Below are 94,725 nucleotides of genomic sequence, written 5' to 3'. Positions count from 1 at the left end.
AATGATTGTCCTTTTCTTGCCATAAAAAAATCCCCTCCAGATAAAACAGTATTGAGTCCATCATATCAGATGGACTCTTTTTTTACTGTCTACCTATAGGGGATAATACCACATTATAGATATGATGTGCCTCTTTTTATTTAGAAACATCTTAAAGTTAAAGTTTTTTAGTTAACTACAAATTTTTGCACTTTCGCATTATAGCTTTGTGCAACAGGAGAAAGATAATTATGACAAGAAAAAAACATATAATCATTATTCATGGAAGATCTACAAAACCACAACAATCTATAAAGCAAACTTTAGTTAATAACGCTCTAATAAATGGAATCCAGCGAATAAATAAAAAAATGGCAAAAGCAATTGAAGTTGGTGATGTAAAAGTAACGGTTGTATACTATGGTGATATTTTAAACCAAATATTGGTGGAAAATAGACCGGAATTAAAAAAAGAACTCGTTTGGATTTCAGATAATTGGTATGTTCCAGATAATACTTACAACAAACCCTTACAAAAACTAATAAAAAGACCCCTTGAAAAGCACACAATAGAAGATTATGATCGATTAATTGAAAAACAAGAAATTATAAAATTTGGTGATGATTTAGCTACAATTGCGAGCCCCTTCTTATCTTTAATTGGAATAACTCAAAAAGTAATAAATAAACTCCTTCCAGATTTAGGTTCTTATCTAACTAGCAGGGTAGTAGGGTCGCAAATTCGTGAACGTTTGCAACCAATTTTAAGGGAATCTTTATTAGCAAATGATGATATTGCCTTAATATCACATAGCATGGGATGCATGGTATCTTATGACGTTTTATGGAAGTTTTCAAGGATGAGTGAATATAAAGATTTATGGGAGAAAAAAATTTCATTGTGGATGACATTAGGTAATCCATTAGGCGAGCCTGCAGTGAAAAAAAGTCTCTATGATTCAAACGAACCAAATGATGGAATGTACCCAACTAACATTATGAATTGGATTAATATTCGAGCTGTAGATGATTTTGTAGCACATGATGGTGACATAAAGGATGATTTTCATCAAATGCTTGAGAGAAATCTTATTAGAAGTATTACAGATGAGCCTGAAATCTACACATTTTGGGTAGATGAGAAAGGGAAATGTAACCCCCATAAATTATATGGATATTTGAATCATCCTGTTGTATCAGAAAAAATACTTAATTGGTTACAAAATTAATTGCATAAATCTATTTTATAAATTGCTATAAAATACTTATTATAAGAGCCTAAAATCAGTTCACGCCAGCTAAATAATTAGCCCTTGTAAATAAAATTTATTTTTAAATACAAATAAATTACGGAACAAGTAGTTTACTCCTTTCATTTCCTTTTCTTTAAACTTAGTCCCCATAATGTTATAACCAAGAAAGAAATGTTAGTACAAAAATTTAAACAAAAAGGCATACCTCTAGGTGTGCCTTTTTGTAGTGAACCTTTTATGCTTGTAAATACATATTTAGTTTTGAACTAAATAGAACTGAGCCAACACTGTATAGCACAATACTTGATTCCGGATATATTTGATCTTTCACAAAAGGTAGTACTAAAAAAATCCAGCCGAACGATATTTAAAATCTCTATAAATTGTAAGAGAACTTAACTAAATAACTGTAAGATGAATCAATAAAAAAGAATTTTTTAACTAATACTGAAATGCTATTGTCGCATACTGAATTAGATGTGGAACTTTTCAAAGTGTAGAAAAGAACTATTTATCATTATTTTTATTAATATATAAATAAAACTTTATTCAAATTAATATATATTCGTATCTTAATATAAATTGTGTATATGAATTTAATAATAACTTATAGATAGATTTTTTTTCAGAATAAAATTCTGTTATTTAATTCATAATATAAAAGGTAATTTAAATCGTATAATTGGGAGGATTGAATTTGTCAAATAATGAAGCGCTAGATCATTGCGTGCAAATGAACATAAATGATAATCAATTAATTGAAGCATCTCGTTTAGCAATTCAAGAAAATCCGGATAATGCGCTCGACTCCTATGGAGTGTCAAAGGAAGCCATTGATAATAATGAAATGGCTTTAATAACAGCAAAAAAATGGAAGAGTGGTCGAACTCTACGTGTACGTTTTCTTGATGGGAACACAGTAATACAAGAAAAAGTTAAAAAATATGCTAATGAATGGAGCAGATACGCCAATATTAAATTTTTATTTGGTGATGATTCAAATGCAGAAATACGTATTACATTTCGACATAAGGGATTCTGGTCTTATGTAGGTACTGATAATCTAGGAATTCCTATAAATCAACCTACTATGAGCTTAACCGGTTTAACACCTGCAAGCTCAGAATCACAAATTTCTCGTGTTGTTTTGCATGAATTTGGTCATTGTATAGGTATATCACATGAACAAGCTAGTCCAGGAGCAAATATACCTTGGGATAAACCAGCTGTATATCGATATTATGCAGAGAATAGTGGTTGGTCTAAAGAAATGGTTGACCAGAATGTATTAGCTAAACTCAATCCACAAGGAGTTTCATTTACACCACACGATTCTAAATCAATTATGCAATATCCTGTGCCAAATGAATTAACTATCGGTGATTTTGAAATTGGTTGGAATACTTCTTTATCAGAAATAGATAAAATTTTTATAGGGAAGATGTATCCCTTATAAATTGAGCAAATTTTAGAGAAATATATAGTTACTAAGAGAATGTATCTCAAATTACTATATAAACTCTATTTTAAGTATGAAAACCAGGTTAATAATCATTTAATTTCGATATAAAAAGGATTAGATTTTATGCCTAAAACAGTTAAAGTATGCATTGATAAAATACCACCTAATTTTTCTAAGGAAATAAGTCTTATTGATCAGTATAAGTGGGTACCAGGCCAAACAATAAATGTGTGTTTTTTAGAGGGGCTTCCTGAAGTGAAAGAAAAAGTCAAAAAACATGCAAAAAGATGGGAAGAATTTGCAAATATAAAATTGGAATTTGGAAATAATCCTGACGCAGAAATACGTATAGCATTTGACATGAATGACGGTAGTTGGTCATATATTGGAACCTCCTGTAAGGAAGTGGATAAGAAGGAGCCAACAATGAACTATGGTTGGCTTCAACCAGACACTCCTGAAGTTGAATACTCAAGAGTGGTATTACATGAATTTGGAAATGCCCTGGGGTGTATTCACGAGCATCAAAATCCGAGTGCGAAAATACCTTGGGATAAAAAGCTGTATATACGTATTATATGGGCCCACCAAATAACTGGTCAAAAGAAGATGTTGATAACAACATATTTAATCGATACGATAAAAATATAACGAGTTTCACAGAATTTGATCCAACATCAATAATGCTCTATACGATACCCAATGAGCACACAATTGGAGATTTTGAAGCTATTGGAGGAGTGACATTTTCGGAAAAAGATAAGCAATTTATTCAACAAATGTACCCTTTCTACTTTCTAAATACTTTTGAAGTGAGCTACTACTATTATTATAAGAAAATTAAACAGTATTAGAAAAGATACTCATATTCATACAAATGGTATTAAAAAATGTATATTTGGGAGGACTAACTACATGTCTAATATGCAATTCGAAAATGATTTAATTTTCAATCAGAAATTAATGTCTTTACAACAACAAAATGCTCTGAATCGCTTTATTGAACGCTCAAACAAACGTGAACATCTCAAGAGTGAATTACAGCATAAAAATCCATTGGAAGTAAGCAAACCAGAACGGGCTTCTTTTCGAAAAGCAATTATTAATCCACGAGATGGCTTAGCATTAGAGCGCATTATTGAAGGAAATGATTTATTTCCTATCTCTTACTTTGAAGCAGGACTTAAAGCTGCTAAGTCTGTTTGTAGAATTGAGGTTCGCGATCGTATTGGAAGGGTTCGCGGACATGGTACAGGTTTTCTTGTGTCTCCATCTTTACTCCTTACAAATAATCATGTTTTAGCAGATGAAGATGCTGCGCTTTTTAGTCTTGCACAATTCAATTATGAGTTGGGGTTAGATTTAAAAGAAAGAGAAATTAAAAATTTTCGTTTAGCGCCAAATCGTTTTTTTATAACAGATGAGAAACTTGATTTTACATTAGTTGCAGTAGAAGAAACATCTGCTGACGAAGCGAAATTAAGTGATTTTAATTTTTTACCGCTTTTACCGCATAAAGGAAAGATATTAGTTGGTGAGCACGTATCAATAATTCAGCATCCTTCAGGTGCACCTAAGATGGTAGCGAATAGAGAGAATAAAGTTCAAGATATATTTGATGATTTTATTCATTATGAAACGGATACACAGCCAGGTTCATCTGGATCAGCTGTATTTAATGATGAATGGATGGTTATTGCACTTCATCATTCAGGAGTTCCTGATCCAAAAGATAGTACAAAATATATAGCAAACGAAGGAATACGAATTAGTAGTATTGTACAGTTTGTTATGAATCAGTCTCAAAATCTAAGTGATGATAAGAAGAAATTACTTGACGATTTTTCAAAATCGTGGGAATTAGTTGAAAACACAACTGGAGAGTTAATTTCTGAGGAGTTACCTTTAGAGTGGCACAAAGACTCGACAGGTCATGATACTAAATTTTTAGGTGATAATTATGAAGTTTCACATCCTAAATTACGTCCCGATCTTGAATTAGATATAGCGCTTCTCAAGAATGGAGAAAGAATATTAAACTATACACATTTTTCGATTGTTATGAGTAAAAAACGTCGTTTAGCTTACTATACTGTAGTTAATATTGATGGGAATAATTTGAAAAATGTGGGCCGTGAAGATGACTGGAATTTTGACCCTCGTATTGATAAAAAATATCAGTGCGGTGATGAACTATATATAGATAATGATCTTGATAGAGGACATCTTGTTCGTAGAAGGGATCCTGTGTGGGGAAATTCTGCAGAAGAAGCAAACAAAGATACTTTCTATTTTACAAATGCCTCACCACAACATAAAAAATTAAATCAAGAGACATGGTTGGGTCTAGAGGATTATATCTTGAAAAATGCTAAAAACTTTAACCTTAAAGTAACAGTGTTTACCGGACCAGTATTCCGAAGTGATGATTTGATTTATCGAGGAGTACAAATACCAGCAGAATTTTGGAAGGTAGTTGTAATAGTTAAGCAAGATGGTAATTTATCTGCTACAGCTTATTTACAATCTCAAAAAAATTTAATAGATAATCTGGAATTTGCATATGGCGAATATAAAACATATCAAGTAGCCGTTTCGAAAATTGAAAACTTAACAGGTCTTGATTTCGGTGGGTTAAGAAATCATGATCCACTTAATGAAATAGAATCAACAAATGGTCATATTATTGAAACGTATGAAGATATAAACTTTTAAATTAAAGAATACACTAATCAATTAGAAGGAGCATGTTTTTGAAAGGTATGTCGAAATATGCTCCTTCTACTCGGGGTTCAGCCGAGATACGTGTAAAAACGGGTCATATACTGGTTTTTATTTCCATATTTTGACCCGTTTATCTTTTATACAGGTATATTCTCTTCTATTGGTTGTGGAATGTTTTGTAAATCAATCACATAATCGCCAAAACGTTTTAAATGTTTCGTCATATATGGGCTTAACATAACCAGATCTTCTCGTGAGAATCGATAACCTTCTCTCTTGAGTTGCCATAAAATCATGGTAATATCAACGGCATTTTGAAAAATGACTGCATTGGCAACGAGATCATTATATTTAATACGTTTTTCTTGTTCTACTGGATCATTTTCAGTAATAATTCCATCCCCACCAAAGAATAACCACTTTGAAAAACCATTATATGCTTCCACTTTATTTGTACTAGCTGTAATTTGCTCTCTTAAATTCATATCTGAGATATATCTAAGAAGAAATATCGTTCGAATGACTCTGCCTAGCTCTCGAAATGCTTGGTACAGTCGATTCTTTTTACTATTACTTCTCAGTTTTCTGAGAAGAGTTGAGGGTAGTATCTTTCCAGCTTTTATAGACAAAACAACTTGAAATAAATCTTGCCAATGAGTCTCAATTAACTTCCAATCGATTACATCACTAAATAAAGGACCTATATGTTTATATTGAATATGTTTGCTTGGTCTAAAAAACTTTAAGTCTTTCCAATTCCGAATTCTAGGCATTAAATTGATTCCTAATAGATAAGAAAGTGCAAAGACGGGGGTAGACTGACCTTGTGTATCAGCATGAATCGTATCGGGTTGGATATTTTTAGCAATCCATCAATAATATAAACAGCTTCCCAAACCCCACAGGGGATAAAATGGCTAAATAAAGCAATATAATTATCCGAAACATGATGATAAGCTATTCCTCCATAGCCCCCATATCTGATATGGTATTCTGACAGTAAGTTTTCTTCATATAAATCGTATTTTGTTCCATCAGCGGCGGCTGTTTTTCCACTCCCCCATAGTTTTGGAAGGCTAAAGAGGTTGTATTGATTTAAAATATCTTGAATTGAGGCATCTAATTTTTGGGCACTGATGTGAGTTAGCAGGAAATAAACATCCAGTTACAGGCATTCCGTATGATTTAGATGGTTTCCCTATTTTTAAACCCGTTTCTGAAGTTAAATTAAAAGAAGCTGATTTTAAAAAATCTAGACCAACACATGATAGAATATGTAGTAAAGCATTATACGAACAAATAATGAAAGACCCTAAGCTAGCTGCAAAATTCACAGAAGAAGAAATAGAGTTATTTAAGCTGGGCGAGGTACCAGAAAATTATACATGGCATCATCATCAAGAAGCAGGACGAATGCAACTTGTGGATTATGAAACACATAGGAAAACAGATCACACTGGTGGATATAAAATTTGGGGAAAAGAAAGCGATAAGTAAGGAGGAGTATATATGACAACGTTACTTGGATTGGAGTAAATAAAAAAAATTACAGATGAAAATATTCAGAAAGTAGAACAATATTTCAATATTAAATTCCCTATGGATTTTGTAGAATGTGTAAAAAAATATGATAGTGGTTATCCAAGACCAAAAATATTTGATGTACCCGGACAGGATGAGAATGTATTTAGTAAGCTTTTAACTTTTGATTTAGAAAGTAGAAATTCAATCATTCAAGTTTATGATGATATAAAAGATAGATTAGCAAATAAAGTATATCCCTTTGGTAAGGATTCATTTGGGAATCATCTGTGTTTTGATTACCTTAGCAATCCTGAATCACCAACAGTAGTATTTTGGGAGCATGAGGAGGAAAACATAGAGGAAGCAATATACCCTGTTTGCTCAACATTTACAGAATTGCTTGCTAGTCTACGTGATTTCGAAGAAGATTGAGGGAACTAAAAAACGGTCTAGAATTCTAGACCGTTTTTTTTGATTTACTAATTTTCCAACCATCAGCCGTTTTCTCTAGTTCAATTACGTTAACTTCTATTAAAATCTTTTAATAAATTTGGATTGTCTATATCATAAAACACTAAGTTTATTGCTTTTATATTAACAGTAAAATCTCTAATGTCATGGGTGTTTAAAATTTTTATTTCCTCAATATTGGAATTTATTGTTACATCAATTGAAATTGGAACTATTTTCAAGAAAAGATTTTCGTTATTTTCTTGAATTGCTAAAAAAATATGGTAACGATAACTAGTTTGATTATTATCTTTTTGATAATAGAAAAAGTAAGATTCATTTTCTTGATGTGAAAGGTTTAAAAAAGCGTTAGTTATAGTATTTAACACCCTAGAACGAAAAATATTATTATGTTCTGATAATTCTAGGAGGTTGTTAACAGCGAAATAGATAGTGTCAATCATTTTGCCAACACTAACCCCTTCTTTTTTTATAGTATGATTTATACTATTTGTTACAAAAGTATTGTCGTAAAAATCTGTAATCTCGATAGCTTTTTGAAAATCGAAGCTAAAATCCTCAATATTTAAAGATTTTTGAAATTCCTGTGATAAAGTTAAAACCTTATCTAAATATCTTTGGTCTAATTGGTACACCTCTAAATATGAAATAGCATTCAGAGAAGGTAAAGCCATGGTAATCACTCGATTATAAAACATATCATTCACCCTCCTAATTAATTATCCACACTATACACCTATAATATACCAAAAAAAACCATTTGTGGAATGTAAAAAAGCATTAAATCTTAAATTAAATTAATAAACTTGAATTTCTACAAGTTTTTAATGAAATTTTATTAGATTTGTATACGAAATAAACCTTAATGAAGTGAAAGGTTTATTTCGCTAGCTATTTGATAGTATAAGGATGAGAGGAGGGAATACAAAAATATCAAAATGTAATATTCTTTATTAAATTAATAGGAGGTATATTTAAATGGATTTTCTAAATGAAGAAATTTACGATGTTATTGGAATAGGATTTGGGCCGGCAGGTATTGCGCTATCTGTTGCCATGAAGGATTTTGAAGAGGGAAATCCTTCTGATTATTTAAATTTAAAATGTTTATTTGTAGAGCAAGCCAAGGATTCCACTTGGATGCCGGAAATGTTACTACCGGGAACAGATATTCAACATCATTACCTCAGAGACTTGGCTACACCTCGTAATCCAAGAAGTAGGTATACTTTTCCGATGTATTTAAAGGAAAAAGATAGATTATTTACGTTTGGCCAATTTTCAAGTAATCCTGGAAGAATTGAATGGTCGGATTACGTAAAGTGGGTTGCAGATCAAGTATCAGAAAATACTCTTTATAGACATAAATTTTTAAATGTTGAGCCAATTGTATCATCAGAAACTAAAGCGGTAGAAATGGTTCAAGTTTCCACACAAGATTTAAATACTGGGGCTATAAAAAAATTTAAAGCACGAAATATAGTCTTAAGTACAGGTAGAAGAAAAAACATTCCCGAAATTTGTAAAGAATTTGTTGGCCAGAGAGTATTTCACTCAAGTGGTTATAAAAGTCATATTAAAACAGTTCAAGAAAAACAACCTACATTCGCTGTAATTGGGTCAGGACAAAATGCTATTGAAATTGTATTAGATCTTGCGCAACGATTCCCACAATCAAAAATAACTTCTATTCATCGTGGTATGGGATTTCGACTTTATGATTTAGGTCACTTTAGTAATGAAGTATATTTCCCTTATTTTGCTGATTATTTCTATTCTGTACCAAAACAAAAGAAACAATATTTGTTTGAAAAAATAAAACATACAAACTATTCTGCGGTTGATGCTGATGTAAGTCGTTCTTTATATTGGAAAATCTACGAAGAAGGTATTCAGGGAATAAATAGAATTCAAGTTATTAATAATTCGGAGTTAACTACTATAGCTGAAAAAGATAAATCATTTAAACTGAATGTAACTGATATGTACACACAAGAAAAGTTACAACTTGATGTGGATTATATAATCTTATGTACTGGATTTTATGAAGAAAAATTCCCAAATGGATTACAATCATTAAGTAACTATATTGAATTGGATGAAGATGAGGATTTAATTATTAGTCAAAATTATGAAGTTAAGACTTCCGAGAAATTCACACCTAAAATTTATGTAAATGGTTTAACTGAAAGAACGCATGGAATAAGTGATGCAGCTTCCTTTAGTATGATGGCTGTAAAAGCTGGAAAAATCCAAGAAAGTATACAATCACAATTAAAAAATACTCGAATATTACAGGAGGTAGAATAATTGATGGAAGTCTCTTTACTAAATAATTTTGAACATCTATCTCCAGTATGGCCACACTTTACTCAAATACATGTTGATTATGCAAAAGGTCCATATATATATGATATAAATGGAAAAGAATTTTTAGACTTTACTTCAGGTATAGGAGTTACCAATACTGGACATTGTCATCCGAGAATTGTAAATGCTATAAAACATCAAGCTGAAAAAATGCTACATGCACAAGCTACTATTTTTTATAATACACCCATCACAAAATTATCTCATAAACTTTGCGATTTACTTCCTAGTGAGTTAAACTGCTTTTTCTTTAGTAATAGTGGTAGTGAAGCGGTAGAAAGTGCAATAAAGTTAGCTCGTCATGCGACAAAAAAAACTAATATTATTTGTTTCCAAGGCGGATATCATGGGCGGACTGTAGGAGCAATGGCTGTTACTACAGCAAAAAGCATTTATAGGAAATTTTATCAACCATTAATGCCTGGGGTTATTGTTAGTCCATTTCCTTATGAAATTGGAAATAATTTTGACTCAGATGAATTAACAAAACGATGTTTAAAGGAATTAGAACATATTTTATTAACTCAAACTTCTCCAGAGGAAACTGCTGCAATGATTATAGAACCAATATTAGGAGAAGGTGGATATGTTATTCCGCCAAAGTCTTTTATTCAAGGTTTACGAGAAATTTGTGACAAATATGGAATTCTATTAATTTTTGATGAAATTCAAACTGGATTTGGACGAACAGGTAAATTATTTGCAATGGAGCACTTTGAAGTTACACCAGATATTTTAGTAATTGCAAAAGGTTTGGCATCAGGTTTACCTCTTAGTGGAATTGCTGCATCAAAAGAATTAATGAGTAGATGGATAACTGGTTCTCATGGTGGGACTTATGGTGGAAATATATTAGCAGCTGCAGCTGCAATAGAAACTATCAATGTCTTAAAAGAAGAGGACCTAGTGGAAAATTCAAAAAAAACAGGGGAGATTATACTTAATTATTTAAAAGGTCTTCAGGAAATTTATCCGTTCATTTCGGATGTACGAGGACTTGGTCTTATGATAGCATGTGAGTTTCTAGATCATGAAGGTCTTCCAGATTCAAAAACAGCTAAAAGGATTCGTGAGTTATGTGTTGAGAGGGGATTAATACTCTTGACATGCGGAACACAGGATCATGTTATTCGTTGGATTCCTCCATTAATCATAAATAAGTTACACGTACAAGATGCCGTATCAATATTTTCTTCTGCATTATTACAATATAAGGAAGAGAAAAATGAATAGTCATAGTGATATCTTGATAGTAGGTGGGGGCATAATTGGAGCAAGTATTGCATATTATTTATCTCAAAATCATGTAGGGAAAATAACTCTATGTGAACAATCACGACCACCAGGAATAGGGGCTACCAGTAAATCTGGCGGCCTTCTGAGAATGCATCATACAAACTCGTTTCAAAGCAAACTAGCTTGGAAAAGTTTACAAATTTATTCTAAATGGAATGAAAATATAGGTGGAGATTGCGGTTTTAATAAAACTGGTTTTGCAATGATTGTTAGCCCGGAATTTAAAAACGAAATTACACACAATGTAAGTATGATAAGTGAAATAGGCGTACCTATTAAACTGTTGTCTCCAGAAGAATATAAAGAAATACAACCTGAATCCTCTATTGAAGGAATAGGATTAGTAGCATTTGAACCACATAGTGGTTACGCAGATCCAATAAAAACTACTCATTGTTTTATAAGCAAAGCATTGGAAAATGGAGTGTTATTGAGAGAAGGAGTCCGTATAAACAAATTGATTATCCAAAAAGAAAAAGCGATTGGTGTAGAAACTAACATTGGAAGCTTGTATGCAGATAATATAATAATTGCCAACAATGTGTGGGCAACTGAAATATTAGAGAAACACAACATAAACCTACCTTTACGTTCAAAACAAATTGGCATCTGTTTTTTATCAAGAGTAGATTCCAAAGTTTCAACAAAATTATTAACTCATATTGACGATACTATTGGTACTTATTTTCGTCCGATTTCAGAGAAAGAAATATTAATTGGAATGTTTCATAATCAATGGGATGTAGATCCAAATAATAAAAATAGTGTTCCAACTTTAAAAAATATAGCTTATACACAAAATAAAATAAAGAAACGTCTACCTTTTTTAGAAAATTTCTTTCCTATAGGAGGGCGAGTAAGTTTTGATGGTTATACACCTGATAAGCACCCTATTATTGGGAAGTGTCCCCAGATTGAGAATGTATACTTAGCTGTAGGTTTTAGTGGAGGTGGTTTTAAAATTGCTCCTGCAGTTGGTGAGGCTGTTGCAAAGGAAATACTAACAAAAGAAAAACAACCAGAAATACAACCTTATCAATTGGAACGTTTTTTTGAGAGTAAACTAATAAAAGGAAAATATAGGTATGATTATATGTAATTATGTTCTTTAGTATGAGGAGGTATGTAATGCAAAATATTCGACAAGCGCATCCTTATTATATGTACGAAGAAATTTGTGAACAGGTACGTTATTTGAACAATCTTAATAACTGTTTTATTGATAATGAGCAAATCATAGAAATAGTGAATCAAATAAAATATTGTAGGAGAGTATTTATTACAGGTTGTGGAACTTCGTATCACGTAGCCTTGACAAGTGAATATATTTCCAGAATGATTTTTAAAGATGTAAATCTGATTCGTTCTGTTCCTGCGTTTGAATTAATTCATCATCCATGGAATATAAGTTCAGAAGATGTGGTCATAGCGGTATCACATTCTGGTGAAACAACAATGGTTTTAAAAGCATTAGAAAATGTTCGGGCCGTAAAAGCAAAAACTATTTTAATTACAGGATTCCCAGAAAGCAGTGCTGCACAAAAGGCGGATCATGTAATAAGTAATGGATATCCTTTTGAAAAGTCGTTAGCTCATACAATTAGTTATACAGTAAGTATAGGGGCGATATTAAGTTTGTTTTATGAGTTATCTAAATACTATGGAGTAAAAAATATATCATCTAACATCAAACAGGAATTCGAAAAAATCTCTCAGTTGGTTGAGGAAACAATTTTGTCAATTGATAAAAAAGTTTCAATCTTATCGAGGGAACTACAGCCTGCTAACAATTGGATTTTTGCAGGAACTGGAGTAGGCGAATCTTTAGCAAGAGAGGCCGCATTAAAATTTGTAGAAACTAGCTATTCACCTGCAATTGGCATAGATATAGAACAAGTACTACATGGGTATTTACCTATGTGTAATTCAAATACCGTACTCACTATTATATCACCACCTTTACGTGTTATTAATAGAATTAATGATTTAATAAGAGCAGCAGAAAAGGTTAATAGTAAAATAGTAATTTTCGCTTCACAAGATTTTATAGAAACAGATAAAACTAGAGTAATAAAATTACCATATTGTGAAGATTTGACTAGTGCTTTGGTTGGAATAATTCCCCTTCAATTAATGGCTTATTATGTATCTGTTACAAATGGTTATAATCCTGATTTAATACGTCGAGATCAATCTAAATACATGGAAGCAAGGAGAGTCTATGAATAAATGGTAATTGATAATAATGAACCTAATTTTCATAAATTGTTAATTTTGCCAGAACAGGATAAAAGCCTACCGTCTTTCCGACTCGGATTAAGTGGAAATAAAGGTTTCCATACTTATGAATTATGTTTTGGTAGTCTCTTAGCTATACATGACTGGATAAAAGATAATCCATCACACAAGATAGAATTATTCTGGGAAGATGATAGTATTTCAGGGATTAATGATATCTCAGCAGCTGAGCGCTTAGTCAATAAGGGGGTACAAGCTGTAATTGGGCATCTAAGTAGTACAGAAGCTCTAAGAGCAGCACCTATATATAATGTAAATGATATTTTATATTTAGCGCCAGCTTCTACAGAACTTTCCCTAACAGAGAAAGAATACAATAATGTTCTACGGATTTGTGGAAAAGATAATTATTTAGCCGAAAAAGTTGTGGATTTTATTGTAAATTTTAATTGTACAAATAAGTATGTTTCAATAATATGGGAAGACATTATTCATGGGCGCTCTTTATCGAATCAAGTTGAGAAGTATTTATCCAAGAAAAAGGGGTGCACAATACTAAAGCAAAAATGGGATGTACAAATCAATTTTAATGATTTAAATATAAAAAGATCTAATATCATATTTTTTGCTGGTATCTATCAGAGTGCTCTAGAATTTCTAAGGAAACTAAAAGAGGTAGACTATAGAGGGATAATAATTTTGGGAGATGACTGTTTTATAGATGAATTTGCCAAAGAATTAAAAAATAATAATGAAAATTTATATGTAGTTTCAACAGGAAGAAATAATAATCATAGTTATTACGACACTTTTTCTAAGAATTATAAGAATATAAGTGGTACTCAAGTAGGAGCTTATTCCATAACTAGTTATGTAGCAACAAGTTTATTATTGAGTACATTACCAATTTTACAAAGAAAGGGAATAAAAGAATGTATTAATAGAATGAGTTCTTTATTGAGAACGAAATCTACTTTATTAGGTAATATTCAATTAGATGATAGAGGGGATCTGAAAAATTTCCCATGGGATGTTTATCAAATAAAATCATCTGAATTTATTTCTGTTACCTTAAAAGAAGGGAGTTTTTAAAATGCCTTGGTTTTTTGCCTATGGTATTAGTACGAATCCTGAACAAATGGTTAAAGATATTGGTGGATATAAAAATTACAAAAAAGCTGTTTTAGAAAATTACATCTATACTTTTACAGGTTACCATGAGGATTTTAGAGGGGGAACATCTACAATTATCCCACAACAAGGTGGAGGAGTCTATGGTATAGCGTATCAAATAGAAACGGAACAAATAGATGATCTTATAAAAAATGGACATGGGTATATTTTAAAAGAAAATATAGCAAAAATAGATAATGGTTCTATGCCAGTCTATACACTACAACTTGAAAATCATGCCCCCCTTGCAATGCCATCTAAAGAATATCTAGAAATAGTTAAAAATGGATTGTTGAAAAATTATAAGGAAGACTTTGTTGATTTATATTTGGGCAGAGCACTAAAGCGTGTGCAGAATGAGGGATTAATTGACTACCAACCTGTGTCTAAGGATAGTTTTACAAACGAATATAATTCACAATTTCGCAGATTATTTCCATGGCATGTTACAAAACAACAACCTTTCGGTTCAGCTTGGGCAATAGTAGAACCAGGGGAGCAAACTAACCCACATCATCATGATGAAGAGGAAACCTTTATTGTTCTTAGCGGAAAAGGAATAATTAATGTTGATGGACAAGAAAAGATAGTCGGAAAAGGAGATATTATATATTTTGAGCCATTTTCAACTCATACAATAAAAAATATAGGTGACACGTCTTTAGAATTTTTATGTATTTGGTGGGGGGCATTACTAGAGGCACGATAATTAATAGAATAAGATGTTTATTTTAATTTTTTTCAATAATTTATATTGCTTTTTAGTTTTTTAACAAATAAAAAGTGAGGGATTATAAATGAAAACTTTTATTGTAACCGCAACTCCCCCTACGACTAATGGGGATTTACACATTGGACATTTATCTGGACCATATTTAGCAGCAGATGTGTTTAGTAGATTTCAAAAAATGAAAGGAAATAATGTAATTTACTCAACGAGTGGAGATGATCATCAAACTTATATAGCAACAACAGCTAAAAGAAAAGGATGGACTCCCGAGAAATTAGTAGAATATTATACAAAAAAAGTGCAAGATACTTTAGGTGCCGCATTTATAAATCTCAACATTTTTTCCAATTCTTTAAACAATCAAGAGCATATTAAATTTGTCCAAAGTATTTTTAAGAAATTATACAATAAAGGAGTTTTTGTCGAAAAGCAAAAAGAAATACACTTTTGTAATAATTGCGATCAGTATTTATTTGAATCTTTTATAAAGGGTGAATGTCCATTTTGTAACGAAAAAGCTTCAGGAAACCTCTGTGAAGCCTGTGGTAGAATTAATGATCCAATTGAGCTTATTAATCCGGTTTGTGGTCTGTGTGGGGAAACACCAACAATTAGCAGTTACAAAGGGATGTTTTTTCCATTAGAAAATTACCGAGATCAGCTGGTGGAATATTATAATTCAAGAGTTAGTTGGAGGCCTCATCTCAAGGAATTATGCAATTGGATTGTTTCAAAACCTATTCCTGATTATCCTGTAACATATCCCACTAAATGGGGTATACCAGTACCAATTAAGGGATATACAAACCAGTGTATTAATGTTTGGTTTGAAATGTATCCAGGACATATAGCAACTACAAATAAATGGTTACAATTAAATGATAGTAATTTTTCAGTGGAGAACTTGTGTGAAAATAATGCAACACTTGTACAATTTCTTGGTTATGACAACAGTTTCTTTAATGCAGTTTTGCATGTAGCAACATGTTTTGCAATAGACGAAGGTTATTTATTACCTGAGCACATCATTACCAATGAGTTTTATTTATTAGAGCACGCAAAATTCTCTACAAGTAGAGAGCATGCAATATGGGGCAGTGATTTATTAAAAGAAGTACCGGCAGACTCTTTACGCTATTATGTTTGTCGTACAAATCCGGAACACACCCAAACAAACTTCTCATTAAAAGATTTCAATCAAATTAGAAAAAATGAATTGGAAGATACTTGGTTTAATACAATTAGTACCTTTATTGAAATTATAAAGGAAACTTCCATGGATTTAAGCCTATTTAATGATTTCATTGACCTCAAAGCAAAAGCAACTGTGAGTTGGGCAAAAAAATCTCTAGAATCTTTTTATGATATTAATCACTTTAGTCTGCGGCAGGCTAGCCAAGTATTACACGAATATTTACAAATATGTAAGGATTATTTAGACACCCAAGTAATTCCTGTAAAAGATATAAATATGAAAATTTATTTACAAAGATTAGCCTCTTTAGGGTATATGATTCAAGCATTAATTTATTTTGCCCAACCTATACTTCCAAGTTTTTCGATGACCCTTAAGGAAGCGCTAGGAGTAGATGTATCTTCCAATCAAAATCTTAATTGGGAAAATATCGAAAAAATAAAATTTGATAACACTAATATAAACGTCGTAAAAAATTGGTTCTGTGAAACAAAAAAAGTAATGCAATAAACAAATTAATATTACTTTTAAGTGGGTGGGATAATGAACATACGAATCATGAAATTTGGAGGAACCTCTATAAATACCTTTAGAAAAAGGGAATATATAGTTTCTCTAATTAAGGAAACCATTGAACAAGGCTTTAACCCAGTCATCATTGTCTCCGCAATAGGAAGAATAGGAGATCCTTATTCAACTGATACATTGTTAGAATTTTTAAGAAGCAATAGCGTAAATATAAATGAACATGATCAAGCTTTATTGTTATCTTGCGGAGAAATAATTTCAAGTGTCGTAATTAGTAGTATGTTGAATAGTGCAGGTATAAAATCTATAGCTTTAACAGGCACACGAGCAGGAATTCAAACATCCTCTAAAAAATACATTAATAGCTCTATAACAAAAATCCATACATCTTGTCTTTTAGAAAATATAAAAAAAGGTTACATTCCAGTAATTGCAGGGTTTCAGGGGCACACACCAGAAAAGGAAGTAACAATACTGTCCCGTGGTGGAAGTGATACAACCGCAACAGCTTTAGGATATACATTAGATGCACATGAAATAGACATTTTTACTGATGTAGAAGGAATTATGACTACAGATCCAGCTATTATAAATGAAGCTATGGTTATACCACAGATTTCATATAAAAATGCTTATCTAATGGCTAAGTTTGGGGCTAAAATTATAAATGCAGAATCAATAAAATGGGCAGAGAGGAAAGGGATACCTATCAATGTCCGGATGACTTTAACTAAGCAGATAGGTACAAAAATTTCAACTTCTACACAAGATAATATGAGGAAAAACAACGTTTTTGCTATTCAATACAATAATAAAAGTAGAAAAACAGTAAATGTAAATATATTAGGTATTTTTGATGGTAATCATTATCATATAGTGGAGGCAATTAAGAAGACATTGTCATCACATCTAATACCTATATTACAAGTGATTCCAAAAGAAAATGTAATATCAATAAAAATTTCAACAAGCTTTCTATTTAAGACTCTACAATTACTGCATCGCGAATTTATTCAGTACACTTATACCGCTGAAGGTACGAAGAATATATATGTATGAATACTTTTGTAAAAGGTTCAATATGGATGTAGTGAGGTGTTAAATGATTAATAAGCAGATAGTTAAAGAAATAAAAAGTGTTATAGATGTATCCGATTCTTCATTAGTTGCAGCAGAAAAAATTATTCAAACTTATTTATTACCTTTATATGAGCAGAAATGCATGCTTGAAGAAAAAAATGTGAAACAACAACAAACTATTGATAAGCTTCAAACCGCTTCCGTAGTAAATAGAAATAAAGACAAACTATATTTCTATAGATAAACTTATTTTATCCAAATAAAGAACTCTTTTACTTCTTATAAGAAGTAAAAGAGTTCTTTATTGTGTAAAGTGTATAAAAAGTTAATGGTGTAATAGAACTAATAATTTTGATTTATACTAGCCAATTTTCGCATGTAATTTATATACATAAAATAAAGAATTACTACTATTAGTGGTACAAAGAAGTATATACCAAAGAAAGGGATTAATGAAAGACATAAAATTAAAGATATTAAAGCAGCTTTTTTTTGTAGTGTACCTTTTTTGAAAAGTTTAATACCAGCTGCTGATGAAAAAATATATACCATTAAGCCTAATGAATTTGGGATAAATAACAGATCCACATAAGATATTTTTAATGTACTTATTGTTATCACACCTATAGATGCAAAGACGAAAATAAATACTACTACACGAGTGGGGGTTTGAGTACGTTGATTTATTTCAGAAAAATAAGTTGGAAATGCTTTATCACGGCTTAAAGCAAAACCTAGTTGTGTTATGCTAGCAATAAATGCGTTGACGGTACCTAAGCAAATAATAAAAGCTAATATAGCAGTTAAATATTTCGCACCGATTCCTATTGAATCTTGCATTAATAGTGCTAAGGGAGAGAGGTTGCTTTCAAGGTTACCATATGTCTTAGTGCCAATAGTGATTAGGCTTAATAAAATAAACAATATGCCTATAATCCCTGCACTAATAATCGTCCCTTTAATAATATCTTTTTCTGGCTTTACAAACTTATCTGCAAGGTTACATATTGCTTCCCAGCCAAAGAAAGACCATAAACACATTGTCATAGCTGTGCCAATTGAAATTATCCCATTAGGTGCAAATGGTTTAAAGTTAGAATACTCAAACTTATCGAAAGAAGAGTATATTGTTACTAGCAATAAAACAATTAATAATGAGCTCAAAATCAAAGATAATTTACCACTTGTTTGTACACCAAAATAGTTAGAAATTGAACCCATTAATAAGATAAATAATGCTAAACAAGTAATCATACCGTTGGATAGGTTAAAAGCGATTCCTACATAAAAAGCACCAGTTAGAGAGACTATGATTTGTCCTACTGCAGCACAGAAGAAATAAAACCAACCTATTAAATTACCCATATGATTTCCATAAGCCATTCTTACAAAAGTAGCTGCACCACCTGCATCAGGATAAGATCGTGATAAGCAAGCAAAGGTATATGCAAGAGGGAAGCTTAAAATAATTATAAATATCCACGAAATGATTGATGCAGGTCCAGCTATATTAGCAGTACTTGCTGATAAAAATAATACCCCAGAACCCAAAATTGCAGCGATATACAGAGCAATTGCTTGATACAGTGTAATTGATTTATTTCCCATAAAATCACTCCTTTTATAAAAGGGTAACATGATTAATATAAAAAATTCTTTTTAAATTTTGCTATTCAATTCTACAAACTGGGGCGGATAGTACATGTAGCCAACTCTGCGAATAGATAAAAGTAATTTAGGATTTTTAAAATCATCTTCGATCCTTTTCCTGAGCCTACATATATATACATACAATTCGTCTTTAGTAATATAATCATTTGTGCCCCAAGCATATTGTATTAATTCTTCACTGGATATAGGAACTTTCTTATTACATACCAAATAAAATAACAACTTAAATTGAATCCTTGAGAGAGATAATTGTAAACCGTTCTTAATGATAGTCTCTTTCTGAATATCTAATTGTAAGTTAACATCAAGAGTTAAAAGTGCATTGTTATTAATCATAATCAACGACCTCCATCTTCAATATATTTAGTTATCACTATCTGCATACTAATATATCTGTTAATGAAACTTGCTAAGATACCAGAGACAATACGAGGAAAATACCTTTTTTTAAAAATTTTATCATTTATATCCAAAATTTGTTCATTTTTTAGAAAATTCTACAAAATATTTATCGACAAAGCTTTGTAATTATGGAATTACGAGTGAAAGTCGATTTTTGAAAAGGGAGTAAAGATTCTGTAGTTGCAAATCAAAATTGAAGGAATTCTTTTTGAAATAAAACGAATGCTCTTATTGGATTTTTTAGTGAACTCTATTTAAAGTCAAAATTATTGATTTTCACTTTTGGTGTAATTTTCTATATTCATTAGGTGTGTATCCAGTTTTCTTTTTGAATAATGTAGAAAAATATGCTGTATTTTGTATACCTACAGTAAGTCCAATTTCTATTATTGAATAATTGGTTTGCTCAAGATAATACTTAGCCTTTGAAGTTCTGATTTGTTGAATATATTCCATAGGAGTTAATCCTTTAATTCTTTTAAAGGTACGTTGTAAATGGAAGGGGCTTCCATGAGATATAGAGGCCAACTTTTCTAATGTCAAAGGTTCATCAAAGTTCTTATCAATGTAATCTGTAACATATTTTATCCATTCCTCATTAGGTAAATTTAATGCATTTGGTTTACAACGTTTACAAGGGCGAAAATTTTGAGATAATGCTTCTTGTGCATTTTTAAAAATCTTCACATTATCTATTTTAGGAATTTTAGATTTGCATGAGGGACGACAAAAAATACCTGTCGTTTTTACTCCATAATAAAACTTATTGTCATAAGAAGAATCATTATATATAATAGCATGCCACTGCTCGTTGGTAATTTTTTGGGATTTATTTTTTTTGCATAATGGGACAGTTTTTTTATTATTTGGCTCATTTTTCATAAACTCACCTCTATAATTAGTATAACTTTAATAGAATTTTGATGTTAGTTGTTTTTATAAATTAAAGTAACAGGAATATTAGGTCAAGATTTAATAAGATGAGTTGTTACAAAAAAGCTAATAATAAAAAAACTGTCTGAGAATAGTTTTTTTGTTTTTATGTATGGTATACAGTATAAGATTTGTAGGATCATAAATTTATTTCAAAACAGACAGTGAGCCTCTAACACACTTTGGTTTGGAAGAAACGTATAATAAATATAATGCCAATTAAAAATAACAGTCTTATATTATTTGAAGTGCAAACCTGGAGAGAGACCCTTATAGTTAACTATCAAAAGAGAGTTTAAATTCTAATTAAAGTATAATTTAAACTATGTATTTATTACATAATAAAGTTCAAAATGAAGTGGATTTAATATATATTTTAAATCCACTATCAATGAAAAAAATAAAAGTTCAGCAATACAAAATTGCTGAACTTTTATTTTTTATTCTTTCCTATTCTTCCTAAGCTATCTTTGATAGTTGTTTCTCCAAGCTGTGTATATAATAAGGCCGTATCCTGGCTGGTATGTCCAAGTTGTTGCATCACTTGTAACGAGTCTTTTTCTTCCATATATAACTTATTTGCCAATGTATGTCTTAATTTATGAGGAGACATTTTTTTGCCAAAGGCTTTAGTATATTTTTCTACTATATCTTGGATAGCCCTAACAGAAAGAGGCTGTGCAGTATGTTTATACTTAGATAAGAATACATTTTGTAATTCTTTCCCTGGAGCATATTTGTTATCTCTAATCTCCATATATTTTTCAAGATCATTTAATGCAATTGGGGTAATCCAAACGGAATCTTCTTTGTTTCCTTTTCGGATTACATCAATTAGTCTTTCTTTTAAGTTTATATCTTCCATGCGGAGATCGGCCAATTCACTTACACGAATACCACTACCAAGAAAGAGGGAAAGGATAGCTACATCACGCTCCTTATCTCTTAGGAAATAGAATAACTGATGTTTTGTTAAAGCTTTTTCATGTTCGTACTTAACATAATTCAGAAATTCTTGATCATCATCATTATGGAATATTTTAGATCTCATACGTTTTGCACGAGCATTTAATGTTTCTTTATCTTTATGTATTTCAATTTTAGCCATTACATTTCTATAAAAATAGCATTCTCCATCTTCATTCTCTGATAGGGAGGTGAGGTACTTAAATAAAGACTTTAAGGCCGAAATTTTTCTGTTAACAGAGGAATTCTGCATGTTTTGTTGTAGTTTTAAAAATCTCATAAAGTTCTCAACATCTTTTTTCTTTAAATTCTCCAAATCAGAGAAGGATATGTCTTTAATGGGCTTAAATTCAATAATTTGTTCAGATAATAGCCAATTAAAGAAGACTCTAAAATCATATACATAATTCAGTAGGGTGGAGGGGGAGGCATCATGCAATTCTTTGTACTCCACAAATTCTTCTATGTAAAAGGGCATTTCATTTAAATTCTCGTATAATTTCTTACGATGTACGGATTTTTGACGTTGTTTGCTGTAATCCATAAAAATCACCTCATATATACTATAGCAGAAAATAGGTACGAACACAAGTTCGCATTAAATTCAATTTTTACACAAACTTATTTACATAATTAAATTATGGAATACTAAATCATGCTCAATAGTGAATGGAATAATGTAATTACTCAAATAAAAATTATAGATAATCAAGTGAGAAATTTGTATTTGACCATAAAAATTAGAGCAAAAACTACATATAAATGTATGTAAAATAAAACAAATTTGATATATAAATTCATACAAAAGACCAATACATGAATATAGTTTAAAAGTCTTTATAAAAATATAAATCAGTTTATTTAATCATGATTATAGGGAGTTGATTAAATCAACGTGTGAAAAAATCTTATAAAGTAAAATGTAATTTTATATAAAATTTATTAATGAGTAACTCAAAATTTAATAATTTCTATATAAAATATTAATTATATAGGCACATGCAAACATACGAAAATCTATGCAACTAAGCTTGAAATCCCTAGATACCGTTATTAGATTTTTATTTAACTACTTTATTGTTCGTAAAATTGGTATTTCGTGCGAACTTGTTGCTTTTTAGAATAAATAATCACACCCTTCTATTATTAAACTTTATCGGTCCATTTTTATAACTTAAGCTCATCAATTAACCTTTTCTAATATTATTCATACGTTAATTTTGAAAAGATCATTATTTGAATCAACACTAATTCCAATAATTCTCTCTTCGTATAAATTCTCTTATCTTATATTGATTTTACCTTATCCAAAAGAAGAAACACATTTATATAGTATATTTTAAAATTTTGAAGACAAACAGGATCTCCCATAACTACTTTTATACCTTTTAGTTATTTTTGATGTGCATATATGCTATAGAAAGCGATTAAAATGTAGTTAACAACCACCCATAAATAAAAACATCTGCTCACTTATTTTAATTATAAGCAAACGGATGTTTAACAATATATTTATACAAACTTATTATTCATAAATAATATACTTGATTTAAATCTTTCAACAATTTTTCATTAGATACACTACAACCATGACGTTTATAACTATGATCAAGTTGCGAACCATGCGTATTTTCATCCCAATACATTCTGAAACTTTCGCCATCAACATTTTTCCAAGAAGTTGGTGAGAATCTGTATGTATCTACGAAACCTTTCTATTGATACTCTATTAAAATAGGGTCAAAATTAACTTCTCCTGATGTTTCTATACATGCACGGATACACTGAGTGTTGATAAAACAAGGCTTACGCATGCTGTAAAAATTGCAAATAGCATCTTCATATTTAAAAACTCTTTTTTATATCTTTTTATTATTGTAACGATAACAATTTATATACTAGCAGCCCTCCATTTTAATATTATTAAGAAACAATATTAAAATGAAAAATATTCACTATACCTCTATTTCATGTATTCTCACCTCATTCATCTAAATAATGCTACAATACTATACTTCTTTCCTCCTACTTTTACTTTATTATCTCAACTTTCATACTGTGGAACCATATATGTCCCTCACCTTTCAGGGTTAATCCTACAGATAGACGTTTTACATCAATAGGGATATCTACAATTATCGAATATTCTTTCCAACTTTCTTTTTCTTTAATTGGCTCACATTCTAATGATTTCATTTCCCATAAATCATTAGGCTTTTCACCCCTTATCCATAAGTCTGCGTACTCCTGAATAGATTTAGTTCTAATCATTCCTGACAATTTAATTCTTTTCCCTAAATATAAATTTTTATTTAGAAAGCAAAATACTACACCATATCCTTCTATCTTTTGTATCGAATGCAAATAATGTACAAATTTATTTATTCCGTTGATATCAAACGTATTATATAAAAAGTAATTACTAGGTGTCTTACCTCCAAGCATCCATTCGGTCAAAAAATTATCATTCATAATCTCTATCCTCCACATCTATTATACTTACTACTACAATACCATTGACTTCAAATATTTTTTTGATTTTTTTTGCTAAAAATCTCCCTTTAAATAAAAGCACATTTTCTGTAAGGGAATAATGTTAATCTATCATTTAATTACTATAAAATAATGTTAGTTATGGTAATAACGTCGTAAATCCTAATCTCCCTAAGATTCGCAAGTATCCCGTAGAACTATGAATAATTACATATAAGACAGCAAATGCGTTACGATGAATATTTATAATAGAAAGGTGGAATAACTGATATTTTGTATAAAACATTCATGTATATACTAAAATTAAGATAATCTATTTGATATTAATAAGCGCTCAAAATATAATTCAAAATTCCATGCGGCGCCTTGTGGAATAGAGTGAGATGAAGTATATAACTTAGAAGAAAAACAAGCGGCTACGTTATTGAACTAATCTGATAGAAACGGTTCAATTAGAGCTGTTGAAAGACATAGTTGGACAAAAACACTTTTCTATTAACCCAATTGTTGTTACTTTTTTCTTGATCTAAAACTATGTATTCAATTCCTTTCTTCATAACATAATAAGCGATTGAAAACACTTAGACTTATAGATTGATTCTTTACTTCGTCTGAAAAATAAATATTCCCAACTTGCGTCTCCCCCAAAAGACATTCTGCTAATTCAAAATTATGTATCTTATATGTAATAGTAGCAGTAAGATATGTTTATTGGCTGAAAATAGTGTTATATCTGCTCTTCTATACTCTTTAGTGTTATCTCAAAAATATTGTTAACCATATATAGACGCTTCTTTACTATGTTCAAACAAACTATCTACTGTTGTAGTGACGTATGAAGCTGCGGACTTCTCCTAAGATCACCCACCACTTTCTGTACTAGTAGGAAGTAATTTGTTTAATTCCTACTTATGTTAACTAAAATATTTATTGTTTATATTTTTATATTGTTATATAATATTTCATGTCTTTACTTATATGCGATTAAGATATATCAGAATTGGAAAAAGGGATCTTTCGAGATTCCTTTTTCTATTTAAAATAAAAAGCAGCGGATTCGCTACCTATCCATATTTCTCGCCTCACAGTGATTCCTTTATATTATTTTATTATATCCTCTCCTTTTAAATTCATTTATTTATATGTATAATTGTATGACCACTAACATTTTGAATCGAGGTGACAATCATGAGGAGTTTTGGTTCATTATTGATCTCTACTATCTGTTCAACAATCCTTTTAGTTTGGAATGCCTTTTCTTTCTACACTGGATTCACAGCAGGACATACATACTACTGGGTTAATGGAATCATAGCCTTGGTTTTCCTCCTATTTTTTACCCTAAACATGCGAGATATTATCAAGAAAGACTACAGAACATCAGGAAAATAGGAGTTGATACATATTATAAAAAGACAATAAAGTGAGTAAAATTTGAAACCTCAAACATTTTAACCCCGTTCTAAATTTAGGACGGGGTTAAAATGTAGTTGTATAATTTTTAATCTAAGATTTTTGTAATATTAACAACAAAAAAGACGCCTCCCAGATCACGGTAGTGCCTCCGATAATTGCTATAAGCTTGATCAAACTAATTTATCATCACATTATTTATTTCTTTGTTTCCATACCCCATTAGCTTTACGATAAGTATGCTTGCCATCCATGAAATCAGCCGTTTTACCCGGAATACTATATTTCTTATCCTTTTTCTTCAGCCTTTTCTCTTCTTGAATAGCTTGCAAATCCGCCTTCCATTGTTTCAATAAATCCTTTTCACGTCGCATCTAATTTGTACCCCTTGGATTAAAATGTAAACCAAATAATTAAATTCTACCTATTTATATAGATATCCTCTAATCCAATGTACCAAGTTATATTTTTCTTTTTAAATAGGCTAACAAAATATTAAAATATTCAATATATCGAAGGAGGTTTGTCATGGTCAACTTTCATAAAGATTTACCCCTATTAGGGTTCTTTTTGTTTTTATACAGTTTTATTGGGATCATCTTTTTATTACTATTCCTTAGCGTGTAGTAACAATGCAATGCGTATAAATAGTAGCTACATCTTTAGGCTCAACTCTCAAAAGGGTGAGAGTTGAGCTTTTTATTTATAAGGTTATCCCTGCAGTCCTGCTTATCCACTTTCCGCAGCCCTAAGAACAATCCTTAGCTTTGCATTACACGCCATACTGTTATGCCTCTTAATCCAAATTCAGAAACATTTAATATAAGTGCATTATTATATGTGTTTTCTCCAAACCATCTTAAGGATAATACAGTTTTTTATTTTTTCAATAGTACTTACTAAGTATTTCTGTTAATATTTAATTACCGATATGTGTATCAACCTGCCTGTGCTTCTGTACGGGCTTTTTTTGATGCTTTCACGCTTCGTAATCCCCAGGAACCTGCCTATTAGGTGGGGAATTCTACTAGATTCCCGAATATTAATACAAACAAAGCCTGCCCTATTATCTCTATAAAGACATCATTGCAAACATAATCCCTTATAGCTTCTATAGATTATCAACTTTTTCATAATATTTATCAGAGTTTTTTATATTCATATTTCTGTAACATCTCTATATAAAGTTTTAATATTTTATGTGTTAAACTTAAAACATTCCAAGAAGTCCTTTACTTTTAGAATCGACAATTCTTCAATACCCTTGGTCTTGCCCTGCATCCCCTGCAGGGCTTTTATCATTTAGCTAAAGGTTGATATAGGTAAACTTTTTGTACGTTTCTTCAACCTTATCTGTGCTGTTATTTGCACCTTTAACTCCCCTTCATTTTATATAATTTCATTAATAGTATCGGTGGAATTACATTTTATTAACATTACATTTTTGTTATATTGAGTGATACCTCTACATGTAAGTTATCAGAAATAGCTATGGTATTCGTAAGGATTATTCGATGCCTTACTAAAGAGGCAGAAAAATGTAGAGGTATCAACGATAAACCTTATGTAATTAGTGGAAATAAACAAACTAGTTACGGCGTAATAACAGCTCAATTAAAAAAATATAGATTCATATTCACTTCAGAAGAAGATTTTGAAAACAGAAAAGGATTTGACCTTTAATGCCAAATCCTTTTTATTATTTCGCAGCAAGTTTTTCTTTCACTTTTGCAGGAAGCTCGTCCTGCTGCACTTCTTCCCAAGTGGATTTAGTTTTAAATACGGTACATGAAATTACCAATAATAAGAACCCCCCTCAAATAAGAGCATATTACATTTTCTCATTCTGTGAGATTAATCTAATGATAAAATAAAGTACAAGTATCTATTTTAAAGAACTGGAAAACACAATATTCTGGTGCTGTAGTCGTACATAATTCCATTACAGTGTCGATATAAAATAAAGCATTAAAGCTCTGTTCACAATCTAATGATGCAAAAATGATCAAAGATAAACGTCGCCACTTTTTTTATATAACATCTCATTAAATAATACAACCAACAAATCCGCTACATAAAAAAGAGGGGCGTTTGCCCCTCTTAAAATTGAAATCCAACCTCTTTACTATCACCTTTAGCTTTTCCTTTACTTTGAATAGGTTTAAGATGCTTTTTTATATCCCAACTGTATACTATCTATATTATATGACTTCATAATTTCATAATATCTTGTTTCGTTTGTTGTAGAATTGAAAAATGAATCTCTTCCATCCCTAGTAAGCTGATATTTTCCCTTTTCAGTAAACTCAGCTCGTATTTTATATTTGCCTTCTTCTACCTCAAAATAGTAATGAGCTTGCCTATTTTGTAATCTAGAAACTATTTTTTCCTCAACTATTTCTTCATTTTCATTAATTAAATATAACTTTATTTCACCTATTTCTGGTACAATTGTTTGTTCCTGAGGATCAATCCAACCATCCTCATTTTCATCGAACCAGATATAACCAGAAATAGTCCCTTTCTCTGGATCCCAAACCTTATCCATCTCTTCTGCGAATACTAAATTTTTTGGTAAAAACAATGTGAAAATTAATAATAAAATAGACATACATGTCATACATTTAATTGTTTTCATCGATATCGCCACCCAATCTTATAATATTTAACAAGAATATATAAATATTAATACGATATGCAATATACTACAAGACTGGTGTTATTACCCAATGTTTATTATAATTGTATTAACATAAGCGATTTATTAATAAGATAAATATCTAATTTAATGAATTACTAGATAAAAATTAATTCTCGTATGGTAATCCAAACTTTTTCCACTCGAGAAATCCGCCTTTTAAATTAACTACTTCCTTTATACCAGCTTTTTGTAAAATGCTAGCTGCTATAGCGGAACGCAAACCAGTTCGACATTGTAAAACTATTGGACAATCTTTCGGTATAGAATCTATCTTCTCAAATAGATTACCTAACGTAATATGTATTGCATTATGAAGGTGTCCTTCCTCCCACTCTTTTTTACTACGCACATCGATAACCTTAACACTTCTATCTTTTATATGCCGATATAATTCAATTGATGTATTTTCCTTGTAACTTTCTAATATATCAAATTTTTTTATTACTTTTAAAGGTGCAAAAGCAATAATATTATCTAGCCCAATAGATTCAAAGTCCCTAATGACTTCCTCCATTTTAACCTTTTCCTCATCTAGAATTATTAAAGTCTCTGTTTTATAACCTAGTAACCATCCACACCAAGTTGTGAAAGAATTGTTATACGGTATGTTAATTGATTTCTCAATGTGACCAGAAGCAAAACTCTCTACATTCCTTATATCAACTATTTGCTGAACACTCCTCATAACTTCTTGAAGCTCTTCTACTGTATCAATATTAGTAATCTTTCTCTTCTTACGAATTGGAGGACCATACTTATTTAAATGCTTCATTAATGAAAAATACTTTGGAGGCTCTGGCTGTCCCGTCAATAAAGTCGATATAAAATCACTTTCTTCATTACACTGAAATGCCCAATTGAACATCTTTTCATAACCTAATGTAGAAGTTGGAATTGCTCCTAATGCTTTTCCACATGCGCTTCCCGCACCATGTGATGGCCATATTTGTAAATAATCAGGGAGTATTTTTACTTTTTGTATAGAATCAAATAATTGTTTCGCTCCTATTTGTGCAGTATCTTTTATACCAACAGCTGTTTCTAATAAATCAGGCCTTCCTATATCTCCTACAAATATAAAGTCACCTGTGAAAATTCCTATCGGTTTATCATTCGTAAAATTATTTTGACTTGTATCAGTTACTAAAAAAGAGATACTTTCAGGCGTATGCCCTGGGGTGTGAATTACATTAAATTTTATATGACCTACTTTAAACTCTGTACCTTCACTTACTAATTGGTATCGACCTTCATTAAGATATTGATACTTCCAATCACAATCTCCTTCATCAGATACATATAAATTTGCATGATAGAGATTAGAAAGTTCTCTAGACCCAGAAAGAAAATCAGCATGAATATGAGTCTCAGCCGCAGCAATTACTTCCATCCCCTCTTTCTTAGCAAATTCTATATATTGTTCTATATAGCGACTAGGATCAATAACAATTGCTACGCCTTCTTTCTGACAACCAACTAAATAGGAAGCATGAGCTAATTTTTCATCATAAAAATATTTTAAAAGCATAACTATTCCCTCCGAATACTTATTTCGAATTACTTTTCAATTTTTACAACTACTCTCTATCTTTCCTTACATAATCCCTTTCAACATTAAATTCCAATACATATATGGCAACATATATCTTTTAAGTAAAAACATACTATACCGTTCTTTCGCTTGATTAAATGGAAACGTTTCTTGTGGCTCGTGTTCATAGTTAAATTCAGCGAGTATAAGACTTTTATATCCTGTAACAATCGGACATGATGTATATCCATCATATTTAGCCTGCAAGTCTCTTCCGTTAAGTACGTCCATAATATTTTGTTTTAAGACAGGTATTTGTTTTCGAATTGCCGCTCCAGTTTTAGAGGTAGGTAAATTAGTACAATCTCCAAGTCCAAAAATATTCTTATACTGTACATGCTGCAAAGTATAAGGGCTTATATCTACCCAGCCCTGATGATCACTTATCTCACTTTCTTTAATAAAGTCAGGTGGTCCCATTGGTGGAACAACATGTATCATACTATATGGTACTATTTCTCTTTTCATGGTTTGCATATCTTCAAAAATTGCCTCTCTCTTTTCAGCAATAATTTCTACTAAGTTTTTATTATAGTTCGTTATAATTTGCTTTCTTTCTAGTACTTGTTCTAAAGTATTTGCATATCGTGGAACCTGAAAGATGTTAGTGTTTGCAGAATAAAACATTACTTCACTTCTGTTTCTTACACCAATTTTACAAAAATACTCTTCTGCTAAATACATAATTTTTTGTGGAGCGCCACCGCATTTAATAGGAGTATTGGGGTGGGTAAAAATCGCATTTCCTCCTTTGAATTTTTCGATTTCTCTCCAAGTAGAATCAACATATGTATAAGAATAATTGCTACAAACCCCATTAGTCCCAATAGACTCTTTTAAACCTTTAATACCTTCCCAATTTATTTGTATACCAGCTGCTACAATAAGAATTTCATACTCAAGCAGCATTCCATCATCTAAAAGTATCTTATTTTCTTCCGGAAATAACTTAACAACACTTTTCGGAATCCACGTTGCGCCTTTAGGAATAAATGATTCTTGATCACGCACCGTACTTTCCTTTGAAACAATTCCACCCCCCACTAAACTCCATAGTGGTTGAAAGTAATGTTTTTTTGATGGATCAATAATCGCTATACTTTCTTTAAATAGGGATACATTTCGTAATAAATGTGCAGTAGAAGATAGTCCTGCAGTCCCAGCACCAATTACAATAATTTTATAACTATCTCTGGTCTTCATTTTCCTCTTCCTATCTAAAATTGATTTTTAAATTAACTAATTAGTAGCCGTATTTTCATCGTAGTAACATTATTATAAGTTAAAAACACCGTTGCTTTATCTGATTTAAATGAAAATTTTGTTAATTTTACCAGCAATATTACTATATGCGTAAGTCCACTATGTTACTTCCATATTTTATTTTAAATACTAAAACTATATATTTTTCAATAATAGTCTTTACCTTTTCTTACTCTAATTACAGTTTCTTTCTGCTCTCAAAGCTATCTTTATCTTCTTTTTCGAAGAAACTTTGTAACCTGTAATTCAAATTTAGGAGTTCAAATAGTTCGTCCCCAATATATGACTTTATATAATTAGATAAGGGAAATGTAATTTAAATATGGTAAGGTTTTAATATCATGCTAGGTATTGATATTAAAATCAAAAAAAGATTTACTCATTATATGGAAATTACCAAAGTTTCGTATTCCATTAAGTGAAATTATTTAGGTAACCGCGGATAATACGTCAGCTGTTTTTGAAAAAGCTGATTATCCATTAAATACACCAAAAGATATTTTGGATTTAATTTAATCAATCTTGTTTCTAATATAATTATAAAACCTAAAAAAGGGAAATGAGCATAGCTTTACTCATTTCCCTTTTTTATACACTCTTTTTCTGTTTTCGTAACGCTTTTGGAATGTACACACAGAAAGGTTCACTTTCCATATAATCTCCTGTCATCGCATATGCTCTAGAACGAGATCCCCCACAAACATATCGAAACTCGCAAACACCACACTTTCCTTTATATCTGTCCGGATTACGAAGGTCTTGAAAAACATGGGAATTTCGATCAATTTCAGCTATTGGTGTTGCTCTAATACTCCCAGCCTTAATTGGCAATAGCCCACTAGGATATACATCTCCAATATGTGAAATAAATACAAAACCATTTCCATCATTCACCCCCTTTGGAGCACGCCCAAGGCCATTAATTTGTCCCGTCCTCCCATTCATTAATACATCCTGATATTGAATAACCTGATTTGTTTTTTTATTTCCTTTCATTTTTTCTTGAATAACAACACGTCTATAATGTTGACCAGCTGTTGTTTTAATATCATAAGAAACCTTTTTACTAAGTTGATATAGCCAATGAAATACTTTTTCATGTTGGGCTGGTGAAATCATATCTTTTTCCTTACCACGCCCTATTGGAACTAAGAAAAATATACTCCAGAGTACACAATCTAATTCTTCTATTAACATTGCCATTTCTTCAAGTACATCCACATTATAATTAGAAATAACAGTGTTAATTTGAAATTGAACTACACCGTTTAGAAGTGAAGAATTCCTTACGGTTAGAGACCTTATCGCTTCATTCTTTAGATTGATACTTGCGTTAATGTCCCTATCATATTGTGTACGACAAGTATTACACATCACTTATGTTCCGTTACTTTTTTCTGTATATAATGATAAAAAATTGTGAAGTTTTACCGCATTATGTAAGACATTTAATATCAAATATATTACTTTTTCTATGAACTAAACGTATTTATAGGACTTTTCTTGATAAACAAAGTGCTAAATTGATTCTTAAGAAGTCATTACCATTACATTTATCTAAAAATTGAAAAAATATGTGTAGATAGATATCATCTTAAATACATATATAATTAACTTTAATTTTCTGACACGATTTCACATTATTCTTAAACTGATTTTTACGTACATTATGAAAAAATTGTACCGTGTCAATCTTTAAAAGATTATATATCATAACTTTAAGAGAGGAAGGAAAACTATGAAGATGAAAAGAAAAAGTATTATGACAACAGCTCTTGCAGCTATATTAGCTACAGGTGCACTACCTACTACTTCGGTGTTTGCTGCAGAAAAAGAGGTTCCTATTCAACAAAACGAGGCACAAATGAGTATTCAACCTTTTGCACAAAACAATTTGGAAACAGCCGTTCAAGCTGCCTTAAACGGTCCAGAAGTCAAAAAAATCAAAGTATTTGAGCATGAATTTAATGTGAAAGAAATAGAAGTAGTAAATCTAGGTGCAGGAAAAAAATATGTTAAGGGGCAAATTTCTCATCATTTAAGTTTTCGTCCAGATGATCAATTTTATTATGAGTTTACCGTACAAGATGGAAAGGTACTAGATAAACCTGTATTTAGTATTGATAGAGGTGGTTGGACACCATTTGCTGCTCCACTTTTATCAATTCTTGCTGCGTATAATGGAATTCCAGTTAATCCAAATGATTTAAATACACTTGGTCAGCAGATTGGTAAAGTTATAGATGGAAGCTGGGAACATGCAGCCCAATCAATTGCAACTGTAGTTAGTCTAAGTTTTAATGAGTAGGATTTCCCAATTTTTATTAGCATTGTAGAGATCCACTTTTCGTAATTAGCCTTGTTATAAGAGATTCTAAAAAAGCTATTAATAATTTTTTACCACTCAGTCACATTATCTTGATTTGTTTACCACCTTATCATTCATTATATGTCACAAAATAGAAGTCTATTTTAGGCTTCTGTTTTGTTTTTATACAATACGATAAACAGTTGTTTTTTGGAGGCTATACTTCGATTTTTCAAGAATCTGTTTGGCTATTAGGTACAATTCTTTAAAACAAATTATTAAAGTCTCAAATAACTTACTCCCCCTATTTTTAAATACAAAAATTTACTATCTTAAGAATGAAAAACAATAAATATAGGAAAAAATCATCTAGCAATTGTTTAAAGGTCAGGAGAGATAAAATGAAGAAAATAAAAATGAGAAATTTCATTAAAATTAGCATCCTCACTTGTATTACACTAGCAAATTTAAGTACACCATCTACTATTTTAGCTGATAGTCATTCAGGTTATTCCTATGAATCCAATATAGGATATCAAAATCCAGCGTGGATGTCGAAAATAGAAGATTCTACAAAATTAAGTGAAATATCTATTCCAGGGACTCACGGTACAATGGCTTTACATGGAGCAAGCTTTCTTGATGAAAATTTGACAAGAAATCAAACTATGAGTCTATCCCAACAATTAAATTCTGGAATCCGATATGTAGATATGCGTGTTAAACGTGTAAAAGATTCTTTTGCAATGTATCATGGCATTGTAAATCAAAAAGCTGTGTTTGAAGATGTATTAAAAGAGACAATTCAATTTTTAAAAGATCATCCAACAGAAACAATATTAATGCGCCTAAAAGAAGAAACTACTCCTGAAAGTGGATCTCAATCATTTGAGGAGATATTTTTAAAATATAAAAACGTTAATGCTTCATATTTTTGGAATCCTAATTCCGTACCAACTTCAGATAGACATAACCCTGCTTTAGGAGATACCCGCGGGAAAATTGTAATCTTACAAAACTTTACATCCACTCAATTGCAAGGTATTGATTACGAAGGTTTGGATATACAAGATAAATTTGAAATTGGAAGCGGACCAGACGAAGTATATGCAAAATGGATTGCGATAAAAACCCATCTACAAAATGCAAATACTAATTTTAATAATGGAAAAATTCATCTCAACCATTTTAGTGGTACGGGAGGCGCAGCAGCATTTTTAAATAATGTATATCCTTGGTTTGTTTCAAGCGGAAAAGAGAGCAGAAATACTGATAGTAGTCCTAAATTGATTCAAACGAATTCCACAAATGCATGGAGTGATTTCCCTCGCGATAGAAACGGACAAGTATACTATGGGGGAATGAATACACTTGGGACCGAACTCTTACAACAAGGCATAATTAAACATTCTGGTATCATCGCAGCTGATTTTCCTGGTCCAGGTTTAATTGATAGTATCATTAAATTAAATGGTATACATTCTAATGAAAAAGAAATATTAATTTCGCAGATACCATCTGATTCTAGTCCTTTATCCGGGCAACAAAATCGATCCAGTCAAAACTTTAAAATTGATAGTTTACCTGTAGGTACCAAAGAATTAAAATGGGTTATTGAGCCTTCAGAAAAAGATTACCCTTCTACTATCTCTTTCAATGTAATGATTGATGTTTCCCTTGGAATAGATTCTACTCGTTGGAAAAACATTTCACATGGATCTAGGACTGAAGCTTACACAAATACTAAATATTATATTGCAAGTCCAATGGGTGCCACTAACAAATTCACAGTGAAAATATACGCTATTACAAATTAGAAAAAAGAATCCCAATGAAATTCCATTGGGATTCTTTTTTAATTTCATTTCGTAAACATTAGGATGGGGTTTAAATCTTATTGATTTATCATTTAAATCATAAGATAATTCATATTTGGAACAGCCCTTAATTTTTAAAAGAAAACCCAAAAATGTTAACTACCTTTTCCCACCTGTCACTTATTCAAAAATGGCTTCCAAAGCGATAAGGCAAAAATCCAATTTGAGTCGCCATTTCCTTGATGATCTTGAACTGCTTCATACACTTTTCCCTCATGTACTACTCTATCGCCTTTAGTATATGCTTTTCTTGCATCCCATTTTTCATATGTGGAATCCTCTGACTTTGTTGTTACATTCAAAACATCACTTCTACTAGATTCATTTCCAGCTAAATCAACCGCCGTCACTACATATTTATACGATGTATTAGCCTTCAAATCTTTATCCATAAAGGATGTATTAGCCGCTGTCCCAATTTTATTCATAACCCCAGCGCTTTCTCTATATACAATATAATGGTCAACACTTACATTATCTTCAGACGGACTCCACATCAAATCAACAGTTGTCGCTGTTGTACCCATACTATGTAATCCTTTTGGTTGAGTTGGAGCCTCTATATCTGGGATTGCATGTGTTGTCTTAACCTTTAGTTTTTCACTTTCTTTTGATATGTTTCCAGCAGAGTCTAATGCCTTTATTGTATAGGTATATTCCGTATCTGCTTTTAGTTTTTTATCAATAAAAGTTGTACCTGGTACCGTATCAATTACTTCGCCATTACGTAACACTTGATATTCTTTTACACCTATATTATCAGTAGAGGCCTTCCATGTTATTTCAACACTATTGGCAGAAACTTTAGAGGCATTTAATTCAGTTGGTTGACTTGGAGCTACTGTATCGGGAGTTTCATTATTTACTAGATTTACATCAATTACATTATAAAACGCATTTGACGTATCTGCTACATCCCATACAGCTAAAATAACATGATAACCATTGCGATCAGTTGGTACATTAATTGTATGTGTTAAATTATTTGATGCGGCAGAACCATCATGTTTCACAGTTCCAATTGGTTCTAATTCAGCACGTGTTAATGGTTTATTAGGATCCCATCCCTTTTTTGTAATGTAATAATGCCATTTACTTGTAGGATGTGCAGCTGTATATTTCCATGTAAAGGTATTTGCTCCACCCTTAATCGTGTTTTTGAACCAGCGATTTGATGTTTGTTGGTCAAGAATTCCTCCAAACAGTCCTCCTGCCGAAGCGATTTTTCCATCAATCGGTCCCCCATCTGGGAATCCTTTAGGTGCTTCTAGGCTTTGAGGTTCGTACATTATATTTCCACAATTTAAATTCAATGCTCCATAATTCTGACTACATAAAGCAGCACGGCTACTTGGCTTTTCAACAAATCCATGTGCATAAGCACTTTGAGGAATCATAGTAATAGCCGTTACCCCTGCAGCCAGAACACAAGCACCAATTCCTTTTTTACTTTTTCTTAATCTTTTCAATTTAGATGTTAATTTCAAATTCATTCTTGTCCCCCCAATATATTGTTCTCGCTAATATAATAGCAATATAGGGATAAACGAACAAATCACCAATTAATATATTAATATCTCTCATAAATTGGTACATTTATTATTATTTTTAATCTCCTATAAAAATAAAGTAAATATAATTACGCTATTTTGTAACATTATGTATTTAAAGAAGAATAAAAACTTCGTTTAATTTCACAAAAAATTCAAATATTAAAACAGATAATTAAATCCTGTAGGAAAAATAAATTTTTTATATTACAAAAAAGCAAAAAAAAGTCTGGAAGAAACCGATTATATCCGTTTCTTCCAAACTTTCACTTCTTTTATACCAATCACAAGTCCTTTAACCTTTAACATATACACTTGAGGTTAAAACCCACATAACTAATATAACCTATATGTTGACTAGCTTCTAAATATTAAAATTCATAAATTAATAGTAACAGACCAATTAAAACAAGCCATTTAGCAAACACATATAATATTCTTACTAATTCAATCTAACGCTTAATTACTTATAAAATAACTTAAAGTATCTAGCTTAACTGTATTTTCTTTATTAATACCATTGTCTACCCTGCATTTCCTTACTTTAAACAGATCATCAATAGATTGTTAATGTTTAAGAAAAGATTTGAAAACCCATTTTTCATTATCATATTCTAAAATTTATTATGTTATTTTTATCTAATAAGGCACAGAAACAAAGGGTAAACTTCAGTGTGCTTGAGAAACGTTCTTAGGGTGAAACGTTTAAAGGGTACTTTAGTACTGAGTTTTTATTAAATGTTCCTGTACCTAATATTTAAATTAACGTATGTCAAAATATTTTACAATTCGAGTGTTAAACGTTACATATTTCTACGTAAAATGATACATTTCATCAGCAAGCCTCTCCTAATATTTATGCTAAATATAGAAAATTCAGCTCGTTAGGATTTAATTTTAGAATTCGCATAAAAGCATATAATAGATTTGGCACGTAATTGTCACAAATTAATAGTCTATATACTTTTTTAATCACCTATGAAAACTCTATTACCACTTTATTATTTACTCCTAAACTAAGGTACATCTATACCTACAATTTCTTAAAACTCTTTTAGATAATATTTCAAAAGGGTCGATAGTTTTATTTTTTTATTTTTTTTATTTTTTTATTGTACATTTGTGCATTTGATGTTAGGATTATGCCTATTAAAATTGAATCCTAACGATTCTTCTTTATAATTTCCATACTTTAATTGTTAAATAAAAATATAGATTCTGATATATATTCAAAATCAGACCTAAAATGTCTTATTTTACAATGATGTCGTGGCATACCTTTAGAATGGAAAGATATATGCAACAACGTGTTAAGGGGTTACAGGAGGAACAAAAATGAGAGACTTTTTTGATGATAAGTACAAAAATATTGAATTAAAAAGGAGGTTAATTAATTTAATAAGTGAAATTAGCGAATTCAAAGGAAAATTAGCTGCTTATCAGGAACAAAACCCTGACATATTTAATAGTTTAGAAAAAACTATACCACTACATTACATAAAAAATTTCACAACTATTTATGAGGATATAAAAGTTCCTAATAAAAGATTAAAAGAACTTATTTTAGATGATATAGTACCTCAAAATATTTCTGAAGATGCTATTTTTTGCTATTATCAAACACTTTCTTTTGTACATAAAAACTCCTGTACTTTATTAATTAATCCAGCAACTATACAGGAATTACATTTTCAACTAATACATTATATTACCTCTGACAGTGCCAAATGGCGTGAAAAGCCTTTTATTATTCCAGGAGTTCCAGAACATGGAATGCACTTGAATAGTTACCGCATTCTTCCGCATGAACTCATTCCACAGTTTATGGAGCAATTATGTGATCAATACAACTCATTAAATACTAGTAAGGGGCTACATTCACTTTTATTAATAGCTCGTTTTATATTAAATTTTTATTGCATAGTCCCTTTCAATCAAGGTAATAACAGGCTGGCATTTATGTTAATGCAATTGCTGTTAATTAAGAGTGGACATACATTTGTAAAATATGTATGTTTGGATAAATATATTAAGAAAAATGAATCTGATTATTACAATTCGATTTATAAATCTTCGGTCAATTGGTACTGCGAGGAACATAATAATAGCTTTTGGTTAAAAACGTTTTTAACAATTATATTAGAGGCTTACAAAGATCTTCATAACACAGTTCTAGATTCTATATGTAAACATACTAAAGTTGAGAGAATTCAAGATTTTATACTTAAACAAAAACAACCTTTTACTAAGGAGAGTATTCGTAACACTTATCCAGACATTGCAGAAAGTACAATCAGTAAGGCTTTAAATTCCTTGCAAGTGTTTGGCCATATTAAGCTAGTTACAAAGGGAAGAAACGCAAAGTGGATTAAAATTTGACCATACTTTCAATACACCTGAGGTTTAAAAATTCAATTATAATCTTATCATTGAATTTCATTTTAATTTTAAGCTAATATTACTTTTTTTGTTATTTCTAATTCCAACAAAACATTTTATAGGAAAAGGTCCGCTTCCCCCGCCTTTTCCTATAATAAAATGAAATATAAACATAAAATAATTGTCGAAAAAAGTCTTATTTTAATATTTTTTCTTTATTTTCTGGTTGTAAACGCTTCTATTTCGTGTTACCATCTTAATCAAACAATAGATGGTCATAAAAATGAAAGTATTTCTTTCCCTTAGAAACATATAAGCGTACGGTAATATCATGAAAATAAGGCCAAAGGAATATTTGATACCTACCAAAATAATTAATAAGAATTTTGCCGCGTTATTTTTCTGATTATTAAGAAAATACATTTTGTCCCTAAACAAAATTTGTTAGTGCGCAAGATTCAAATACACTAGAACACCCAAATAAATGAAATATCCTTTTTCATTGAGCATTAAGGTATGGAAAAAGAATTCTTCCTACAAAATTCAGATGATTAACTTAAAGGCATCTAAATTACTACCTTAATCGCCATCTATTGTTGATAACATATTTACCAACTATGAAAAAGAGCCTATCAATGGTTCTTTTTTGTTATAATCATTGAAATTTTAATTCTATCTTGAAACTTAGATTTTCACACAAATTACCTCTACTTTTTTCCTCTCAATTATTGAATTAATAATATAGCACATCAAATTTATCAATTCTTACATCCAATTCGATTAAATTAATGAATAAAATTCAATTATATAAAAATAATAACTACAACTAATCGGTATATATTAAAGAGGTGTCAATTTTGTCCTTAAATGAAGAGACCTTAGAAACTAAGACATATAAAACCATTGAAAAGATCGAAACAAATAACCTAAAATAACTTAAAAATACACTAGATAATATCTTTGATATTAGTGAAGATTTGATTGAACATCCTTTGCAATTAAAAACAAACACGAATATTTTACTTTATTATTTTGAAGGCCTTACAGATGGTGTTGCATTAAAAGCCAATGTTGTTACACCATTATTACAAGAAGTAAATGAAGACAGTCAAATTTTTAATTCTAATATTATTGCTACTCATACAAAAATCGTATATACATGGAATGAAATTAAAGAAGGATTACTTGAGGGTCAATGTGTACTGTTTATGGAAGGAGAAAATCGGTCACTTCTAATAAATACAAAAGGCTGGGCAGAGAGAGCCATTCAAGAACCAATTTCAGAAGTTACTATTAAAGGCTCACATGATGGTTTTATTGAGAATGTCACAAAAAATATAGGCCTAATTCGTCGATATATTCCTTCTACAGAGTTAAAAATCAAAAAGCTGACGATTGGAGAACGAGCCACTTCTTTAGTCTATTTAATTTACTTAGGTGATGTAGCAAACGCAGATGTAGTCCAAGAAATAGAAACTAGAATCTGCAAAATCAAAACAGATGCGGTATTAAGTATTGGAGAGCTATCTAATTATACAAAAGATCAAAATTGGACTCCTTTTCCACAGGCTTATTTAAGCGAACGTCCAGACGCCATTTCAAACCATATACTTGATGGGAAAGTAGCAGTGTTAATGGATAGATCCCCTGGTGCTATGGTTGTTCCTATGAATTTGATTGGATTTTTTCAAACCCCAGATGACTATAATATTCATTGGCTCATTGCATCTTTTTTTCGCTTATTACGATTTGCAGGATTTATTATAGCTATTTTTTTACCCGCATTTTATATTGCTATAGTATCCTTTCACTTTGAGATCATTCCTATAGATTTATACACTTCTATTGCAACGTCAAGAGTTAAGGTCCCCTTCTCTCCCTTATTGGAAGCTTTTATAATGGAAATTACACTGAAAATGCTACGTGAAGCTGGTATTCGCTTACCACAACCTATTGGACAAACTATTGGTATTGTTGGAGGGATTGTAATTGGACAGGCGGCTGTTCAAGCTGGACTTGTGAGTAACGTTATGGTTATTATCGTATCTATTACAGCCATTGCATCATTTATTGTTTCTAATTATGATTTATCAAGTTCTATACGCCTTATTCGTTTTCCAATGATGTTATTGGCATACTTTTATGGGGTTGTAGGTATTGTTAGTGGATTAATGCTCTTATTTGCTCATTTTGTTTCACTGACTTCCTATGGTTCACCATACGGATTGCCAATCGCGCCATTTCGGCTTCAAGAGTTAAAAGATTCTTTTGTAAGGTTTCCTATTTCGATGATTACCACCCGCTCGAGTACTGGACAGCCGAAACAAGAAAAGAAAAAAGAAGGTGGTCCGCATGGGGAATCTTAAATTCAAAAATATAACTTTATTCGAATTTATTATTTTCATCCATTCGCTGCAACTTGCATCTGGTATGTTAATTATGCCAAGCCCACTTGCTACTACTGCTGGTACAGATGGCTGGATTTCAATCATTCTTGGATGGATGGTTACTTCTATAATCGGTGTATTTATTATATTAATGTTACAAAAAAATCCCAACAAAAATTTCTCGCAAATCTTAAAAACATACTTTGGTAAATGGCTAGGGACGATTCTTTTTCTTTTATATGCCTGTTATCTATTTTTTGCTGGCTTTAATACTTTACTAAAGGCAACTGATATTGTAAAAGTTTGGATATTCCCTTCCACTCCTGCTTATCAAATCACCATATTATTACTATTACCTTTTATTATTTTAGCTCTGAGTGGGTTAAGGGCTCTTACTAGTTATTCTATGCTTGTTTTCTTCTTCACTACTTGGATGCCACTATTTCTTCTTTTTTCACTAAAGACTAACTACAACCCTTTACACCTACTACCTATTTTTAAAGATGGATTATCCCCTATTATAAAGGCAACAAAAGAAACCATTACACCTTATGCTGGCTTAGAAATTGCATATTATATATACCCGTTCTTACAAAAAAAACAAAAAGCCATAAAAGGGCTACTAATAGCGAATACTGGAACTATGCTTTTCTATCTATATGTGACTATTCTTTCTTATATATACTTTAGTCCAGAGGGGATAAAAGACGTAATCTGGCCAGTATTTCATCTGTTAAAAGGGGTTCGTTTTTCTTTCATGGAAAGATTAGAAATTATATATATCGCTTACTACTTGATTGTATTTTCCACTACAATATATCCGTATTTATTTTTCAGTTTTGAATCTGTGACCATTTCACTTCAAAAAAACGTCCGTAATTGGGCGCTACTTGCTTTTATGTTATTTATAGTTGGTCTATTTATTTTCCTAAATCCCGATGTGGATCAATATTTGTTTATATATTCTCTTATGGATATCTTAAATGTCATTTTCTTTATTCTATTACCAATTATTTTTTTCGTTTACAGTATTCTTTTTACTTGGGTTACTAGGAGGAAACAACTTTGATTCGAAAATGGATATGGGTTTTAATTTGTTGTGTATATATAATTGGTTGTAGTCAAAGAATTCCTCTTGAGAAGGTTTCATTAATCCTGTTAATTGGCTTGGATAGAACTGCTAATGGAGACATAAAAGTTGGCACAAGTATACCACTCTTTCATCATAAGCAGCAAAAAAGTACTATAGAACATTGGACAAAAGCATCAACTGTATATACTGGATTCAGTAAGATAGATACGAAGTTAACAGGCTTTATGACAGCTTCCAAAGCTGAAATCATTTTAATTGGGAAAAAATTAGCGCAAGAAGCAAATTGGTTACAGGAGCTTGATTCTTCTTACCGTGATCCTTACGCTACCATTAATGCTAAAGTAGTACTTGTAGATGGGCCTGCAGAAGAAATTTTTAAAATTTATAAGCCTAGTAAACCATCACTATCATCTTATATAAATGGTGTAATCGAATCCTCAATTCAAAATAACCAATCCGTCTCTTCTACAATTCAGCAATTAATGAGAGAACAAAATGAAGATGGAATGACGCAAACTGTTCCAATTATCAAAAAAACAAAGAATGAAATCGACACAGTAGGAATTGCATTTTTAAATCGAAAAGGGAAATATTTAACTTATATCCCTAAAAAAGATGTTAAATTTTTCAATCTTTTAAATAAGTCAAAAAGTAACGGGCGAATGATACTACACCTTGCACTGCCTCCTAAAAATTCCAACAAAAAAACAAATACTTCTATCTTCGTACAGAACGCGACAAGGAAAGTAGATGTTACTTTTCAAAACGGAAAGTTTGTATTTAATCTCGATATATATGCTAATGTAGCTTTAATAGAAAAAACCAATCCGAATTTAATTAAGGGGTACTATGATAATAAAAAAAATATATATCATTTAAAAAGTGCTATTCAAAAAGAAATTAATAATAATTTACAAAATATATTAAATGAAATACAGCAGAATAAAATTGATCCAATCGGATTATCCCTATATGCAAGAGCTTTTCAATATAAAGAATGGAAAAAAGTAAAAGGAGATTGGTTGCAAGCGTTAGCAGAGGCTAAAATAAATGTAAAGACGCACGTCAAAATAAAAGATACTGGGACCATTAGAAATTAAAATAGACTAGTCTATTTTTCTGCTCAAAAGTCTTTCTAAGTGGTTTTTTTCCTCTTCAATATTTATCATGTAAAAGGTGCTAACTCGAAAAAACTCTTTCCGTTCTTTTAAAAGGCAATAATTTAACTACGCAAATCAAGTACCAGTTTCTAATTTAAAGAGCTGAAGAAATTATAACTCTGGTGCAGTAGATATGCCAGATGCCATTCCAATTGCAATTCCATGATATAACGTCAAAGCCAAAATTCCTAAGTTAAGGAATTTTGGCTTTTTGAGTTCACAAGAATATCTTATTTTTAGCTCTATGTACCTAGCTACAATAAATACATATCAACATTGGAAAAATAAAAAGCAAAGCCTTTTGGCTCCACCAAACCAAAATTCATCTCTCACCTATCGTCGTGCTATGTTCTTCACACGCTTGAGGAAGGAGAATTCTTTCGGGAAATACGTTAAATTATAAGTACATTCGACAACAATCAATTATTTTCTAAAAAACAATTCCACATCTTTATCAACTCATTTTAGAATATTTAAACAATAATTATATATACATTCCCTGCATAAATTATTCATTTTCTTTTATATAACACCTATTTTTTTACTTCTGATAAATTATTAAACATTGGATTATTATACACAACCCCTAAAACATGGGGTATTTTGTAGAATTTTGTCTATCAATATGTATGTACACCCTTTTGTAGTGGATATAGACTGTGAGGTGTAAGGAGATACCTTACAAAATAATAAAAAGGAGATTATAGAATGAGTAGATTAACAAAATTCTCAAAGTTAGCATTTGCAACTTTAATCGCGGGAAGTAGTTTAAGTACCTTTGTTTCGTCGCACAGTGTACAAGCTGACACCTTAGATCCTAATTACCAAGACAATGTAAAATTCATACCACCTTCTAGTGCTAGGCCAGCATTGGAACAAAAAAACACTATTGTTCCCGAATCAAAAGTTATTAAAAATCATTATGTAAAGTACTCTAAAGCACATTTCCAAACTAAAGAAAGTATACCAAAAGAGATTTATTATTCTTCAGAAGGCTTTAAGGGCTATATACAGGCAAGTACCGTTTGGGATATGGGAGATCATTTCGCAACACTATATTCCGGAACCGTTATTCGATGTTAGACTTTTAATCCCTTCTCTCTTAATGCTTATAATGATCAATAGCTCACTGCCAATACTGTAATGTCTATTGTTCATAAAATAAACCACAAAATCTTTCGATTTCATGGTTTATCAAATATAAAGATAATGCTAAACGAATACTCTAACATTACCTTCCCCAAAGTTAATTATAGAGTATTTTCAAAAAAAAGACACTCTTGTAGTGTCTTTTTTATAGTATTTTTAAAGAATCACGCCTACTAACACCTTATTGTTGAGGCTATTCATTTATTTCAATATGATACTTTTCCATCTCGTATATGCAATAGACAATGATAGCTAAACTCCAACTGACACCATAATAATCATGTGTGTAGAAGTCATATCCCGCCTTAATACCTTTCTCTATTACAACAAATGTAAATCCTAAAGCCACCCATTTGTTAATTTTCATCTTAATAAACGTTAAAGAGATAATTATTAAAAATAAAATATTTGTAAGATGATTTATCATTAGCTCATATTTTTGAATGTATACTGCCATCATACAAGCAACGATATTAGTCGCAATGCCAAAGGCAATCATCGCTCCCCAAACCCTGTCCGAAAGTCCCACTCCTGAGTCAGTCCCTTCCTAAACAAAATTCCTTTTCCTTAATTAGTTCCTACACCCTATTCAAGATATGCTAAATTATCCTTGTCTGATGAATATCTATTTATCTTTTCATATAGAGCAAACAAAATCTCGACTCATAATTTTTTCTTTATTAGGCAAACTATGTCTAAGCCGTTTGAACTAGCGGCTTCACTCTTCTGGTAATGGGATAGCACAATTTATTGAATTGACTAACTCATTCAACCCACTAGCACCGGCAGGCAACAAAATAGTTGTCTGCCATTTTTATCATTTTAGCCAAGAAGACTCCTTCCTCAAGGAGCGTGTAGGGGCACAGCCCAGTGAGTAGGTGGGAGATGAATTGGCTTCAAACAAGGGATGGCAGGAGGCCATCTTAATTGTTCGACATACAGAAAGTGTTACTCCACTACCTATCGAATGTACGTTCGGTGTATAATAGTCATATACCGAAATGGAGGTGAATCAAATAATGATCAATAAAGCCTATAAGTTTCGTATCTATCCAAATCAGGCACAAGCAATTCTAATCAACAAAACGATTGGATGTTCTCGCTTTGTATTCAATCATTTCCTATCCTTATGGGATCAAGCATACAAAGAGACAGGAAAAGGCTTGACCTATGGTACATGCTCTGCCAAACTACCTGCCATGAAGAAAGAGCTTGTTTGGCTAAAAGAAGTGGATAGTATTGCGATGCAGTCGTCTGTTCGCAACCTTGCGGATGCGTATACACGCTTTTTCAAAAAACAAAACAGCGCACCGCGCTTTAAATCTAAGAAGAACAACGTACAATCTTATACCACAAAACAAACAAATGAAAACATCACCGTTGTAGGGAACAAAATAAAGTTGCCAAAACTAGGCCTTGTTCGATTTGCCAAAAGTCGCGAAGTAGAGGGGCGTATTGTAAATGCTACGGTTAGACGTAACCCTTCTGGCAGATACTTTGTGTCATTGTTAGTTGAAACTGAAGTACAAGAACTTCCGAAAACAAGTTCTTACATTGGAATAGATGTAGGACTAAAAGATTTCGCTATTTTGTCAGATGGAACACACTATGAAAATCCGAAGTTTTTTCGATCATTAGAAGATAAGTTGACGAAAGCACAGCGTGTGCTTTCTAGAAGAATGAAAGGATCCTCTCGCTGGAATAAACAACGAGTAAAGGTAGCTAGAATTCATGAATACATATCAAATACTAGAAAAGATTACTTGGACAAAATTTCAACTGAAATCATCAAAAACCACGATGTGATCGGTATAGAGGATTTGCAAGTATCGAATATGTTAAAGAATCATAAGTTAGCAAAAGCAATTAGTAAGGTATCTTGGTCGCAATTTCGATCCATGTTAGAATACAAAGCAAAATGGTATGGCAAACAAGTCATTGTCGTATCGAAAACATTTGCTTCCAGCCAATTATGTTCTTGTTGTGGATATCAAAATAAAGGCGTTAAAAATCTAAACCTACGTGAATGGGACTGTCCTTCTTGTCGTACACACCATGATAGGGATATTAACGCAAGTATCAATCTAAAGCATGAAGCGATAAGGCTTCTAACCGCAAGGACTGCGGGGTTAGCCTAATCAATTAGAGTTCGATAGAACTCTTTACTTAGGAATCCCTCACTTCTAAACGAAGTGAAAGTGGTGGGAGTTCAAGTATACTTTTTCTAAATTCATTACGAACCAAGTGTGGGCTGTACTGATTTCAAAAAGAACGGAATTTCATTTTTGAAAATGTAAAAAAGATAAGATCCTGTCTACTGTTGGTATAGGACTTTTTCTTTTCACATATACTATTTTTGAACCTGTTTACCAATACGTGTCCTAATGGTGTCTTGAATTCCTCCTAATAAGGGCTGCAGATACGACTGCATGCCCTTTTTATTTACGTTGCTGCTCTATATTTCATAAAATAATTAAAAACTAAAAATGGATTATTACATATTTTTTTCTGTTCAGATTATGTTAAAATTTACTTCATAGTCGAATTTTGGTTTCATATCTAATTCAGCAATATGTGAACTGTTTGCCTAAAGAAAAGACACCCAAAAGGTGTCTTTTCTTCTTTTCATCTAAAAAACATTTTTCCTTTTCAGTAAGATCCAATTAGCCCTCTAATCTAAACCTCATCTTTAAAGGCAATTTAATCACGGTACTCAAGCCTTTTCACCTATTTCGATATGCCTATAGTTTAATTTGAAATAATATATTTATTACCTTTTTTAACAAATGAAATCTACTATTAGATTTCTAAATGTATACTGTACTAAGTGCCATTTAACATCATATAAATAGTGTTAACCATGTTAATTGAATATTAGTAATTGTAAGTATAAATATTATCAATTTACTATATATTACATATATGTAAAAATGGATGTATGTTAAGCTTTTTCAAAATCTTTCCCCTAATAAAGATTTGAAGTAGCATTTCATGATTCTCCTTACTGTTAATATGCCTTGAAAAAGAACCCTATAGGGTTCTTTTTCTTCTCATTATAACCTCAGTAAGTCCATACAAAAAGGACTGCTAATTACCTGCAGCCCTTTACACATTAATATACACTTGTATTAAATACTTAACACTTTATTGTATTAGGCATAACACTTTAAAGTTTAGAAGTATACAATAACAAATCGTTCCCAGCTTCCAGCTACATAACTAGTAGCTGTTAATTCTCTACCACCATTTGCTGATATATACCTGCCATTACTGAGTGCTTGTAATACATATATCCTATTGTCTCCACCATTATATAAGATAAACTTTTCCCATGCCCCAATTGATGTACGATCTGCTACTACTCTACCATTTGGCTCAAACGAAACATACTTCCCATTACTTTTGGCTTTTAAAGCGTACGTATATAATTCTCCAGTCGGAATTAATTCGAATTTCTCCCATTCATTAACTGCATTACGATTTGCTGTTACATTTCCCAAAGGCTCAGCAGAAACATATTGTAAATTTGCTGCCTGTATAGCAACTGTCCAACTTCCATTAAATAAATTCACGCCTTTTAATGTAGCTGCTTTTGATAGGTTGGCTGCAGATACATCATTGGATGGTGTAATCATAAATATCATTAAAACCATCGACAACACCATTAAAACTAAATTTTTTGAGACTGTATTACCTCTTGCACGTGTTATAAACCTTTTCATTCCCATTCCTCCCTTAATATACATAAAACTCATATACATCATACCAAATATGTAAAACATTGTAATATTTGAGAAGATTTATCAACAAATACCCTACTATTCTGTTTCTTTTTTCTCAAATCTATTGCACTTAAACATTTATTAATTCAAAAACATATTTATAAAAAAATGTAGCATTTGATGACAACGAGAGTATATAAAAAAGAGAGCGTATTATTAAATAAAAGCCAAATAGCCGTTCATAATGAACGACTATTTGCATCTAACTAATAATTAGAATGTTCTTCATATTAATCTATTTTGTTTAATCCCGTTGAAGTAACTTGATAGATTCTTTTTTTGCCTATATATTCTTGTTTATTATTCTCAAAGTTAATAAGTGTAGCGCGTGTCTTTTCCTTTACTGCTTCCCCTTCTATATGGGTAAACTCAATGTAATCTCCCACTTTTACCGGAACGGTTTGACTTTCAGCAGTTTGTTGACTATTTCCCACTATATCCTTATTGTATACAACACTACCGGTTGAATTCTTTACTGTAATACTTGCATACGTATTATTAAAGTAAGAATGTGGTACGCCTGCTTCTAAATTCACCTGCATTTTCTCTGTTGTCCTATTATAATCTACTTTTGCGATTTCTCTATCACTATATCCTTTTAAAGACCAACCAAAATGATTTCCATCTAAAACTGTTGTTTCTGGCATTTTTTCTACTTTCTTCAAGCCTTCTTTTGTGACTTCATACATTGCTTCTTTTCCAAAGCTTTCCTGTTTACTGTTGCCTACATTTGTTAAAGTAGCTCTATGCTCACCTTCTAAATGTGTCAGCTCAATATAATCTCCTACTTTGACTGGAACCTTTTGTGATTCAGCATTTTGTTGTTTGTTCCCATAAATGTCTTTATTGTATACTACTTTACCTGATGCATTTTGCACTTTAATACTCGCATATGTTTCATTAAAATAATGATGTGGTACGCCTGCCTTTAAATCAATTTGCATTTCTTCTGTCGTTTTATTGAAATTGATTTTTGCAAACTCGAAATCACTAATTCCTTTTAGTGACCATGCAAATTGATTTCCATCTAAAATTGTTGCTTCTGGCATTTTTTCAACTTTCTTCAGACCTTCCTTTGTAACTTGGTATATTACTTTTTTTCCAAAGCTTTCTTGTTTACTGTTGCCTACATTTGTTAAAGTAGCTCTATGCTCACCTTCTAAATGTGTCAGCTCAATATAATCTCCTACTTTGACTGGAACCTTTTGTGATTCAGCATTTTGTTGTTTGTTCCCATAAATGTCTTTATTGTACATTACTTTACCTGATGCATTTTGTACTTTAATACTCGCATATGTTTCATTAAAATAATGATGTGGTACGCCTGCTTTTAAATCAATTTGCATTTCTTCTGTTGATTTATTGAAATTGATTTTTGCAAACTCGAAATCACTAATTCCTTTTAGTGACCATGCAAACTGGTTTCCTTCTAAAATATTATTTACATTAGGCATATCTGGTTTAATTGGATTAGAATCCGTACCCTTCCAAATCTCTGCTGTTAAAATCGGATATCCTAATGCAGCTACTTTTTGAATTGTATCGTTATTTGGACGTAATCCCCACTTCTCAAAGAAAGGAATTAAATTTTGTTTGGCTACTTTTGATGCTGAAATCATAAATAGTTGTTTTTTATTTTCATCAGTTTGTGGAAGTTCACTTGAAGGCATGTCTCTATACAATTGATGTAATTTAGGATAGAAATCCTCTCCATACGCTAACTGTAGTTGCCAAAGCATAACAAGCTTTACAAAAACATCGCTAATTTCATCATAATTTTTATTCACTTGCTCTAGATATTGAAATGCTTTTGGATAAATTCCACTTTTCTCTAAGTTGGATGGTTGATTAAATGCTTTTTCTACAGAAAGGCTGTATATATTATTTTGTACTTCTGTCATATTATAAAACTTCCAGGGCGATTGTTGTCTCAAATGTCCTGCCTCATGCCAAGGGCCCCAGCCATCTGTTATAAATTTATTAATATCTAACACGTATTGGATTGCATCTCCTACATATGCGGTTCGATAAGAAGTTGCATACATATAATAATCAGGAGAATGATTTTCTTCTACGTAATGAACATAATGTTTATCTACTTGTTCTTCGGATAATCCAGCTACTTTGTCTTGAATTCGAGTAGCTTCATCCATCTTTTTTAAGAGTTGTACAGGATCTGTATTAGAACCCAACAAATATTTCTTAACACGTGCAGGGCTAGCCGTAATTAATACACGTTCTCCTTTTAACTCTACTGCATGTGCATTAGGATACTGGTCCAGCATGTTTATTAAATCTTGTTTCGTATGCTTTCCTAGTTCAAAGAAAGGCGTAGTCGTTCCACCTGTTGTAATTGTTGTTCGAATGCTACCACCTTGCTGTTTATTATAAAAATAAATCAGCCCCCCATTTGGAGATTGGATTGTGTTTACACCAGGTTTTAATGTAAATGATTTTATCTTAGAATCTTCTCTCCAAGAAGCATCATACGAATACGTTCCAATATATACCTGAATATCTTGATTACCTTCTACATTAATCGTTATTTGTTCATTTGGCTTTGCATATAAACCAGTTGGTTCATATGGACTAAATGCCATACTTTTTCTTTCCTGTTGTTTCAGTACCTCAACATCCCCTTTTCCTGGGACTATAAATATTCTATTTTCTGATTTAACTGATTTTTCACTTTGCAGTGATGTCGATAAATTTTTTTGCTGCTCCTTTTGCTCCGCAAAGACATCTGATGAAGAAATCATTCCAGTGGCAAGCATAGTTACTGTAGCAGTAGCTGCAAGTATTTTTCTAGTTTTATGTTTTGAATTATTCCCCATATTTTCTCCCTCATTATTCCTTAGTACTCTTAAGGATTTTTTTCTTCTTCATGTTTTTACAATCTAAACTATTCATACTATTTAAGTTGTGTCTATTACTCTATATTTTTTCATAAGTATCTCCTTTATTTATTATTGTATATAAATGTTATTTGATGACACATTAAATAACAACTTTACGACAAACTCACCGATAACAGCCTATTATGTTTTAATTCTGTATTCTAAACTTACATCCAATTAGAGAAATATATCCAATTGCAGAAATAAGTAAATAAATTACAACATTCAAGGATTGGAATCTCACAAAAAATTCATAAAACTTTTTTCGCTTTAAAGTTTTAGACAATTGCGACCACATTTGTTTGAACCTCCACAATTTTTTTTCTAAGCTATTCTCTAAAAAGCTTATTTTTCGTTGTAAATAAACCTGATTGGTACTCTTTATGCAAAAGAAAAGATGGAATCTTTAATTCAACTCCACCTTTTTTCGAAATAAAAAGCATCTAATTCTATTTGAATTAGATGCTTACATTTAGTCCTTAAGCCTAATATTCTAAACTATTTACGCGTTTGTAAATCTTTTTTTATTACATCCCAGAGTGAATTATCTTGAGGCATCGGTTTACCCTCTTCATCCCATTTTATTTTTCCTGTTCCCAATTCATAATTCATCCCTGTCCATGTGTCTTCACGGAATGCATAGAATGATTTATGCCATCCTTTTTGGTTAAAGATAGAAATAAGATCTTGCATGTATTGGGTAGCACCTGGAACAGTACGGTTAATTCCAAACTCCTCTGCAATAATTCGATTAGGTGGTACATGATTTTTCTTAGACCATTGTTGGATTGGCTTCAAAAACTTCTCTAATCCCTGCTTATTCCACATTACAGGTTTCTCTAAGTCTCCTACTTTTACTAATCCTGGATATTGATATTCTTTATTTTTCTTTTCACCTTGACTCGTTAATTCATATGGTTCATACATATGAAATGCGTAAAGCGTTTTTTTATCCTTTACTGGCTTTAAGTATTTAAAGGCCCATGGAGTAGCATATAAACCTGAATCTAAAATAACTGGTGTTTCTTGGTCTACTTCACGAATGGAATTGATCACCTTTTGATAAAATCTGTTTAAATCCGCTGTCGTTCCCTCCACTTTTGCATACCATTTCTCGTAATCTTCCGTCCAAAAATCATTATATCTATTATTTTTAGCTGTTTCTGGATGTGGTTCATTTATAATATTATAACCAACCACCGCGGGGTGATCTTTTAGTTCCAGAGCGAGGTCCTTCCAAAATTGACTTGCTTGTTCTTGATACTTCTCTTCTTCCCATATTCTGTCGTCATTCTTATTATTATTAAATTGGCGCCATCGATCACCAGGTAAAGATAACATTGTAACAACGACTTTCATTCCTTGTGATTGTGCGGCATCTAAATCCGCCTTTAATTTTTCTAGATCTTCCTTTACTAATCCCTGATAGTTATCTGAATTACCTATCAGAAAATCCTTTCCAGAAGTATCTGGTTTATCTTCAAATAGAAAATCTTTATCTTTCGCCCATTTATCAGGTGCTAAACGAACATATTCAATATTAGCTTCTTTTGCACTTTTATAGTTTTCAGGTAATGACGTACTATTCATGAAATTAGTACCCTTTCTTTTCGAATCCCAAAAACTAATTTTTGAATTGCTCTTATGATAAGTATCAGCTCTTACATTCATTTCCTGTACTCCAAAACTCATCATGCCTAATAACGCAACAATTGGCAAAATTTTTTTCACAACTTTTCCTTCTTTCTCTTTATATTTTACACACATAACTTACCTTTGTTTTGTTACAGGAATATGGCAATTTTTCAAAAATACATTTTAAGTTTATAAAAAGAAAGAGTTAATTAGAAAGTTGCTTTATTTGCTGAAAAACAAAAAAGGAATCCTTTTCGGATTCCTTTTTGCCTTGCACTCTTTTTCAAATAGTGCATTTTTGCACCTACTTTTAGTATACATTACAATTCATACAAAGCAAATGAGAATAAACAGAATTCACATCTTTATTTTCATAAAAAGATGTGAGTTTAGAAATTAATTATACTAGACTCACTTTGGAAAGATTTGTGTTCTTCCACCAATAATCATAAGCTTTTGGCTATACCAAACTGAAATGCACCTACCGCTTTATTATCGCTCTTCACACGGTTAAGGAAGGCGAATTCTTTCGGTAAATTCGTTAAAATGAGCAACTGTTTAAATTATTTATTTACTTCATTCCATAATGACAAAGCAAAAATCCAGTTTGGATCTCCATTCCCTTGATAACTTTGAACTGCCTCGTAAACCTTACCCTCATGAACTACTTTATCCCCTTTTTTATACGCTTTATACGCACCCCATTGTTCATAAGTGTTTTCTTGTCCTTTTGTAGCAATTGTTAAGGCATCACTTTTCATTGATTCATTGCCAGCTGAATCAACAGCAGAAACTACATACTTATATATTGTATTCGCTTGCAAATCTTTGTCCATAAATGAAGTTGTATTAGCAGTGCCTAATTCTTTCATAACACCCCCAACTTCTCTGTAGACAATATAATGATTCACATCTATGTTATCTTCAGACGGACTCCACATTAAGTCGATACTATTCGTAGTGGTTCCCATGCTGTGTAATCCTTTAGGCTGAGTTGGTGCTTCTGTATCTGGTTTTTCCACTGTTGTTTTAACAACTAATGCTTCACTTTCCCTTGATATATTCCCTGCAGCGTCTACTGCTTTTACTGTATACGTATACTCAGTGTTCGGGCTTAATTTTTTATCAACTACACTTGTACCCACTATAGTATTAATTAATTGACCATTACGTAATACTTGATATTCTTTGACCCCTACATTATCGATTGCAGGCTTCCAACTAAGTTCTACACTATTTGAAGTAGCTTTTACGACTTGTACTCCAGATGGCTGAGTTGGCGCTTCTGTATCTGTTTTTTCATTATTTATTAGATTCACATCGATCACATTATAGAAAGCATTTACAGTATCAGCTACATCCCAAACTGCTAATATGACATGATATCCACTGCGATCAGTTGGTACATTGATTTTATGTGATAGATTATTAGATGCTGCAGAACCATCGTGTTTTACAGTTCCTATTGGTTCAAAATCCATTCTTGTTAAAGGTTTATTTGGATTCCATCCTTTTTTTGTAATGTAATAGTGCCACTGACTTGTTGAATGAGGAGCAGTATATTTCCAAGTGAATGTATTCTCCCCGCCCTTAATAGTATTCTTAAACCATCGATCAGCTGTTTGTTGATCAAGAATTCCACCAAATAGACCTCCCGCTGAAGCAATTTTCCCATCAGCTGGCCCGCCTTGCGGGAATCCTTTAGGTGCTTCTAAGCTTTGCGGTTCATACATTATATTTCCACAATTTGAATTCAACGCCCCATAATTTTGACTGCATAAAGCAGCACGGCTACCTGGCTTTTCAACGAACCCATGTGCATAGGCATTTTGAGGAATTAAAGTTGTACCCATAATTCCTACTGCTACTGCAGCGGCACTTAATCCTTTTTTATTTGTAGCCATTTTTTTTAACTGCTTAAAGAATTTTTTGTTCATTTTAATAGTCCCCCTTACTAATTTCTTCACTTTATTAAGAGCATGAATGTAAATGAAAGCTAAATATACATAACTTCATACTCAACTATTCATTTATCTTTATAACATTCAAATAACTTTATAATTAAATTATCACATAATAATTTATTAAGCTTACAAAGAAATTGTGACAGTTATTGGACTTTCTTCAACTACCATCCTTTCTTACTTAAAAATTATACGTTCCATAGCTTGAATTAAAAACTTACACTTCAATATAATATTCTGAAATTCACCCTTTCCAAATTTCCTTCTTTAAATGATTATACTTTGATCAACATAGAAAAAAGTTTCCCCTATAATAGGAAACTTTTACTTATAATTTACCTATAGCCCTAAAATTTCTACAATCTGACGAGCTTTAGTATTATCAATATAATAATGCATCTCTAGTCCTTTTCTTTCTGCACGGAGTACAATTCCTCTTAACTTTGCTAAGTGTTGTGAAACAGTGGATTGTGGAAGTTTTAATATTTCTGTTAACTGTGTAACATTGCACATTTTATGATGTATTAATTCACTTATGATTTTTAATCGAACCGGATGCGCCATTACCTTCAATACATCTACATCTTCTTCACGGATTTTAGCTAGATCATTATTAGATATTACTGTTAACATTTCGCATTCTCCTTTATTATTAATTTCTACTTTCCTATTATCCTTATAAGTAATACTTATAGATAATTACAATTTTTCCTGTTGAGAAAATACATTCTACTCAATACAAAAAGACACCTATTCCGAAAACAGTTTTTTACCGTTCCAATGAATTGGTGTCTTATAATTTTTTAACTAGACTCTTTTTATTCATATTATAATTTCTACATAACTTTGAATAATGCTTTCTAAGCAAAAACAATACTTCCACTCCTCGTTTCAAGAAAAATTTAATTGAAATATTTACTTTCTCATATTGCTAAACCTATAAGAACCCTCTACTCATCTCACCTTTTACATCATATATTATTTATTTCTCAACACAAAAACATGGAATGAAAATTCCAATAATGGTAATATAATGGTACCTTCAGTTGTTAACTGTCATCCCTTTTTTTAATCCCTGTCTTTAAAGACAGGGATTTTAAATTTCCTTAACTAAAACTGTCTATTAATTATAAACCTAAAACTTCAATAAGCTGCCACTATAGTAGAGATAGGCTTTCATATTTATTCATTCCCCTTTCATGCAAACATGATATTTTCCGACTCACTTCAATCACATCACGTTTGCGTGAATTGTTAATGAGAAAACCATGATTGAACTACCCCCACTTTCACTTCGTTTAGAAGTGAGGGATTCCTAAGTAAAGAGTTCTATCGAACTCTAATTGATTAGGCTAACCCCGCAGTCCTTGCGGTTAGAAGCCTTATCGCTTCATGCTTTAGATTGATACTTGCGTTAATATCCCTATCATGGTGTGTACGACAAGAAGGACAGTCCCATTCACGTAGGTTTAGATTTTTAACGCCTTTATTTTGATATCCACAACAAGAACATAATTGGCTGGAAGCAAATGTTTTCGATACGACAATGACTTGTTTGCCATACCATTTTGCTTTGTATTCTAACATGGATCGAAATTGCGACCAAGATACCTCACTAATTGCTTTTGCTAACTTATGATTCTTTAACATATTCGATACTTGCAAATCCTCTATACCGATCACATCGTGGTTTTTGATGATGTCAGTTGAGATTTTGTCTAAGTAATCTTTTCTAGCATTTGATATGTATTCATGAATTCTAGCTACTTTTACTCGTTGTTTATTCCAGCGAGAAGATCCTTTCATTCTTCTAGAAAGAACACGCTGTGCTTTCGCCAACTTATCTTCTAATGATCGGAAAAACTTCGGGTTTTCATAGGGTGTTCCATCTGACAAAATGGCGAAATCTTTTAGTCCTACATCTATCCCAATGTAAGAATGTGTTTTCGGAAGTTCTTGTACTTCTGTTTCAACTAATAGTGACACAAAATATCTACCAGAAGGGTTTCGTCTAACAGTCGCATTTACAATACGTCCCTCTACTTCACGACTTTTGGCAAATCGAACAAGGCCTAGTTTGGGCAACTTTATTTTGTTCCCTACAACGGCAATATTTTCATTTGTTTGTTTTGTGGTATAAGATTGTACGTTGTTCTTCTTAGATTTAAAGCGCGGTGCGCTGTTTTGTTTTTTGAAAAAGCGCGTATAAGCATCCGCAAGGTTGCGAACAGACGACTGAATCGCAATACTATCCACTTCTTTGAGCCAAACAAACTCTTTCTTCATGGCAGGAAGTTTGGCAGAGCATGTACCATATGTTAAACCTTTTCCAGTCTCTTTATATGCTTGATCCCATAGGGATAGGAAATGATTGAATACAAAGCGAGAACAACCTATCGTTTTGTTAATTAGAATTGCTTGTGCTTGATTTGGATAGATACGAAACTTATAGGCTTTATTAATTATCATTTGATTCACCCCCATTTCGGTATATGACTATTATATATCAAACATACATTCGATAGGTAGTGGAGTAAAACTTTCTGTAAGTCGAACAATTAAGGTGGCTTCCTGCCATCCCTTGTTCGAAGCCAATTCATCTCCCACCTACTCACTGGGCTGTGACCCTTCACGCTCCTGGAGGAAGGAGTCTTCTTGGCTAAAATGATAAAATATAATTGGGTCATAACAATTAATTTATTTTTCTGAATTTTATTGAAGAATAAATATAATACAATTAAACGAACTGGATACTTTGCTACAATGGTAATATATAACATTAGTAGACTTTTATAGGATGGGGGAATATATAATGATGGTTTCAGCTAAGGGGGATAATGAAATTACAAAGCTATTAAGCGATTGGTATGTTGAAATCCGCTCAAGACGTATAGGTAATGCACATCAATTAAAAGAAATAATTGATTCTAAGATGCATAATATTGAAGAGGATCAAGATTTATTACTCTACTACTCACTACTAGATTTTAGATACCAATTTGTAATTGATAATTTAAGCGTTTCAAAAAGCAGTTTTGACAAAGTTGAGGCTTTTGATATGCCTACAGATAATTTCTTAGCTTATTATTATCACTTTTTCAAAGGGATTCATGCCTCTACTATTGGCGAATATCAAATCGCAAAGGAGAGTTATGAAAAAGCAGAAAAACTTTTAGACTGCATTCCTGATGAATTGGAAAAAGCAGAATTTTATTATAAAGTTGGAGCTTTCCATTATGACATATATCAAGGACTCTTATCTTATAAAAAAGTATCAGAGGCAAGAGAAATCTTTGCTCAACATGCTGGGTATGAGATCAATGTAGCATTCTGTGATAATCTTATAGGCTTAGCTTGTACTCATTTGAGAGAATGGGAGCTCGCTGAAGAATATTTTACAAAAGCAATGGATATGTTTCAAAAAATAGACGAAGAGCAATTTATTTTAATGGTGCGTCAAAATTTAGGATTAATGTATGCAACTCAAAACCTTTCGCCATTAGCTATTAGATATCTTTCAGAAGTAAATCAAAAAATGCCTAACAATTATAAAGCGCTTTTTATTGAGGCAAGGGAACACATGAAGGAAGGAAATCACTCCGTTGCTAAAGATCTCATAGCAAAAGGATATTCCGTTTGTCAAGAGATTGAAAATATAGAGTATCTTCACCATTTTAAAATATTAGATGCAATGAATGGAGGTTTTCCTGCCGAAGCACTTGAAAGGACAGTGTTAAAAGGCGTATCATATTTTAAAGAGCAAGAACTTTTTGAATTCATTAAGGAATACGAAGAATATCTTGCTATTGCATTTTATAAAGAGCATAACCATATTAAAGCAAGTCATTATTTCTATTCATGTTCTCAAGCAGGAAAAAAAGTTATTGAGAAGGAGGCATTAAAATGAAAAAGACAATTCTCGGTTTAGTTGGTGTAATTACTATTTTTACTTTAATGTTTGGTGCCCAATCCCCTACAGAAACACATAAAGCTATTGATGTTATTCAATATGCACACGGAAATCATGGTGGTTAAGGTCTTAATTGAACGAGCAAAAAATCGCACAATACACTCATAGCCATACTGACGGATATTAAATGAATAAAGGTCTTCACTTCATTGTGAGGGCTTTTTTTTATAAGAACCCCACTTATAACATCTTTAAAATCTACTATATTTAAAAACATTATAATTACACCAAACCTTTTACATCTATAAGAGAAACTTAAAAAGATTAAAATGTTTAAAAAGAGTAAGAGAATATAAATGTATACACAAGAAAACTTTTTATAAAAAATTAATAGAGACACAAAAGTAATAACAAATTTTCTAATCAACGGAGTTAGAATACCTGTAATCATTATTACTGTAGATAAATTTTCAGGGCTGATCCCCAGCAATAGAAATCAACAATTCCCTTATAATCAAGCAATTTCAATAGTTGTTGTATAAACTATCTTAAACTCTAGTGGCTCATTATTAATATATGAGGCACTAAAAAAGGAATCCTTATTAAAAGGATTCACCACAGAAAGATATACATCAATAAAAAGAATTAATTATAATATAAAAATAAAAGAAATATATTGAGAAATATATAATAAAATTGAATATTCTTTCTTTTTATCGTAAAATCAATATGAGTCAAGTGACAACATCTCTCTAACTCTCCTAAAAGAATCCTTTATGACATGGGGATTCTTTTGCTTTGGACAAAGTATTCTTATTTTAACATTTGCAAAAAAACTCTTCTTAACCAACTACTCAACAAATATAAGTAAGGATTTAGTTTTATGAATATTTTTATGATCTAAGCAACAGGTAATAGCCTTCAATATTTGTTCGATGTAAAAATATCCTAAAAAATAAAAAGATGCTCTATCAATACTGTAAGAAGATTTGCTGCTAAACATGCATTTTTTCATTGTACCTTTTATAATCTGAGCTTTTTAACACTAAAGAATTAAGTATAGATTTATAGCCATGAATTCTTCTATTTGTACATATAATATTCTTTATATCTCTCAAAATTTGTTTTTTTTGTTCGTGTTGATGTTATGGGTGATTTTAATGATTTAGATACTGCTACCTGCTTTGGTGTTTGTAATGTGCCCCGTTTCTTAAGTTCTCTATACAAACTACTCACATTGCACCTCATATTTTTTGCAATAGTTGGATATTCCTCTCCTTGATTAAATAATTGTACTGCTTTTTTACATTTTATGTCCCATTTTTCTTCTGACGTTTGAAATTTTTGAGTTCGTTTTTTAACTCTATTTTTTTCTAAATTAATATCCTCTCTTTCTATTTTACATCGCTTGGAAGAATACTGTTCTGCGTCTGCATTAAGCCCGGAATGCTCCTCCTGTAAACGTATCATTTTTACTTTTTTTGCAATTTCTCTCAAGTTAAAGTCACCTCATTTTGTTTGATAAATTCTACCAGTACTTGATCACCCTATTGTCTGTATCCCCAATCATCGTTTATAAACAGCTATAAATACTCACATTCCCCTTATAATAGTTTTCAATCTAATATTTACGGAAAATTATAATCAATTCTATTTTTACATAATTGGAAACTATAGTAAATTGATAATATTGACACAGAATATTCTAAACCTTAATTCATACTATACACATCAATAAACTAATTATCCCCTTTGCTTAAAAAGTCGAAAATATCATTTTCGCATAGCAAAACACTGTATGCCCTATTCAGAGTCATACAAAACAAAATACTTTATCTATTATAGCTATGGCACAAAGAAAAAGAATGCAGACATGTACTGCACTCTTTTTTAGTAACCTCTATATCAATTTTTCACCACAGTCAGCTCCTCCATTATTACAAGGACTAAACTTTAAGCTTGTGAATTTATCATTCTGCAGTACATCATCTTTTGCAGCTATATTTAACGACACTCTTTCTATCATCCTATTTCGATTTAGAATTAAATACCTAATACTCCGACAATCTGACATGCCTTGGAATTCACAATATGATAATACATCTCTAATCCTCTTCTTTCTGAGCGAAGAATTTTTCCACGCATTTTAGATAAATGCTGAGATACGGTAGATTGAGGAACATCTAATAGCTCTGTTAACTGTGTTACATTACAAATTTTGTGGTGTTCTAGCTCCTTCACAATTTGTAATCTAACTGGATGGGCCATGATTTTTAATAGTTCTATATCCGCCTCTGGAATTTTGTACATTTCATTACTTACTTGCATTGTTGTCATTTTTTATTTCTCCTTTTTTAATTTCTTTATATTTTTTATCTATTTATAGGTATTTTTTGTTTATTCGAGCATATTGTTCATAATCGCTGTATTGTTTATTCTTTTGTCTCTCTCAGATTTAATATATAGAAGTATTATGATAGCTAAAAATCCAACAAAAGATAGCATAGGTATCGAGATGAAACCGAATAAATTTAAGTAATCTTTTGTGCAAGAAACTCCTACTGAACAAATCTGCATCTCACTATTAGGAAACGCTTGAATTGTAATTTGATATACAGATAACATTAAACCGATACACGCAAATGGAAATGCATACGTGCTTACGTGCGAATCTTTTCTATATATCCCTACCCCCAATATTAATACTAATGGATACATGGCCATTCTTTGGTACCAGCACAAATCACATGGCGGCAGCTTCATCCATTCACTAAAAAACAAACTAATTAACATTGCACTAGTAGCTATCGTCCAAGCAATTACAATGTGATACTTTTGAATGATCAACATCTTATTTTCGCCTCACCTATTTTTTAAAATACAAAACATTTGCTAGTATATGACTAGTTTATTTCCGTGTTTCGAGTACCCTGTTTCAATAGAAAGTATCCAATCATTGATATCTTCTCAGTCGTATCCCCTCTCTTTTAATTCTAGAGGAAAAAGATTTTCAAAATCACCACGCATTTCGTACATGGTTTCTAATGCTTTTTCTAGCGAACCAAATCTATATACCATGTGTGTATGTACTTTTTTGTTTTTCTTTTCTCCTACAACTAAATATACATACCGTCTTTCTTTCGCTAAAACAAACTTTAAAAATCCAGGTACTTGACTCACCTTTCACACTCCTTTTCGGCTTTCCTTACCAAACTTAAAAGGATACGAGTAAGGAAAACTATTTAGCTTTAATTACCAATTTAATAAATGTCCCGTTTTTTTGCTTTGAAAATACAAGAAAACGCTCATCATCACAATATTTATTACACCTGCTGCAGCACCAATTTTGGAGATAACATACACATATTCATTATTACTAAATGGCAATAGACTCGCGAAAATAAATAAAATTGAAATGATAAAGGATAAGAGCATATTTCTTTTGTTTTCATTCATTCAAAAAACCTCCATTTTGCACAAATATTTGTATTGCAATGGGTTAGGGTTTTAAGCTGCATCGTTACGGTTATAATGCTGGTTCTTTTCATCTACAAAGCCTTTAATGCTCCATACGCCAACCTTTGATTCTTTTGCTTCATTTTCTGCTTCTTTCATTTCAGATAGAATTGTAGTATTAGGTCTAGAAATATAGGCTATAATCCCATAACCCGACTTGACCATTAATTCGTTGATGTGTATTCCATCGCAAAATACATAAGCCAATTTTCTACCGTATTTGTCTTCTTTTGGTCCCCGATCATAAACAAATGTTACACTTTTCCCTTCTAGCTGTTTCTTTAAAAAGGAAGATGGTTCTTTTCCCATCTTTTGTGGTGGAATTTTTTGAGATACAGACTCAGGGGTATCTAATAACAGTAACCTTACCATCTGTTTCTGCCCCTTTACGTTTACGTCTATTGTATCTCCGTCTTTTATATATAATACCTTCCCTTTAACGGTCTCTAAGTCTTTTAATTTCCCCTTATAATCCCCTGGAATATCAACAATACCTTTCTCTTCTACGTGCTGTTGTATTCCGTTTTGTACTGCTTGGGCAGGTCTCGAATCATTTTTTGTTTGCGTCGAATTGCTATATGCTGTCATTTGAAATACAAATGATGTTATACAAATAGCCTTAATTCATATTTTCATATCGGAAATTCTTCCTCCTAATCAAAATACGTAAATAGCTACATCTAATAAACAAACGGACTCTCTATTGTATTTACTTCTCGATAATTACAACATAGGCAATACTGTATCCATTTTGGATAATCATTATAAAGTGCTCTAAATGAGCGTTTCTTACAATTCGGGCATATTGACACTATGTTTTTTTCATTCTCTTCCTGACTTTTCAATTTTTCAAAAGAAACATTAGTAGATGCTATATTACTGGTACACAATATACATCCCCCTTTTCAGTCTTGAAATCTTAAAAACAAATAAAAAAGGACACACCTATCGCATATGTATGCGTAGGTGTGTCCTTTTGCAAGATAGTTTTAGAAGTATTTTGTTACTTTCATCATATCATACTTCTTATTAATTTTATATACGAAATTAAAGATTTTACGATATTACTTCTTTTTCTCATGTATAAACATAATGCTTTGTTTTTGTATAACATAGCTTAATTTTGCATCAAGTTTTTCTCCATTATTCCTATTTTCAAAACTTGAAATTGTATTGGTCATATTCTTTTCTAATAACCTTTTTTATTTCGTGCTAGTTATTTTCTTTTTCAACATAATGTTATTTTTCTTTTATTTTGGGTAAACAAATATTACGGGTAGAAAAACTTCTCTTATTCTAAAATAATTCCCTTGACACAAAGATACTGTCTCGTACAAGCATTCAACTTAATAAATATGTTTTAGGAAGGTTAGAAAAATGGATATTTTATTAGCGATTTTACCAGCCTTATTTTGGGGAAGTATTGTACTCTTCAACGTTAAACTAGGAGGTGGTCCTTACAGTCAAATACTTGGGACTACCCTTGGCGCTTTAGTTTTTTCTATCGGTGTTTATATTTTTATAAAACCTGTTTTGACGCCCGTGGTGATAATTATCGGGATTATATCTGGCCTATTTTGGGCATTAGGACAAGCCAATCAATTGAAAAGTATTGATTTAATTGGGGTTTCTAAAACAATGCCTATTTCAACAGGGATGCAATTAGTTTCGACTACTTTATTTGGGGTCATTGTATTTCATGAATGGTCAACAACAACATCTGTTGTATTAGGTGTTCTGGCACTTCTTTGTATCATAATCGGAATCGTTCTCACATCTCTCCAAAGCAAAGAGGAGAAAAACGATGAACAAACAGGAAATTTCAAAAAAGGGATTGTGATGTTATTAATTTCAACTCTTGGTTACTTATTATATGTGGTAATTATCCGCCTATTCGGTATAGACGGATGGTCAGCGTTATTACCACAAGCCATTGGTATGGTGTTAGGTGGAATTCTACTAACCTTTAAGAATCAACCATTTAATAAATATGCGATTCGCAATATTATTCCTGGTTTAATTTGGGCAGCAGGAAATATGTTTTTATTTATTTCCCAGCCGCGTGTAGGGGTGGCAACAAGTTTTTCCCTTTCCCAAATGGGGATTGTGATCTCAACTTTAGGTGGAATTTTTATATTAGGTGAAAAGAAAACAAAACGACAATTTATTGCGATTGTCATTGGAATTATCTTCATTATTGCAGCTGGCATTATGTTAGGAATTGCTAAAGGATAAAAAGGAGGAAAAAATTATGTATACAGATTTAAAAGGGAAAGTTGTTGTTATTACAGGTGCATCCACAGGATTAGGAAGAGCGATGGCAATTCGTTTTGGAGAAGAACAAGCCAAAGTTGTAATTAATTACTATTCAAACGAATCAGAAGCAAATGAAGTAGTACAAGTAGTTAAACAAGCAGGTGGAGAAGCGATTGCAATAAAAGGAGATGTAACAGTTGAATCAGATGTTATCAATCTCGTTCAATCTGCTGTGAAAGAATTTGGTACACTGGATGTCATGATTAATAATGCGGGTATTGAAAATTCAGTACCTTCACATGAAATGCCATTAAGTGATTGGAATAAGGTAATTGCTACGAATTTAACAGGGGCTTTCTTAGGGAGCCGGGAAGCAATTAAATATTTTGTTGAGCATGATATTAAAGGTAGTGTTATTAATATGTCAAGCGTTCACGAGCAAATTCCATGGCCATTATTTGTACACTATGCAGCAAGTAAAGGTGGTGTTAAGCAAATGACAGAAACATTAGCACTAGAATATGCACCAAAAGGAATCCGTGTAAATAATATTGGGCCTGGTGCTATGAATACGCCGATTAATGCTGAAAAATTTGCGGATCCAGAAAAACGTGCCGATGTTGAAAGTATGGTTCCTATGGGATATATCGGAGAACCGAAAGAAATTGCAGCGGTAGCAGCATGGCTTGCTTCTTCACAAGCGAGCTATGTAACAGGTATTACACTGTTTGCTGATGGTGGTATGTCGCTATATCCATCTTTCCAAGCTGGACGTGGTTGATTGATATATAACTAAATTAGTTACTTTCAATATGTTTAAATGCGGCAGTTAGCTTTTTTATTGAATACCTTTTTAATTATTCGTGACATCACATACATTTTGTAAAAAATACACTTTTCTTTCTGTAGAATTATAGGAAAGGATAATGTTATTTTAGGTTTACAATTTCGCTTTAGTTAAATGCCGATGGGTAAAGAAGCCCTATAATAAATTTAATATTATAATCAAAAAAAGGAATACCTTATAATAAAGGATTCCTTTTTTTTGATTATATAGCTGCTATTTAAAAACAAATAATGTTATACAAGCGATCTTAATCCAAGACTTCATCGTATTAACTATTAAAAAATTTAGATGTTAGCTATATTTCTGAAGTATACAATGTGACCATTCCATGTGTTCTATTTTCACTTGATATAATTAATTTGGTAATATTCTTAGGCGTAAATCGATATATAGAAATATTTGGACCAGGATTATTAGATTTAAAGTGAATAACTTCTTCATTATCAATAAAACCTTGAATATAGCTTTCACTTCCTTCAAAAAATTGAAAATGAGCTGACACTGATATAATCTCGCCAGTGTTCTCAAATAAAACTATTGAATTTCTATATGTATCAAAATTAATAAGTTTCATTTTTGACATAATTAGGATGCTCCCTTCTATGAAAGCATGATGATTAAAGCATACTACCATTTAAAGCAACTCTTTTATTACCATGTGTAAGTTCTAATGTTTTATTGAGAAAATACAAGCCATCTTGCTGATGTGAAATCATAATTAATATATTACAAAGATTATAATTTTGAAGTATCTCATACATAAGATTTCTTGTATCAATATGTAAATTAGATGCTGCTTCATCTAATATTATTATATCCCTTTTTGTGAGGATAGCCCTTAAAAAGGCTATAAATTGTGCTTGACCTCCTGAAACACTGGAACCATCTTGTACAATTATAGTATCTAATCCATTCTCAAATCTGTTGAGATGTGATGTTAAATGATACCTTTTCATTAACTTAACTACATCTTCTTTCGTTTTATTTGTTTGTCCATATAATATGTTATCTAATATAGTTCCTTTAAACAAAAATATATTTTGTGAAACTATACCTATTCTATCTCTAACACTTTCTTTATGTATTAAGTTATAGTCAATATTATTTATCAATATCTTTCCACTTTCAGGTTGATATAAACCTGTTAATAATTTTATAAAGGTAGATTTTCCTGATCCATTTATACCATCAATTAATAACTTGTCACCCTTTTCAATTTGCACGTTTAAATGATCAAATATCAAATCACTATTTCCATTATATTTAAAACAAACATCTTTAAATTCTATTGAATTAATTGGTTCTTTCATTATATTTGTACCTAGTGTATTTTCAACATCTAAATTGAAGAACTCCTTAATTCTCTTAATACTAATACACACGGGTTTTAGAGTTATATCTAAGCTGCCTAAAGCTTGGGTAGTCGCAAGAAGTTTAGCCATATAAATTGAAAATGAAGTATACACCCCTATAGTAAGCTGGTTTTGTAAAATTAAAATACCTGATACCAGTAATACTATTACTGTAACAAAGTTATTTGTTACTATTAAATTTTGCATAAAGAAAATAAAATGTAAACTTTGTTTTAGCGCACTTTTAATTACATTATTTAATTTACTCTTAATCTTATTGGTTTGTATATTTTTACCGTTTAATAATTTTATATCCTCTATTCCATTTAAGGTTTCATACATTTCTGCGTTTAATACTGCCGATGACTCGTATACGTTTGTGGTACTTTTTGATATCATTTTAGATGAATGTTTGGATATTATAAAATATATTGGGATAATAATTACTATGATACCTGTAAGTTTAACACTTAAATTAAACATTATAAATAAAGCAAAGAAAAAATCGAATATACCTGAAAAAACCCTTAATAAATTTGGAGAAAATAATGCACTTACATTACCAGATTCAGCAATTCTGCTAAGAATGTAACCTTTCTCCTTCTGATTAATATAAGAAAGAGGCGCATCTATAATATTACTTATCATAGATAATCGAATTTCATTAACTACATTTTGTTGTACACGAGTAAATAAATACTCATAACCTATCGATATTAAATAGTTAATACAATAAATTAATAAGAGTATAAGAGTTGTTTTTAATAATTGATCGTAGCTTTTGTTTAATAGTATAACTTTATCAATAATGTAGCCAATAATATATGGTATCGGTGCGATAATCAAAGAAGCTATAACCATCCCAATTAAACCAAAAGCTAACAAATTTTTTGTATTTTTCAAATACTGATATAAAAATAATAACTCTTTATAAGAAATTTGAATTTCATCTTGTTTATTTATCTTCTTATTCACCCTCTTTCTCCTCCTTTGTCTATTTATTATATTAATTTACGAATCAATATAATGAGGTTTATATAATTCCATAGATATCTTAAGACCTTATCCCGACGCATTATCTATGGAATTATATTGGTTTATCCTCAGAAACTTAACAATATTCATCTCATCCAATCATACTAATTTTGCCCTACCATTAATGGCTCCTTAATTATTTCAGGGACATGATTTTTAAACCATTTACATTTATCGCCAATTTCTTGTGCTTTTATAAAGCTTCTTAAGAAGCATGTACTACAAAAACGTTTATTTTCACACTCTTTACATTCCTCAGAGTCCATTTGAGGTGCTTGTAAGTTAAAAAATGCATTAATGTATTTGAATTTTTCATCATAAATATCTTTAATATTCTGTTCAAAAACATTACCTATACTGTTTTTCAAATCATCTAAACTATGCATAGTACACATTTTAATTTCACCATCAGGCGCAATCACAATATGTGATGTTATTGCACCACAATTCCTAATCTCAGCGCGCGCACCTTCATATAATGAAACAAATTTAGGATATTTTTTATTTATTTTCAACAATGCTTCACCATATGTTTTAACATCCTCTTCATTTAAATAAAGATCACTACATCCTAAGGCTCTTCCCATGGGTATTACTGGAGATACCCCAATACTATCAATCCCTAAATTATGTACCCATTCAGCTATATCTTCTACCTCGTGCACATTCAAATGTGTAACTATTGTGGCGATCCGCAAACGAACATCGTTTTCGGCTAATTTCATTATGTTATTTTTAATTTTATGAAGTGTATTAGGAACTTTAAAGAACCAAGTCAAATAATTATCATCTAAGCTATGCATATCAATTTGCACAAATGTTTTCGACTTATTTTTTATTATTATGTCCATAACTTTATCAGAAAGAGCTATACCATTGGTCAACAGTGTTATTTGAGAAAAATCCAAGTTAAGTGCATATAACAATATCTCTTTTAGATTTGGATGTACTGTTATATCACCGCCCGTAAGTTCAATTAATTTCACTCCTATATTATTTAAGTCATCTAATAAGGATTTTATTTGATCTAAGCTCATTACTTTTGGCTTTACTGCTCCAAAATCTCCATAGCAATGACGACATCTTACATTACATCTGTTTGTGATTTCAATTGAAGCCACTTTTGGATATATAGTCTGTTCTTCAATTAAATTAACTGGTACATTTATAGGTTCTTCTTGCGTACCAATGTTCATATTGTAAACTTTGGATACATTATTTAAAAATGCATTTAATTTCTTTTCAATACTTATTGGATCTTCACTGTATTTTAAAGACAAGAAAGATACAACTTGTCCATATGTTTTAGTACCATCAATTAACTCAATAATTTCAGTGGCGGTTTTATTTATCGTAAATGTATTTTCGTTTTTGAGTGTGGGAGCGCTTTCGTTTGGGTTTTTATGAACTACCAACATAGATTCATAATTTGATGTGAATTTTCTTATTTCTAGCTTTTCTTTCCAAAATAAATAGCCATTCACTTTAATCATCTCCTATAAAATTTAAATTTGTTTTTAGTTTATGTATTACCAAAATCCCATACTCGTTTTCGATAAATTTATAGGACTTATTCTTAACATAACTGTTTGTCATTAGAATAAGTCCTAATTTAATTTCACCATAAACACTCTCACATTTTTAAATTTTAACTTGCAGTACTAGCTCCGGTTGCCGCAGTAACTAGATTTAATAACTCTACAGAACATGCTGCACATACTAAGCAACTCCAACAAGTCCAATCCCTTGGTTGTACTACTGGTGTTTCCATTTAGAACATCTCCTTTTTGGTTATTTATTTTTCTTCTAGAAAATTCATTTGACCAAAAGTGCTCATTCTCTTAGTGCCTTTAACCAAAAAACTTCTAAAAGGATATTAGCTTGCAGTACTAGCCCCTGTTGCCGCAGTAACTAAATTTAATAATTCCACAGAACATGCTGCACATACTAAGCAACTCCAACAAGTCCAATCCCTTGGTTGTACTACTGGTGTTTCCATTTAGAACATCTCCTTTTTGATTATTTATTTTTCTCCTAGAAAGTCTAATTTGACCAAAAGTGCTCATTCTCTTAGTGCTTTTAACCAAAAAACTTCTGAAAGGATATTAGCTTGCAGTACTAGCCCCTGTTGCCGCAGTAACTAAATTTAATAATTCCACAGAACATGCTGCACATACTAAACAACTCCAACAAGTCCAGTCCCTTGGTTGTACTACTGGTGTTTCCATTTGACCTACCCCCTTTTCTGTATTGTGTGGTGCGACTAAAGTATAACTCCCTATGTTTTCTAAAAACAATCAAAAAATTTCAAACATTTTGTGTGTGTTTCTTTAATATTTTGTGACATATATTTACAAAACTTTCTTTTTGGTTTATTTAAAATAACAAATATCTTTATTAACTGATACTAAAAATTTTATTTATGAAAAGTTATTTAATCGCAGTATATCTTGTTAAACTGCTTTTTATAATTTATAATGTTAACTGTGTATGGTGTGTATGGTGTGCATTACATAACATAACACTCATCGATAGAGAGGTTGTTTAATGAAAATAGTCTTAAGTAATGTATCAAGTCTGCCTTTATATCAACAGATAAAGGAGCAAATTAAGGAATCCATATTTAACAATGAATTAAAAGAGGGTGAACAATTACCATCAATCCGCTCACTTGCTAACGACTTACATGTAAGTGTACTTACTACAAAAAGAGTTTATGCAGAATTAGAAACAGAAGGCTTTATTATTACAAAGGTTGGAAAAGGGACCTATGTAGCTCCTACAAATTTAGAGTTGTTAATGGAGTCCAAACGCCGGATGGTAGAAGTTAAACTTACTGAAGTTTGTCAAATGGCTCGTAGTATAGGTATTCATGCAGATGATCTCCATTCAATTTTAGATTTAATTTTAGAGGAGGAGAATGAAAAATGAATGTTGTGTTAGAAGTAAATAATTTAAATAAATCTTACGGAAATTTTTCGTTAAAAGATGTTACCTTTTCACTTAATACAGACTGTATAACAGGATTTATCGGTACAAATGGTTCTGGAAAGACCACTACAATTAAAGCGATTTTGGGTCTTATTTTAAAAGATTCTGGGAAAATTAATTTTCTAGGAAAAGATATGGATAAGCATGAAAGAAAGTCTAAAAACAAAATTGGTATTGTGCTAGACGAGGGCTATTTTTATGATGAATTAACAGTAAAGGAAATGAAAAATGTTATTGCTCCATCCTACACTGAATGGGATGAAACAGTTTTCCAAAATTATATTAAAAAGTTTAACTTAAATCTAGAACAAAAAATCTCTACTCTATCCAAAGGAATGCGAATGAAATTTGCAGTTGCATTAGCCCTATCCCATCATGCAGATCTATTAATAATGGATGAACCAACAAGTGGCTTGGATCCATTAGTACGGAGTGAATTAATGGATATTCTCCTTGATTTCATGAAAGAGCCGGGGAAAAGCGTATTTTTTTCCACTCATATTACATCTGATTTAGATAAAATTGCTGATATGATTATTTTAATTGATGATGGAAAAGTTTTAGTAAATGATGAAAAAGATGTTTTAATAGATACACATGCATTGGTAAAGGGCGACAACCGCTTAATTAATAAACAAACAAGACCTCTTTTTTTAAATTTACATCAAACTCACTATGGATTTGAAGGGATTACTAATAAAAAAGATGATGTACGTCGACTCATGCCTGATGTATTAATAGAAAGACCAACTATTGAGGAGATTATGCTTTCATATATTGGGGGGAACATCCATGTTAATTAACCTAGTGATGAAAGACTTTTTGTTAGTCAAAAAATATTTTCTAATCTTACTCGTTTTTGCTGCTATAGCTCCTATTTATCTTTCTTCACAATTACAATTAAACGATGGCGGTCTTGTTAGCTTTCTTTTAACCGTTATTTTGATGGAATATATTTTGTTCGGAACGGTATCCAAATTTGAGGATCAGTACAAGGGAGCGGCTTTACTTTGTGCTACCCCATACACACGAAGCGCATTTGTAAAAGCGAAGTACCTTTTTCTTTTTGTAATTTTTATTTGTGCAGCTATTATCCGTATAATCATTTCAGTTGTCGCACCATCGGGTATAGAAAGCCTGAGCGCTAGCGCTCTTGGAATAACTTTTTTAACTCTAAGTATTTTATTTGGTGTACTACTTCCTGTTCAGTTTAAATTTGGTTATGACAAAACCAAAATCATATCACTTTTAACTGCTTTTTTAATACCTTTTGTTGCTCCTACTCTTATAAGGGGACTACAATCAAGTGATATTGATTTCAAAAGTATTTTTCCATTCTCACCAACTGTCCTAACATGGATGCCTTGTTTCATCTCAATTATTATTGGTTTTATATCAATGATAATATCTCTGAAAGTATATGCAAAAAAAGATTTATAATTTAAATTTGAAATCATAGGAATGAGTAATTAAATACTTTATATATTTAATTACTCATTCCCTTTTATTTAATTCTCTTCTCTAATGAACTTATTCCTAAAATACATTTTATCGATATCAAAGTGAATAAATTTTTCAAATCACTAATTCCCTTAACATCTCTTTTCATTAACGATTTAGTAAACTAAGGATTATACATAATATATCAAGAGGTGATTTTATGAAAAAAATAATTAAATTCCTTTTGTTAATTAACTTGATTTCCGGAACTTTCATACCTATTACTACAGTTCATGCTGAAAATAAATCACAATATTATACTATAATGTTGAAGAATTATGAAAATAACCAAAAACTAGTTAGTAAGTTTCAAAAATATGATATGCAAGTAGTCTATAGTGTCCCAGAGATTGGTGTTATACAAGTGAAAGCTACCGAAAAAGCAATGAATATTGTTCATTCGGATCCTAATATAGATTCATATAATAAGTCATTACAATCGTTTAATTCAAGAGAAGTAGCAACCAATGTCTCTTCCCCCCTACCCTTAAATGAAATATGGGAGAATCAATGGGATATGCAACAAGTAACCCATAATGGTGATAGCTATAGACTATATCCAGGAACTAAAAATGTAACTGTTGGTATCATTGATTCAGGCATTGATATAAATCATCCTGATTTAAAAGATAACATTTCACCTGGATCTAAAAATTTAGTACCTAAAGGTGGATTTAGAGAGCAAGAATCTCAAGAAACAGGTGAATTAAATCGCCTAATAGATCTAAGAGGACATGGAACTTTTACTGCTGGACAGGTTGCAGCTAATGGTTTTATGAAAGGGGTTGCTCCTGGTATTGGAATTAAAATGTATAGAGTGTTTGGTAATGGAGCAGGTGAGGCTATTTGGGTTATTAAAGCCATAGTTGAAGCTGCGAAAGATAATGTTGATGTTATCAATTTAAGTTTAGGCGAATACCTCATCAATGGTATAGTATCTTCTTCAGACGGTGAATCTAGTGAGGAATTATCCGAAATTAAAGCTTATAGAAAAGCCATTAAATATGCTAAATCAAAGGGAAGTATTATAGTTGCTGCGGCTGGTAATGATGCTCTTGATGTTACTAACAAGCAGGAAATGAATGATTTTTTTAGAAAAAAAAATGAAAATACTGGGATAACATTTACTGGAGAAGTATTAGATGTTCCTGCTGAGTTGCCAAATATAGTAACAGTTTCATCTGTTGGTCCATCTAAATTACTCTCCTTATTTTCAAATTATGGTGAAAGTTTTATAGATATTGCTGCACCTGGAGGAGATAATAGATTATTTCAGCAATATGGTTTAGAACAGTGGGTAAAAAATAAGTTAATGTTAAAAGAACTAATATTAACTACCGCCCCTGGTGGTGGCTATGCTCTCTCTATAGGGGTTTCACTTGCCGCTCCAAAAGTGTCAGGTGCTTTAGCATTAATTATTGATAAAAATAATTTTAAAAAAAATCCAGATAAGGCCGTGAGATATCTTTATAAAAATGGAGTTAGCAATGATACCCCTACTAATAAAAGTTTTTTTGGTAATGGTTTGCTTGATGTCTATAAAGCGATTTCCCAATAAAATATATACACTTCAATTTGGTTTTAAACTAACAATTGATAGTGATTTTTTGATGGAACCTTTATTTAAAGCAAGTCTAATTGCCTTAAATAAAGGTTTTTTATTATATTGAATTAAATTTTTCCATATCCATCTATTAGATTCCCTATTTAGTCATTCTTGGATCCCACTTTTACTAATAACCTTAACAAGTGGTTATTTGCATAATTAGACTATTGTATCCAAAATTAAAAAACACTATTCTTCCTTTATATTTCCACAGAGAGAAAGGCGTTTTCCCCTCAGATATTTCTCTAAACTTTTGAGAGAGATATTAATGGAAGATTGTTATTCCCTATGTTCCTCTACCACCTTATAGTAATCAATTTTTTCTTCAATAAACAATATACTACTCGGAGTATACCGAGTGTATTTTTGTAAATACTAAGATTGTTAAATGTTAAATCGAGGAGGGTTTGTATGCAAGATCGTAAAAAAGCTATAAAAAGTCCTGGTTCTGTTATGAAACCAGATTTTGCTGAAACAGATGCACAAAAAGTGAAACAAGAAATTCAAAATGATGTAAGAGCAGGACAAGGAGCAATGACTTCCCGAGAGGCAGGGGCAATGCGAGATTAAGAAAACACTCCTTATTGGTTTTTACTTCTCTAGAACTTTAACCAGTAAGGAGTTATTCCCGAACTATTTTAGCTTTTTACGTTTTTCCTTTAGAAACATAATGCGTTTCGTATGTAAATCATAGGTTAATCTTACATCGAATTTCTCTCCATTAAATCTATTTTTTTAAACTAAGATTATTTTCTTTCAGATAATGTATTGCATCTTTGTTCACCGATCTTAAATCTATACCTTGTTTCTCTGCTGCAAATGAACATCCACAATAACACTGACGGAAAACATCATATTCATTACACATTTCAATTGAACGTTGATATCCATTACTTTTTTTGAAATCACTTGGTAAATAACGCGGATCATAATTTTTTTGCACACCGATTCCAAGTTCATTTATTAATTGACTATTTTTATTTTTAGAAAGAGTAATGGCACTCCCAAAGTAATCAAAACCTTTTTCTTGTGCTACCTCAGCTGAACGATCCAATCTCATATCAAAACAAGCTGAACAACGAAGCCCGCCTTCTGGCTCTTCTGCCAAACCTTCTTCTTTTACTATTTTAAAAAATACATTTGAACGGTAGTCATCCTCAAGAAATCCTACTGTGTGCCCAGTACGATCATTGAACTTTTCTACAAAGATCTTTTGTTCATTAGAGCGTCGCATGTACTCACTTTTCGGATGGATATTCGAATTCGAGAAAAAAATCGTAATATCTGCATGTTCTGCAAGAAATTCCAATGAAGCAGTACTACAAGGAGCACAGCATGAATGAAGTAACACCTTTGGTCTTTCGTTCCTTGCTTCCCAATCATTAATCATTTTTCTTAATACTTTATCATAATTTATTTTCTGATTCTTCATTTTCTTTAAATACGTTTCCACATCTAACACTTCTTTCACAACTAAACCTCCTGTTTATTTTTATTTATTTTATCACTTAAATTCATTAATAAAATATAGTAATGTATGTATTTATCGATCGTAAAACGGTTCTTATGACCTTTGATGATGGCTAAAATACTATATGTATTCTATTACCTCTATTTCTAAAATAAATCCTTAATCCTTCTTTTTCATCACAAAATCTTTTGGGTTACCTTTTAACTGGTAATACTTCACGTTAAGACGAATAACTACTACGATGATTACCAAAAATCCTATTATATATAACATTGTTCCTTTCTCCGTTTCTTATTGTTTAGCGAACTTATTCTGTAAATACTTCACATGTTTATTTTCAGTATCCTTATCAGTAATATTTGCTTGCAAAATAGTCTGGTAAATATGCTCGACCTCGTCTTTTGTTAATTTCACATCAATATAGGATTCGATACATTTTTTTAGATCGTTATAATATAGGACATGTTTATCTTTAGAATGAACATTTACTCTTTTTAGGCTGCATTTTGGATGAAACGCTGCAATAGAAATACACGGCAGCTGTTGTTCCATCACCCATTCAATTGTTTTCATGTGCTTATAATTTTGTCTAAATGGATTCTGAAAAGAGTGTTTCTTTCTAAAAATACCTTGTGTCCATCTTGCTGCCTTCTCACTTCCATAAATCCAACCCTCGTAGTTCTTCGTCTCTATAACAAATATACCTGTTTCTGCAATAACAATATGGTCAATTTGAGTTGTATCACCATACTCTGTAAGAACCGCCACATCATGTAACACCCAATACCTTTCGTGATCTAATTTTCTTAATATACGTTTTACCATCTTTTCTCCAGCTCTTCCTTTCCATTTTGGAGCATGTTTTTTTACCATAATGTTTATCGGTATCAGAAGCACAATTAGAATTAATTCAAATATTAATACTTTCATAATTTAAGTCCCCTTTTCACATTCTTGTGTTTCTACGCATTAAACGATATACATGGGTTTCTAATCCTAAAATATAATATGAGATACATAAACCTTTTATCACCATCTCTATGAATCCTAATGCTAATGAAACAATGAGTCCGCCCCGAAATTGAAACGGTCTTGTCACCCTCCGATTCACTGGTTTTTCAATCACTCCAAAATTAGCCCAGGTTGGCAAACGCTTTTCTACATTTTTTATAGTGCCCATTAATCCATATTTCAATGACAAAATGAAACATCCAATTAGTAAATATATAATAGAAGAAAAATAGATAGATAAGCCCATAACAATAATTGTGAGCAGCCAACCTATCAAGATAGAATTACGTAAAGCGGTATATTCTGGATTTCTTTTCAAAACAAGCACTCCTATCAAAATAAATTAAGTTATTATTAAATACGAGGTATGAATTTCTAATTTAAATATTATTTTAGTTTCTATCTTCCTCGTCTGTTTTGTAGGCATACCAGCTCTACTACGAGGAGTGTTCATTCTACAAATGGAAATCCTTTACAACAAAAAACGATTAAAAATCGAACGAATTATCCCCTATATCAGAGGAGATATTTGCAGAATACGAAAGGAAAAATCAGATGGGTAGATAAAAGGTACTGAATGAACATTCAGTACCTTTTGCATCTATATATATTTCTTTACATATTCGCAAATAACCATGGAGCCAGTACGGCTAACATACATAGTAAACAAGATCCCGTTATAACGCGATTAGACCAACGATAATACTCAGGTTGTTTTGTACTTTCATGAATTCTTCGTAAACGAATTCCTGCAATTAACATAAAGGGTGTAAAAATAAGTGCTGTTGCTTTAAATAGGTCTAAAAAATCCGTAAAAATGTTCATAAACGAAAATACATCCGAACTAAATAAGAAATATACACTTAATCTCATTGCCATCATACTAACGAACGAGAAAATCATACTCCCTGTTGCCCATTTCATCCATTGACCATTCTTTGTAATTAACGCCATAACCATGACAATAACACCTAATATGAAAGAGATAGAAAAGATATTTACCCCTACTTTAAAAGCTGGTGCATACATACCCTCAACTTTTTGTATAATTGATGACCCAAATGAATCGTCTTTCTCTGTCGTTTTTGTTCGATTGTTTAATCCTTCGTTAAAAGATGAAGAAACATCATTTCCTTTCAATTCATTAAAATCCACTTTTACAGATGCATGAGCTGTATGTAAAGGTATGAGTACTAGGATCATAAAAACAAATGTACATAAAACTCCAATCATCCCTTTTTCTCGCTTCACAACACATCACCCGCTAATTTTGGCTTAATGCTCTTTAATTTGATTTCATTTCCTTCTGCAACATAACGGAGATCTGCGGAATAATAGATATTGGCTTTTGTATATGCCCCCATAATCGCATTTGCAATTTCTTCTTTTTCTACTGCTACATATGTTTCATTTTCATTATAAAACTCTATTTCAATTCGATTAATATTATTATTTAATACTGTTATATGTAACTCTTTTAAGCTATTCAAACGATTTCCTAAACCACACACTAGCTTAAATACCTTACTCGCAAGTGTAGGTGGCTTAACATACGTCGTATTAAAATGAATCGTTTCATCATCTATAACACCATCTTCCTCAACTGCGCACGTCATAATGAAAGAATGATTTTGTTTTTCAATTTCTTGTTGATTTAACTTGCGATCAATGACATATTTCAGACTTGTTGATAGATTTTCTATATATTCATCCAGTTCAGTATTTGAAATTTTAACCTCTGAAAATTCTGGGAAAATCATGTAAGCGTGCATATTAGAACTACTTTTACTTACACGTAATACCTGTACCTGTTTCTTTTCATAGCGCACCGTTTGTTCCAATTTTTTTACTACATTGTTGCTTATATGATCTATTATCATATTTCATCAGCCTCCAGTAATTTTAATAAAATAATTTTTACAATCTCATGTATATAAAGCATTGCAATATTTTGCTGAGGTCTCGAAACTCATATTTTATGACTAATAATCACTTTAATCTTAAAACATCTTAATATTACAATGACGTACAGTGTTTCATTATAGTCGAATATTCTTATATGGTGAATCGTTCTGTTTCACTCATTTGCATAAAAATAAAAGTCTATTTTATCCTTATACAAATGAGTGAGAACATACTGTATTTCATGCTATTTATCTAAGAAAATTTAACTGGGAAATGGATGTTATACACTCCCTAGTCATCTATTATTTGATTCAACTAATGTATAGAAATTAAGCAGATTCCCTTCAAATTTTCTATATATTCATGCATTTTTTTCTTTCTTTTTTCTAGAATTACAAACTATCAGAGGTACATATCAAAACAGACCTATAAATACCATTGTAAACATGGTTTTTTACTCTCTATTTTGTAAATTAACCGTACTCAAACTATTCATCTTTGAATCTATTTTTTCATTTTCCTTCTACTTGTTAATTTTTAATAAAGTTCTGTCACTAAACTATTGTCTATACGCATAATTTTTCTTACCAGATTTCTAATTGCAATAAAAAAGGAAGATCCAAGTATTCATATCACTTAGTTCTTCCTTTTCCCCTGTATAAACTACCATCACATAATTTACATCGTAGTTCTTCATTCGTACTCTCTAATAACTTATCTATATCAATTAATATATCATCCGGCTCTTTAGATTACTCTTTTAGTTCAACTAATACTATTCAAACATTATTTTATTTTGTTTTTTATGTTATGAATCATAAATAACCTCACCTGCAACTTGAAAACAACATAAAAAGGGCTTCTTCAAGTCGATTAAAAATGCGCATAACAAAATAAGCTATATATGCACTAATCGGCTCAAAGAAGCCCTTTCACAATTGAAACAAGAACACCACTTGCTTCTGCAACTCAACCACAACACATAAGGCGTGGGAATAAACGGAATTCAACAAATAACAATATACCTATATATTATACAATTTAGATTTTTGTATCAAGAATTTTTTTTATTATCTTTAGTTATTTATCAAATGTTATAAAATCAATAGCATTTTCTAATAAGTTAATCCCAAAACCAGATATTGTAATATTAATAGAAATCCTCAGTGAATTTTCATTAATAACGATAAATAAAAGACGCCAATTAGTGTCTTTTATTTTCCCTTCTATATTTTGGTTTTTCAATAATTTAAATTTCTACCTATAAAATGTACTCCTCGTACCATTTAGCTTTTTTAGTTTCCACTTTACTCTCTTTTTCTTCATCTCACTCTTGTATTTCTTCGTACATACGCTGCCTTTCTTTGTTGACAGCTCTAACTTGATCGTAATCGTAGTCAATCGATTCCCTTTCTTCTGTTCTACGTTGTATTTCTTCGTATATACGATGCTGCTCCTTGTAAGCTGCATCCCCCTGATCATAATCAATTAATTCCTGTTCTTCGCCCCTAATTTGTCTTTTTCGCTCTTCTCTCTTTTGTTGTAGTTGATATCTTCTATATGCCTTTTTATCAGTAATTTTTTCACAGTCGTGCGCTAGCTCCTTCGTTTCGTCATGTCCATGTCCGCAAAAATCGTTTGGAATAATAGCACTAGATTTCTTAACAGATTCAGGATTAGGGTCTTCATGTTCTTTGCTAGCCTTCTCATCTTTAACTGCAGTATTGCTAAGACCATCTTGTTCTTTGTTCGTTACATTTCTATTAGAATCAAACTTTATAGTCATCGAACCGTGTCCACCGTGACCTAAATATATGTAGATAGAGAACAATTTAGTTGTCTCACTGGATCCAGGCTTTCCTGCTATCTCTATGACTTTGTCCGCAGACATTCCAACCTTGATTCGATTATACTGTTCTAGTGATACTGTTGATCCGTCTTCATGTACATCTTTATAATGCGGATATTTGTCATTGGTTTCCTCATCTTTATTCTTAGATTCCTCCACTTGTTGTACCTTTTTTTTCTTCTTAGGTTCTTCTGTACCCTCTTTGACCTTAGGCGGATTGGACTTCTTCTCTTCAACCTTAGGTGGATTAGACTTTTCCTCTTCGACCTTTGCGACTTCTATAGAGTCTTGTTTCTTATAAGGATCGTAACCCCCATCTTCCTTTACAGAGCAGGCACTGAAAATTGATACAGACGTTGCACTTAATAAAAGTAATTTCTTTAATAATTTCGTATTAAATTTCATAATATTATTCCCCCGTTACATATATTAAATTGCCCCCTTATGCTTCCTCCTATAAACGTTATCCTTTCCCTTCGCACATAGACTCTCATATAACTTTGCGTAAGCCTCTTCGATATTCATTGCAGATCACTTTTTGGCTGTAGTACTTATACACCCCCATAACATTTCAAGTTGATTAGTGTAACCCACAAGTCAGCATCTTTCTCATTATTCGCACTCTATTTCTATCAAATGTCTTAATTACGTATCTTATGCTACAGAACGAATTGTATATTAAATGTAATTCGTTATTTACCTTACTCCAGTAATCAGCGGCTAAGCGTTCAATTAATGATATGTAAATTTTTTAATTTCCATCATACAAATTACTGTATATTACATTTTAATAATATTATTTTAGCAAATATTGTTAATCTATTCAACGTTGAGTTAAAGGAGTTAAAAAACGAATAAGTGGAATTTTTAAGGAATAGAGATGAAATTTCATTTGCGAATTCACATAATTTTCACGCATTAAAATGCTACATGTTGATATTTGTTATATAATGAAACCAAGCCTTAAGTAAGATAGTTTCCCTGTTACGAGTAATGAGATAGTTTGTTTCACCTTTTTATATTATCTAAAAAAGAACTTGTAGTGATGCCTACAAGTTCTTTTTGCATTTTTTATGATTTTAACCAAGAAGACACATACCAAAATGAAGATGAATCAAGTGATGATTAATAAAGCCTATAAATTTCGAATCTACCCACATCTAGCACAATCAATTCTGGACAACAAAGTTAATGTTATCTCTTTACTATCAAGCGAAGGTTTTATAGTACCCTCAGAACAAAATTTTGTGCTAACTTGTAACAATACAGTTCATTTTTTCGTTTTAAGTTATTTCAAAATATGAGCTGAATAGGTACGTATAGTGACCTCCACTTAATTATCACAAAAACATTAGCCTTTAATTGCATACACGCTAATTACGATGATTTCCCAATTCCAGCACCATAATGAATCTCTCCTTCTCCTCTTTTCATCAGTATTGATAGGTAATATAGGGGCCAGGCACAAAAACAGGTTGTGGAGAAAGTCTTCTTCACAACCTGAGAGTAAGTTATATATCCAAATATGACCTGTTCTTTTAAGTATTTAGTTTTTTATAATCTGTTATAGTCGATATAACTAGAGTCATAATAAATCCACTGACCTGTTCCAATTCTTAGCCAACCATTCTTTTCTTCATATACTGTAACTTTTTCGCCTTTACTTGTCTTTCTAACAATAGAATAGTTTGTACCTGACCCACTTCGAACATTTACCCCAATACCATTAATTTGAGCTGTTCCAACTACCTTTTCAACACTACCATTTTCAATTACTTGTAGCATATTTAGAATGAATGTTGCTGTTTCACCACGTGTTGTTGTTCCTTTAGGGTCGTATTGATTTTCACCCTTACCTTTGACAATACCTAAGCCATACAATCTTTGTACATCTTCTTTATAGCTAATTTGGTCTTTGTCTGAGAATGGTAGGTTTACAACTGGTCCCCATATACCTTTATACTGTAAAGCCTTGTTTACAATAATTGCTGATTCTTCTCTTGTAATAGGTGTGTTTGGGTCAAAATAACCATCTCCTCTACCTTGAATGATACCTGCACTTGCAGTACGTTTAATACCATCTCGTAAAGTTGAATTTGCATCGTTTAGGTCTTTAAATGAAGCATCTCCAGCTGGCAGGTTTAGAGAGTTAGAGATTAATTGAGCAAATTCGGCTCTTGTTATCGCTCTATTGGGTGCGAAAACTCCGTTTCCTTCCCCTATCATAATACCCCTTCTATTTAACTCTCGAATAGCTTCTTCATACCAACCTCCTGTAATGTCATCTTTTGGTTGATAAAGATCATTATAATACCCCTCAACGCTATTTACGAATACATCCCATTGCCCATTATTAATCATGTTAGCAGGGCAGATTTTACCGCTCCATTTTTGGTGTTTTACAATGTTATTTAACGGTACACCAGTTTCTTTCATTAAATAAGCTACAAGTTTCTTAGCGTTATCTACCGCTTTACTGTAGTTTCCGTCACTGTTAACTGCGATTTCAATTGCAATAGATTCTCTATTACCTGGACCATCACCGTCTCCTGCGTGCCATCCGTTCTCGTTTAATGGTAGATGTTGATAAATCTCTTTATCGTCTACTGTAAAATGCCACGATGCAGCTCGGTCTGTGTTCCCTACTGCTTGGTTATATAGGTATTGAGCGTGGTTTCTAGCACCTGCTCCTACACTTGTATTATCAGTCTCATGAATTGTAATATACTTTGGACTCATGTAGTTTTGAGGACGAATATTATCGTTACCTGCTGGAACAATCCATTCAGTGAATGGAACACCGTTTATTGTACTAGAGGTGCTAGGTGATATGGGAGATAGACTACGTTTTGTTCTGTTTGAATTGTTAGGAACAGTTAATGTACCTGTTTCTTCATGAATACCTTCTGAACGTTGAAGACTGTCTGTTTTTTTCTTGTCGACAGTACCTCCACCACGTCCATCTACCCCTTCAAAACTAGCTTCAATACTTTTTAAAGCTTGTTCATCTGATGTTGTTTTACTTTGTTCCTGAACGTTTGTAGGTTGCTTATTGTTTACTGATTGTTGTTCCTCTGCAAACGATACCAATGGTGAAGATAATACCGTTAATCCTGCCGTGAATGCTACTACTTTTTTATTAAATTTAATGTTCATTTCTAATTTGGTATATCACACTATCTTAATAGATATACCTTCCTCCTTGTACTTCTTTTAGTTCGAATAATAGTTTAAATATTGGTAGCCTGAACCTTCAAAATGACGGATTGATTTTACATTTCATATGTCAAACCGACATCTATAAGTCCTACATGAAATGTCAGTACTTTAGAATTATAACACAGCACGGTTGCAATAATTCCAAGATTCTTGCAAGTAATCTCCTACTCTTCAACATGCTGATAGGATGACTCTAAAAAAGGGGCATTATCACAGCGCTATCAATCTAAAGTTTTATACCACCCATAAAGCAAAAAACGTTATCCCTTCTGTAGAATTATAGGAAGGGATAGCATTTCTTAATGAATCTTTAAATGCTTACGTTTACTGAAGAATTACAGCGGCATATGCCTCCCCAGGTTCTACAAAGGACGAAGCACTTGATTATCAACATGATTGATGGCATCTAGTTTCTCAGGATAAGATTTTAAGAGTTCCTATTTCAAATGGTGAAGATTACACTATAGATGATAAATTTACAACTTCACTCTTATTATTCATCTGCATAGTTTATCAATATTATAATGGAATAGCATTCAAAAAATTCCCTAACAATATAAATCCCCCCTCTCCAATTTCTTGAAGCTGAGAAATCGGTACATCCTTACTGGTCTTTTTGTTTTTATCGTCACCCTTTCAAATCATCTTCATATGTTGTATATAGATATCTCCTTTCGAATTAACAATGATGCCTCTTTCAAGTCCTTAATGTACGCCTTACAAAGAGCACTTTTGAAAAGTGCTCTTTGTACTTTGTAATACACTCAATCTATAATAAAGTAATTTTAATGTATGAATAATTTACACCTGCCTCTTTGTATGAATTGTAATTATTTGTACACACTATAATTGGAAGGCTTGAATCATTGTCATTGAAAAATGTTCAGCACTTATGTTCAGCACTTCCGCTCCTTAAGAGAACAGTCTACGCAACTGTTCTCTTTCCTTTTTTAACAAATATAACAGGACAAGCATAGTTAACTATCCTACGATCGATTGCATTGCAACAGTCTCAACGTTTCCTCAACAATTTCTCAATATTTTTCATGGACAATAGCACACTTCCTCACCGTTATTAATATCCTAATATTAAATACTGAAAGGAGGTGCTAAAAAATGACTTGGTTCATTATTTTAGGATTTATGCTTATTTTAAGTATAGGCGGCTTTCACCCACATAGTATTCATATCATTTTCAAAATAGATTCAGATACAAAAGCTATGCCAAATTGGTCTTTCGTTAATAAAATAAACTTTCAAACATTTAAAGAATTGATAAAAAGACCAAAGAAGAATAAACTCAACAGCCTTACAATAGGAGAACTGTTTATCCCTTTAAGTATATTTAATAAATTATTTGGCAAAACATTAATTTTTCTAATCCTATTCTTCTATTCTCAATTCTTAAACTAAATATAATATGAGATGAGTAAAAGAATAACTGTCGCCGACCATAACAAACAACAGACCGCCCATTAAGACGGTCTGTTTTAAAACAAATTGACTATATCAACAGAATAAGAATTCAAATTTTTATAAAAAAATGTTGAATACAATGGATAAAATATTGAACCCCTAGTCCGAAACAGATTTGTTTCGGACTATTCTCGTTACTATAATTGTACGTAGAATGGTAGACTAGAACTTCCACTTAGTCTTGTTCTGTAATTTCTTCTCTTTTTGAAGTAAGGCCTTTAACTTTTTTAAATAATCGATTTCCATACGTAAACATTCATTTTCATCTTTTAACGTCTCTATAACCCCTTCAATAGTTGCATTATTTAACTTTAATCTTGTCTTTTCCATAGCTGGACCCCCTTTCTTCTTTTTATATAGGAATTCCACGCCTTTTAAATCATATATTTCCCTTCACCTACGAACTATTGCAATAAATTCTTTAACACAAACAATTCATTTATTTCATTTGTTTTTATTTTATTTCTCAGAATTTGAGATATATCTTTTGAAAAATCCCTTGTATTCCTTCCATATTTATCTCTCCTAAATAAATCGTAATACATATTATACCCAACAAACTTGTAAGCTTTATTTTATTTTTAACAAAGCCTTCTTAATTTTAAATAGACATAACACTTCATACCGTCAACTCCCCCTATATTGATAAATACGAATCATCTAATTTATTTGACATTTCAATGACTTATGACAGGAAAATATATACATTTAATTAAACCTAATGTATCTTTGGATTGTAAGTCGTAGTTAGTTGGCCAACTTTTAATACAATTTAATAATTAAAAATAAGGGGGATTTAAAAATGAATCAAGCATTAAGGAAAAGTAAGAAAAAAATGATGTATCTAGTCAGTTCACTTTTAATTTCTCTATCAATGTTTTCAACTACAAGTTTTGCAGCTACAGAAGGTGCTGTAAAAAGTGTTACAAATAGTAATTATACTGGAATTGCAGCTGATATAAACCTACCAAAATCAGTTGTTGTTAAGGATGGATATGTGAATTGGTATTTAGGTATTGGAGCATCTAAAGTTGAAGGTGGTATTTCAAAAACACCAAGTGGATATAAAGTATTTCTTAATTCAGGATATAATGAATCAGGTCAAAACAATAAGTATTGGAACACACAATATGATACATCAATTAAAGATGGTGATCGAGTAAACCTTAAAATAATTAATACCGGCAATGGTACGGTTACTATGTATGTAAATGGAATCCCTAGATATACAAATCAGCCTGTATATGGCTCATTTTCTCAATACGAACCAGTAAAAATGGTTCAGGGCGTTGAAGATACTGGACATAATTCTTTTAGCCAAGCTAGCTTTTCAAACGTACTTCTAAGAGCAGATATATCTGGATCTATCTACAAGAGTTGGAACAGTTCTATTTCTTCCTCATTTTCTAAACATGGTACTTATAGTAACAATTTCACAGTTTATTCTCAAGTACCATTAAGCGCAAGTTTACGCTAAGGTTGCTCTTGTATACGAATGATTTTGTAAAAAAAGGTAGCTGTACTTTTTGTACAGCTACCTTTTTCATATGGTGAATTTTTAATAGTTATTCTATCAGCCATATGTTACATTCTTCATATTTTAGCTTCTTTGAATTAAATAGTACTTAATCAGCTTGTCTTATTACTTCACTTAACGTAACGAGATTCAGCTTATAGCAACTACAACACGCTTTATTATTAATAATACTACTCTTCTTATTTTAACTTTAATTCCATTGCATTGATTTTTTAATAATAAATATACAACTTAGTAATGTTAATAGATATACAATAAGAATAATATACAACTGTTTTGGTTCAATGCTATCCATATAAAGACTCATAATTGGATATGACCAAGGAAATAGTATCCAATAGTTTGTATGAGAGATAAAAAAACTACCCAGTCCACCTATAACTCCTACTAATAATGAAAGTAGAGGGATTTTATAGAATATTATATTTATTAAAAAATGTAAATTCACTATAATTAGAGAGCTAATTACCATAAAAAGTATAGAAAAACTTAAACTTTGATAAACAGTCCCGAGACTATCAACCGTTAATACTATAGGTATACTAGTTATGACTAAAGCACATATTAAATAACAAAAAGTAATTATTAAACAAAACAAAAACTTATTACTTAATATAGTTTTTAAAGTAACTCCATGATAAATAGCAGACATATATCCTTTTCTTCTGAATTCGTTTACAAAAGAAAATGACACTAATAGACCTATTGCAATTGGTAAAAATAATCTACAAAAAAGACTTAGAATCGCTATATGCATGTCAACGCCATCTTTTACTTGAGACAATACAGTTAAAAAAACTTGAAAACTTATTGGTATCAACAAAAATACTAGTAACAGGATATACAACCCATTATGAAGACTTTTTTTATATTCACCTAAAATACCCACTTATTTCACCCTTTATTATTCATATGTATAATATTTAAAACTCACACTTAATAACATAATTCCTAAAATATATATTGAAGAACTTGCAAGATATATTAAAATAGTTGGTTTTTTAATCATTACGTCACTTACTATATTCAATGCATAAAATATTGGAAATGTCTTTGTGAATATTGTAGGGAATAATCCATATGTTACGCTAAAAAAAATCCAAATAACTGACAAGGATGCTGCTAGAATTCCCTTTTTTATAATTAAATGAAAAAGCAATTGAGAATATGGTATTGCTAAAGATAAAATGGTACAAAGTAACAACATTTTTAAAAAATACAATATGGGTATTTCATATCCATTTATAAAAATATAGATACCTACAACTGTAAAATTTAAAATATTAAAGATCAAATAGAGCAGTATAAACAATAGATTTTTAGCTACCAATAACTTGAATTTTGAAATTGGCTTTGTATAAATAATAGCCCAAGTACCATATTTATTTTCAGAAGAAATAATAAAATACCACATACAAGCAGAAAAAATGCTTAACGTTAGTGTATTAAAGTTAACTGTAATTGCTATAAGATTTGTAGATTGAAACATGTCAGGGTTATTCTTGTTAAAAATAAAATAACTTATACACAAAAAGCTTGATAATAATGAAAAAAACAAAGAAAATAATAATAATTTTCTCCCACCAATTTTCCTCATCTCACTATTCACACTTTTAAAGATAAATTGCATTATTATAGTAGCTCCTTTTGTTTAGTTAAAGATAAAAATACGTCCTCCAACGTTGGCTTTTTAGGGCTAACTTCAAAAATATCTATATCATTCCTAATTAATATTCTAGTTAAACTAGGAACACTGTTTTGATCTATTATTAGCTTGAATACCCCTTCTTTTTCTATGCTATAAGATATACCCTCTGCATTCAAAATTCTTTCTGTGACAGTTGTATCATTAACATGAATAATATATTCTCCAGAGGTAATAATACTGTTTAAATTCCCTTCATAGAGTAAGCTACCCTTATGTAGTAACGCTATGTGATCTGCTATCATTTCAATTTCAGCTAAATTATGACTAGAGATAAATATAGTCTTCCCCTCATTTTTTACTAAATGAAGTAACAAGCGTCTAATCTCATGTACTCCCTCTGGGTCTAATCCATTTGTCGGCTCGTCCAGAATTAGTATTTTAGGATTATTAAGAATAGCAAAGGAAATACCTAGCCTTTGTTTCATTCCTAAAGAAAAATCTTTCACTTTTTTATCCTTTGCTTTATATATTCCTGTAGTTTTTAATACTCTATCTATTTCTTCTAAAGGTTTATTAATCATATTTTGTACATAGGCTAAATTTTCATAAGCTGTTAAATTAGGATAATAGGTAGGTGAGTCAATAAAACAACCCACATTTTCAAATAATTTTTCTTTCCATTCTTTGATATCTTTGTTATTAAATAATATCGTTCCTTTATCTAATGGAATTAATCCTAATAACATTCGCATTGTTGTTGTTTTCCCTGCACCATTTGGTCCAATAAAAGCATATAAACTTCCTTCAGGAACAGATAAGCTTAAATCTCTGACAATGGATTGATTGTCAAAAGATTTTGTTAAATTTTTAGTTTGAATTGCTAATTTCATTTTGTTCCTCACTTCCTCACTTCCTCATTCCAAAATAAAAGTAAGTATCTAATAAGTCCTCGACTTATTAGATACTCTATTTATCCTTTACCTAATGTTTGCAACTTGGATTTCGAAAATATTTCTCGTTGTTTTAATTTTTTATCAGTAAGCTCATAAACTCTATCTACACGTTCTAAAATACTTTCGTCATGAGTGATAATAATCTTAGTGGACGATAAGGCAAATATATTTTCAATAACAGTATTTGCTGTTTCTCTATCTAAATGGTTAGTTGGTTCATCTAAAATAAGAATCGGATATTCTTTCATGAACAGGCGTAACATTGCTAACCTTTGTCTTTGACCACCGGAGAAATTTGTTCCTCCCTCAGATATAAAAATATCAGTTACACTTTGAAATTGAATATAATTACTTAAATTCAATTTATCTATAGCATTCTGGGTTTTTAAAGGGTCATAATTTATATCAAAGTAAGATAAATTTTCAAATAGACTTCCTCTAAAAAGAACTCCATCCTGGGTCATTAGTCCTACCTTTTTTCTTAGTTCCTCACTGTTCCAATCTTTAATATCTCTATCGTCTATTAATATATTACCCTTATCGGGAGTATGTAATTTTAATAATAAGTTAGCCAAAGTGGATTTACCGCTGCCACTTTCTCCAACAATAGCAATACTTTCGTTATTTTTAATGTTTAAACTTAAGTTTTCTATTATTTTTTTATCATCAAAACTAAACGAAATATTATTGAATTGAATTGAGCCTCTAAGAATGTCTACTTCGGTATCCGATCCATTTTTTTCTAACACCTCTTCCAAGATATCTAAAGTTCTTAATAAAAGAGGTTTAACTGAATTCCAATTTAAAATTGATCCTATAATCGTTGAAACCGGAGAAAATATAATACTAGATATGGCAATAAAGAAGAAAATATTACTTAAATCCCCTTCTCCCTTACTAAAATTATAAAATCCTACAGCAAGCATTATGATAATAAATATTGTTGATAGGGAGCTATTAAATGATTCTAAAGCATTTTGTTTTAGCACTCTTTTATGTACCGTATCTAGATATTTATTATAATCTTTTTTCCATACAGATTTAATTCTAGAAAAAATCCCCGTGGCCTTTACATAATACATCGCTTTTAATGATTCATTAATTTTCCCTCTATGTTCTCCTAGGTAATACGTTTCGACTAAATTAGCATTATATATAAATTTCCCTAAGGAAATATTGATGAATAGGGAACTAGCAATAAAAAACATCAATATTAAAGTATAAAAAGTCTCAGTATATAATAGATACATCAATAATGGAATGATAACTACTATTGATATAATCATTTCAATTAGATCTTCTAAAATATATCCTCGTATTGACTCTAGACTCATGATTCTTACATTTAAATCCCCTGCGTGACGTGTAGTAATCTTTTCTATGGGGATATTAAACATATGCTCAAAAACTTTTGTTGTACTTTTTCTATCAATTTCTTTTTGAAATTTTACTTTTATAATTGAAGTTATAGATTTTATCCCTATAACAACTATTAAACTCCCCAAAATAATTAAAAGGTATTTTACATCAACTTCCTTTGAAGCATTCAAAATATCCATAAACTTTTTCAAAATAAAAGGGAAAGCAAAAATTGAGATTTGTGCTAATAATACTAATAGTGCTAGTAAAAGAATCTGACTTGGGGATACAAAATGATCAATATATCTAAGTAGTATATGTTTTTCACGCTTTTTAATATTTGGCTGTATATCTTCTTTGTTTTCTATTACTAAAATATAGTTACAAAACATCTCTTCAAAACTTCTTATATCGATTACCATTGGCCCTGCCTTAGGATCTACAATATAAAATTTATTTTCTTTAACCCTTTCAATAATTACAAAATGATTAAAGCCCCAAAATGCTATCATCGGCTTTTGTATCCTTTGTAAATCAGTTATATTTTCTATCCTATATGCAGTTGCAGAGAGTCCATACGATTCACTAACTTTTTTTATGTCCAACAAACTCCATGACGATTTTTTATTAATAATTTTACTGTTTCTAATTTCCGAAGCTTGTACTGCTAAACCGTAATAATGCATAATCATTGCTAGACAACTAGGTCCACAATCAAAAGATGTCATTTGCGGTATAAACTTAATTTTCTTTCTTAACATATTTATCACCTATTCTAGGCATTAAAGTATAAAATGCTATTTAGTTTATTATTCTCTAACCTTTGTAAAAAATACAAAATACTTCCTAAACCTGTAAATAATGAAATTTTATGAGGATTAAAATCTTCTATATCAAAATTATTCAAAAAGTTATTTGTTACTTTCATAACAATTTGTTTTTCATTTCGCTCTAGCATACCTCTATTTTCTAACTCCAATAAAAAGTCTAATTTCCCCATTAAACCATGACATAAACAATAATCACTGTTTTCATGTAATGTACTTAAGATTTGATTTTTAAAAAAGATTAAATCCGATTGTATATCTTCATTTTGATATGATTCTAAAATTTTAATTCTTGATATTCCCATTCCACTAAACCCTTTACACCAGCTATCAGTATACTCATATTTACTCGTACTCATTTTCTCACTTTTATGTATACCATGTATTACTCTATCGTACTTATTGGTTTTTAATATGTCTTTTAACTTATAAAATGCGAGAAGTTGACCTGATAATCCATGAACAAATCCCTTTAATGAATCTTCTAAATTTAGAGTATCGTGAGCTTTCCAATATACAAATTCATTATCTGTTTGCATATTATTGACAATGTAGTCACCGAGATTTTCAGCCACTTCAAGCAATATTTTATACTTAGGATTAACTTGATAAAACTTAACTGCAGTTAAAACTAGACCGGCTGAACCACCTAATATATCAAAATGTTTATCGTTATATCCACCTTTTTCGATATCGGAGTTGATACTCATAAATATTTGCAATATCACCTTTTCATTGAGAGAGGTTATATGCGGTAAATTTGTTAAATAGTAAGAAACAATAGCATTAACACCATTTACAAAACCATAATTATTCTTATTTTTGGTTAGAATTTCTAATAAGGCTTTTTGTTCGAGTTTATTTATAAATTCAATGTAATTAGGATCAGCATTATTTCTCAATAATGAACTTATTCCCAATAATCCATCATATATTCCACTATTCAAATGGTTTATCTCGAGCTCCCCTTGCCAATTTGTTTTTAGTCCAATAAAATCTACATCACCGCCTTTTGATATATAACTACCATCCAGAATTTTCCCTGTAATTGCTTCCTTTATTTTATTTGTAGGTAATTTAGTCTGAAAATTAATTGTTTCCTTTACTGAATTCAGCTTATATAGATTATCATTTTGATTGGAAAGGGATATTTCTATAATTTTTCTTTGTAGTAAAAAGTCAGCATATGAAATTTTTTGGAATTTCATTTCTAAATCTATTTCATTACTTGATAAACTCTCGCAAGCCCCCCATTCATACTTATTAAAGAAATATGGAACATCATAGGATAATAGTGCCTCTATCTCTTTTTGAATAATATCTTTCCTCGTAGCCAAGTATGTGTTTTTTTCGAGAATATTTCGTAAATATTTTATAGTCTTTAATTTATTCTCTAATAAATCCGGAACATTTAGTCTATCTAATAAAAGAGTATAGACTTTTGTATTTCGATATACTTTTCGATAATTCCATTTAGAAATACTGTTTTTTAAAATATACATATATTCCTCTTTATTTTTTAAAACTGAATTATATGCATCTTCGAAACCTTTAATAATATCATTTATATAATTATCATACTCGTATATATCATTGTTAAAAAAAGGTAAATTCTGAACTGTATCTTCTATTATTGTTTCTTCTCTTATTTCAATTGGATTGGATGTAAATTCATTTTTTATTTTAATTGTTTTTACCAAAGTCTTCATTACTCTCCCAATTGCACTGTAATCCCTTATTACCTCTCTACCTCCACTAAACCTTATAGGTAGCATTCTAGAATTTAATACTGAATTAGATAATATAAAACTACTGTTTTCTTCAGCGATACTTGGATTTAATGTACTTCCTAATGTCTCAAAATCAATTATGACTGGTGAGGATCCTTGAGCTATAATATTTTCATTATGTATGTCACTTCCATTAATCAGATATATTACAGAAAGCACGACGCCTAAATTATAATAATAATCTTTAATTTGCTCATTAGATTCACATGATTCATGATTAATAAATTCCATATATCCATAATTTTTTTTATTAACTACTTGTGGAATAAAGATATCTGTATTTAAATCTTTATTCAGTTGATTAATTAAACTGTGATATAAAATAGAATTTTTCAAATCAACTGGTTTTAAAATTATCTTATGATTAAATTTATCTTCTAAAAGGATTGTTCGCTTTCCATTATTATGATAGTCACCTAGGTTAGTAACTTTTTCCAGATGCATAATATTAAAACCCGACATTTTATGAATTTCTTTTTGATCTTTTTTAAGAGCTCCTTGTAACCACATCAAATAATTTATTTCATTTTCAATTATTGTAAAAATTTTTTCATTTAGTAAAGGTAACATTTTAAAGAAATTCACATGAATTTTTTTAAAATGAAAGAAATTCCTCGTAAAATACTTATATTCTTCATTGATATCCATTCCTATTAAAGCTTTTTCTACTCTAAGTTTATTTATGTATACAATTAAGGATGGTCTTAATACTTGATATAATCTTTTTTCTAAATCCAACATTATCGATTCAGAAATCCTCTCAACATTACCAAAAAAATCAATTTTATTTATTATCATATTTTTAAAGAATGCTACATATGTTTGTATTATTTTTTGAAAGTTATAGTTTTCATCATTCTTAATAACATCGTTACATGAAAAATCCTCTAAAAAGATAATAAAATTTTTTTCTAGGTCTTCTTTTGTTACTAAAGAGGACACATTATCTATTGTATTTAAAATTCCACGTGAATTATTTTTCATAATAACCTCTTCTTTTTATAGGTAGGAGAAATAGTTAGAAATTCAT

The 94,725-nt window shown here is 31.1% G+C and carries 75 protein-coding genes and 8 pseudogenes; 37 read left to right on the top strand and 46 right to left on the bottom strand.

Going from position 1 to position 94,725, the window contains the following annotated elements; genetic code table 11:
• Positions 1-230 precede the first annotated feature (230 nt).
• The 4 genes from MR143_RS15730 (at position 231) to MR143_RS15715 (ending at position 5,409) form a co-directional block, all read left to right on the top strand.
• Complete coding sequence (locus MR143_RS15730) at positions 231-1,208, top strand: hypothetical protein (protein WP_202822883.1); 978 nt, start codon at positions 231-233, stop codon at positions 1,206-1,208.
• 721 nt (positions 1,209-1,929) lie between these two features.
• Positions 1,930-2,688 carry a M12 family metallopeptidase gene (locus MR143_RS15725; protein WP_000069205.1) on the top strand — a complete coding sequence of 253 codons (759 nt, stop codon included), beginning with the start codon at positions 1,930-1,932 and terminating at the stop codon, positions 2,686-2,688.
• A gap of 129 nt (positions 2,689-2,817) precedes the next feature.
• Positions 2,818-3,345: a M12 family metallopeptidase gene (locus MR143_RS15720; RefSeq protein WP_003304220.1), complete on the top strand. Its 528-nt coding sequence runs from the start codon at positions 2,818-2,820 to the stop codon at positions 3,343-3,345.
• Positions 3,346-3,609: 264 nt separating this feature from the next.
• Complete coding sequence (locus MR143_RS15715) at positions 3,610-5,409, top strand: DNA/RNA non-specific endonuclease (protein ID WP_000069116.1); 1,800 nt, start codon at positions 3,610-3,612, stop codon at positions 5,407-5,409.
• A gap of 146 nt (positions 5,410-5,555) precedes the next feature.
• Here the strand turns inward: MR143_RS15715 and MR143_RS15710 are convergent.
• A pseudogene (locus tag MR143_RS15710) lies at positions 5,556-6,559 on the bottom strand (transposase); the annotation flags it as partial.
• On the opposite strand from MR143_RS15710, the pseudogene MR143_RS15705 reads away from it, so the two are divergent.
• Together MR143_RS15705 and MR143_RS15700 are read left to right on the top strand one after the other, a co-directional pair.
• A pseudogene (locus tag MR143_RS15705) lies at positions 6,559-6,915 on the top strand (HNH endonuclease); the annotation flags it as partial. The pseudogenes MR143_RS15710 and MR143_RS15705 sit on opposite strands and share 1 nt — an antisense overlap.
• Positions 6,916-6,923: 8 nt before the next feature.
• Positions 6,924-7,374, top strand: a pseudogene (locus MR143_RS15700) (SMI1/KNR4 family protein).
• Between the two features lie 89 nt (positions 7,375-7,463).
• Here MR143_RS15700 and MR143_RS15695 read toward each other — a convergent pair.
• Positions 7,464-8,111: a hypothetical protein gene (locus tag MR143_RS15695; RefSeq protein ID WP_000499738.1), complete on the bottom strand. Its 648-nt coding sequence runs from the start codon at positions 8,109-8,111 to the stop codon at positions 7,464-7,466.
• A 280-nt stretch (positions 8,112-8,391) separates the two neighbouring features.
• On the opposite strand from MR143_RS15695, the gene MR143_RS15690 reads away from it, so the two are divergent.
• From MR143_RS15690 to MR143_RS15650, 9 genes are all read left to right on the top strand, one after another.
• Positions 8,392-9,723 carry a SidA/IucD/PvdA family monooxygenase gene (locus MR143_RS15690; protein ID WP_000346903.1) on the top strand — a complete coding sequence of 444 codons (1,332 nt, stop codon included), beginning with the start codon at positions 8,392-8,394 and terminating at the stop codon, positions 9,721-9,723.
• Between the two features lie 3 nt (positions 9,724-9,726).
• Complete coding sequence (locus MR143_RS15685) at positions 9,727-11,016, top strand: aspartate aminotransferase family protein (RefSeq protein WP_061885017.1); 1,290 nt, start codon at positions 9,727-9,729, stop codon at positions 11,014-11,016.
• Positions 11,009-12,178: an NAD(P)/FAD-dependent oxidoreductase gene (locus MR143_RS15680; RefSeq protein WP_001084263.1), complete on the top strand. Its 1,170-nt coding sequence runs from the start codon at positions 11,009-11,011 to the stop codon at positions 12,176-12,178. Before MR143_RS15685 ends, MR143_RS15680 begins: the two co-directional genes overlap by 8 nt.
• Before the next feature lie 29 nt (positions 12,179-12,207).
• Positions 12,208-13,308 (top strand): SIS domain-containing protein, encoded by a 1,101-nt coding sequence (locus tag MR143_RS15675; RefSeq protein WP_033703451.1) that lies wholly within the window; start codon positions 12,208-12,210, stop codon positions 13,306-13,308.
• Complete coding sequence (locus tag MR143_RS15670; protein WP_242280858.1) at positions 13,309-14,409, top strand: branched-chain amino acid ABC transporter substrate-binding protein; 1,101 nt, start codon at positions 13,309-13,311, stop codon at positions 14,407-14,409.
• 1 nt (position 14,410) lies between these two features.
• On the top strand, positions 14,411-15,199 hold the full coding sequence (locus tag MR143_RS15665; protein ID WP_001145763.1) for a cupin domain-containing protein: 789 nt from the start codon (positions 14,411-14,413) through the stop codon (positions 15,197-15,199).
• Between the two features lie 88 nt (positions 15,200-15,287).
• Positions 15,288-16,925: a methionine--tRNA ligase gene (locus MR143_RS15660; RefSeq protein ID WP_000846733.1), complete on the top strand. Its 1,638-nt coding sequence runs from the start codon at positions 15,288-15,290 to the stop codon at positions 16,923-16,925.
• A 33-nt stretch (positions 16,926-16,958) separates the two neighbouring features.
• Positions 16,959-18,002 (top strand): amino acid kinase family protein, encoded by a 1,044-nt coding sequence (locus tag MR143_RS15655; protein ID WP_242280857.1) that lies wholly within the window; start codon positions 16,959-16,961, stop codon positions 18,000-18,002.
• Between the two features lie 43 nt (positions 18,003-18,045).
• Complete coding sequence (locus MR143_RS15650; RefSeq protein WP_000608855.1) at positions 18,046-18,267, top strand: hypothetical protein; 222 nt, start codon at positions 18,046-18,048, stop codon at positions 18,265-18,267.
• Positions 18,268-18,365: 98 nt separating this feature from the next.
• Here the strand turns inward: MR143_RS15650 and MR143_RS15645 are convergent, their stop codons facing one another.
• The 5 genes from MR143_RS15645 to MR143_RS15625 form a co-directional block, all read right to left on the bottom strand.
• Complete coding sequence (locus MR143_RS15645; RefSeq protein ID WP_000527239.1) at positions 18,366-19,631, bottom strand: APC family permease; 1,266 nt, start codon at positions 19,629-19,631, stop codon at positions 18,366-18,368.
• Positions 19,632-19,682: 51 nt separating this feature from the next.
• A complete protein-coding gene (locus MR143_RS15640; RefSeq protein ID WP_050426822.1) occupies positions 19,683-20,030 on the bottom strand; it encodes a winged helix-turn-helix domain-containing protein in 348 nt (115 codons plus the stop codon).
• Positions 20,031-20,372: 342 nt separating this feature from the next.
• Positions 20,373-20,978, bottom strand: coding sequence for a bifunctional transcriptional activator/DNA repair enzyme AdaA (locus MR143_RS15635; RefSeq protein ID WP_000787313.1), 606 nt, complete (start codon positions 20,976-20,978; stop codon positions 20,373-20,375).
• Positions 20,979-21,462: 484 nt separating this feature from the next.
• On the bottom strand, positions 21,463-22,539 hold the full coding sequence (gene xerS / locus MR143_RS15630) for a tyrosine recombinase XerS (RefSeq protein WP_242280856.1): 1,077 nt from the start codon (positions 22,537-22,539) through the stop codon (positions 21,463-21,465).
• A 1,487-nt stretch (positions 22,540-24,026) separates the two neighbouring features.
• Positions 24,027-24,467 carry a hypothetical protein gene (locus MR143_RS15625; RefSeq protein WP_000999354.1) on the bottom strand — a complete coding sequence of 147 codons (441 nt, stop codon included), beginning with the start codon at positions 24,465-24,467 and terminating at the stop codon, positions 24,027-24,029.
• 1,209 nt (positions 24,468-25,676) lie between these two features.
• Here MR143_RS15625 and MR143_RS15620 point away from each other — a divergent pair.
• Positions 25,677-25,880, top strand: a complete 204-nt coding sequence (locus MR143_RS15620) for a hypothetical protein (protein WP_074625306.1) — start codon at positions 25,677-25,679, stop codon at positions 25,878-25,880.
• 215 nt (positions 25,881-26,095) lie between these two features.
• Here the strand turns inward: MR143_RS15620 and MR143_RS15615 are convergent, their stop codons facing one another.
• The 5 genes and pseudogenes from MR143_RS15615 to MR143_RS15595 all read right to left on the bottom strand — a co-directional run.
• The gene (locus MR143_RS15615; protein ID WP_199718132.1) at positions 26,096-26,275 is read right to left on the bottom strand and encodes a hypothetical protein; all 180 of its coding nucleotides are present in this window, start codon (positions 26,273-26,275) and stop codon (positions 26,096-26,098) included.
• 1,787 nt (positions 26,276-28,062) lie between these two features.
• Positions 28,063-28,539: an MSCRAMM family adhesin SdrC gene (locus tag MR143_RS15610; protein ID WP_242280855.1), complete on the bottom strand. Its 477-nt coding sequence runs from the start codon at positions 28,537-28,539 to the stop codon at positions 28,063-28,065.
• A gap of 169 nt (positions 28,540-28,708) precedes the next feature.
• Positions 28,709-30,130 carry an MBL fold metallo-hydrolase gene (locus MR143_RS15605; protein ID WP_242280854.1) on the bottom strand — a complete coding sequence of 474 codons (1,422 nt, stop codon included), beginning with the start codon at positions 30,128-30,130 and terminating at the stop codon, positions 28,709-28,711.
• A gap of 66 nt (positions 30,131-30,196) precedes the next feature.
• Positions 30,197-31,396 carry an FAD/NAD(P)-binding oxidoreductase gene (locus MR143_RS15600; protein ID WP_000857320.1) on the bottom strand — a complete coding sequence of 400 codons (1,200 nt, stop codon included), beginning with the start codon at positions 31,394-31,396 and terminating at the stop codon, positions 30,197-30,199.
• A gap of 631 nt (positions 31,397-32,027) precedes the next feature.
• A pseudogene (locus MR143_RS15595) lies at positions 32,028-32,716 on the bottom strand (radical SAM/SPASM domain-containing protein); the annotation flags it as partial.
• 478 nt (positions 32,717-33,194) lie between these two features.
• Here MR143_RS15595 and MR143_RS15590 point away from each other — a divergent pair.
• A complete protein-coding gene (locus MR143_RS15590) occupies positions 33,195-33,764 on the top strand; it encodes a hypothetical protein (protein WP_000782807.1) in 570 nt (189 codons plus the stop codon).
• A gap of 401 nt (positions 33,765-34,165) precedes the next feature.
• Positions 34,166-35,581, top strand: coding sequence for a phosphatidylinositol-specific phospholipase C (locus MR143_RS15585; protein WP_242280853.1), 1,416 nt, complete (start codon positions 34,166-34,168; stop codon positions 35,579-35,581).
• 176 nt (positions 35,582-35,757) lie between these two features.
• On the opposite strand, the gene MR143_RS15580 is transcribed toward MR143_RS15585, so the two are convergent.
• Positions 35,758-37,134 carry a lytic polysaccharide monooxygenase gene (locus MR143_RS15580; RefSeq protein WP_242280852.1) on the bottom strand — a complete coding sequence of 459 codons (1,377 nt, stop codon included), beginning with the start codon at positions 37,132-37,134 and terminating at the stop codon, positions 35,758-35,760.
• Between the two features lie 1,392 nt (positions 37,135-38,526).
• Between MR143_RS15580 and MR143_RS15575 the strand changes: the two genes are divergently transcribed.
• The 5 genes and pseudogenes from MR143_RS15575 to MR143_RS15555 all read left to right on the top strand — a co-directional run bounded on the left by MR143_RS15575 (position 38,527) and on the right by MR143_RS15555 (position 45,293).
• On the top strand, positions 38,527-39,570 hold the full coding sequence (locus MR143_RS15575; protein ID WP_001204214.1) for a Fic family protein: 1,044 nt from the start codon (positions 38,527-38,529) through the stop codon (positions 39,568-39,570).
• Positions 39,571-40,427: 857 nt separating this feature from the next.
• Positions 40,428-41,936: pseudogene (locus MR143_RS15570) on the top strand (spore germination protein).
• On the top strand, positions 41,923-43,026 hold the full coding sequence (locus MR143_RS15565) for a GerAB/ArcD/ProY family transporter (protein WP_000527365.1): 1,104 nt from the start codon (positions 41,923-41,925) through the stop codon (positions 43,024-43,026). The pseudogene MR143_RS15570 and the gene MR143_RS15565 overlap by 14 nt, the downstream one beginning before the upstream one ends.
• Positions 43,023-44,150, top strand: a complete 1,128-nt coding sequence (locus MR143_RS15560; protein WP_000619992.1) for a Ger(x)C family spore germination protein — start codon at positions 43,023-43,025, stop codon at positions 44,148-44,150. Before MR143_RS15565 ends, MR143_RS15560 begins: the two co-directional genes overlap by 4 nt.
• A gap of 768 nt (positions 44,151-44,918) precedes the next feature.
• Positions 44,919-45,293, top strand: a complete 375-nt coding sequence (locus tag MR143_RS15555; protein WP_000088950.1) for a hypothetical protein — start codon at positions 44,919-44,921, stop codon at positions 45,291-45,293.
• A 259-nt stretch (positions 45,294-45,552) separates the two neighbouring features.
• Here MR143_RS15555 and MR143_RS15550 read toward each other — a convergent pair whose 3' ends face one another.
• Positions 45,553-45,888 (bottom strand): hypothetical protein, encoded by a 336-nt coding sequence (locus MR143_RS15550; protein ID WP_000524427.1) that lies wholly within the window; start codon positions 45,886-45,888, stop codon positions 45,553-45,555.
• Between the two features lie 490 nt (positions 45,889-46,378).
• On the opposite strand from MR143_RS15550, the gene tnpB (MR143_RS15545) reads away from it, so the two are divergent.
• A complete protein-coding gene (tnpB, locus tag MR143_RS15545; protein ID WP_242280851.1) occupies positions 46,379-47,497 on the top strand; it encodes an IS200/IS605 family element RNA-guided endonuclease TnpB in 1,119 nt (372 codons plus the stop codon).
• A 1,035-nt stretch (positions 47,498-48,532) separates the two neighbouring features.
• Here the strand turns inward: tnpB (MR143_RS15545) and MR143_RS15540 are convergent.
• From MR143_RS15540 to tnpB (MR143_RS15515), 6 genes are all read right to left on the bottom strand, one after another.
• Complete coding sequence (locus tag MR143_RS15540; RefSeq protein WP_000819427.1) at positions 48,533-49,081, bottom strand: fascin domain-containing protein; 549 nt, start codon at positions 49,079-49,081, stop codon at positions 48,533-48,535.
• Positions 49,082-49,371: 290 nt separating this feature from the next.
• Entirely contained in the window at positions 49,372-51,975 is a 2,604-nt protein-coding gene (locus MR143_RS15535) for a putative mucin/carbohydrate-binding domain-containing protein (RefSeq protein ID WP_242280850.1), read from the bottom strand.
• A 561-nt stretch (positions 51,976-52,536) separates the two neighbouring features.
• Positions 52,537-53,805, bottom strand: a complete 1,269-nt coding sequence (locus tag MR143_RS15530; RefSeq protein WP_242280849.1) for a glycoside hydrolase family 5 protein — start codon at positions 53,803-53,805, stop codon at positions 52,537-52,539.
• 431 nt (positions 53,806-54,236) lie between these two features.
• On the bottom strand, positions 54,237-55,610 hold the full coding sequence (locus MR143_RS15525; protein WP_242280848.1) for a lytic polysaccharide monooxygenase: 1,374 nt from the start codon (positions 55,608-55,610) through the stop codon (positions 54,237-54,239).
• Between the two features lie 366 nt (positions 55,611-55,976).
• Positions 55,977-56,270, bottom strand: coding sequence for an ArsR/SmtB family transcription factor (locus MR143_RS15520; protein ID WP_000958631.1), 294 nt, complete (start codon positions 56,268-56,270; stop codon positions 55,977-55,979).
• Between the two features lie 714 nt (positions 56,271-56,984).
• A complete protein-coding gene (gene tnpB / locus MR143_RS15515) occupies positions 56,985-58,106 on the bottom strand; it encodes an IS200/IS605 family element RNA-guided endonuclease TnpB (protein WP_242280847.1) in 1,122 nt (373 codons plus the stop codon).
• A 343-nt stretch (positions 58,107-58,449) separates the two neighbouring features.
• Between tnpB (MR143_RS15515) and MR143_RS15510 the strand changes: the two genes are divergently transcribed.
• Entirely contained in the window at positions 58,450-59,544 is a 1,095-nt protein-coding gene (locus MR143_RS15510) for a response regulator aspartate phosphatase (protein ID WP_242280846.1), read from the top strand.
• A complete protein-coding gene (locus MR143_RS15505; RefSeq protein ID WP_000751016.1) occupies positions 59,541-59,672 on the top strand; it encodes a hypothetical protein in 132 nt (43 codons plus the stop codon). The genes MR143_RS15510 and MR143_RS15505 overlap by 4 nt, the downstream gene beginning before the upstream one ends.
• Before the next feature lie 958 nt (positions 59,673-60,630).
• Here the strand turns inward: MR143_RS15505 and MR143_RS15495 are convergent.
• From MR143_RS15495 to MR143_RS33220, 7 genes and pseudogenes are all read right to left on the bottom strand, one after another.
• A complete protein-coding gene (locus tag MR143_RS15495; RefSeq protein WP_242280845.1) occupies positions 60,631-61,044 on the bottom strand; it encodes a hypothetical protein in 414 nt (137 codons plus the stop codon).
• Between the two features lie 546 nt (positions 61,045-61,590).
• On the bottom strand, positions 61,591-61,884 hold the full coding sequence (locus tag MR143_RS15490) for an ArsR/SmtB family transcription factor (protein WP_000210390.1): 294 nt from the start codon (positions 61,882-61,884) through the stop codon (positions 61,591-61,593).
• A 60-nt stretch (positions 61,885-61,944) separates the two neighbouring features.
• A complete protein-coding gene (locus MR143_RS15485) occupies positions 61,945-62,397 on the bottom strand; it encodes a disulfide oxidoreductase (RefSeq protein ID WP_000905546.1) in 453 nt (150 codons plus the stop codon).
• Positions 62,398-62,439: 42 nt separating this feature from the next.
• A pseudogene (locus MR143_RS15480) lies at positions 62,440-62,727 on the bottom strand (hypothetical protein).
• A 72-nt stretch (positions 62,728-62,799) separates the two neighbouring features.
• Positions 62,800-63,003, bottom strand: coding sequence for a hypothetical protein (locus MR143_RS15475; protein ID WP_001004894.1), 204 nt, complete (start codon positions 63,001-63,003; stop codon positions 62,800-62,802).
• A 51-nt stretch (positions 63,004-63,054) separates the two neighbouring features.
• Entirely contained in the window at positions 63,055-63,651 is a 597-nt protein-coding gene (locus MR143_RS15470) for a thermonuclease family protein (protein ID WP_109140487.1), read from the bottom strand.
• A gap of 92 nt (positions 63,652-63,743) precedes the next feature.
• Positions 63,744-63,953, bottom strand: coding sequence for a hypothetical protein (locus MR143_RS33220; RefSeq protein WP_000337626.1), 210 nt, complete (start codon positions 63,951-63,953; stop codon positions 63,744-63,746).
• 487 nt (positions 63,954-64,440) lie between these two features.
• On the opposite strand from MR143_RS33220, the gene MR143_RS15465 reads away from it, so the two are divergent.
• Both MR143_RS15465 and gdh read left to right on the top strand, forming a co-directional pair.
• A complete protein-coding gene (locus tag MR143_RS15465; RefSeq protein ID WP_242280844.1) occupies positions 64,441-65,298 on the top strand; it encodes a GRP family sugar transporter in 858 nt (285 codons plus the stop codon).
• 16 nt (positions 65,299-65,314) lie between these two features.
• Positions 65,315-66,100 (top strand): glucose 1-dehydrogenase, encoded by a 786-nt coding sequence (gdh, locus tag MR143_RS15460; protein WP_109140488.1) that lies wholly within the window; start codon positions 65,315-65,317, stop codon positions 66,098-66,100.
• 361 nt (positions 66,101-66,461) lie between these two features.
• Here gdh and MR143_RS15455 read toward each other — a convergent pair whose 3' ends face one another.
• The 6 genes from MR143_RS15455 to tucA (MR143_RS32970) all read right to left on the bottom strand — a co-directional run bounded on the left by MR143_RS15455 (position 66,462) and on the right by tucA (MR143_RS32970) (position 70,781).
• On the bottom strand, positions 66,462-66,749 hold the full coding sequence (locus tag MR143_RS15455) for a hypothetical protein (RefSeq protein ID WP_000041405.1): 288 nt from the start codon (positions 66,747-66,749) through the stop codon (positions 66,462-66,464).
• 34 nt (positions 66,750-66,783) lie between these two features.
• Positions 66,784-68,493 (bottom strand): ABC transporter ATP-binding protein, encoded by a 1,710-nt coding sequence (locus MR143_RS15450; protein WP_242280843.1) that lies wholly within the window; start codon positions 68,491-68,493, stop codon positions 66,784-66,786.
• A gap of 164 nt (positions 68,494-68,657) precedes the next feature.
• Positions 68,658-70,046, bottom strand: coding sequence for a radical SAM/SPASM domain-containing protein (locus MR143_RS15445; protein WP_002197114.1), 1,389 nt, complete (start codon positions 70,044-70,046; stop codon positions 68,658-68,660).
• Positions 70,047-70,201: 155 nt separating this feature from the next.
• Positions 70,202-70,324, bottom strand: coding sequence for a subclass IId bacteriocin thuricin17 (gene tucA / locus MR143_RS32980; protein WP_000449799.1), 123 nt, complete (start codon positions 70,322-70,324; stop codon positions 70,202-70,204).
• 105 nt (positions 70,325-70,429) lie between these two features.
• Entirely contained in the window at positions 70,430-70,552 is a 123-nt protein-coding gene (gene tucA, locus MR143_RS32975) for a subclass IId bacteriocin thuricin17 (protein ID WP_000449799.1), read from the bottom strand.
• A 106-nt stretch (positions 70,553-70,658) separates the two neighbouring features.
• The gene (gene tucA / locus MR143_RS32970) at positions 70,659-70,781 is read right to left on the bottom strand and encodes a subclass IId bacteriocin thuricin17 (RefSeq protein WP_000449799.1); all 123 of its coding nucleotides are present in this window, start codon (positions 70,779-70,781) and stop codon (positions 70,659-70,661) included.
• A gap of 319 nt (positions 70,782-71,100) precedes the next feature.
• Between tucA (MR143_RS32970) and MR143_RS15440 the strand changes: the two genes are divergently transcribed.
• From MR143_RS15440 to MR143_RS15420, 5 genes are all read left to right on the top strand, one after another.
• Positions 71,101-71,484: a GntR family transcriptional regulator gene (locus tag MR143_RS15440; RefSeq protein WP_000706800.1), complete on the top strand. Its 384-nt coding sequence runs from the start codon at positions 71,101-71,103 to the stop codon at positions 71,482-71,484.
• On the top strand, positions 71,481-72,347 hold the full coding sequence (locus MR143_RS15435) for an ABC transporter ATP-binding protein (protein WP_001103609.1): 867 nt from the start codon (positions 71,481-71,483) through the stop codon (positions 72,345-72,347). Before MR143_RS15440 ends, MR143_RS15435 begins: the two co-directional genes overlap by 4 nt.
• A complete protein-coding gene (locus MR143_RS15430) occupies positions 72,337-72,984 on the top strand; it encodes an ABC-2 transporter permease (protein WP_000906771.1) in 648 nt (215 codons plus the stop codon). Before MR143_RS15435 ends, MR143_RS15430 begins: the two co-directional genes overlap by 11 nt.
• Before the next feature lie 220 nt (positions 72,985-73,204).
• Complete coding sequence (locus MR143_RS15425; RefSeq protein ID WP_109140490.1) at positions 73,205-74,602, top strand: S8 family peptidase; 1,398 nt, start codon at positions 73,205-73,207, stop codon at positions 74,600-74,602.
• 459 nt (positions 74,603-75,061) lie between these two features.
• A complete protein-coding gene (locus MR143_RS15420) occupies positions 75,062-75,220 on the top strand; it encodes a hypothetical protein (RefSeq protein WP_001153998.1) in 159 nt (52 codons plus the stop codon).
• 157 nt (positions 75,221-75,377) lie between these two features.
• Here the strand turns inward: MR143_RS15420 and MR143_RS15415 are convergent, their stop codons facing one another.
• The 3 genes from MR143_RS15415 to MR143_RS15405 form a co-directional block, all read right to left on the bottom strand.
• On the bottom strand, positions 75,378-76,112 hold the full coding sequence (locus MR143_RS15415; RefSeq protein WP_374265970.1) for an epoxyqueuosine reductase QueH: 735 nt from the start codon (positions 76,110-76,112) through the stop codon (positions 75,378-75,380).
• A 300-nt stretch (positions 76,113-76,412) separates the two neighbouring features.
• A complete protein-coding gene (locus MR143_RS15410) occupies positions 76,413-77,051 on the bottom strand; it encodes a nuclease-related domain-containing protein (protein ID WP_199717968.1) in 639 nt (212 codons plus the stop codon).
• A gap of 16 nt (positions 77,052-77,067) precedes the next feature.
• Positions 77,068-77,451, bottom strand: a complete 384-nt coding sequence (locus tag MR143_RS15405) for a hypothetical protein (RefSeq protein WP_000828138.1) — start codon at positions 77,449-77,451, stop codon at positions 77,068-77,070.
• A 55-nt stretch (positions 77,452-77,506) separates the two neighbouring features.
• Between MR143_RS15405 and MR143_RS33215 the strand changes: the two are divergent.
• Positions 77,507-77,699: pseudogene (locus tag MR143_RS33215) on the top strand (hypothetical protein); the annotation flags it as partial.
• A 48-nt stretch (positions 77,700-77,747) separates the two neighbouring features.
• Here MR143_RS33215 and MR143_RS15400 read toward each other — a convergent pair.
• The 4 genes from MR143_RS15400 to MR143_RS15385 all read right to left on the bottom strand — a co-directional run bounded on the left by MR143_RS15400 (position 77,748) and on the right by MR143_RS15385 (position 84,042).
• The gene (locus MR143_RS15400; RefSeq protein ID WP_000817900.1) at positions 77,748-78,383 is read right to left on the bottom strand and encodes a hypothetical protein; all 636 of its coding nucleotides are present in this window, start codon (positions 78,381-78,383) and stop codon (positions 77,748-77,750) included.
• Complete coding sequence (locus MR143_RS15395; protein WP_000582596.1) at positions 78,380-79,012, bottom strand: hypothetical protein; 633 nt, start codon at positions 79,010-79,012, stop codon at positions 78,380-78,382. The genes MR143_RS15400 and MR143_RS15395 overlap by 4 nt, the downstream gene beginning before the upstream one ends.
• Before the next feature lie 1,352 nt (positions 79,013-80,364).
• Positions 80,365-81,291 (bottom strand): outer membrane protein assembly factor BamE, encoded by a 927-nt coding sequence (locus tag MR143_RS15390; protein WP_131250477.1) that lies wholly within the window; start codon positions 81,289-81,291, stop codon positions 80,365-80,367.
• A gap of 1,149 nt (positions 81,292-82,440) precedes the next feature.
• A complete protein-coding gene (locus MR143_RS15385; RefSeq protein WP_131250473.1) occupies positions 82,441-84,042 on the bottom strand; it encodes an S-layer homology domain-containing protein in 1,602 nt (533 codons plus the stop codon).
• Between the two features lie 424 nt (positions 84,043-84,466).
• Between MR143_RS15385 and MR143_RS15380 the strand changes: the two are divergent.
• Both MR143_RS15380 and MR143_RS15375 read left to right on the top strand, forming a co-directional pair.
• Positions 84,467-84,580, top strand: a pseudogene (locus tag MR143_RS15380) (DUF3221 domain-containing protein); the annotation flags it as partial.
• A gap of 641 nt (positions 84,581-85,221) precedes the next feature.
• Positions 85,222-85,518, top strand: a complete 297-nt coding sequence (locus MR143_RS15375; protein WP_000219735.1) for a hypothetical protein — start codon at positions 85,222-85,224, stop codon at positions 85,516-85,518.
• A 225-nt stretch (positions 85,519-85,743) separates the two neighbouring features.
• On the opposite strand, the gene MR143_RS15370 is transcribed toward MR143_RS15375, so the two are convergent.
• Positions 85,744-85,911: a hypothetical protein gene (locus MR143_RS15370; protein ID WP_000416165.1), complete on the bottom strand. Its 168-nt coding sequence runs from the start codon at positions 85,909-85,911 to the stop codon at positions 85,744-85,746.
• Positions 85,912-86,383: 472 nt separating this feature from the next.
• Between MR143_RS15370 and MR143_RS15365 the strand changes: the two genes are divergently transcribed.
• Positions 86,384-87,058 (top strand): hypothetical protein, encoded by a 675-nt coding sequence (locus MR143_RS15365; protein WP_109140493.1) that lies wholly within the window; start codon positions 86,384-86,386, stop codon positions 87,056-87,058.
• 250 nt (positions 87,059-87,308) lie between these two features.
• Here MR143_RS15365 and MR143_RS15360 read toward each other — a convergent pair whose 3' ends face one another.
• From MR143_RS15360 to lanM, 5 genes are all read right to left on the bottom strand, one after another.
• A complete protein-coding gene (locus tag MR143_RS15360; protein WP_000511805.1) occupies positions 87,309-88,007 on the bottom strand; it encodes an ABC-2 family transporter permease in 699 nt (232 codons plus the stop codon).
• 15 nt (positions 88,008-88,022) lie between these two features.
• Positions 88,023-88,748: an ABC transporter permease gene (locus tag MR143_RS15355; protein WP_001159644.1), complete on the bottom strand. Its 726-nt coding sequence runs from the start codon at positions 88,746-88,748 to the stop codon at positions 88,023-88,025.
• 2 nt (positions 88,749-88,750) lie between these two features.
• Positions 88,751-89,656, bottom strand: a complete 906-nt coding sequence (locus MR143_RS15350; protein WP_109140494.1) for an ABC transporter ATP-binding protein — start codon at positions 89,654-89,656, stop codon at positions 88,751-88,753.
• Positions 89,657-89,736: 80 nt separating this feature from the next.
• Positions 89,737-91,839: a peptidase domain-containing ABC transporter gene (locus tag MR143_RS15345; RefSeq protein ID WP_000944708.1), complete on the bottom strand. Its 2,103-nt coding sequence runs from the start codon at positions 91,837-91,839 to the stop codon at positions 89,737-89,739.
• A 14-nt stretch (positions 91,840-91,853) separates the two neighbouring features.
• A complete protein-coding gene (gene lanM / locus MR143_RS15340) occupies positions 91,854-94,679 on the bottom strand; it encodes a type 2 lanthipeptide synthetase LanM (protein WP_097999340.1) in 2,826 nt (941 codons plus the stop codon).
• Positions 94,680-94,725 lie beyond the last annotated feature (46 nt).

This window comes from Bacillus cereus group sp. BfR-BA-01347, from assembly GCF_022663835.1.
Classification (GTDB): Bacteria; Bacillota; Bacilli; order Bacillales; family Bacillaceae_G; genus Bacillus_A; species Bacillus_A thuringiensis_K.
This window is presented reverse-complemented; position numbering and strand designations above follow the sequence as displayed.

Coding starts and splice junctions, on each gene's coding strand:
- MR143_RS15730 (WP_202822883.1), top strand. CDS start 231: ATGACAAGAAAAAAACATATAATCATTATTCATGGAAGATCTACAAAA.
- MR143_RS15720 (WP_003304220.1), top strand. CDS start 2,818: ATGCCTAAAACAGTTAAAGTATGCATTGATAAAATACCACCTAATTTT.
- MR143_RS15715 (WP_000069116.1), top strand. CDS start 3,610: ATGTCTAATATGCAATTCGAAAATGATTTAATTTTCAATCAGAAATTA.
- MR143_RS15695 (WP_000499738.1), bottom strand. CDS start 8,111: ATGTTTTATAATCGAGTGATTACCATGGCTTTACCTTCTCTGAATGCT.
- MR143_RS15690 (WP_000346903.1), top strand. CDS start 8,392: ATGGATTTTCTAAATGAAGAAATTTACGATGTTATTGGAATAGGATTT.
- MR143_RS15685 (WP_061885017.1), top strand. CDS start 9,727: ATGGAAGTCTCTTTACTAAATAATTTTGAACATCTATCTCCAGTATGG.
- MR143_RS15680 (WP_001084263.1), top strand. CDS start 11,009: ATGAATAGTCATAGTGATATCTTGATAGTAGGTGGGGGCATAATTGGA.
- MR143_RS15675 (WP_033703451.1), top strand. CDS start 12,208: ATGCAAAATATTCGACAAGCGCATCCTTATTATATGTACGAAGAAATT.
- MR143_RS15670 (WP_242280858.1), top strand. CDS start 13,309: ATGGTAATTGATAATAATGAACCTAATTTTCATAAATTGTTAATTTTG.
- MR143_RS15665 (WP_001145763.1), top strand. CDS start 14,411: ATGCCTTGGTTTTTTGCCTATGGTATTAGTACGAATCCTGAACAAATG.
- MR143_RS15660 (WP_000846733.1), top strand. CDS start 15,288: ATGAAAACTTTTATTGTAACCGCAACTCCCCCTACGACTAATGGGGAT.
- MR143_RS15655 (WP_242280857.1), top strand. CDS start 16,959: ATGAACATACGAATCATGAAATTTGGAGGAACCTCTATAAATACCTTT.
- MR143_RS15650 (WP_000608855.1), top strand. CDS start 18,046: ATGATTAATAAGCAGATAGTTAAAGAAATAAAAAGTGTTATAGATGTA.
- MR143_RS15645 (WP_000527239.1), bottom strand. CDS start 19,631: ATGGGAAATAAATCAATTACACTGTATCAAGCAATTGCTCTGTATATC.
- MR143_RS15640 (WP_050426822.1), bottom strand. CDS start 20,030: ATGATTAATAACAATGCACTTTTAACTCTTGATGTTAACTTACAATTA.
- MR143_RS15635 (WP_000787313.1), bottom strand. CDS start 20,978: ATGAAAAATGAGCCAAATAATAAAAAAACTGTCCCATTATGCAAAAAA.
- xerS (WP_242280856.1), bottom strand. CDS start 22,539: ATGGATTACAGCAAACAACGTCAAAAATCCGTACATCGTAAGAAATTA.
- MR143_RS15625 (WP_000999354.1), bottom strand. CDS start 24,467: ATGAATGATAATTTTTTGACCGAATGGATGCTTGGAGGTAAGACACCT.
- MR143_RS15620 (WP_074625306.1), top strand. CDS start 25,677: ATGAGGAGTTTTGGTTCATTATTGATCTCTACTATCTGTTCAACAATC.
- MR143_RS15615 (WP_199718132.1), bottom strand. CDS start 26,275: ATGCGACGTGAAAAGGATTTATTGAAACAATGGAAGGCGGATTTGCAA.
- MR143_RS15610 (WP_242280855.1), bottom strand. CDS start 28,539: ATGAAAACAATTAAATGTATGACATGTATGTCTATTTTATTATTAATT.
- MR143_RS15605 (WP_242280854.1), bottom strand. CDS start 30,130: ATGCTTTTAAAATATTTTTATGATGAAAAATTAGCTCATGCTTCCTAT.
- MR143_RS15600 (WP_000857320.1), bottom strand. CDS start 31,396: ATGAAGACCAGAGATAGTTATAAAATTATTGTAATTGGTGCTGGGACT.
- MR143_RS15590 (WP_000782807.1), top strand. CDS start 33,195: ATGAAGATGAAAAGAAAAAGTATTATGACAACAGCTCTTGCAGCTATA.
- MR143_RS15585 (WP_242280853.1), top strand. CDS start 34,166: ATGAAGAAAATAAAAATGAGAAATTTCATTAAAATTAGCATCCTCACT.
- MR143_RS15580 (WP_242280852.1), bottom strand. CDS start 37,134: ATGAATTTGAAATTAACATCTAAATTGAAAAGATTAAGAAAAAGTAAA.
- MR143_RS15575 (WP_001204214.1), top strand. CDS start 38,527: ATGAGAGACTTTTTTGATGATAAGTACAAAAATATTGAATTAAAAAGG.
- MR143_RS15565 (WP_000527365.1), top strand. CDS start 41,923: ATGGGGAATCTTAAATTCAAAAATATAACTTTATTCGAATTTATTATT.
- MR143_RS15555 (WP_000088950.1), top strand. CDS start 44,919: ATGAGTAGATTAACAAAATTCTCAAAGTTAGCATTTGCAACTTTAATC.
- tnpB (WP_242280851.1), top strand. CDS start 46,379: ATGATCAATAAAGCCTATAAGTTTCGTATCTATCCAAATCAGGCACAA.
- MR143_RS15540 (WP_000819427.1), bottom strand. CDS start 49,081: ATGAAAAGGTTTATAACACGTGCAAGAGGTAATACAGTCTCAAAAAAT.
- MR143_RS15535 (WP_242280850.1), bottom strand. CDS start 51,975: ATGGGGAATAATTCAAAACATAAAACTAGAAAAATACTTGCAGCTACT.
- MR143_RS15530 (WP_242280849.1), bottom strand. CDS start 53,805: ATGTGTGTAAAATATAAAGAGAAAGAAGGAAAAGTTGTGAAAAAAATT.
- MR143_RS15525 (WP_242280848.1), bottom strand. CDS start 55,610: ATGAACAAAAAATTCTTTAAGCAGTTAAAAAAAATGGCTACAAATAAA.
- MR143_RS15520 (WP_000958631.1), bottom strand. CDS start 56,270: ATGTTAACAGTAATATCTAATAATGATCTAGCTAAAATCCGTGAAGAA.
- tnpB (WP_242280847.1), bottom strand. CDS start 58,106: ATGATAATTAATAAAGCCTATAAGTTTCGTATCTATCCAAATCAAGCA.
- MR143_RS15510 (WP_242280846.1), top strand. CDS start 58,450: ATGATGGTTTCAGCTAAGGGGGATAATGAAATTACAAAGCTATTAAGC.
- MR143_RS15505 (WP_000751016.1), top strand. CDS start 59,541: ATGAAAAAGACAATTCTCGGTTTAGTTGGTGTAATTACTATTTTTACT.
- MR143_RS15490 (WP_000210390.1), bottom strand. CDS start 61,884: ATGACAACAATGCAAGTAAGTAATGAAATGTACAAAATTCCAGAGGCG.
- MR143_RS15485 (WP_000905546.1), bottom strand. CDS start 62,397: ATGTTGATCATTCAAAAGTATCACATTGTAATTGCTTGGACGATAGCT.
- MR143_RS15475 (WP_001004894.1), bottom strand. CDS start 63,003: ATGAATGAAAACAAAAGAAATATGCTCTTATCCTTTATCATTTCAATT.
- MR143_RS15470 (WP_109140487.1), bottom strand. CDS start 63,651: ATGACAGCATATAGCAATTCGACGCAAACAAAAAATGATTCGAGACCT.
- MR143_RS15465 (WP_242280844.1), top strand. CDS start 64,441: ATGGATATTTTATTAGCGATTTTACCAGCCTTATTTTGGGGAAGTATT.
- gdh (WP_109140488.1), top strand. CDS start 65,315: ATGTATACAGATTTAAAAGGGAAAGTTGTTGTTATTACAGGTGCATCC.
- MR143_RS15455 (WP_000041405.1), bottom strand. CDS start 66,749: ATGTCAAAAATGAAACTTATTAATTTTGATACATATAGAAATTCAATA.
- MR143_RS15445 (WP_002197114.1), bottom strand. CDS start 70,046: ATGATTAAAGTGAATGGCTATTTATTTTGGAAAGAAAAGCTAGAAATA.
- tucA (WP_000449799.1), bottom strand. CDS start 70,324: ATGGAAACACCAGTAGTACAACCAAGGGATTGGACTTGTTGGAGTTGC.
- tucA (WP_000449799.1), bottom strand. CDS start 70,552: ATGGAAACACCAGTAGTACAACCAAGGGATTGGACTTGTTGGAGTTGC.
- tucA (WP_000449799.1), bottom strand. CDS start 70,781: ATGGAAACACCAGTAGTACAACCAAGGGACTGGACTTGTTGGAGTTGT.
- MR143_RS15440 (WP_000706800.1), top strand. CDS start 71,101: ATGAAAATAGTCTTAAGTAATGTATCAAGTCTGCCTTTATATCAACAG.
- MR143_RS15435 (WP_001103609.1), top strand. CDS start 71,481: ATGAATGTTGTGTTAGAAGTAAATAATTTAAATAAATCTTACGGAAAT.
- MR143_RS15430 (WP_000906771.1), top strand. CDS start 72,337: ATGTTAATTAACCTAGTGATGAAAGACTTTTTGTTAGTCAAAAAATAT.
- MR143_RS15425 (WP_109140490.1), top strand. CDS start 73,205: ATGAAAAAAATAATTAAATTCCTTTTGTTAATTAACTTGATTTCCGGA.
- MR143_RS15420 (WP_001153998.1), top strand. CDS start 75,062: ATGCAAGATCGTAAAAAAGCTATAAAAAGTCCTGGTTCTGTTATGAAA.
- MR143_RS15410 (WP_199717968.1), bottom strand. CDS start 77,051: ATGAAAGTATTAATATTTGAATTAATTCTAATTGTGCTTCTGATACCG.
- MR143_RS15395 (WP_000582596.1), bottom strand. CDS start 79,012: ATGATAATAGATCATATAAGCAACAATGTAGTAAAAAAATTGGAACAA.
- MR143_RS15390 (WP_131250477.1), bottom strand. CDS start 81,291: ATGAAATTTAATACGAAATTATTAAAGAAATTACTTTTATTAAGTGCA.
- MR143_RS15385 (WP_131250473.1), bottom strand. CDS start 84,042: ATGAACATTAAATTTAATAAAAAAGTAGTAGCATTCACGGCAGGATTA.
- MR143_RS15375 (WP_000219735.1), top strand. CDS start 85,222: ATGACTTGGTTCATTATTTTAGGATTTATGCTTATTTTAAGTATAGGC.
- MR143_RS15370 (WP_000416165.1), bottom strand. CDS start 85,911: ATGGAAAAGACAAGATTAAAGTTAAATAATGCAACTATTGAAGGGGTT.
- MR143_RS15365 (WP_109140493.1), top strand. CDS start 86,384: ATGAATCAAGCATTAAGGAAAAGTAAGAAAAAAATGATGTATCTAGTC.
- MR143_RS15355 (WP_001159644.1), bottom strand. CDS start 88,748: ATGCAATTTATCTTTAAAAGTGTGAATAGTGAGATGAGGAAAATTGGT.
- MR143_RS15350 (WP_109140494.1), bottom strand. CDS start 89,656: ATGAAATTAGCAATTCAAACTAAAAATTTAACAAAATCTTTTGACAAT.
- MR143_RS15345 (WP_000944708.1), bottom strand. CDS start 91,839: ATGTTAAGAAAGAAAATTAAGTTTATACCGCAAATGACATCTTTTGAT.
- lanM (WP_097999340.1), bottom strand. CDS start 94,679: ATGAAAAATAATTCACGTGGAATTTTAAATACAATAGATAATGTGTCC.